Here is a 113,302-nt window from a genome sequence, read left to right as displayed (position 1 = left end):
CCCGCGAACGGTGCCGGATCTGGTCGTCCAATCTTCGGCCAGTTGCACTGCGTAGTCCAAACGTGCCGGGCCCGCATCCGATAGGTATACAGCGGCTCCATTCAAGAGCCAGCCGGGGTCTGTCTGGTTTAGCTGCACAGCATCGTGCCCTGGTTCGTCCGTCCTGCGCCAGATAGCGAGCAGAGACATGCTCTCACCTCTCGATCCGTTGTTCATCGCTGCGATCAATTTTTCGGTCGGGGTCGGATACGAGTTGCTGAAGGCTGCTTCCCAATATGACCAGGCTCACTCCGAGCAAGGCGACATCCTTGATCAGAAAGGCACCTAGCCCGTTGAGGAAAGGAAACCCTCCGGATCCCGTTTCCCAGATCGGCAGGGTGAGAATTGTCGAGGATGTCAGCGCAAAGATGACTGAACCGATGGCACCCCCCATGAGGCCGGCCCAAACGCTGCGGACAGATGCCACCAGCAGAAGCGCTGTGGCCAGTTCGACCACGCCCAGGAAGTAGGAGGCCCCCGCTGATCCGAATGCGGGATAGAGCCATGCCAGCCAAGGTGTATTCTCTATGAATGGCCTCAGCGCCTCGATCTCGATTGCAGTAAATTTCAAAATGCCGATCAACAGCAGAGGAAGCACCACCCCCAAAAGGGTTACCGCGCGACCGACGGCAGCAAGGTGGTAGCCAGCTTGATTGATGCGCGCCACGAACGGAGCGTTGGCGGTTGCAGAGGTAAACATAGCCTTCTCCTTTCGATTTGTATGCTCCAAGCATATAATAATTCGACCTTGATGTATATGCTCCGAGCATATATTTTTTGGCGATGACCGATTCCAGGATTGAAAATGTGATTGGCGCTCTAGCGCTCGCCTTTGCCGACACGTTGCAGCGGGACGCTCAGGCCAAAGCACCGGAGCCCGGCCCAGCGGCTTCCGCGATCACCCTCATTGGCCACGTACCAGGCCTGTCGATCGAGAGGTTGCGCCGCGCATTGTCACTGTCCCATTCGGGCACCGTCAGACTGGTCGATCGACTGGTCGCGGATGGATTGGCGGCTCGGTTCTCGGCGCCTGATGACCATCGCGCGGTAGCGCTAAGGCTCACTCCTTTGGGCGAGACGACCTGCAGTGCTATTCTTTCCGCTCGCCAGAAAGGGCTCGCGTCAGCTCTTGCTGTTCTAAATCAGGAGGAGTTGCAGGAATTCGGTAACCTTGCCGCCAAGCTGTTGCGTGGGCTCGTCAGCACCGAGGACCATGCGTACCGTATTTGCCGACTCTGCAACTATACCGTGTGCCTCGGCTGCCCTGTGGAAGCGGAACTGGCCTGAGCTGTGGCTTTGGCAAAACTAAAGCGCGTCGCACCTCGATGATGGCTGCGGCAGGCGTGAACCCGGTTGCCCGCAAGCCGACCTTGCCGACGCACTTCGTTCTCGCCAAAAATACCGATTACCCGTTGTACCAGCTGATCTCGACGAGATTGCCGTCCGGATCGCGGAAATAGACCGACATCATCGGGCCACGGGCGCCGATCCGCTCGACCGGCCCGACTTCTATCGCCACGCCGTTGGCCGCCAGGCTGGCGCATATCTCGGAGAGCGGGCGCGCGGCGACCAGGCAAAAATCCGCGGAGCCCGGCGTCGGCGCCTTGGCCTTCGGCTCGAAGGTGTGGCCTGCCTCATGCACATTGATCTTTTGCGTTCCAAACAGCAGCGCCGTCGGCCGGTCCGGCTCGTCGAGGCGCTTGAAGCCGAGCACGCGCCGATAGAAGGCGCAGGTGTCCTCGACGGAGCGAACGGTCAGCACGAAATGATCGATGCCGGCAATCAAGGTAGCGCCTCAGTTAATGTTTGTTTTGACAGGTCGTGTCCCAAAACCGCTGCGCACCCTCGGTTCAAGCTCCGGTTCAAGCCCAAGGAGGGCATGCTTTCGGGCGACCTGCCCTTATATCATGCCTTATATGTTGCGGCTGCCCGGCTTGACTGGCGGTATGGCGGCAAGCTCGGGCGGCAGCCTGTCGGCCGGGTAGGCCGGAACCTCATATTCGGCGAGCGCGATGAGCGGCACGCCGACATCGGTCTTGCCGGCCGAGCGGTCGATGATGCAGGCAGCGGCAACGACCTCGGCGCCAAGCGCGCGCAGGCAGTCGATGGTCTCGCGGATCGACAGGCCGGTGGTGACGATGTCCTCGACGATGACGACGCGCGAATCCCTGGCGATCTCGAAGCGGCGCAGCCTGAACTCGCCCCCTTCCCGCTCGACCCAGATCGCCGGTGCGCCAAGATGGCGCGAGGTCTCGTAGGCAGGAATCAGCCCGCCGATCGCCGGGCCGACGACGTAATCGATCCCGCCGGGCACAGCAGCGCGGATTTTTTGGGCCAGCGCCTTGCACAGGCGCTCGGTCTTGTCGGCATGCATGAAGACCCGTGCCTTCTGCAGGAAGACCGGGCTTCGCAAGCCCGAAGTCAGGATGAAATGCCCTTCGAGAACGGCACCGGCTTCACGGAAAACGCCCAGCACTTCGTCGGTGTCCATTGTTCGCTCCATGTGTAGTAGCGAGTAGTGAGTAGCGAGTAGTGAGAGCACCCTTCACTATTCACTATTCACTATTCACTATTCACTATTCATTACCCATTCACCCGCCGTGCATCGCTGACGCTCGAATTGTCCTTGAGCTGCGACAGCAGCCGGTTCAGGTGCTTGAGGTCCCAGACTTCGAGATCGATCAGCATTTCGGTGAAATCAGGCGCGGTGCGCACCATCGACAATGTATGGATGTTGGCATCGTTGGATGCAACGACCTGCGCGATGTCGGCCAGCGAGCCCGGCGCGTTGATGGCGGTCACCGAGACGCGCGCCGGAAACCGCTCCTTGGTGCGCTCGTCTATGTCCCAGCGCACGTCGATCCAGCGTTCTGGCTGGTCGTCGAAGGCCTGCAGCGCCGGCGACTGGATCGGATAGATGGTGATGCCGGTCCCCGGCTGCACAATGCCGACGATGCGGTCGCCGGGCACAGCACCTTCCGGCGCGAAGCGCACCGGCAGGTCGCCGCGCACGCCGCGAATCGGCACGGCGCCGTCCCTTGGCTGGTCCTTGTCCTTGCGAGCGGCGCGGCCCGGAATCTGGAACAGCATGCCGGCGGCGTTGCGGATCTTCGACCAGCCCTCCTCGCGCTGCTTGGGCGCCGCCAGCGTGATGCGCTCGTCCTTGTAGTCGGGAAACACCGCCTTGATGACATCGGTGGAGGCAAGTTCGCCGCGACCGACAGAGGCCAGCACATCCTCGATGTCCTTGCGTGCCAGCCGATGCAGCACCGATTTCAAGCTTTCCTTGGTAAAAATCTTGCCTGATCGCTCGAAAGCGCGTTCCAGTATGCGGATGCCGAGACCCGAATACTGCTTGCGGATGGCATTCTTGGTGGCGCGGCGGATCGCCGAGCGCGCCTTGCCGGTGACGACGACCGATTCCCATGCCGCTGGCGGCACCTGCGCCTTGGAGCGGATGATCTCGACCTCGTCGCCATTCTTCAGCTCGGTCATCAGCGGCATGATGCGGCCGTTGACCTTGGCCCCGACGCAGGTGTCACCGACATCGGTGTGCACCGCATAGGCGAAGTCGATCGGCGTGGCGCCGCGCGGCAGCGCGATCAGCATGCCCTTGGGCGTGAAACAGAACACCTGGTCCTGGAACAGCTCGAGCTTGGTGTTTTCGAGGAAGTCCTCGGGATTGTCGCCTTCGGCTAGCTGCTCGATAGTGCGCCGCAGCCAGGCATAGGCGTTGGTCTCCTTCGAGATCGCGTGGGCGGTGCCGTTCACCTTGCCGCCGCTATCCTTGTAGATCGAATGCGCGGCAACACCATATTCGGCGATCTTGTTCATCTGATAGGTGCGGATCTGCAGCTCGACGCGCTGCCGCGACGGCCCGACGATGGTGGTGTGGATCGAACGGTAGTCGTTCTGCTTCGGGGTCGAGATGTAGTCCTTGAAGCGGCCGGGCACCATCGACCATGTCGTGTGGATGGCGCCGAGCGCCCGGTAGCAGTCCTCGACGGTATCGACGACGACGCGAAAGCCGAAAATGTCGGACAGCTGCTCGAAGGACAGCGCCTTGGCCTCCATCTTGCGGAACACCGACCACGGCTTCTTCTGACGGCTCTTGACCTCGGCCTTGATCGCATATTTGTCGAACAGCGTGGACAGCGCCTTCTCGATCTCGAACAGCACATCCTTGTTGCGCTCGAAGATTTCGGCGAGCCGCGCGGTGACGGCGCGGTAGGCTTCGGGATTGATGAAGCGGAAGGCGATCTCCTCGAGCTCCTCGCGCATGCCTTGCATGCCCATGCGCCCGGCCAGCGGCGCATAGATATCCATCGTTTCCTCGGCGATGCGCAGGCGCTTGGCTTCGGGGACATGGTCGAGCGTGCGCATGTTGTGCAAGCGGTCGGCAAGCTTGACCAGAAGCACGCGAACGTCTTCCGAGATCGCCAGCAACAGCTTGCGCAGGTTTTCCGCCTGCTCGGCCTTCTTGGAGACGAGGTCGAGTTTCTTCAGCTTGGTCAGGCCTTCGACCAGCTTGCCCATTTCCGGACCGAACAGTTCGTCGATCTCGGCCCTGGTCGCCGTGGTGTCCTCGATCGTGTCGTGCAGCAAGGCAACCGCGATGGTCGCCTCGTCCATGTGCAATTCGGTGAGGATGGCAGCGACTTCGAGCGGATGCGAGAAATAGGGATCGCCGGAGGCGCGCTTCTGGTGACCATGCTTCTGCATGGCGTAGACATAGGCCTTGTTGAGCAGCGCCTCGTTGACGTCAGGCTTGTAGCGCTGGACGCGCTCGACAAGCTCATACTGACGCATCATGGGCGGGATCTCGCAGTGCTGAAATGAATCATGCGCCGCACTGGCGTACGGCGCATGTCATAGATAACCACGAAACCGCCGGCGCGAAAGTGTCGGCGGCCGGTGGGAAGGTTAATAATCGTCGCTTTTTTCCGGCGGCACCAGACCTTCGATGCCGGCCAGGAGGTCTTCCTCGGTCATGCGGTCGAAGGTGATGTTGTCCTCGGTGTCGTCAGCGTCGGTTGCCGCAGCGGCGGTACCGGTCTGGTCGGCGATCGCCTCGCCGTCGGCTTCCGGCTCGTCGACCTCGACATGCTTCTGCAGCGAGTGGATCAGGTCTTCCTTGAGGTCGTCGGGCGACAATGTCTCCTCGGCGATCTCGCGCAGCGCGATGACCGGATTCTTGTCGTTGTCACGAGGAACGGTGATCTGCGCGCCCTGGCTGATCTGACGGGCGCGGTGGCCGGCCAGAAGCACGAGCTCGAAGCGGTTGTTGACCTTGTCGATGCAATCTTCAACGGTTACGCGGGCCATGAGCTGCCCCTTTCATGCCTGGATTTAATGGAAAACAGGCGCGGTCCATAACCCGAACGCCGCCAAAATACAAGCTTTTTGGCAATACCAAGTCGGGGCCAGGCCCGGGCCGAGCCAAGGCCAGTCTGGGCGCGCGCCGCTTGCGACATACGGCACCGATCACAATTGCTTGCTATGCAGCATCATACCCTTGGTTTGCCGCAAAACCGGCGTTATCTCGATTGACGAAAGGTCAGCCGGTTATTTCAAGCCGACCGATAGTCACGCGCATTTAGACGACTGCTTATTTTCGAAAAGGAATATTTCCATGTTCGACCCTCGTGAAAAAATCGCTCTTTTCATCGACGGCGCCAATCTTTACGCCACGTCGCGCGCGCTCGGCTTCGACATCGATTACCGCAGGCTTTTGTCGAGCTTCCAGAAGCGCGGCTACCTGCTGCGTGCCTACTACTACACCGCGCTGGTCGAGGATCAGGAATATTCCTCGATCCGGCCGCTGATCGATTGGCTCGACTATAACGGCTTCAAGGTGGTGACCAAGCCGGCCAAGGAGTTCACCGACTCGACCGGCCGCCGCAAGATCAAGGGCAATATGGACATCGAGCTGACCGTCGATGCGCTGGAACTCGCCGATGTCGTCGACCACTATGTCATCTTTTCCGGCGACGGCGATTTCCGCACGCTGGTCGAGGCGCTGCAGCGGCGCGGGCGCAAGGTCTCGATCGTCTCGACCATGGCTTCGCAGCCGCCGATGATTTCCGACGATCTGCGTCGCCAGGCCGATCATTTCATCGACCTGGTGACGCTGAAGAGCGATGTCGGCCGCGATCCGTCGGAGCGGCCGGTGCGCCGGCCCGAACCGGCCGAAGTCGACGAGGACGAGTATTGACGGCGGCGGTCTTGACCGCTCCCCTGGTCGCGTCCTCCGAACCCGATCGCGATTGCCCGCTCTGCCCGCGGCTGCATGATTTTATCGCGCAATGGCGGCAGCGCGAGCCGTCCTGGTTCAATGCACCGGTGCCGACCTTCCTGCCACCCGAGGGCGAGGATGCGGTGCGGCTGCTGATCGTCGGACTGGCGCCGGGCCTGCGCGGTGCAAACCGCAGCGGACGCCCCTTCACCGGCGATTTTGCCGGCGACCTGCTCTACAACACGCTGATCGCACACGGCTTTGCGCGGGGCCAATTCAAGGCGCGGCCCGATGACGGGCTGGAGCTTGTCGGCACGGCGATTACCAACGCAGTTCGCTGCGTGCCGCCGGATAACAAGCCGGCCGGCGCCGAGATTGCCACCTGCCGGACGTTCCTGGTGCCGACGATCGCGCGGTTCAAGAACCTGCGCGCCGTGCTGGCGCTGGGTTCTATCGCGCACCAGTCGACCGTGCGGGCGCTCGGCCAGCGTGTCGCCGCTTATCCGTTCAAGCATGGCGGGCAGCAGCAAACCAATGGCGTCACGCTGTTTTCCAGCTATCACTGCTCGCGCTACAACACCAACACCGGCGTGCTGACGGAAGCAATGTTCGTCAACGTCTTCAGGGAGATAGCAGCGTTTCTGGAGAGATAGATTCGGGCGGTGGCGCAAACAGCTCGGCCAATTTCTCCGGCCCGCCCTGAAGCACATTCAGATCGACATCGCCGGTGATGCCGTCGACGCGACCGCTGTCGTGGTACTGCCAATAGATCCAGTCGTCATGACCTGGCCGCCGCGCCAGCGAACGAACCCAGCGCGGGCGGCCGACGATCTGGCCGGCATAGGCCCGTGCCGCGTCGTCGGTCACATAGAGGATCGCCGTCTTGCCGAAAGCTGCCTCGACAGGGCCGAGGAAAGCCGAGAGTTCAACGCTCAATTCTTCGGGCGACGGCCGCCGCGGGCAATTGCCGACGAATTCGATATCCACCACCGGCGGCAGCAACCGTTGATCGCGCGGCACGACGGAGAGGAAATTCTTCGCCTGATCGGCGCCAGGCCGGCAGAAGGTGAAGAAATGATAGGCACCGACCGCCAGACCGGCGGCACGCGCCTCGCGCAGATTGGCCGCGAAGGCATCATCGACATGGTCGCCGCCTTCAGTTGCCTTGATGATTGCGAAGGCGACATCGTCGGCGGCAACACGCTGCCAGTCGATCTGTCGCTGGTGATGCGAAACGTCGATGCCCCTGACCGGATATTTGCCGCGGTCTGGAGAAAACGGTTGGAAGTAGAAATAACCGGCGGCCGCGACAAGGCACGCCAGGATCAGGCTGGCCGCACCCCAAACGACGATCCGGTTCTTCAAAACAGGCCTATCCCTGTTGAACTGCCCTGCCCTCCGCTATGGCTCCGGGCGTTCGTCGCTCGAAAAGCCAAATCGTTGGCTTTTCGTCCGCTTTGCGGACCACTCCTCACCCACGCTCCTTCAGCAGCCGGCCCTTTTCGCGCGACCAGTCGCGCTGCTTTTCGGTCTCGCGCTTGTCGTGCAATTTCTTGCCGCGGCCGACGGCGAGCAGAAGCTTCGCCCGGCCTTTTTCATTGAAATAGATTTTTAGCGGCACCAGCGTCATGCCTTCGCGATCTACGCTCTGCGCCAGCTTGGCCATCTCGCGCTTATTGAGCAGGAGCTTGCGGCGCCGGCGTGGCTCGTGGTTGAAGCGGTTGGCTTGCAGATATTCCGGCAGGTAGGAGTTGATCAGCCAGATCTCGCCGCCCTCGACCGAGGCGTAGCTGTCCTGGATGTTGGCCTGGCCCTGGCGCAGCGACTTCACCTCGGTGCCGGTCAGCACCAGGCCGGCCTCGATCGTGTCGAGCACCTCGTAGGAAAACCGCGCCTTGCGGTTTTCCGCAACGGTCTTGTTGTTGGGATCGGCTTTTCTGACCTGGTTCATGACGTCTAGAGTCCGTTTCGAAACTCGCTCCTGCGAGTCAGATGATGGTGGCACTAGAGCGCCGCGCGTCTTTCAGACGCGCAAAGGGCGCTCTAGAAGCCTGAGTTTGCGCATGGTCCTTTCCGAAAGCGAACGCTTTCGGGGCCATGCGCGAACCGGAGCGGAGCGTACATATAGTACGTGAGCACCGGAAGCGCAGGTGACGCCTTCAGATGGCCGCAGGAGTAGAGTTTCCAAACGGGCTCGCTAGTTAATCAAGCCGGCGTGCTTCATGGCCGCATCGATCTTTTCGGCGGTCGACGGCTCGACGGTGACCAGCGGCGAACGCAGCACGTTCTCGACTTTGCCGAGCTTCGACAGCGCATATTTCGCGCCGGACACGCCGGGTTCCAGGAAAATCGCCTTGTGCAGCGGCAGCAGGCGGTCCTGCAAGTCCAGCGCCTTGGCGTTGTCGCCGGAAAGCGTCGCCTCCTGGAATTCGGCGCACAGCCGTGGAGCGACATTCGCCGTCACCGAGATGCAGCCGACGCCGCCATGGGCGTTGAAGCCGAGCGCCGAGGCGTCCTCGCCGGAAAGTTGGATGAAATCCTTGCCGCAGGTGGCGCGCTGCTCGGAAACCCGCTCGACCTTGCCGGTGGCGTCCTTGACGCCGATGATGTTCTTGAAGTCGTGCACCAGCTGGCCCATCGTCTCGGGCATCATGTCGATCACCGAGCGCGGCGGAATGTTGTAGATGATGATCGGCAGGCTGGTCGCCTTGGCGACCGCGGCGAAATGCGCGTAGAGGCCGCGCTGCGTCGGCCTGTTGTAGTAGGGCGTGACGACGAGTGCCGCGTCGGCGCCTGCCTTCTCGGCATACTGGACCAGGCCGACCGCCTCTTCGGTGTTGTTGGAACCGGCGCCGGCGACGACCGGAACGCGGCCCTTGGCTACCTCGATACAGACCTTGACAACTTGGCGGTGCTCGTCATGCGACAGCGTCGGCGACTCGCCGGTGGTGCCGACCGGAACCACGCCCGTCGTACCGTCAGCGATCTGCCAGGCGATGAAGGCGCGAAAGGCTTTCTCGTCGAAACGGCCGCTCTTTTCGAACGGTGTCACGAGCGCGGTAAGCGAGCCTCTCAGCATGTCGTCCAACTCCTTGGGACTGGCGCATAAGCCCGAAAATCGGAGTCGATCTTCGCTGGGATCATCGCCAAATTTAAAGTGCTACAGCGTCCATTGCGCGTCTGAGACGACGCGCGGCTCTGCAGGTGTTTTGTCGTGCGCGCCTTCTAGCCGAAAGCGAAGCGGCGCACCATAGTCTCGACACTGTTGCGCGGCAAGCGTGGCGGTAGTGGCAGCAAGCGCAAATTGAACGAGCTCGACAGCCCTTTGTTTACGGGCTCTTCATCACAGCCAACTAGGCTTCAGTTGATCTGTGCCTGTTGGTAATGTGCAAGGCAGGAATGATGAAAGCCATGCCGACCAGGCAGCCTCATTTTTTCGCGCTGCTTGGCGCAGTTCTCCTGCTGGCGCCGACCCTTGTGGCCGCCGGCAAAGTCGATGTGCGGGTCACGTCCGCCATTCCGATGCCAAATCTGCAGGATACAGGTTCGCAAGAGGCGAAGGCTCCACCCGCCAGCGTCGCCAGGCTGAAGAGCGGCCTCGATGCGCTGGCGGCAAACGACATTGCCGGCGCGCGTCAAATGCGCGAAACCCTGCCGGTCAACTCGCTCGACCGGCACATCCTTGCCTGGGCGATCGCGCTCTATGGCGGCGACAGGGTGCCAAGCGGCGACATCGCCGATGCTGCGAAAATGCTGCCGAACTGGCCGGGCATGATCGCCTTGCGCAAGAACAGCGAGCGCGCGCTCTACCGCGAGAACCCCACGCCTGAGATCGTGGTGCAGGCTTTCGGCGGCAGCCAGCCGCACACAGTCGAGGGCGTGGTGATCCTCGCCCGCTCCTATGTCTCGCTCGGCAACGTCGAGGCGGCGCGCTCGGTGCTGTCGCCTTTCTGGCGCACCGAGAAACTGGGAGCCAGGGACGAGGCGGCGATCATCCAGGAATTCGGCACGCTGATCCCCGCAGCCGACCATCGTCTCCGCATGGAGCGCATGTTTTATGCCGACCGGGTCAATTCGGCGCTACGCGTCGCCGGCCTTGCCGGCGCCCAGCAACTGGCCGACGCCTGGGCGGCGTCAGATAGGGGCGACAAGAACGCGGCCAGACTGCTGAAGGCGGTGCCCGCCGCGCAGCGTTCGGCCGGCTACCTTTTCGCGCAAGCCCAATATCTGCGCAAGCAGCAGAAGTTTTCCGACGCCGCCGCAATGGTGATGAAGGCGCCGAGCGACCGCAACGCCCTGATCGACCCGGACGCCTGGTGGGCCGAGCGACGGGTTCTGTCGCGCGAACTGGTCGACCAGGGCGACATGAAGACCGCCTACAGAATAGTCGCCGCACACACTGCCGAAACTGCTGCCAACGCGGCCGATGCGGAGTTTCATGCCGGCTGGTACGCGCTGCGCGGCCTCAACGATCCCACCATTGCTGCCAGGCATTTTACGCGGATCGCCGGTCTCACCCAGGGGCCGATATCGCTGTCGCGCGCCTATTACTGGCTCGGCCGTGCCGCCGAAGCCGGCGGCCCCGGCAGCGCGAAAGATTATTTTACCCGTGCCGCCGCCTACGGCACGACCTTTTACGGCCAGCTCGCCGGTGAGCGCGTCGGCCGGCAGGTCCTCAACATCGCCTATCCGCAGCCGAGCGCGGCCGATCACCGGAATTTTGCCGATCGCGAGGCGGTCAGCGCCATCAAGCGGCTGCAGCAGGCGGGCTATCAGCGCTACGCCGACACGCTTTACCGCGACCTCGCCGGACAGTTGATCAGTCCCGGAGAGCTGGCGCTGCTGGCCGCGATGGCGGAAAAGGAGGGCAATCATTTTCTGGCGCTGAAAGTCGGCAAGATCGCCGGCGCGCGCGGCATAGATGTCGGCGCGCTGTCGCATCCACTCGGCGCCATCCCCGAAACCGCCAACATTTCCGGCTCCGGCAAGGCGCTGGCCTATGCGATCGCCCGCCAGGAAAGCGAGTTCAACATCGGCGCCGTCTCCAGCGCCGGCGCGCGCGGGCTGCTGCAGTTGATGCCGGGGACCGCCCGGCAATTGGCTGACAAGGCCGGGATGACCTTCTCGCAGGCGCGGCTGACCACCGACGCCGGCTACAACGCGACCTTGGGCGCCGCCTTCCTCGGCGAGCAGCTCGGCCGCTTCGACGGCTCCTATGTGCTGACCTTCGCCGGCTACAATGCCGGCCCCGGCCGCGCCGCCCAGTGGGTGGTCAGATATGGCGACCCGCGCGGCAAGGACATCGACGCCGTCGTCGACTGGATCGAGCGGATTCCCTATACCGAAACAAGGAGTTACGTCCAGCGCGTGATGGAGAATTACGAAGTCTACAAGATGCGTATTTCCGGCAAGTACGACATTGTGGGGGATTTGGTGAACGGGCGGAGTTGATCTTTCCTTCTCCCTTGTGGGAGAAGGTGGCCGAGCGAAGCTCGGTCGGATGAGGGGTGTTCCAGCTTGGCTCTGACGCCACTCCGTCCAGCACCCCTCAACCCTTTCGGCGCTTCGCGCCGATCCACCTTCTCCCACAAGGGGAGAAGGGGGAGCCTTCCGATTTGACCACCCCCGCCCTCGCCTGTAGCAGTCGACGATCCGGCAACGGCGAGGAATCGAGTCCCAAAATGTCGAGCGGTTTTTCCGATTTTTTCTACGCCTCGCCGGACGGGCTGCAACTCCACGCCCGTGTCTACGGCGAAGCGAATTCCGGCCACTGGCCGGTCGTCTGCCTGCTTGGCCTGACCCGCAATAGCCGCGATTTTCATGAACTGGCGCTGCACCTGTCGCGACGGCCCGAAAGCCCGCGAAAAATCGTCGCCTTCGACTATCGCGGGCGCGGGCAATCCGCCTATGCCCCCGATGTCGGCCACTATAATGTCGGCGTCGAAGCCGATGACATCCTCGCTGGGTTGGCGGCGCTGGGCATCGAGGAAGCGGCCTTCATCGGCACGTCGCGCGGCGGGCTGATCATCCATGTGCTCGGGGCGATGCGGCCGGCTGTCCTGCGGGCTATCGTGCTCAACGATATCGGCCCGGTGATCGAGGCTGGCGGTCTCGCCCATATCCGCTCCTATCTCGAGCGCGCGCCGAAGCCGAAAACCGATGCGGAGGCGATCAGCGCCCTGCGCGGCGCGCATGGCATCGACTTTCCTGCCCTGACCGAGGCGGATTGGGAGCGGATGGTAGCGGCCCTCTACCGAGAGACGGATGAAGGATTATTGCCGGATTTCGACCCGAAGCTGGTCGACACGCTGGCGGGCTTCGATCTGACCCGGCCACTGCCAGACATGTGGCCGCAGTTCGAGGCACTGGCGGCAATACCCTTGCTCGCCATCCGCGGCGCCAATTCGAAGCTGCTGTCCGCCGAGACCTTCGAACTTATGCGAAACCGTCACCCTTGCATCGAGACGATCACCGTCGAGGGCCAGGGCCATGCGCCATTCCTCGAGACCGGCAGCCTGCCCGGCGCCATCGCCGCTTTTCTGGATGAGGCCGAGCAACGCTTCGCCGGCAGCCGGTTTTTTCAACGATAATGGGTCAGGCTTGTTGATTGTGCCGGCGCTTTTCTTTATCCACCAGCGCAACGGAGAGGTGGCCGAGTGGTCGAAGGCGCTCCCCTGCTAAGGGAGTAGAGGTCAAAAGCTTCTCGTGGGTTCGAATCCCATCCTCTCCGCCATCCTGCTTCGCGCTCGCCGCTTTCGCCCATGCGGCGATTCTGCGGCAAGGCCTTGGCTGACGACTCACAAACAGAGCCGCAATTGCGGCAGGCAATTGCCGGAATCGGCCGGATTGCAAGGGCTCGCCCAAGGGTCTGCGACAGCGCAATGGTTAACGGGAGCTTTCCGAGTGAGGCCAAATCGTGTCATTTGTGCAACAAGGCAGCCTGATAGCGCCTGCACAGACCTTTCGCCGATGCGATGGTTGTTGAACGCCGCCGCCTCATGGGTAATGTCGAATTTGAAGGAGCGGCGCGGTGCGCATCTTTTTCGGTAGTGGGGATGGGGCAGGGAACGCTGTCCTTCAGCAAAGAATACCCAGACCCGTTTTTTAACTTTTGACTGGAGGTCAGAAAATGAACATCAAGAGCCTTCTTCTTGGCTCCGCTGCGGCGCTGGTCGCAGTTTCCGGTGCGCGCGCCGCCGACGCCGTCGTCGTCGCCGAGCCGGAACCCGCTGAATACGTCCGCATCTGCGACGTCTATGGCGCTGGCTACTTCTACATCCCCGGCACCGAGACCTGCCTGCGCATCGGCGGCTATGTCCGCTACGACATCGGCATCGGCGACGTCGGCTCGTTCGACGGCGCAGAGAACCTTGACGTCGAGGACGGCGACGCGCAGGACACGTACTACAAGAATGCCCGCTTCACGCTGAAGACCTGGACCGGCCAGGAAACCGAGCTCGGCACCTTGAAGACCTACACCGAGACTCGCTTCAACTTCGGCAACAATAACCGACACGTCAGCAGAACAGTCATTCCCGATCCGGACGGCGAAGGTCCGCTGGAAGAGGAGATTATCATTGTCGATAACCCTGCCGTAAACAAAGGCGTTTCGCTGAACTTCGCCTGGATCCAGCTCGGTGGCCTGCGCGTCGGTAAAGACGAATCGGCCTTCGATACGTTCATCGGTTACGCCGGCAACGTCATCCAGGATACGCTGGTTCCCTACGGCGGTTTCGACACCAACGTCGTCCAGTACTATTTCGACTTCGGCAACGGCTTCTCGGCCGTCGCCTCGCTCGAACAGGGTTATGGCGCCTATACGATCGACAGCTATGTTCCGCATGTCGTGGGCGGCTTGAAGTGGACACAGGGCTGGGGCGCCATCACCGGCGTCCTTGCTTACGACGCCAACTACGAAGAAGTGGCCGGCAAGGTTCGCCTCGACATCACCCCGATGGAGAACCTGTCGCTGTTCATCATGGCCGGCTACGGCACCGACGACAACTACACGGACGACGACTTTGTATTCACCGCCGCCGGCGGCCGCGGCTTCTACAAGCTGTGGTCCGGCAACTGGGCGGTCTGGGGCGGTGGCACCTACACCATCAACGAGAAGACCTCGTTCAACACCCAGATCTCGTATGACGAAGGTGAAAACCTCGGCATCGCTGCCAACATTGCCTATGACATCGTTCCCGGCCTAACGATCACGGCCGAAGTCGACTACCTGCACGCCGGCGAGTTCGGCGAGGACGACTTCTCCAACTGGACCGATGCGGACGATGAAGACAGCCTCGGCGGCATGCTCCGCTTCCAACGCTCGTTCTAACAGGCTTTGCCTGACTGAACTCGAAACCCGGCGGGCAACCGCCGGGTTTTTTCGTGTGGGCGGGGCTGTCAAGGGCGGAATGTATGGCGGCGCCGATACCGGTCGTTCTCTGCTGGATCTCGGTCATCTGCTAGATTGGCCTTCAATTGCCAATCTCAAACGCCGGCGGTTGGCGATCATGCCTTCGTTATCCTAGGGCGGAGCGACGCGAAGCGGAGCGCAGACCCTGGGTCCCATTCCGTGACATCCGCCGAAGAATGCAGCGGCTCAGAACGGCACTTGTATCGCTACGGAGAAGACCAATCCGGAGTGGTTCGAGTTTTTTCGCGGAACAACTGGGTGGGTAGCGCTCGGTCCTGTTCCGCTGGAGCACTGCCGACCGGAACGGCATGGATCCCAGGGTCTCCGCGACGTCGCTTCGCTCCTGCTCCGCCCTGGGATGACGAAGGGAGGGATGCTGGCCCGTGCCGGCCGCACACTAGAAATCGGTCCGCAAGCCTATGCGCTTGCGACCCTCACGCTCCGCGCAATGCAGGCCGCCATCCCCCCGGTCAAATCTCTGCAAGATCGCCCAGCGACTGAATCAGCGGCTGAATTTCGTTTTCATAATTCTTCCAGCGCTTGACGGACGATTTGTAAATCGGTTGACGAACCTGCCAGCGACTGGGCGTGTTGACCGAACCATCCCTGTCGAAAAAGCGCAGGCAAGCGTCGTTCCAAGGCAGCCCAAGATAATCTATGAGGCAGCGTGATTGCGCTTCCTGGTCCTCAACCAGCGCTTCGTAGCGATTTTCGAAGATAAGGCCCGGAAAAACCTCGTTCCAATGCCGCATCAGGCGGTCATATTCGCGATAGTACAGGCCTAGTGTGTGCAAGTCGGTATTGTAGCTGTGTCCCTTGTTGAAGCTGAGGACAAAACAAGAGACGCAATTGTCGATGGCATCACGACGGCAATGAATGATGCGGGCATTGGGGAAGAGAAGGCCGATAAGCCCGATCAATTCAAAATTGGGTGGCATCTTGTCCACCACGCGAAGTGCAGCAGGCGCCCACTCCCGCAAATAGGACAGATGCTCTTCGGCCAGCGTTCTGGACAGGTCTTCCGTAATCGACATGATCGGCTGGTTCAAATCTCCAGCCGACGAGGTTTTGAGGCCGATTGCATTCGCGACCCGTCTTAGCTTGTTGAGCTCCCCTGCCCCATGAACATCGGGATGGCTGGCGCAGATCTGTTCCGTGAGCGTCGTCCCCGAACGGGGCATGCCAACCACGAACACAGGCACTTCAGAAGGATTTCCATAGCCGGCCCGGGCAGCTAAAAAGTCCGGCGTGAAAGTTTCAATCAGCGAATCGATCCAGCGACGATACAAGTTGATATCGTACTTGTGGCCGGAGGCCTGTTTCGACTTGTTGAAATGGTCGAATGCATCTTCATAACGTCTGAGGTCGTTCAGCACCTTCCCGGCAGCTTGATGGAGCCTCTCAGCGCCGTCCGAATCAAGCTTGGGATTGCCGAGTTCGCGCAGGATGGACTGGAGTTCCTCCGGCTCTTCGGTGAACTTTTGTGTCTGTACAAGGTCGCTGTAGGCAGTCGGCATGTCGATGCGACGTTTGATTGCTTCCTTCAGATAGACGGCGGCTTCATCCATGCGCCCCAGGCTGCTGAGCGCGCTGGCCAGGCCGGTCCGCACCTTGGGGTGATCGCGGTTGATCTTCAGCGCCTTCTCGTAAAGCGGTAAAGCCATCTCGGGTTTGTCAAACTTGGTGTAAGCGCGCGCCAATCCACAAAGTACGTCGACAAGGCCGGGCTGCAGTTCCAAGGCATACTGCATATGCTTGATAGCCGACGAATATTCGCTGACCTTTACATAGGCCTCGCCCAGGCTGAGGTGGTAGTAGGGGTTTTCAGGTTCCTCGCCGACCGCCCGAGCGAAATATCGCAAGGCCATCTCATCATCGTAACCCTGGTACAGGGTCCCCAGGATGTACAGAGCGAGTGGATGGTTTGGGGTGCGCGCCAGAACCCGGAGGCACAGGTCCTGGGCCTCGTCGAGCCGGTTTTCCTGCTGATGGATGTATGCCTGTTTCAGCAGCGCGTCGTCGGCCTGCGCACGCGATTGAGCGTTTGCTTTCTGCAGATTCAACATCGGCTTCAATATCGGCCCCTTCGCTTTCGGCGCGGGTCCGGGCTTGAGGTGCTTTGACCAAGCAGGTGGGAGTCGATTGTTCATGATATCTCGCTAGCAAAAAGAGGCGAAGGAATCCAGCACGACAGTTCAGCTCCCTGGAACTTGCACCGGCCAGCTGAGCAGGCTAGCAAGAAGGCCCTTTTCGAACGAGCCTTTGCCATGCGCCAGCGCCCTCCCCTCACGCCGATCATCAGTGCGCTTCCCTCGACGGTGCCGTTTGTCGGCCCGGAGGCGCAGGAGCGCGATCGCGGCCGCGCGTTTCGCGCCCGCATCGGCGCCAATGAGAGCAGTTTTGGCCCCTCGCCGCGCGTCATCGCCCGCATGGCCGGCATCGCCCGCGACATGTGGATGTATTGCGATCCCGACAATCACGATTTGAAGCTGGCTGTTGCCGCGCATCTTGGCGTTGGCATCGAAAACGTGGTGATCGGCGAAGGCATAGACGGGTTGCTCAGCCTGGTGGCGCGCATGTATGTGGCGCCGGGCGACGCGGTGGTCACCTCGCTCGGCGCCTATCCGACCTTCAATTTCCATATTGCCGGCGTCGGCGGCCGGCTGATCGCGGTCCCCTACGAGAACGACCGGGAAAGTCTGGACGGCCTGTTGGCTGCGGTCGCCAGGGACAAAGCGCCGCTGGTCTACCTGTCCAACCCGGACAATCCGATGGGAAGCTGGTGGGAGGCGGCGGAGCTCATCCGCTTCATCGAAGCCCTGCCGGAGACTACCATGCTGGTGCTCGACGAGGCCTATGGCGAATTGGGCCCTGCCTCGGCGCTGCCGCCGATCGACGTGTCACGGTCGAACGTCATCCGCATGCGCACCTTCTCAAAAGCCTACGGGCTGGCCGGCATACGCTGCGGCTATGCGGTGGCCGACGCCCAGGTGATCCGCGATTTCGAGAAGATCCGTAACCACTACGGCGTCAGCCGCATGGCGCAGATCGCTGGCGTCGAGGCGCTGGCCGATCAGGACTATCTCAAAAGCGTGGTGGCGCGGGTCGCATCCGGCCGCCGGCGCATCGCCGCGATCGCCGAGGCCAATGGACTGAAGCCGCTGCCCTCGGCTACCAATTTCGTCACTCTGGACTGCGGCGGCGACGGCGCCTTCGCGCTGAAGGTGCTGCAGGCGCTTTTGTCGCGCGACGTGTTCATCCGCAAGCCGATGGTGCCCGTGCTCGACCGCTGCATCAGGGTCAGCGTCGGCCTCGACCACGAGCTCGACATTTTTGCCGAGGAATTGCCCGGCGCGCTGGCGGCGGCACGGGGGAGCTGAATAGCGCTCTTCCTTCTCCCCTTGTGGGAGAAGGTGGCCGAGCGAAGCTCGGTCGGATGAGGGGTGTCCAGCTTGGCACCGACGGCGCTCCGTCCAACACCCCTCAACCGTCTCGGCGCTGCGCGCCGATCCAGCTTCTCCCACAAGGGGAGAAGGGAAAGCCGCGCTCTTGAATTAATTGAACGTTTGTTTTATTCTTACACCTCTCGACGAGGCTTCCATGGCGCGCACGACCGGTTCCAACGGGGAAAAGACCGAAGCAGCGGTCCGCGAGGCGGCGGTCGGCCTGATCGCGCGTCTTGGCTATGAGGCAATGTCGATGCGCCAGCTGGCCGCCGAGGTCGGCGTCCAGGCGGCGGCGCTCTACCGTTATTTTCCGACCAAGGAAGACCTTTTGTTCACGCTGATGCGCGAGCACATGGAAGGGTTGATCGAGGCGTGGGACGCGGCGCGCCCGGCCGCGGCCGATCCGGCGACCCGGCTCGCCGCCTATGTCGAAAACCACATCGCCTTCCATATCGAGCGCCGCCATTCCACTCATGTCTCGAACATGGAATTGCGCAGCCTGTCGCATGACCGCCTGACGCAGATCCTCAAGCTGCGCACCGCCTATGAGAAGGAGCTGCGCGTCATTTTGCGCGATGGCGCAGAAGCCGGCGTCTTCAGCGTCGAAGACACAGGGCTGACAGCCATGGCGCTGATCCAGATGATGACCGGCGTCATCGTCTGGTTCCGGCCGGGCGAGCGGCTATCGATCTCGGAGGTAACCGCCACATATCTTTCAATGACAATGCGCCTGGTTGGAGCAAAGGCCCATGGCCGACAACGACCTGCAGCGCCGCCGGCCGCTTCCGGCGCGCAAAGGACGCTGTAGCACTTTGATTTTGCGCCCTTCCCGAAATTGAATTCGATTTCGGGGCCGTGCGCCGGGAGGAACGGCATGTACACGCACACACTCAATTTCGGGCTTGACGAAGACATCGAAGCGCTGCGCGACCTGGTGCGGCGCTTCGCCCAGGACAAGATCGCCCCGATCGCCGCCGAGATCGACCGCTCAAATGAATTTCCGGCGCATCTGTGGGCCGAGCTCGGTGGGCTCGGCCTGCTCGGCATCACTGCCGATCCGGAATTCGGCGGCACCGGCATGGGCTATCTCGCCCATGTCGTGGCGATGGAGGAGATTTCGCGCGCCTCGGCCTCGGTCGGCCTCTCCTACGGCGCCCATTCCAACCTCTGCGTCAACCAGATCAATCGCTGGGCGACGCCGGCGCAGAAGGAAAAATATCTGCCTGCGCTGTGCAGCGGCGAAAAGGTCGGCGCGTTGGCAATGTCGGAATCCGGCGCAGGCTCCGACGTCGTGTCGCTCAAACTGCGCGCCGAAAAGCGCAACGATTGCTATGTGCTCAACGGCACCAAGATGTGGATCACCAACGGCCCGGACGCCGAGACGCTGGTCGTCTACGCCAAGACCGATCCAGAACTCCAGTCGCGCGGCATCACCGCCTTCATCGTCGAAAAGGATTTTGCCGGATTTTCCGTCGCGCAAAAGCTCGACAAGCTCGGCATGCGCGGCTCCAACACCGGCGAACTGGTTTTTTCGGATGTCGAAGTGCCGTTCGATAACGTGCTGCATGAGGAAGGACGCGGCGTCGAGGTGCTGATGTCGGGTCTCGACTACGAGCGCACGGTGCTCGCCGGCGGCCCGCTCGGGCTGATGGCGGCGTGCGCCGATGTGGCGGTCCCCTATGTGCACGATCGCAAGCAGTTCGGTCAGCCGATCGGCGAATTCCAGCTGGTGCAGGGCAAGCTCGCCGACATGTATACGACGATGAATGCCGCACGCGCCTATGTCTATGCCGTCGCCGCTGCCTGCGACCGCGGCCAGACAAGCCGCAAGGACGCCGCCGCTTGCGTGCTGTTCGCTGCCGAGAAGGCGACGCAGATGGCGCTCGACGCCATCCAGCTTTTGGGCGGCAATGGCTACATCAACGACTATCCGACCGGCCGGCTTTTGCGCGACGCCAAACTCTACGAGATCGGCGCCGGCACCAGCGAGATCCGCCGCTGGTTGATCGGGCGCGAAATCATGGCGGAGGGGGTGTAACGGCAACTTTTTGAATTTTTGCCATGAATACCCAATTGTGCCATATTCACTAATATGTGCCACATTTTGTGAACGAGGCAGACTATGGCGAACGGAACCGAAAAGGCTGGCGTTGACGAAAATCCGCCGACACAATTCGAGGCCGGCGCTCGAAAAACTCCGCTCCGGGCGCCAGCGAAACGCGAGCGCGTCAGACTTGGCGAAGGCGGACGCTTCGTTATCCCGGCGGCGATGCGCGAGGAAATGGGCGTGAAGCCTGGTGAAGACTTGATCCTTCATGTCGAGAACGGCGAGTTGCGGGTAAGGTCGTGGCTTCGGAACCTGCGGCGCGTCCAGGCCGAATTGTCGGCGTTGAAAAAGCCCGGCGAAAGTGTCGTTGACGAATTTCTGAAGCAGCGGCGGCAAGAACAGCGCCGAAGCGATAGACGTTTGGATCGGCTTCATGCCGAAGGAACGGCGAGGAAGGGAGCAAAGTGAAACCTTACGTCATGGACAGTTCGGCGGCGCTTGCGATCCTGCTCAACGAGAAAGGCACCGATATTGCCCTAGGCTTCGCGCCGGATGCGCAATGCAGCTCCGTCAATGCAGCCGAAGTCATTGCCAAGCTGATCGACAGGGGACGCAGCATGGAAGAGGCCGCGGACGACCTCGCCAGCCTCGGCATGCCGGTCGCTGTTTTCGACGAGATGATGGGCATCGCCGCCGGTCAGCTTCGCGAGTTGACGCGGCATCGCGGCTTGTCGCTGGGCGATCGCGCCTGCCTGGCGCTGGCAATTCGCGAGAACGCCATTGCCGTCACCGCCGACCGCGACTGGGGCGACCTGGATATCGGCTGCAAGATCGAACTGATCCGGTAACATCATGGCCACCCTCACTTCCCAGATCTCGCCCGCCTCCGCCACCTTTCGCGCCAATGCCGAGCGCATGCGGGCGCTGGTCGCCGATATTGCGCAAAAGGCGGCAACCGTCGAGCGTGGCGGCTCGGATGAAGCGCGTGAGCGCCACCAGAGCCGCGGCAAGCTTTTGCCGCGCGAGCGCCTCGCCCAGTTGCTCGACACCGGCTCGCCATTCCTTGAAATCGGCCAGTTCGCGGCGTGGTCGATGTATGGCGAAGACATCTCGTCGGCCGGCATCATTACCGGCATCGGCCGCGTCGAAGGCACCGAAGTGATGGTCGTCGTCAACGACGCCACGGTGAAGGGCGGCACCTATTATCCGCTGACGGTGAAGAAGCATCTGCGCGCCCAGGAGATCGCGCTGCAGAACAAATTGCCTTGCGTCTATCTGGTCGACAGCGGCGGCGCCAATCTGCCCAACCAGGATGAGGTGTTTCCCGACCGCGACCACTTCGGCCGCATCTTCTACAACCAGGCCAATATGTCGGCAGCCGGCATACCGCAGATCGCCTGCGTCATGGGTTCGTGCACGGCGGGCGGCGCCTATGTGCCGGCGATGTCGGATGAGACGATCATGGTGCGCAACCAGGCGACCATCTTCCTTGGCGGCCCGCCGCTGGTGAAGGCCGCCACCGGCGAAGATGTCAGCGCGGAGGAACTGGGCGGCGCCGACGTCCACACGCGGCTTTCCGGCGTTGCTGACCATTTTGCGCTGGACGACGAGCATGCGCTGGCGATCGCGCGCCGCATCGTCAAGAACCTCAATCGAAAGAAGCCGATCGGTCTGGCACTTCGCGATTCGTTTCCGCCGCTTCATGCAGCCGAACAACTCTACGGCATCGTGCCTACCGATCTGCGCCAGCCCTATGACGTGCGCGAAGTGATCGCGCGCGTCGTCGACGGCTCCGAATTCGACGAGTTCAAGCAGAACTATGGCACCACGCTGGTCACCGGCTTTGCCCATCTCAACGGCATGCCGGTCGGCATCATCGCCAACAACGGCGTGCTGTTTTCCGAAAGCGCGCTGAAGGGCGCGCATTTCATCGAGCTGTGCTGCCAGCGAAAGATCCCGCTGATCTTCCTGCAGAACATCACCGGCTTCATGGTCGGGCGAAAATACGAGGCTGGCGGCATCGCCAAGGACGGCGCCAAGCTGGTGATGGCGGTCGCCACGGCGCGCGTGCCGAAGGTCACCATGATCATCGGCGGCTCGTTCGGCGCCGGCAATTACGGCATGTGCGGACGCGCCTATTCGCCACGCTTCCTGTGGATGTGGCCGAATGCCCGCATCTCGGTGATGGGCGGCGAGCAGGCGGCCACCGTGCTGGCCGTCGTCAAGCGCGAGGGGATCGAGCGCAAGGGCGGGCAATGGAGCGCGGAGGAGGAGGCAAAATTCAAGAAGCCGATCCTGATGAAATACGAGCACGAAGGCCACCCGCTGTATTCCTCCGCCCGGCTCTGGGACGACGGCATCATCGATCCCGCCAAGACGCGCGAGGTGCTGGCGCTCAGCCTGTCAGCCGCGCTGAACGCCGGGATCGAGGACACAAGCTTCGGCGTGTTCAGGATGTGACGATGAGCGAGATTGACCCCAGGATTCGCGTTCATGTCGGCGACATCACCAAGCTCCCGGTCGACGCCATCGTCAACGCCGCCAACACCTCGCTTCTGGGCGGCGGTGGCGTCGACGGCGCCATCCACCGGGCGGCCGGCCCCGAACTTCTGGCCGAATGCCGGACGCTGAATGGCTGCAAGGTCGGCGACGCAAAACTCACCAAGGGTTACAGGCTGCCGACACGCTTTGTCATCCACACGGTCGGACCGGTCTGGCAAGGCGGCGGCAAGGGCGAAGCCGAGTTGTTGGCCTCCTGCTACCGCCGGTCGCTCGAACTCGCCGCCGCCAAGAATTGCAGGGCGGTGGCATTTCCGGCGATCTCGACCGGTGTATACCGGTATCCAAAGGAGCAGGCGACGCAGGTCGCCGTTGGCGCCGTGAGCGCCTTCATCAGCCACAACGCGGTTCCGGAAACCGTCATCTTCTGCTGCTTCGACCAGCAGACAGCGGAACTATACCAGCAGGCGTTGCTGCGCCTGCCGGGAGCGTGACCGGCTCAGGTAAGAAAATCCATCCATAGTTTTCAGATTTTTTTTCATTCCCCGATCTGGCCAGATGAAAGAATCGCGGCTATTGCTCATTGCAAATACCAATGGGGATTGGGCGAAGATGAGACTGCAGCTTTTTCGGAAAACAACTGCGTCGGTACTTGCAGGGCTGCTTATATTAGCGGCGCCTGACCTTGGGGCGGCGGAATCGCTGGCGGGAAGCAAGGGCAACAGCCGTTTCGCCGTCCATTTTCCGCCAGGCTCGACCGGAGATTGCCCGAAGGCCTACAAAGCCTATGTCGCGGCGAGCGGCCATTCGGCCTATGCGACGACGTTCTATTCGCGCGTCAGCGACCTCCACGTCATCTGCAGCTCCAAGCTCAACGCACCCTCGCAACAGGCCGCGGAAGAGATTGCGTTGCGCAATTGTCAGGCCGGCTTGACGAGGTGGAAGTTCAAGACTGCGGCCGGCGGCTGCGGGATCGCCGCGTCCAAATAGGTCACGACCGGAGAAGCTTGCGAGATCGCCGCCAAGTAGGCAGGCTGGCTTACCGATCCTTTGACAATGGGCGGACTGCAAAGCAGGGTGTTGCCACAGCTCGCGTGAAGGAGCATTCGCGCCGTTGGCGGCAAGCTCTGGCTTTGGAGGTCCCATGTTCGCCAAAATCCTGATCGCCAACCGCGGCGAGATCGCTTGCCGGGTGATCCGCACCGCGCGCAGGATGGGCGTGCGCAGTGTTGCCGTCTATTCCGACGCCGACGCCGGCGCCTTGCATGTCGAGATGGCCGACGAGGCGGTGCATATCGGGGCCTCGCCGGTCGGCGAAAGCTATCTGCGCGGCGATAAGATTGTCGCGGCGGCTTTGGCCACCGGCGCCGAAGCTATCCATCCCGGCTACGGTTTTCTGTCGGAAAACCCTGACTTCGTCGATCAGGTGACTGCGGCCGGGCTCGTCTTCATCGGCCCGTCGGCCGCCTCGATCCGCGCCATGGGGCTGAAGGACGCGGCCAAGCGGCTGATGGAGAAGGCCGGCGTGCCGGTTGTGCCAGGCTATCACGGCGAGGCGCAGGAGATCGTGCTGCTCGCCTCCAAGGCACGCGAGATCGGCTATCCCGTGCTGATCAAGGCGCGCGCCGGCGGCGGCGGCAAGGGCATGCGGCGCGTCGAACATCCCGACGACTTTTCCGAGGCGCTGTCGGGTGCGCGGCGCGAGGCCAAGGCCGCTTTCGGCGACGACCGCGTGCTGGTCGAGAAGTATGTCGACAAGCCGCGCCACATCGAAGTTCAGGTTTTCGGCGATATCTTCGGCAATGTCGTGCATCTCTACGAGCGCGACTGCTCGGCGCAGCGCCGCCACCAGAAGGTGATCGAGGAAGCCCCCGCCCCCGGAATGACACCGGCATTGCGCAAGGCGATGACGGAGGCGGCGGTGAAGGCCGCCAAGGCAATCGGCTATTCCGGCGCCGGCACCATCGAGTTCATCGTCGACGCCTCGCAAGGGCTGAAGGCCGACCGCTTCTGGTTCATGGAAATGAACACCCGCCTGCAGGTCGAGCATCCCGTCACCGAAATGGTCACCGGCACCGACCTGGTCGAATGGCAGTTGCGGGTGGCGTCCGGCGAAAAGCTGCCGATGACGCAGGGCGAGATCGCGCTCTCCGGACACGCCTTCGAGGCTCGCATCTATGCCGAGGACGCGGCAAAGGGCTTTTTGCCGGCGACGGGCACGCTGCATCACCTGAAATTTCCGGATACAGCGCCCGAGGTCGCCAGCATGCGGATCGAGACCGGCGTGCGGGCCGGCGATGCCATCTCGCCGTTCTACGACCCGATGATCGCCAAGCTCGTCGTCCACGGCAAGAACAGGCAGGCGGCGCTCGAAGCCCTGGGCATAGCCCTTTCGCAGACCGAGATCGCCGGCTCGACCGTCAACACCGCCTTTCTCGCGGCTCTTGCCGCTGACGCGGATTTTTCGGCAGGTGACGTCGACACCGGGCTGATCGGCAGGCACCAGCAAGCGCTGACCGCAGTGCCGCCGCCGAGCAGCGAGATCGTCGCCGCGGCCGCGCTTGCGGAGTCCGGCGCCGGGGCTCAGGCGCCGACCCGCGACCCGTGGTCGTCGCTTGCCGGCTATGCGCATTTCCACGCGATCGCGCGGCGCACGCGGCTTCGCTACGGCGAGGACGGTATCCTCGCGCTTGTGTCGATGCGGCCGGACGGGCGCTTCCAAGTGGCACTGGACGCACCTTATGACAGTGCGCTTGATCTTCGCGCTGCCCCTCGCCTCGCCCGCTGGCCAGGTCACGTCACTGTCTTTTCGGGGGCCGTCGGCTACAGCTTCGCGGTGCCGGACCCGTTGGCAAAGGCCGACGAAATCGCCGCCGGTGCCGACAGCCTGCGCGCGCCGATGCCGGGCCTGGTCAAGCTGGTGCGCGCGGCAAAAGGCGAAGCCGTCATCAAGGGCCAGCCGCTGCTGATCCTGGAAGCGATGAAGATGGAGCATACGATTTCCGCCACGCATGACGGGACGATCGCCGAGATCGCAACAGAGGGCGCGCAGGTCACCGACGGGACGGTGCTGGTGCGTTTTGCCGAGGAAGCCCACGGCTGACGCTGTTCATCCAAGAGGCGACGTCGAAGACACGCGCCACAGACGCACTCCCAGAATGAAATGGCCGGGGTTGACCCGGCCATCTCCGATTGTCGCTAGGCGACGCCAGTCGTTACGGCTGGATCGGCGCGTATTTGCCGCCGTGCCACTGGTTGATGTCGTAGCTGACGTTCTTGAGGTCGCCCTTTTCATCGAAAGTGACAGGGCCGACGACGGTGCTGATCGGCTCGCCGTTCTTCAACGCTTCGGCAACCTTGGCCGGGTCGTCGCTGCCGGCGCGCTTGATACCCTCGGCAAAGGCCTGGATCACGGCATAGGAGAACAGCGTAAAGCCCTCGGGCGCGAAGCCGCCCGCCTTGATCTTTTCAATGGCCTGCTTGGCTTCGGGCTTCGCCTGCGGATCCGACGGGAAGACGAACATGGTGCCTTCGCCGGCCGGGCCGGCAACCTGCCAGAATTCCGGCGTGGCGATCGAGTCCGGCATGATCAGCTGAAACTTGAGGTTCTGTTCCGCCGACTGTCGCAAGATGAGGCCGGCCTCGGGGTGGTAGCCGCCGAAATAGACCACATCAGCCTTCAGTTCCTTGAGCTTGGTGACAAGCGCAGAGTAGTCCTTTTCGCCGGCGTTGATGCCTTCGTAGAGGATCTCGTTGAGGCCGTTCTGGTTCATCGTCGCCTTGACGGCATCGGCCACGCCCTGCCCATAGGCGCTCTTGTCATGCATGATGACGACGTTCTTGCCGGCATATTTCTTGGCGATCCATGGACCGATGAAGGCGCCCTGCGCATCGTCGCGCGTATAAAGGCGCATGATCGTCGGCCAGCCGGCTTTCGCCGCCGCGTCGGTCAGCTCCGGGTTCGACGAAGCCGGGCTCATCATCAGCGCGCCGGCTTCGGCATAGACGGACGAGGCCGGGATGCTCGAGCCCGAGCAGGCATGGCCATCGATGAACTTGACGCCGTTGGCGACGATGCGGTTGGCGACCGAAACCGCCTGCTTCGGATCGCACTGGTCATCCTGAACGTCGAGCTTGATCTGGCGGCCGTCGACGCCGCCGGCGGCGTTGATCGCGTCGGCGGCGGCTTGCGCGCCCTGCTTGAACTGGTCGCCGATGGTGGCAAGCTGTCCGGTCATCGGTCCGACCACCGAAAAGGTGATGTCTTCGGCGAAGGCCGGCGTGCTCATCGCCAGACCGACCATGGCCGCGCTCAAAATAACCAACTTTTTCATGGCGATACAACTCCTCCACTCGCGCGCGGCCGCTCCGGCCGCGCCTCTTCCAGAATAGGTGGGAGAATTTCACCCCTCGCCAAGCCTGTCTTGGCGCATCGGCGGCACTCGATTGGGCCTGCCTTTCTGTTTGACCATGATCTTTTCCAAAAACCGGTTTCCACTTTTTGGGATCATGGTCCGACTGTTTGACCATGATCTTTTCCAAAAACCGGCTTCCACTTTCGGGATTAGGGTCCGAAAACGCGAAAAAGCCGCGCCGGCCTTGTTCCGGCCGGTCGCGGCTTTTGTCGATCGAACAATCCCGAACGCTCCCGCGCCCGAATACCGCTCGCCTTCCCTGTCCGTCGCGCAGCTTGGCCGTATCCGGCCTGCCGCGTTCTTGTCATTATAGGTACGACCGTCTTGCCCGGCCTTGTTCTTGCCGGTCCGGCCGTCTTGCGCGGCCTTGACCTGAAGAGTCCCTGTCGATGATCTCGGTGCCTGATGAGCTCAGGGCCAGCTTAGTGCATCGTCATCCATTCGCGGGCTTCGCGCAGCGCCCTGGCGATCTCGACCTTCGACATGGCGGCCGACAATTCCGAGCGCAATTCCGCGGCCCGGACCGAGCCCTTGATCGCAGCGATGTTGAACCATTTGTGGGCGGCGACGACATCGGTCTCGCAATCGCGGCCGGTCGCATACATCATGCCCAATTCGAGAAGAATGTCGGCCTGGGCAGTTGCCCCCATGACGCCGAAGCCGGCTTCAGGCATTTCAAAACGTGCCATTTCAATCCCCTGTTCTAGCCCCTGTCAGGCTCCCGAGAGCTGCCTCCTTCTGTCCCTTGGAAACCCTTGGGGCGGCTGCTCTTTCGATGCTTTCGAGAATGAACCGGAGGCTTGAATCCGTCGTTAAACGGCGTGCTTAATTTGAGGAAAACAAAGCTAAAACAAGAGGTAAACGCCGAAATTCATTAACGATGCAAAGCCAGCAATTGCGCCGGTTTGGACTAAAACTGATGAAAATTTGCGAGGCGCAAATCAAGACTTCGCTAACCACGGGAGACAAAGCCAGCATGCAAGGTGTTTCATTTCTCGCCGACCAGACCGCTTCGAGCGGCCGGGAAAATCCCGAAGTCTTCCGCAGCGGCACCGCTTTTGTTTTGCCGGGAGGTGGATTAGCTTACGTTTGCGTAAGAGGTAGACTGGCGGGGCGCAACACCCGGCCGGATGCCGACAGGGAGGAGGAACATGCTTCGCAAAATCAGCATCGCCGTTGCGGCCACATTGATCATGGCCGGCACCGCTTGGGCCGACCCGATCGAAGGCAACTGGAAAACGCAAGCCGGTTCGACCGCCGCCATCGCGGGCGGTGGCGACGCATTTTCCATCACGCTCAAATCTGGCAAGTTTGCCGGCAAGCGCATCGGTTCGTTCAAGGTGTCCGGCGCCAACAAATATACGGGGACGATAACCGACCCGGAGACCGACAAGACCTATTCGGGCAAGGCCTCGGTTTCAGGCGCTTCGCTCAAGATGAGCGGCTGCGTGTTCGGCGGGCTGATCTGCAGGACCCAGACCTGGCAAAAGCTCTGATCGTTTCGACTGCACCACAATGGAACGGGGCCGCGAAGGTCCCGTTTTTGGTTGCGCCTCTGTGTTTGCGAAACCGATCGATCGCGCAGGCTGCGCCTTCTGCGCCCTAACAGCAATTTTTGCGCATCCTTCGTCCCCTGTTAGCGAGTTTTGGGTCGGCGAGATTTGGGTCGGCAAGATTTGGTGGACGGTCGGCAGCCGGCACTCCGTCTAAATTTGAACCGCAGATGAACGCCGGCATCAGAACCGGTTCAGTTGCATCAGGGCATTCTCATGCGTGTTGAAGGAGAACCACGCCATGTTCGCCCGCCGCTTCACCATCGTCTGCCTGCTGATGAGCCTGTTCGGCATGGCGTTCGCCATCCTCGTTGCCGAGGGGCGCCCGGCCCGCAACTGGGACCAGGCCAATTCCTGCCGGTTCGGTTGCGTGAACCATTTTCGCCCCTGAACCGACAAAGACTTCGAGAGGAGAAAAGCAAAAGCCATGAACCGCATCGTCGCCAACGTCCTGAAAACCCTTCGGGTCCTGCCACGGGCGGCGCTCATCCTGACGGTTCTGGCGGCCCCGGTTCTGGCCGTGCCCTCGATGCGTGCCGATGCCGGCTCGACGATCGAAGCGCCGGCGCTGAAGAAGACCGGCGTCGGCTTTGTGCTGTTGGTCAGCCTGCGGCGTGGTTAGGTAGTCGGCCTTCATCGAAACCATGCAAAACAAAAAACGACCCTTCGGCCCCCTCCCAACCGCATGGCCAAGCCTCTATATTGGGTCATGGAAAAGCGAATCTATCCCCAAGCCATAGACTCAGTCGTGATGCCGGAGCCGTTTGGCCGGCAGATCTTCAATGATGCAGCAAAGGCCGTCGCGGCCTTGCAGGCCCTCTACGACCGCAACACCAAATTTCTGCGCGATTCGTTTACGGCGCTCGCCGCAGGCGGCGACAACAACAAGCGCTACCGGGCGTTTTATCCCGAGGTCGGTGTCACCACGACTTCGTTCACCCAGATCGACTCGCGGCAGGCTTACGGCCATATGCCGACGCCCGGGCATTTCTCGACCACCATAACCCAGCCCGCCCTTTTCGAACGCTATCTCATCGAACAGCTTCGCCTGATCATGCGCAATCACGGCGTTCCGGTCACGGTTTCGGAATCGATGACGCCCATCCCGCTGCATTTCGCGTTCCTGGAAGGCTCGCATGTCGACGGCGCGGCAGCCGAGCGCATCAGGCGGCCGATCCGTGACCTGTTCGACGTGCCGGATCTCGACGGCACCGACGACCAGATCGCCAACGGCACATTCGAAGTGGCGTTAGGCGAAGCCAGGCCGTTGGCGGCGTTCACAGCGCAACGCATCGACTACTCGCTGCACCGGATGTCGCACTACACGGCGACCAGTCCGCAGCATTTCCAGAATTTCGTGCTGTTCACCAATTACCAGTTCTACATCGACGAATTCGTCGCCCGTGCGCACGATCTGATGGCGAAAGGCGGCGGCGGATACGTCGAATTCGTCGAGCCGGGAAACGTCGTCACCAAGGCTGGACAAAACGCGCCCGGCCATGGCGTGGCGCCGCCGCGCCTGCCGCAGATGCCGGCCTATCATCTGAAGAAGCCGAACCATGGCGGCATCACCATGGTCAATATCGGCGTCGGCCCCTCCAACGCCAAGACGATCACCGACCACATAGCGGTGCTCAGGCCGCATGCCTGGGTGATGCTCGGCCATTGCGCCGGCCTGCGCAACACCCAGGCGCTGGGCGACTATGTGCTGGCGCATGCCTATGTCCGGGAAGACCATGTTCTGGACGATGACCTTCCGGTCTGGGTGCCGATCCCGCCGCTGGCCGAAATCCAGGTGGCGCTGCAGGAGGCGGTCGCCGAAGTCACCGGCCTTTCCGGCTACGACCTCAAGCGTATCATGCGCACCGGCACAGTCGCTACCATCGACAACCGCAACTGGGAGTTGCGCGACCAGCGTGGGCCGGTGCAGCGGCTGTCGCAATCACGGGCGATCGCGCTCGACATGGAGTCGGCGACGATCGCGGCCAATGGCTTCCGCTTCCGCGTACCCTACGGTACGCTGCTTTGCGTCTCCGACAAACCCCTGCATGGCGAATTGAAGCTGCCCGGCATGGCGACCGAGTTCTACAAGCGGCAAGTGGCACAGCATTTGACCATCGGTATCAGGGCCATGGAAAAGCTGGCCGAGATGCCGATGGAACGGTTGCATTCGCGCAAGCTCAGAAGCTTTTCGGAGACGGCGTTCCAGTAGCGCCGCTCGGCCTGCGACCTTTGTAACGGCGCGGCAGGGCATTTCGTAATCTTGCTTTGGGCTGCATTTCTGCCGATAAACAAAGTAGATGGCACCCGTTCGAGACATGATGGCTTCGATGGCGTTCGTAGCAATGCTCGTCTTCTCGGTCGCGCTGGTGGCCGGGTTTTTCGGAACGCTGCATCCGGCCTTCGATTCCTTCGCTCATTTCCGCGTTCATCTTGCCGTGCTGATGGCGCTTTGCGCGCTGCCGCTGCTGGCGACGTCGTTTCGCCTGCAGGCGGCCACGGCGCTGCTCCTTGCAGTGGCTGCGTTTGCCACCACCTCAAACGCCCTGTCGGTGCCCCGCCTGTGGCCGGTCCAGGCAGCCGACGAAGCCGAGGCCGGCGACCAGGCGGTCCACCCCGGCGACCAGGCGGTCTACCGCCTGCTGCAGATGAACCTGCGGTTCAACAATCCAACGCCTGAAAAAGTCGTGTCGCTGATCGGTCGGACCCAGCCTGATGTGATCACCCTCGATGAGGTGTCCGACATGTGGAAGGCGAAGCTTGGCCATCTTGCCAGCGCCTACCCTTACCGGATCCTCTGCCCCTACCCCAATGGCGTTTTCGGCGTTGCGCTGCTGTCCAGACGGCCGTTTGCCGCCGGCACACAACCGCGCTGCGATGGCCGCGGCGCGATGGCCATCGCGACGGTCGATTTCGGCGGAACCGACGTCGACGTCGTCGCCGTCCACCTCACCTGGCCATGGCCGCGCCACCAGTCACCGCAGATCGGCGAATTGTCGGGGGAGTTCGCCTCGCTCGGCGAGACATCGATCATGGCAGGCGACTGCAATGCAGTGCCGTGGAGCGCCGCCGTGCGGCGCGTCGCAAATCTTGGCAAACTGACCGTGGCGCCTTCGCCGGGGCCGACCTGGCTCCCTATCAAGCTGCCGGAATTCCTGCGCTTCGCCGGACTGCCGATCGACCTTGTTTTCAGCAAGGGCGCGGTTCTCATCCATTCGGTGTCGAGGCTGGACAACACCGGCTCCGACCATCTTCCGCTGATGGTGGAATTCTCGCTCAGGCCGGAACAGAAGAAGCCAGTCGACGAACATGAAACTGCGACGGCATCCGTGCGATAGAACGGCAGGCCCCGAGGCTGAGCTACTGCTTGCGCAACAGCGCCCTGATGAGGTGCTCGACATGGCCGCCGTCGCGATGCTCGCGCGCGTCGAAGGCGTTCTGTTTCGCCTCGTATTCGGCATAGACGGCCTTGATCCGGCGCCTCGCCTCGCGGTGCGTCTTGCTGCAAAACAAGTTGTCGGCGAACTCCAGTCCAGTGATCGATCTTTCGGTCGCCCGCATCATTGTCCTGGCGATGCGGCCATGGTTATGCTCGTGAGCACGAACGCCCGCGAAAAACCGCTTCCAGCGCTTCTGCAGCGCCGGTGTCGCGGCTGAGGCCAAACGCGGGAAGGTGTAGGTGAGATCGAGTGTGCCATTGGCCTGCCGCAGACGGCAGACACCACCCTCCCTTGTGACCTCAAGGTCCCAATCTACGGTATAGGCGGCCAGCGCGATGGCGTGCGTCATGAAGCCGTGCCGCTTCGGACCGTTGCGGTCCATGGCCTCGATCAGGGCGGCGCCCGTGGTTCCAGTGATGTCGTAGGTCCGGGTCTTGACCAGCACCTTCGTGTCAGCCAATGCCGACGGTGCGAAGCCGCACAAGCCGCCAATCGCCACAAGGCACGTCAGAACCGCCAGGCGCATGGTCATCTCCCGGGTCAGAAAGAATGGAACCACAAGCGCCGCCCCGCTTCAACTTCTTTTAGACGCCGCACATATAACGGCCTTCACCGGCTTTCATTTGTGGTCGGCGGTCGAGGCGGCCGCCGGGCCGATCTGGCTTGCTGGGCTACATGTTCTGGTAGACTACATGTTTTGATAGACTGGTCCCTCTCCACCTTGTGGCGGCACCCAGGTAATGTTTCGGTTCGGGTCCTTGATGTCGCAGGTCTTGCAGTGGACGCAGTTCTGCGCATTGATGACGAAGCGAACGTCCTTCGCATCGGGATCGGCGGCGGCGTTGCCATCCTTGTCGACCCATTCGTAGACGCTGGCCGGGCAGTAGCGTGTCGAGGGCCCGGCATAGACATCGTGCTCGGAACGCTGCTGCAGATCCATATCCGCGACCAGCAGGTGGACAGGCTCGTTTTCCTCGTGGTTGGTGTTGGACAGGAACACCGAAGACAGGCGGTCGAAGGTGAGCACGCCATCCGGCTTCGGATAGGCGATCTTCTTATGCTTGGCGGCCGGCTCCAGCGTCGCATAATCGGCCTTGCCGTGCTTCAGCGTGCCAAAAGGCGAGAACCCGAACAGCGAATTCAGCCACATGTCGAGGCCGCCGATGCCGACGCCGACGACGGTGCCGAAGCGCGACCACAACGGCTTGACGTTGCGCACCTTCTTCAAATCCTTGCCGATGTCGGTCGCCCGCCATGCCGCCTCGTAGGAAGCCGGTTCGTCATTGGAGCGGCCGGCGCCGATCGCCTGGGCGACATGCTCGGCCGCCAGCAGTCCGGAGAGCACGGCATTGTGCGAACCCTTGATGCGCGGCACGTTGACGAACCCGGCGGCACACCCAATCAGCGCGCCACCGGGGAAGGACAGTTTCGGCACCGACTGCCAGCCACCTTCGGTGATGGCACGGGCGCCATAGCCGAGCCGCTTGCCGCCCTCGAATGTGCCCCTGATCGCCCGATGGGTCTTGAAGCGCTGGAATTCGTCGAATGGCGACAGATAGGGGTTCTTGTAGTTGAGGTGAACGACGAAGCCGACCGCCACCTGGTTGTCTTCCAGATGGTAGAGGAAGGAGCCGCCGCCGGTCTTCATGTCGAGCGGCCAGCCGAAGGAGTGCTGGACGAGGCCTGGCCGGTGGTTCTCCGGCTTGACCTGCCAGAGCTCCTTGAGGCCGATGCCGTATTTGCCGGGCTCGCGGCCGTCGGAAAGATGGTATTTGGCGATCAGCTGCTTGGCAAGCGAGCCGCGCGCGCCCTCGCCGATCAGCACATATTTGCCCATCAGCGCCATGCCCGGCGCGAAGCCCGGGCCATGCGTGCCGTCCTTCTCGACGCCCATGTCGCCGGTGACAACGCCGGTGACCGCGCCCTCGCCACTGTAAATGAGGTCCACGGCGGCAAAGCCCGGATAGATCTCGACGCCCAGCGCCTCGGCCTTGGTCGCCAGCCAGCGGCAGACATTGCCGAGCGAAACGATGTAGTTGCCGTGGTTGTTCATCAGCGGCGGCATCAGGATATTGGGCAGACGGAACGAACCGGCGGGGCCGAGGACCAGGAAATGGTCTGCCGTGACCGGCGTCTTGAACGGATGTCCCTCCTCGTCACGCCAGCCCGGCAGCAGCCGGTCGATGCCGATCGGATCGACGACGGCGCCGGACAGGATGTGGGCGCCGACTTCGCCACCCTTTTCCAGGACGACGACGGAAAGCTCGGGATTGACCTGCTTGAGACGGATCGCGGCGGCGAGGCCGGCCGGACCGGCGCCGACGATGACCACGTCGAATTCCATGCTTTCGCGTTCGATCTCGCTCATCAACCCCTCACTGGCTGCCGCATTTGGGCATCTTGCTGGCTTATCCGCTGCATAGCGCATCAATTCGCGACGCGAAACCGGCGCTGACGTGACAATGCCGATTTCGTCAAAAAGGCCGCGCATCGTACTACAAAATCGCAATTTGGGGGTCCACCAAACATCGATCCGGGTCAAGCCAGTCCAAAGAGAGCCGTTGCCCTGACGTTTTTAATTGTTCGACGGCTTGCTTATCGGCCATACTTCGCACCATGCGCACATACGGGCCATCCGGCTTTTCATCGACGCGCTTTTTTTCGTCGCCCGGACGGGTTTGCCGGGCGCTCGTTTTGGCCCTTTTGCCGCTGGCGTCCGTTGCCGCCCGCGCCGAGCCGCAAAGGGTCTGGGTGGCCGGAGCGTACTCCTTTTCCGACGAACTGGGCGGCTTCCGCATCACCGGCGCCTCGGGCATCGGGACAAAGGAGGACCCGCTTGTCATCACCGAAGAGCTGAATTCGGCGACACCAGTGACACTGACGATCCGCACGACAAAGCCGATCCAGCCCTTCGGCACTGCGGGCCAATTTGCCAACGGCCTCATGTACATGCGCGTCGACGTGCTCAACAACAGCGGCCAGGCCTGGGTCGAGTTCCAGTTCGAGCTCCAGGAGATACTCCACCGGCCGAGCGTGTTCGGCGACGGCCTGTCGTTCGACCAGCGCAACAAAACGCCTGACAACATCTGGTCGAGCAGCTTTGCCGATTTCGATCGCGACTTCGAACCCTATGACCGGTTGCTGTTCAAGAGCGGCAAGATCGACCCGTTGAAGACAGCAAAATTCGATTACCTGATCACCGACTACACACCACGCTGGACGTTCTATCTGGTGCAGGATCCGCGTATACCGTCGAGCTGAACTACTTCGTCATCCAGGGCGAAGCAGGAGCGAAGCGACGTCGCGGAGGCCCTGGATGACGAAATCATGAAGCATCGCGCCAATCACGATGTTGCAAATTCCTGCCGCGCGGCTGAATGTGAAAGCATGACTGCCGTTTCCCGAGACAACCGACCTGATATTGCCGACCTGCTGGCCTTCTACGCCAGCGCCGGCGTCGATGAAGCGCTCGAAGAGGAGCCGCTGAACAGGTTTGCCGAGGCTCCCTCAAAGCCGCCTGAGCGGGGGCCAGCGACAGTTGCGCCGCCAAACGGTGAAACCGCAGCGCTGCCACGCTCGACAAGCCTGTCACGCGCCGGAATGGGTGAAAGGCAAGCTGCGGCACCGGCGGTGCGCGCGCCGCCCGGTACGGCGACAGTGCCCGACGAGCAGCAAGCGGCATTGGCGCGACACCTGGCGACGACGGCGGCAACTCTGGACGAGCTTCGCCAGCACATGGCGGCTTTCGACGGCTGCAACCTCAAATTCACCGCCAAGAACCTGGTGTTCGCCGATGGCAATCCGAATGCCGCGGTGATGCTGGTCGGCGAGGCGCCCGGGCGCGACGAGGACATCGAGGGATTGCCGTTCGTCGGTCGCTCGGGCCGGCTGCTCGACCGGATGCTGGCGGCGATCGGCCTCGACCGGACCTCGGCCTACATCGCCAATGTCATTCCCTGGCGGCCGCCGGGCAACCGCACGCCGACACCGCACGAGACCGAGATTTGTCGGCCGTTCATCGAACGGCAGATCGAACTGGTCAATCCGAAGGTGCTGGTCAATTTGGGCGGCCCCTCGGCAAGCACCCTTCTCAACACCACAGAGGGCATCCTGCGGCTGCGCGGCAACTGGCGCGTCCACACCACCGCCGCCGGCATTGCCATTCCAGCCATGCCGACGCTTCATCCGGCCTATCTCTTGAGAACCCCCGCGCACAAGAAGCTGGCGTGGCGGGATTTTCTCGAAGTGAAGGCGAAGCTGCGGACGCTGGGTTGAGGGTGGCGCGTCTTCCCTTCTCCCCTTGTGGGAGAAGGTGGATCGGCGCGCAGCGCCGAGACGGATGAGGGGTGCTGGAAGAAATGAGGCGCAGATGATTCTGGCGCCGTGCTTCAGCTTCTCGACTTGGATGAGGGTGTTCGCCAAGCTGGAACACCCTCATCCGACCGAGCTTCGCTCGGCCACCTTCTCCCACAGGGGGAGAAGGAAGAGCCGCCGCTATAACCTCCGCGGTAATTGAAATGCATCTGCGGCCGGCCTAGTCATGCGCTCATGACAGCAACCCAGACTTCCGCCGGCAGCCTCATTCGCGAATGGCGCACGCGCCGGCGCATGAGCCAGCTCGATCTCGCCATGGAGGCCGAAATCTCGCAGCGGCATCTGAGTTTCGTGGAAAGCGGCCGCGCGGCACCCTCGCGCGACATGGTGCTGCATCTGGCCGAGCGGCTGTCGATCCCGCTGAGGCAGCGCAACCAGCTCTTGCTGGCCGCAGGTTTTGCCCCTAGCTTCAGCGAGCGTCCGCTCACCGATGCCTCGCTGGCGCCGGCGATGGCGGCGGTCGAGATCGTGCTCAAGGGGCACGAACCCTTCCCAGCTTTGGCCGTCGACCGGCACTGGAACCTGGTATCGGTGAACGCCGCCATCGGCCCTTTCCTAGGCGACGTCGCCGAGCCCTCCTTGCTGAAGCCGCCGGTCAACGTGCTGCGGCTCAGCCTGCACCCCGGTGGCGTCGCACCGCGCATCGTCAACCTGGTCGAATGGCGCGCGCATCTTCTCGACCGGCTGAAACACCAGAACGATGCCACTGGCGACCCGGTTCTGGTCGAACTGGAGCGCGAGCTTCGGACCTATCCGTCCGGCCTGAACGGCGCACGGCCGGTGCCGGTCGAGCCGAACGCGATCGCCCATCCGCTGCGGCTTGCGCATGGCGATGCTGTGCTGTCGTTCATCAGCACCATCACCGTGTTCGGCACGCCGCTCGACGTGACGCTGTCGGAACTTGCGATCGAATCGTTTTTCCCCGCCGATGAACAGACAAGGACCGTGCTGGTGCGATTGGCAAACGAGCGGGCCGAGCCGTCCTGATTATCCTTGCGGTGGGGTCGCCTGGCGGGTGCGGGCACGTTCGAGGCCAAGCTGGCGCTCGCGCCAGATGATGAAGATGCCGGCGGCAACAACGATCACGCCGCCGATGAGCATATGAACCGTCGGGACGTCGCCGAAGGCGAGATAGCCGACAACGATGCCAAGCAGCATCGACGTGTATTCGAAAGGCGCCACCACCGACGCCTCGGCATGGCGATAGGCGGCCGTCATCAGAATCTGAGCGAGCCCGCCGCAAAAGCCTGCAGCAATGAGCAGGCCCGCCTGGACCGGTGTCAGCGCCTGCCAGCCGAACGGCAGCGACAGCAACGCCAGGACGCTCGCCGTCACCGAAAACCACAGCACGATGGTTGCTGTCGGCTCGCTCTGGACGAGGTTGCGCACCAGCAGCATGGCGACGGCCGACATCGCTGCCGCGACCAATGCGGCGATGACGCCGAGCACCTCCTGATCGCCGAGTGCTGCGCCCGAGGTCAGCAGCGTCAATTCCGGCCATGAGATGACCAGCACCCCGACCAGCCCGACCGCAACTGCGCTCCATCGATAGATGCGGATCGCTTCGCCGAGGAAGATCGAACTGAACACCACCACCAGCAGCGGCTGTGCGTAGTTCAGCGCGATCGCTTCCGGCAGCGGCAGCCGTATCAGCGCGAAGAAGCCGAGCCCCATGGCGCAGACGCCGACAACGCCGCGCGCAATATGGTTGAGCGGGCGCTTGGTCGAAAAACCGGTGCCGAGCTTTCCCTGGAAGGCCAGGAAGACGACGATCGGAAAGATGGCAAAGAACGAGCGGAAGAAGACGACCTGGCCCGCCGGCACCGTGCCCGCTGCCTTGATGCAGGACGACATGGCGACGAACACCGCCACCGACACGATCTTGAGCATGATCCCGGTCAGCGTGTTGTGCCCGCCGGGATGGTCCGTCGGGTTCACTTGGCAGCTGCTTCCTGGATCGCCGCCCAGATGCGCGCCGGCGTTGCCGGCATATCGATGTGCCTGATGCCGTAGGCGCGATAGAGCGCATCCGTCACCGCGTTGAGGGCGGCCGGCGTCGCTCCGATCGTGCCCGCCTCGCCTGCCCCCTTGATGCCGAGCGCATTGGTGGTCGAGGGCACGTTGCGGGTCTCGAAATGGAAGAACGGCAAATCGTCGGCGCGCGGCATGGCATAGTCCATGAAGCTTGCCGTCAACAGCTGCCCGTCCTCGTCATAGACCGTGTTCTCGGTCAGCGCCTGGCCGATGCCCTGGACGACGCCGCCATGCACCTGGCCGGCCAGCAGGATAGGGTTCACGGTGACGCCGAAATCGTCGACGATCGTATAGCGGACAATTTCCGTCACGCCGGTGTCGGGATCGATCTCGACCTCGCAGATGTGGGTGCCGTTCGGATAGGTGCATTCGTCCTGCACGAACTCGCCAAAGCCCTTGAGATCGTCCGGGTTCTTGGCGGCCTTGGCGATGCCCGAAAAATCGATCGTGCGGTCGGTGCCGACGATGCGGGCAACGCCGTTGGACAGTTCGATGTCGTCGGCCGACGCTTCCAACTCATCGGCGGCGATGCGCCTGATCTTGATGGCCAGATCCTCGCCGGCACGAGAAGCTGACACACCGCCAAGCGGAATGGAGCGCGAGCCGCCGGTGCCGCCGCCGGCCTTCAGCTCGTCGGTGTCGCCCTGGCGGACATGAATCTTGCCGATGTCGAGATGAAGCTTTTCCGAGAGGAACTGCGCATAGGCGGTCGCATGCCCCTGCCCGTTGGTCTGGGTGCCGATCTTCAGCGTCACCGTGCCGTCGCCGTTCAATTCGACAAAGGCCGGTTCAGAGCCCGGAAAGGCACAGGCCTCGATATAGGTCGCCATGCCGATGCCGCGGATTTTGCCTTCCGCCTTCGACTGCGCCAGCCGCTCCGGAAACGCCTGCCACTCCGCTTGTTCGATGGCGCGGTCCATATGGCCTGCGAATTCGCCGGTATCATAGAGGCGGTCGGTCTGCGTGCGGTACGGGAACTGCTCGGGCCTGATGAAATTGCGCCGGCGGATCTCTTCGACTGGCAAGCCAAGGTCGTGGGCGCAGGCGTCGACGAGCTTTTCCAGCAGAAATGCCGCTTCCGGGCGGCCGGCACCGCGGTAGGCATCGACCGGGCAAGTGTTGGTGTATAGGCCGGTCACCGAAACGTCGAGCGCCTGGATGTCGTAGACGCCGGTCGACATGGTGACGCCGATATAGGGGATGAACGGGCCGTATTGCGAGATATAGGCGCCGATATTGGCGAGGAGATCGACCTTCATGCCGAGAAAGCGGCCGTCCTTGTCCATAGCCATCTCGGCGATCACGACATTGTCGCGGCCTTGCGCATCGGTGAGGAAATGCTCGGTGCGGTCGCCGGCCCATTTCACCGGGCGGTCAAGGCGCCTGGCGGCCTCCAGCACCAGCGGATGCTCGCGATAGACGAAGCTTTTCGGCCCGAAGCCGCCGCCGACATCCGGCGTGATGACGCGCAGCTGGTTCTTCTTGATCTTGAATATTTCGGCCAGGATGTACTGCATGGAATGCACGCCCTGCGAGCCCGTGGTCAGCACGAAGCGGTTCTCCTGCGTGTTCCACTCGCCGATCGCCGAGCGCGGCTCGATGTAGTTGCAGACCAGCCGGTTGTTGATGAATTCGATGCGGGTGACATGCGCCGCCCTGGCGAATGCCGCCGCGGTCTTCGCCTTGTCGCCAATGTGATAGCTGAAGGCGCGGTTGGAGCCGAGTTCCGGCCAGACCAGCGGCGTGCCTTCGTCAAGCGCCGTGGCGGTGCCGGACGCGGCATCCTCGCCCTCGTATTCGACCTCGATCAGTTCGGCCGCGTCCTGCGCCAGCGCGCGGCTGTCGGCGACGACGAAGGCGACGGCGTCGCCGACATAATTGACCCGGTCGCGGCAAAGGACCGGAATGTCGCGGGTCGGCGCCTTGGTGCCGCCCGGCTGCCTCTGCATGACGCCGGATTTCAGCTTGCCGAGATGAGCAAGATCCGCGCCGGTCAGCACCAGATGGACACCAGGAGCCGCCTTGGCCGCCTCGGTCGAACCGACGGTGAAGCTTGCCTTGGCCACCGGCGAACGCAGAACGTAGCCGTGCAGGAGGCCGGCCGGTTGGATGTCGTCCGTATAGCGACCGAGACCCGTGAGGAAGGCCTGGTCCTCGCGACGCAGCACAGAGGCGCCCATGCCGAATTTCGGTGTGACGACGGTCATGGATACCTCGCGACGATGATTGGAAAACGAGTGCCTGAAATAGTCGCTGCGCCAGTTTTGTCGAGTGACGGTTTCGTGTAAAGAGCGCGTGCTTCACATTTCTTCGACCAGCGGACCCACCTGCCGCTGCCGGAATCGACAGGAAAACCAACGGAATGCGCACGGACACCGGCCAGGTCTTCAAGCTCGAAGACTATCGCCCCACCGACTATCTCATTCCGGAAACCGGCCTGACTTTCCGCCTGTCGCCGGAAGCCGCGCGCGTCGTCGCCGTGCTGACGGTCGAACGCCGCGACGGCGTCGCGGCGTCAATGCCGCTGGTGCTGGACGGCGATGGCCTGACGCTCAGCCGCATCGCGATCGACGGCCAGACACTCGCGCCCACCGATTTTTTTGCCACGCCCGATCAGCTGACGATCACCACGCCGCCCGCAGCAGCCCGTTTCCAGCTCTTGATCGAAACCGAGCTGGCGCCGGCGCACAACGAAGCCCTGATGGGCCTCTATCGCTCCAGCAACGTCTATTGCACGCAATGCGAGGCCGAGGGCTTTCGGCGCATCACCTATTTTCTCGACCGTCCAGATATCCTGTCGGTCTATACGGTGCGCATCGAGGCGCCGCACCACGAGGCGCCACTGCTTCTTTCCAACGGCAACCCGGCTGGCAGCGGCGAACTTGCCGACGGCTGGCACTACGCAGTCTGGCACGACCCCTTCCCCAAGCCGTCCTATCTGTTCGCCCTTGTGGCGGGCGCTCTCGGCAAGGTCGCGGACAGCTTCGTCACATTGTCCGGCCGCGAGGTCGAGCTCGGCATCTTTGTCGAGCCGGGCAAGGAGCGGCTCGCGGGCTACGCCATGGACGCCCTGAAACGGTCGATGAAATGGGACGAGGAGGCGTTCGGCCGCGAATACGACCTCGACGTCTTCAACATCGTCGCCGTGTCCGACTTCAACATGGGCGCGATGGAGAACAAGGGCCTCAACATCTTCAACGACAAGTATGTGCTGGCCGACCAGGAGACCGCCACGGACGCCGATTTCGCCAATATCGAGGCGATCATCGCGCATGAGTATTTCCACAATTGGACTGGCAACAGAATCACTTGCCGCGACTGGTTCCAGCTTTGCCTGAAGGAAGGGCTGACGGTTTTCCGCGATCACGAATTCTCCGCCGACCAGCGATCGCGAGCGGTGAAACGCATTGCCGAAGTGCGCACGCTCAAGGCACATCAGTTTCCCGAAGACCAGGGACCGCTGGCGCATCCGGTGCGACCGCGCCGCTACCGCGAGATCAACAATTTCTACACGGCGACGGTCTACGAGAAGGGCTCGGAAGTGGTGCGCATGATCCGCACCATTCTCGGCGCCGAGACGTTCCGGGCCGGCATGGATCTCTATTTCGAGCGCCATGATGGCGAGGCTGCGACGATCGAGGACTTCATCAAGGTGTTCGAAGATGTTTCCGGGCGCGACCTCTCGCAATTTTCGCTGTGGTACCATCAGGCCGGCACGCCCAATCTGACGATCAGTTCGACGCACAATGCGGCGGCCCAGGAATTCACGCTCGAGATCGAGCAGTCGGTACCGCCAACGCCGTCCGAAAGCCGCAAGCGGCTGATGCATATTCCGCTGGCCTTCAGCCTGGTCGGCGCCGACGGCAAAGCAATAGAATACGGCGGCGTCGAGGGCGCCAGCGTCGAGGGCGGCGTCATCCATATCCGCAAGCGCCGGCACATGGTGCGCTTTTCGGGCGTCGCCGAGCGCCCGGCGATGTCGCTCAACCGCGGCTTCTCGGCGCCGGTGACGCTTTCCGTCGAGCAGAGGGCTGGCGATCAGTTCTTCCTTGCCGGCCATGACGACGATACCTTCTCGCGCTGGCAGGCGTTCAACACGCTTTTGACCGAGGCGCTGATATCAGCCTTCCGCCAGGTCCTTGACGGCAAGCAGCCCGGTTTCGCATCGCGGTTGATCGAGCTTGCCGGCAAAATAGCCGGCGACGAGACACTCGAACCGGCCTATCGGGCGCTGGCTCTGGCGCTTCCGAGCGAAGCCGATATCGCCCGCGACATAGGCAAGAACATCGATCCCGATGCCGTTTTCTCGGCCCGCGAGGCGCTGACGGTCGCGATCGCCGAGGCGAACCGCGAGATATTCTCCGACCTCTACGATCGACTGACCGACAAGGACGCTTTCAGTCCTGATGCGGCAAGCGCCGGTCGCCGGGCGCTGCGCAACACCTTGCTCGACTATCTTTCGCTGCTGCATGGAGGTGCGGCGCTTGCGGCCCGGCATTTCCAGTCGGCGACCAACATGACCGACCGGGCCGCCGCATTGAGCGTGCTTGCGCTGCGCCATAGCGGTTCGCCCGAGACGGTCAAGGCGCTGGCGGAGTTCGAAGCGAAATATGCGACCGATCCGCTGGTGATGGACAAATGGTTCCATATCCAGGCCAGCGTGCCGGGCCCGCAAACCATTCATGCGGTGCGCGCCCTGACCAACCACCCGGCCTTCTCAATGGCCAACCCGAACCGGGTGCGCTCGCTCGTCGGCACGTTTTCCAGCGCCAACCAGACCGGCTTCCATCGCGCCGACGGCGAAGGCTACCGGTTTTTCGTCGAAACAGTCCTGCAGGTCGAAAAGCGAAACCCGCAATTGGCCGCCAGGCTGGCGACGGCACTCAGATCATGGCGCTCGCTGGAACCTGCCCGGCAAGGCAAGGCAAGAGAAGCGCTGCTTTCCATTGCCAATACCGAGAACCTGTCGGCCGATTTGCGCGACATCATTGAGCGCACGCTGGCGTGATCCCTCCCCCTTGAGGCAGGGCTGTCCGGGGAAAGTTCTTGTGCAACTCGGACGAGTCTTTGGGCGCTGCATTGCAATCCCCAATGGGTATGGCCCGCGTCCGTTTCGTCGTTCGACCAGTGCGCATGCGGAAAGAGAAGCACCGCTCGGGGTCCAAAAGTCGAAAAATGCAATCGATGCGAGTCCTCCGCAGCCCGGTATGCAACCGAAAAACTTTCCCCGGACAGCCCTGCCCTTGAGGGGAGGGTGGACAGCCGCCGAAGGCGGATGGACGGGGGGTCGCTGCGGCAGTGCGCGGCCTCGATCGACCCCACCTGCCTCGACTGTTGATCCAAAGATGGAGCGCCTCGCCGAGGACCCCTCCCGGCTCTACGGGCCACCCTCCCCTCAAGGGGGAGGGAGATCGGCAGCTTAGCCACTATTTTAGTCGATTTTTAATCTTTTTTCGCTGCGCCTCTGGACAAGGCGAATCACCTTTGATTCTTTAGCTGAAGATTCGGAAGTGCGGCGTCGCCGGATCGTCAAGCAGATTTTAAGATCGGGGAGAGCCATTTATGGCGAAGGCGGACGCGTGGGGCGCGCCCGGAGGGACGGGTTTTGAGCAGCGTGAGGCGAGAAGCGACGGTCTCGCCGGCAACGCGCGGCTGATTGCCGAACCCGCCTACCGACGGCTTCTGGCAGCCGAGCCATTGTTGCGCCGATCGATACCGGCCCTCATCATCATTTTCCTGCTTGTCATCGCGGCGCTGCGGTTCCTGTCGCTGATGCACGAGCGCGACAACGTGGAACGCGACGCCAAGGCGATCCTCTCGCTCGCGGCGGGCCAACTGGCCAGTTCGATCAGCGTCGATGCGAGCATGGCCACGACGCCTGGCGCGACGCAGGATCTGTTGGAGGGCATCAGCCGTCAGGGCGCCATGGGCCGAAGCCACGTGCTTGCGGTCACCGACAGCGCGTTCAAGATCGTTGCCGTGACACCGCAATCGACGGGCTGGGAAGGGCGGTCGCTCGACGCCATCGCCCAGGGCGGTCAACCGCTGTTCATGTTCGGCGACCGCGCCGGCGTGTTGGAGGTCAGCATCGGCGGCCAGGACTGGTATGCCGCGGTGAGCCTGGCAAACGGCAAGAATGGTGCTGCCGCAGCGCTCGTTCCGCAGGATGCGGTCTTCGACACGTGGCGCAAAACCGTTTCGCTCAACGTCACGCTGTTCGTGCTGACGGCCGGCGTGCTGATCATCGTCCTCTATGCCTATTTCGGCCAGGCGGCGCGCGCCCAGACCGCCGACCGCATCTATCTCGAAGCGCACCAGCGCATCGACATGGCGCTGGTGCGCGGCCGCTGCGGCCTGTGGGACTGGGACATGGTGCGCGGCAAAATGTACTGGTCTCGCTCGATGTACGACATGCTGGGCTATGAGCCCTGCGACACGATGCTGTCGTTCGGCGAGGTCGACGGGATCATCCATCCCGAGGACGGCGACCTGTTCCAACTCGCCAACAGGATCGTCGCACGCGAGATCGACCACATCGACCAGGTGTTCCGGATGCGCCACGCCGACGGACAATGGGTGTGGATGCGCGCAAGGGCGCAGGTGATCGACCCGGAAGCGCCGGAGATCCAGCTGATCGGCATCGCCGTCGACGTTACCGAGCAGCGGCACCTGGCGCTACGCTCCGAGGCCGCGGATCTTCGCCTGCGAACGGCCATCGAAAACATCAACGAATCCTTCGTGCTGTGGGATTCGGCCCAGCGCCTGATCATGTGCAATTCCAAGTACCAGCAGGACAACGGACTGTCGGATCGCGACGTGATGCCGGGCGCCTCGCGCGCCGTTCTCGAAGATCGCATGCTTGCCTTCGCCTCGGAGCGCCGGCTTGCCAATACCAACGGGCAGCAAGGCGGCGTGACCTTCGAGCGGCAGCTTGCCGATGGCCGCTGGCTGCAGGTGAACGAATTGCGGACCAGGGACGGCGGCACCGTCTCGGTCGGCTCCGACATCACCCAGATCAAGCTGCACCAGGAGAAGCTGGTCGACAGCGAGCGCCGGCTGATGGCGACGATCCACGATCTCAGCCTTGCCCGCCGGGCAGAGGAAGAGCGGTCGCGCGAACTAGTCGAGCTCAATCACAAATACATGAAGGAAACCGAGCGCGCCGAGGCCGCGAACCGGGCCAAATCCGAGTTCCTGGCCAACATGTCGCATGAATTGCGCACGCCGCTCAACGCGATCATCGGTTTCTCCGAGCTGATGGAACAGGCGCTGTTCGGGCCCTTGGGTTCGCCGCGCTACGAGGAATACGCCACCGACATCAACGGCAGCGGCAAATATCTTCTGGGCGTCATCAACGACATCCTCGACATGTCGAAGATCGAGGCCGGCCAATTCTCGATGGATCAGGAGGAAATCGACCTCTGCCCGCTGATGCGGGAAACGGTGCGCGTCATCTCGCTGCAGGCAGCGGAAAAATCGATCACCGTCGAAACACGCATCCCCGATTCGCTGACGCTGTTCGCCGACCGCCGGGCGATCAAGCAGATCATCATCAACCTTCTGTCGAATGCGGTGAAATTCACCGGACAGGGCGGCCGCATTGCGGTAAGGGCCCGCAACACGTCCAGCGCTCTGGTCCTGACGATCGAAGACAATGGCTGCGGCATCCCGAAGGAGGCGCTGAGCAAGCTCGGGCGGCCGTTCGAGCAGGTGCAGAACCAGTTTTCCAAGAGCCACGCCGGTTCCGGCCTTGGCCTTGCCATTTCACGCTCGTTGGCCGAGCTTCAGGGCGGCGCCTTGAAAATCCGCTCCACCGAAGGCACCGGCACGATCGTGTCGGTGCGCATTCCGACCAGGAAGCCGACGCAGCCGGTCAGGGCCGCCGCCTGACTAGTGAATAGTGAAATAGTCAGTAGTGAATATCTAATTCCATTCACCATTCACTACTCACTACTCATTCGCACGAAGCAGAAAGCCAAAATCCTTCCTGACCTTTTGCGACGTCTCCTTGAGGTGCGCTTCCAGCACGCCGAAATCCGGAAGGTCGGTGACCGCCAGAAGCAGATCCGAAAGCCCCGGCGGGACGTCGTCCCGTTCGAATACGCCGGTGAGGCAGAGCCGCGTCATCTGGGTCAGCGCCAGGTAGAGCGCATAGGCATCGCAAAGCTCCTGCCTGACCTGGGCCTCGGCGAAATCCGGCGCCAGCCTCGACAGCACGTCCGCTGTCCCGGTGACCCGGCGGCCGGCTTCGACCTTTCCCGTGATCACCGCCACCTGCGCGATGAATTCGAGATCGATGAGACCACCCGGGATCAGCTTGATGTCCCAGAGATCGCGCGGCGGTTTTTCCTTCTCAATCATCGCGCGCATCTCGAATGCTTCGGCTATCACCTTGGCGCTGTCGCGCGGCAAGGCAAGCACCTGTGCCACCTCGGCCTCGACCTCGGCGCATAGCGCTTGATCGCCGCCGATCGCGCGGGCCCTTGACAACGCCATATGCTCCCATGTCCAGGCGTCCTTGCGCTGGTACTTCTTGAAGGCATCGACATGGGTCGCCACCGGCCCCTTGTTGCCGGACGGCCGCAAGCGAAGGTCGAGCTCGTAGAGAACGCCCTCGGCGGTCGGCGCTGACACCGCAGCTATCAGCCGCTGCGTCATCCTGGCGTAATAGTGGGACGGGGCCAGCGGCTTGTCGCCATCGGATTCTTCGGCATCGGCGTCGTGATCATAAAGCAGGATGAGGTCGACGTCTGAGCCGGCCGTCAATTCGCGGCTGCCGAGCTTGCCCATGCCGAGCAGCGCAACCGTACCGCCGGCGACGCGACCGTGGCGTAGCGCGAACTCGGCGATGACCGCCCGCAGCGCCGCGTCGATGGTGAGATCGGCCAGATCGGAAAAGGCACGGCCGGCGCGCGCCGGATCGATCGAGCCGGCAAGCAGCCTGACGCCGATCAGGAATTTTTGCTCGGACGCAAAGATGCGCAAGCGGTCGAGCACGTCCTCATAGGCCCTGTCGCCTTCGAGGAACGCGGCGAGACGGCCGGACAGATAGGCGCGGTCCGGCAGTTCAGTCAAAAGGGCCGGATCAAGCAGGCCGTCAAACACGTGCGGCCGGCGCGTGATGATGGCGGCCAGCCGGGGCGCCGCGCCCATGATTGTCGCCAGCAGCTTTAGCAGAGCTGGATTGGAGTGGAGCAGCGAGAAGAGCTGAATGCCGGCGGGCAGACCGGCAAGGAATTCGTCGAAGCGTATCAACGCCTCGTCCGCCCGGCGCGTCTGGCCGAAGGATTGCAGCAGCGCCGGCGTCAGTTCGGTCAACCGCTCGCGCGCCTCGGCCGACTGCGTGACGCGATAGCGGCCGAAATGCCAGCCGCGGATGACGCGGCAGATGTCGCTCGCCCGCTGGAATCCCAAACTCTGCAGGGTCTGCAACGTATCGGGGTCGTCGACATCGCCGGTAAAGACCAGGTTGCCGATGCCCGCCGAAAGCTCGGGCGCGGTCTCGAAAAGCGCTGCGTAGTGGCGTTCGACCTGATGGAGTGCGGCACGGAACGCCTCGGCAAAGGTCGCCGCATCGGTAAACCCGAGCAGGCGGGCAATGCGTTCGAGCCCTTCGTCATCTTCCGGCAGTATATGGATCTGCTCGTCGGCGACCATCTGGACGGCGTGCTCGACGCGGCGCAGGAGCCAGTACTGCCTTGTGAGCGTATCGCGCGCATCGACGGTGATCCAGCCGCGTGCCGCAAGCTGGCCAAGCATCGGCACCGTCTCGCGGCCGCGCAGTTCGGGGAAGCGGCCGCCGGCGATGAGTTGCTGCGTCTGGACGAAGAACTCGATCTCGCGGATGCCGCCGCGGCCGAGCTTGACGTTGTGGCCCGTCACCGCGATCTCGCCAAGACCCTTGTGAGCGTGGATCTGGCGCTTGATCGAATGGACGTCGGCGATCGCCGCATAGTCCATGTATTTGCGCCAGATGTAGGGCTGGAGATCCTTCAGGAACGCAGCACCGGCATCAAGATCGCCGGCCACCGGACGCGCCTTGATCATTGCGGCCCTCTCCCAGTTCTGGCCCCGCGCCTCGTAGTAGCGCAGCGCCGCCTCGACCGGGATCGCCAGCGGCGTCGAACCGGGGTCGGGACGAAGCCTGAGGTCGGTGCGGAAAACATAGCCGTGTTCGGTGCGGTCCTGGAGAATGCGGACCAGCCGGCGGGTCAGGCGCGAATACAGCTCCGTCGCATCGAGCGGATCGACGACTGCTGGTGCTTGCGGGTCGAAGAAAACGACGAGGTCGATGTCGGAAGAGAAGTTCAGCTCATGCGCGCCAAGCTTGCCCATGCCGAGCAGGATCCAGCCCGACCGGCGCGCCGGATCCTCGAGGTCCGGCAGTTTGAGCTTGCCTTGTCCGTGCGCGTCGCGAAGCAGGAAATCGACGGCAGCGCGGGTGCAGGCGTCGGCAAGATCGCTCAGCCGCCGTACTGTGATTGCAGTTTCGGCCTCGCCTGCAAGATCGGCCAGCGCGATCAGGACATGCGCTTCCGCTTTCCATTGCCGCAACTCCATCATCAGGCTGTTTTCAGAGATGGCTTCCGCCCGCGCGGCCTTGTCGATAGCGGCGCCGATCGACGCCAGCCGCGCCTCGACGGTTTCATCGAAAAGCGCAGCCAGGATCTGCGGGCGGCGGCGCACCGTGCCGCGCAGGAACGGCGACAGGTCGAAAACTGCCGCGAGGAACTCCTGGACGGCGCCCTTGCCGGCCAGGAATTTCGCCAACCCGGCAAGCCCCTCTTCCTGCGCTGCGGAAGCGATCTCCGACAATTCCCGCCGGGCTCGGTTCTGATCCAGAGGCACGAGCTTTGCCGCCGGCTTCAGAAGCCAGTCGGTCGGTTCCGCAGCCGCCTTCACCGCCATCAGCGATCCTCCCGTTCGGGAAAACTCATGACGACGGATAATCCAGGATTGCCGGGCAGGAGATCAAGCCGCCCTTTGTGGAATGTCATGATCGCCTTGGCGAGGCTGAGGCCGAGACCGGAACCCGGCTGCGAGCGGCTCTTCTCCAGCCGCACGAAACGCTCGGTCGCCCTGGCGCGATCGGCATCGTCGGGAATGCCCTGGCCGTTGTCGGTGACGGAAAGCCTGATTTCGCTGCCGACGCGATCGAGCGCCACGCGGACGGCCGGCTTGGCTGTCGAGTCGACAGAATATTTGATCGCGTTGTCGACGATGTTCGATAGCGCCTGGCCGATCAGCTCGCGATTGCCTTCCACGGCGAAGCCATCCTGCACCGAGGTCTCGAGTGTCACACCCGCCTCCTCCGCCACCGGCTCGTAGAGCTCGACGACATCGCGCACCGAAGCAGCCAGATCTCCCTGGCTGGTGCTTTCTGAGGAATAGCCCGCCTCCAGCCTTGAGATCATCAGGATGGCGTTGAAGGTCTTTATCAGCTGGTCGGACTCGGCAATGGTCGCTTCCAGCGCCTGCCGGTAGTCGGCGGGACTGTACTTGCCGGAGAGCGTCGCCTCGGCGCGGTTGCGCAGCCGGGTCAGCGGTGTCTTCAGATCGTGGGCGATGTTGTCTGAGACCTGCTTCAGCCCTTCATTCAGCGTGGCGATCCTGGCCAGCATGGAATTGAGATTTTCGGAGAGCCGATCGAACTCGTCGCCGGCCCCGGTGACCGGCAGCCGGCCGGAAAGGTCGCCGCCCATGATGCGGCGGCTGGCCTGCGACACCGAGTCGATGCGCTTCAGCGCCGCGCGGCCGACGAAGATCCAGATCAAAATTCCGCCAAGCGCCATCATGCCGAGCGCCAACGTCAAGGCGCGGCGGATCACGGCGCGGAACCGCTCAGGCTCGCCGAGATCGCGGCCGACCAGCATGATCATCTGGTTCGGCAGGCGCAGCACCAAGGCAATGGCGTTGTGGCCCTTCTCGCCTTCGACCTGGGCTTCGCTCTGGCTGGGTTCGTTCGGGTCGGCGATCGGGTTGCGTTGCCGCTCGAGCTCGCCCTCGCCGAAGCGCCGGTAGGAAAACGGCTCCGTCGTCCAGCCCTCGGCCTCAAGGACGCCGGGTTCCAGGCTCTGCACGTTTCCGGTCAGGATCTGGCCGTTGGCGTCGGCGATCAAATAGAGATTGGCGCCGGGCTGGCGGGAGCGTTGCTCGACCACGCGCACCAGCAGCGGCAAGCCGCCGCGCTGATAGACCCGGGCGAGGCCGAGCACCTCGTCGTTGATGGTCTCCTGCGTCTGGCCGGTCAGCATGCGCGCCGACAGCGAGGTCATGTAGAAGACGAGCAGCACCGCACAGATGGCGAACAGCAGGAGATAGAGCGCCGAAAGCCGCGCCGCCGTCGTCTTCATGATGGCCGGCATGGAAAGGGCCATGCTAGCCGCTCTTGAGCATATAGCCGGCGCCACGAACCGTGTGCAGGATCGGCTTGTCGAAACCCTTCTCGATCTTGCCGCGCAGCCGCGAGACGTGAACGTCGATGACGTTGGTCTGCGGATCGAAATGATAGTCCCAGACATTTTCCAGAAGCATGGTGCGCGTCACCACCTGCCCAGCATGGCGCATCAGATATTCCAGCAGGCGGAATTCGCGCGGCTGCAGCGTAATGTCGCGGGCCGCGCGCCGCACCGAATGCGACAGCCTGTCGAGTTCGAGATCGCCGACCCGGTAGACGGTTTCGGCCTCCCTGGCGCTGGCGCGGCGGTTCAGCACCTCGACCCGGGCCAGAAGCTCGGAAAAGGCATAGGGCTTGGTCAGGTAGTCGTCGCCGCCGGCGCGCAAGCCGGTGACCCGGTCGTCGACTTCGCCGAGCGCCGACAGGATCAGCACCGGCGTAGTCTTGCCCCGGGATCTCAGACCGGCGATGACCGACAGGCCGTCGCGGCGCGGCAACATGCGGTCGACGACCATCACGTCATAGTCGCCGGAGTCAGCGAGCGCGAAGCCGGTTTCGCCGTCGCCGGCGACATGGGCGGTATGCCCAGCCTCGGTTAAGGCTTTCTGGAGGTAATCGGCCGCTTCGCGATCGTCTTCTATGACGAGAATCTTCATGGCACCGTTATACGCGATTTCGCTGGAAGATTGAGTGGCCGCCATAGGCATCATGGCCTCGATGTGCATCGCGAACAAAGTGAATCAAGAACGAGCAGTAAGTCTTTGTTTTGGACCATTATTGACCCCGATCCATCAACACTCTAGATCAAAGCTCGATGCAGGCTTTTGGGCGACATGCTTTGTTGCTTGAGCATATCGTCATGCTCTGTTCGAGCGGCAGCGGGCGATGGGAGCCCGCTGCCGCTGGGGCGGAACACGATGACTGACTAACGTATTCAAGCCCCGTGCTTTCCCATGCGACGGCTCGGGGTATTTGAAACCGCCGCATCGGAAAAGTCTGGAACGTCAGCCCTTGGCGACAGGCAGCGCGACGAAGCGGTTGCTGTCGTCGCGGGTGATCTGCATCAGCACCGCCTTGCGGCCCGACTTCACCGCGTCGGCCATGGCCTTGGCAACGTCCTCGGTGCCATTGACCTCCGTCGAATTGACCGAGGTGATGACGTCGCCGGGCTGGATGCCGCGATCGGCAGCATCGCTGTCGGGATCGACATCGGTCACCACAAGCCCTTTGCCATCGTCGGACCTGGTGACGGTGAGACCGAGTTCGGCCAGCGTATCGGCCTTTGGCGGAGCGGAAGGCTGCTGGTCCGCCGAAGCCTGCTTGTCAGTCGAAGGCAGCGTGCCGAGATCGACCTTGACCGTTTCACTCTTGCCGTCACGCCATAGCGTGACGTCGACCGGCTTGCCGGGCGGGTAGGCGCCGATCAGACGGGCGAGTTCCTTCGGCGAAGTGACGTCCTTGCCGTCCACCTGAGTGATGACGTCACCAGCCGATATGCCGGCCTCCTTGCCGGGACCATCGTCCTGGGCGCTGGAAACGAGCGCGCCCTTATCGGACTTCAGCCCGAGCGATTCGGCGATTTCGGAAGTGACCGGCTGGATCTCGACGCCAAGCCAGCCGCGCTGGACGGTGCCGTCCTTCATCAGATCCTGCACGACCTGTTTGGCGGTCGAGGCGGGAATGTCGAAGGCAATGCCGACGCTGCCGCCGGACGGCGAGAAGATCGCTGTGTTGATGCCGACGACCTGGCCGTTGAGGTTGAAGGTCGGGCCACCCGAATTGCCGCGGTTGACCGAGGCATCGATCTGGATGAAGTCGTCATAAGGACCGGCGCCGATGTCGCGACCACGGGCCGAGACAATGCCGGCGGTGACCGTGCCGCCAAGGCCGAACGGATTGCCGACGGCCACGACCCAGTCGCCGACACGAACCTTTGAATCATCGGCGAAGTCGACATAGGTGAACTTGCCGTCGCCTTCGACCTTGAGCACTGCGAGATCGGTGCGCGGATCTGTGCCGACCAGTTTGGCGTCGCGTTCCTTGCCGTCATACATCACCACCGTGAAGGACGAGCCTTCTCCGACGACATGGTTGTTGGTGACGAGGTAGCCATCCTCGGAAATGAAGAAACCGGAACCCTGAGCGACCGGCCGCGGCTGGCGGTCACGGGGTCCGAAACGTCGCATTCCATCCCGGCCATCCTGATCGCCAAAGCCACGGAACTCCCTGAAGAAGCGGCGCAATTGCGGATCGTCGGGAAGATTGCCGAATGCGTCGGGCAGGTCGGAGCCATCGTCGGCGGTCGATTCTATCTTGGCTTTGACGCGGACACTGACGACCGCCGGCGAAACGCGCTCGACCACGTCGGCGAAGCTCGGGACCTGCGGTGCCTCGACACGCACGGCCTCGGCCAGCACCGGGGCTGTCCCGGTGGCAACCGCGCCGAAGCCGATCGCGCCGGCAATGGCCACTGATGCGGCGGCAGCCATCAGTCGTTTGCGGGTGCGGGAATGTGAATTGGGGGCAATATTCATGGGTCTCGTATCCTCTTTCAAGGGATGCGCTCCGGTCGGCATCCTCGGCCAAGAGAAATAGAGGCGCGCACATTACGGCGCCATTTCCAGTGCGTGAAATTTTGGTAATGTTTGCTGGCACAAACCCTTTGGTTGCGCCCGCCCGTTGCCCGATGTTGTACACAGTTCAGCACAAGGCTTTCACCATGACCGCAAGCGCCACCATGACAATTCGGGTTTCGTCCGAGACCAAGCTGAAGCTGGAGCGGATCGCCGCCGACACGCAGCGCAGCAAATCCTTCCTCGCGGCCGAGGCAATATCGGCCTATGTCGATCGCGAGTTTGGGATCATCGAAGGCATCAAACGCGGGATGGCCGACGCGGCAGCTGGCCGTGTCGTGCCGCACGACGAAGCCATGGCTGAAATCGACGCCATCATCGAAGCAGCGGAAGCCCGGCGCGCGGACAAGGCGTGAAGCGGTTCGTCACCTGGTCGCGAGAAGCGCTGGACGACGTCAAACAGCAAATCGCCTTCATCGCGCGGGACAATCCAGCCGCCGCCAGACGCCTTGCGGATCGCATTCGTGACACGGGCCGTGGTCTTGGCGACATGGCGACGGGGGCCGGGTTAGTTACCCAGCACCTTGTCCAACGCTGCCTTCTCCTCGGCGGTGAGCATGGCCGCAGGCGTCGAACGGCGCGACCGGGCGGTCAGCACGATGAAAATCCCGCCGGCAAGCAGCAGAAGGACCGGCGTGCCCCAGAGCAACGCGTTGCGCAGGCTGAAGCGCGGCTTCAACAGCACGAACTCGCCATAGCGGGAAACGATGTAGTCGATCACCTGCCGGTCGGTATCGCCGGCGACCAGGCGCTGACGCACCAGCACGCGCAGGTCGCGGGCAAGGTCGGCATCGGATTCGTCGATCGACTGGTTCTGGCAAACCATGCAGCGCAGCTCTTCCGAAAGCGTCCGCGCCCGCGCCTCGAGCGCCGGGTCGGCCAGAACCTCGTCCGGCTTCACCGCAAGTGCGGCGCCGGCAAACAACAGCGTCAGCAGCAGGATCAGAGAGGCCAGTGAAAATCTTGCGGTCATGGCAGGCTCGCGGAAGGCACGGCGCCCGCCGACTTGCGGCGGCGACGCGACGGTGCGCCGACGCGCAGCCGCCGGTCCATCAGCGACATCGCAGCACCTGCCATCATGACAAGACCGCCGCCCCAGATCAGCGTCACCAGCGGCTTCCACCACAGCCGCACCACGACGGAGCCGTCGGTCGCCTCGTCGCCAAGCGAGAGGTAGAGTTGGCTGAAACCGATCGTCTTGATTCCGGACTCGGTCGTCGTCATCTGTCGGACCGGATAGGAGCGCTTGGACGAGGTGATCACGGAGGTGGTGCTTCCATCAGCGCCGAGCAGGGCGAAGCGGCCGCGATCCTCGCTGTAGTTAGGCCCCTGGGCCGGATAGAGCCCCTCGAAGCGCAGCGTGTGGCCGGACAGTTGCACGGTCTCGCCGGCATGCATCGACAGGATCTTCTCGGTGCCGAAGCAAAGCGTGCCGATAATGCCCAGCGTCGTCAGCCCGAGGCCGAGATGAGCGAGCGCGGTGCCGAAGACCGAACGCGGCAGGCCGGCGAAGCGCCTGAGCATCATGGCGGGCGCGACACTGCCAAGGCCGGACTTGACGGCAATATCGGTAAGCGCGCCGCAGATCAGCCAGAAGGCCAGGCCGACGCCAAGTGCTGCGAACACCGACGTGCCGTCGATGAACAAGGCCGTCACCAGCACGGCCAGAAGCGCGGCGGCGAAGGCCGCCATCAGCCGCTGGGCGACGGCGAAAATGTCGCCGCGCTTCCAGGCGAGAAGCGGCCCGAACGGAACCGCGACCAGAAGCGGCACCATCAGCGGGCCGAACGTCAGGTTGAAGAATGGCGCGCCGACCGAAATCTTGTCGGCTGAAACGGCCTCGACGACCAGCGGATAGAGCGTGCCGATCAGCACGGTGGCGGTGGCCGTGGTCAGGAACAGATTGTTGAGGACCAGCGCCCCTTCGCGCGAGATCGGATGAAACAGGCCGCCGGCCGTCAACCTCGAGGCGCGCAAGGCGAACAACGCCAGTGATCCGCCGATGAACAGTGTCAGGATGCAGAGAATGAACACGCCGCGCGTCGGATCGGTGGCGAAGGCGTGGACGGAGGTGAGCACGCCGGAGCGCACCAGGAAGGTGCCGAGCAGCGACAGCGAGAAGGTCAGGATCGCCAGCAACAGCGTCCAGATCTTCAGGGCCGAGCGCTTTTCCATGACGATCGCCGAATGGAGCAGCGCCGTGCCGGCCAGCCAAGGCATGAACGAGGCGTTCTCGACCGGGTCCCAGAACCAGAAACCGCCCCAGCCAAGTTCGTAATAGGCCCAGTAGGAACCCATGGCGATGCCGCCGGTCAGGAACATCCAGGCGACCAGCGTCCATGGCCGCACCCAGCGCGCCCAGGACGCGTCGATGCGGCCTTCGATGAGGGCGGCGACCGAGAAGGAAAAGCAGATCGAGAAGCCGACATAGCCGAGATAGAGCAGTGGCGGATGGATGGCGAGGCCGAGATCCTGCAGGATCGGGTTGAGATCGCGGCCCTCGATCGGCGCCGGATTGAGCCTGGCGAACGGATTGGAGGTCGCCAGGATGAACAGCAAGAAGGTGGCGCCGATCGCGCCTTGCACGGCCAGCACGTTGGCTCGAAGGGTCGCGGGAAGATTGCTGCCGAAAGCAGCGACGAGCGCCCCGAAGAAGGTCAGGATCAGCACCCAGAGCAGCATCGAGCCCTCGTGATTGCCCCAGGTGCCGGTGATCTTGTAGATCAGCGGCTGCAGCGAATGCGAGTTGTCCCAGACGTTGGCCACCGAAAAGTCGGATGTCGCATAAGCCGTCGCCAGCGCCGCGAAGGAGAGAGAGGTCAAGGCAAAGCCGGTCACCGCGACCGGAGCGCCGACGGCCATCATCTTCTGGCTGTTGATACGCGCGCCGAACAGCGGCACCAGCGCCTGCACCAAGGACAGCGCGAACGCCAGGACCAGCGCGAAATGTCCGGTTTCAACCAAGGCCGCTACTCACTTTTGCTCTGCTGCCACACGCCCTTGGCCTTGAGGCCGTCGGCCACCTCCTTGGGCATGTAGGTCTCGTCGTGCTTGGCCAGCACGCTGTCGGCGACGAAGACGCCGTCCGGGCGAAAAATGCCTTCAGTGATGACGCCCTGCTCCTCGCGGAAAAGGTCGGGAAGAATGCCAGTGTAGGTGACCTTGACCTGCTTCTGGTTGTCGGTCACCGAAAAAGCGACGGTGGTCCCCTGACCGCGCTCGATCGTGCCTTTTTCGACGAGGCCGCCGAGCCTGATACGCTGCCCAGGCTGCAGGCTGGCGGTGGTCAGATCGGCGGGCATGTAGAAGTAGGAGGCCTTCTGGCCGAGCGCGTAGAAGGTCAGGCCGGTGGCGGCACCGAGGAAGGCCAACCCTCCGGCGATCACCGACAGTCTTTTCTGCTTGCGCGTCATTTGTTACTCCGTCGCCGTCAGGCCAAGCGAGGCGGCAAACGCGTTGAATTTCTTCGCTTCGTCACTATCGGAGCCAAAAACGGCGATAGCGCGATTGAGCGCGTCGCGCGCCTGATCGGCCCTGCCTAGCACGACATAGGAACGAATAAGCTGCATCCATCCTTCCGCATCGCGCGGGTTTTGCCGCAGTTTTTCATCAAGCCCCGCAACCATGGTGTTGATCATCGCTTCCCTATCCTGCGGCGACATCGACGACGCGGCGTCGACATCCCCGGAGTTTGGGCCTTTTGCAGGCACTCCCGAAGCAACGCTGCGCCTGGCGGATTCGGCCAGTGCCTGCTCGACGGCTCCGCGCCAGGGCGAGTCCTGCGGCAAGGCCGCGAGCATTTTCTGCCAGCCGGCCGTCGCCTCCCCAATGCGGCCTTCCTGCGCCATGCCCATCGCCAGATAGAAGCTGGCCTTCGGATTTGCCGGATCGAGCTTCAGAGCCGCCTCGAAGGCGGCCTGAGCGTCGGCCGAGACAATGCCGCCCGCTGCGCTGGCGATCGCCTCGCCGAGGCCGGCCTGGCGGGCTGCGCTGTCGCCGTCGAGGCGAATGGCGTTGCGGTAGGCCGTCACCGCGTCGGAGAACCGCTGCATGCGCAGGTAGATTGGCGCCAAAACATCCCAACCCCTGCCATCGGACGGGTTGGCGGCAAGATGGGCCTCGGCGCGTGCCACCAGTTCGTCCACCGAACTGTCGGCGGGATTCTTGGCCAGTCGCTCGCTGAGCGGCTGCGACGGCAGCTCGGGCGAGCCGAGTTGGCTGTACAAGCCCCAGCTGACCAACGGAACCGCCAGGACCGCGGCCGTCGCAACCAGCCTGGTCGCCATCGACGGCTGCCGCGCCGCAGCCTTGTCGGCGGCACTGTCCAGGCGAAGGATGCGGCGGGCGATCTCCGCACGCGCCTCTTCGGCCTCGGCCGGCTGGATCAGGCCACGCGCCACGTCGCGGTCAAGCTCGGACAGCTGGTCGCGATAGACTTCAAGGTCATGATCGCTGCTCGCCGAACCACCCTTCGGGCCGCCGGCCAGCGGCAGCAGAACCGCCAGGCTTGCACCCAGCGTGAGAATGGCGGCTATGACCCAGAACAGCATGTTTCTTCCAATAACGGCAGAGCCCTGCCCTGCCAACACAGGCGTCCTGCGACGCTTTGACGGCAGATGCGTCGCATGTCCTTGATTGATGTCAACCGGACCTAAAGCGCGTCGCGTTCGACCGGCGTCATGCGACGCGCTTTAGATAGTTGTTTTCATGCTTGTCGTCATCGCAAGACCGCTGCACACCCTCGGGTCGGGCCCTGGATCAGGCCCGGAGGGCATGCTGTTGCGCGAACTCTTGTTTTAATGCATGTCGTTATCGCAAAACCGCTGCACACTTTTGCGCGACATGCACTATCCGGCCGGTCGTTACGTCAGCGGCGTCCAACTGCCATCGGCGTTGCGGCAAGCGGTTCCGCGCGCAGTGGCGCCGGCGGCGCCGGTAAAGACCGTATGGGTGTATTGTCGGCAGTCCTGCGAGCCGACACGATAGGGCTGGGCGGGCACGACTTCACCGTAATGCGCCGACCGATCGCCCTTCCACGTCACCTTCTGGCTGCTCGCCGTGTACTCGAGCGCCCTGTATTCCGCCTCCAGCGCCTTGCGCTTTTCGGGATCGCTCAAGCCGGTACCGATCGATCCGCTGACGAGGCCGCCGCCCATGGCGGAAATGACCGTCGTCGCGATCTTGCCGTCACTTGGCGGCGTTGCCGCCGGCTGCGGCGTCACCGTGGCGCTCGGGCCGTTGCCCAGCGTCGTGCAGCCGGAAACGGCCAGCAATGCGGATACGAGCGCGACGCGAATCTTCATGCCAAAAACCGGTCTCTTGAGTTAAAGCTGGGGGCCGCCGCCATCGGGGGAAGTCGGCGTGGCCATAGTGTCGATGTTTGTCGGAAATTTGGCCGCGGCCGACGGCTCCGGGACCAGTCGACATGCCGCAATATCACGCAGCGTCGATCAATGTCGACTGGCCCGGCAAAAAGCATGAGCCTAGTGAAGGCTCCGCAATCGAACCACCGCCTTCAACCCGCCCATGCTGGACCGTTCCAGAGCCAGAACGCCTCCATACTCGTTGACGAGGTCGGCGACAATGGCAAGTCCAAGCCCGGTGCCCGGCTTTGTCTCGTCGAGACGCCGTCCGCGCTTCATCGCCTCGCGTGCCTTGTCCTCTGGAATGCCCGGGCCGTCATCCTCGATGCTGATCTCGAACAGGTTGACAGCACCCTCCTTGCCGGCGCCACTCTTCTTGCCGGAGCCAGTCTTCTTGCCGGAGATTGGCGCCACCGATACCGTGACCGCGCTCTTTGCCCATTTCATGGCGTTGTCGAGCAAATTGCCAAGCAATTCTTCCAGATCCTCGCGTTCGCCGGCAAAGACGATATCGACTGCCGGCAGCGAAAGTGAGAGAGCGGTCTGCGGATTGAGTTTTTGCAGCACGCGCACCATGCGCTGGACCAGCGGCGCCACCGGCGTGCGGTAGACGACACTGTCGCGTTGCGCCGCAACGCGGGCGCGCTGCAGATAATGGTCAATCTGCTTCTGCATCGAGGCGGCCTGCTCGGCTATGAGCTGGCCCTTGGCGCCGCCGAGCGCCCGCCCCTCGTTGATCAGCACCGCCAGCGGCGTCTTCAGCGAATGGGCGAGGTTGCCGACCTGCGTCCGCGAGCGCTCGACGATACGTTTGTTGTTTTCGATCAACGCGTTGGTCTCGTCGGCGAGCGGCTCGATCTCGGCAGGGAAGCGACCGTCGAGCCTTTGCGCGGTTCCTTCGCGAACCATGGCGAGAGCGTCCCTGACCCGGCGCAATGGCTGCAGGCCCAGCAGGATCGCGATGGCGTTGATGGCGATCATGCCGACGCCGAACAGGGAAAGGTAGGTCAGCAGGCGACGCTGGAAGGCGCTTATCTCCTGCTCGAGCTCGGTCTTGTTGCCCATGACGCGGAAGCGCGCTGCGCGATTTTTCGCGTCGAGAACGAATTCGCTCTCGAACACTTCCAGTTCCTCGCCATCGATGCCTTCTGTCGCATAGCTGCGCTGGAAGCTGGCATTGAACGGAACCTCGGCGACGCTTGGCGACAGGATCGCCTTGGTCATCGAGGAGGAGTGCAACTCACCGCTCACGCCTTCCGACGCAGGCTCCACCGACCAGTACCAGCCGGAATTCGGCTCCGAGAACCGAAGGTCGCCCAGGTCGGGAGCGCCGGTCAGCGAACCGCCTTCGGACACGCCGACCGAGCCGATCAGATTGAACAGATGCGCCGACAACAGGCTGTCGAAACCGCGCTCGCTCGCCTGGCGATAAAGCGTCGTGATCAGCGTGAAGATGACAATCAGGGTGAGTATCGCCCAGATCGTGGAAAAGGCGATCACCCGGAACGCCAGCGAACGCGGCCCGAACCGCAGCGAAAGCGGCGTCCTTGCAGTCTGTCTGAGCGGTTCCGCCTTACGCCTCCGGCTCACGCATTCGATAGCCCATACCGCGAACGGTTTCTATCATGTCGATGCCCATCTTCTTGCGAAGCCGCCCGACAAAGACCTCGATTGTGTTGGAATCGCGGTCGAAATCCTGATCGTAAAGGTGCTCGACCAACTCGGTTCGGGACACCACCTCGCCCATATGGTGCATCAAATAGGCAAGCAGGCGAAATTCGTGCGACGTCAGCTTCAACGGCACGCCGTCGACATCGGCCTTGGAGGCTTTGGTGTCGAGCCGCAGCGGCCCGCAGGTCAACTCCGACGACGCATGGCCGGCCGCGCGCCGGATAAGAGCTCGGACCCTGGCCAGCACCTCTTCGATGTGGAACGGCTTGGTGACATAATCGTCGGCGCCGGCGTCGATGCCGGATACCTTGTCGCTCCAGCGATCGCGCGCCGTCAGAATCAGGACCGGCATCTTGCGGCCGCCGCGCCGCCAGCGTTCGACCACGCTGATGCCGTCCATCTGCGGCAAGCCGATGTCGAGCACCACGGCGTCATAGGGTTCGGTGTCGCCGAGGAAATGACCTTCCTCGCCGTCGAAAGCCCGGTCGACAACATAGCCGGCATCGACCAGCGCGTCTGATATCTGCCGGTTCAGATCCTTGTCATCTTCGACGACGAGTACGCGCATGCGGGAATCATACCCAGTTGAAGAATCGGCCTGTTGAGGAGCTGGACGTCAGATATAGGCCGATTCCAGCGCCTGGGATACGGCAGGCATCAGTTCAGCGGAACGACGATCTCCGTGCGGCGTGGACGCTGCCCATCCTTGCCCGGAACCAGCACGACGATGACGCAGACCGGCTGGCCACCGCGCGTCGACTGCGACGCCTTGGCCAGCGTGCCGCCATTCTGCTCGGCGACCTGCTGACCGATCGCGTAGCAGTCGGAGGCGGCCAGGACGATCGGCCGGTTGTGCTCGGGCACGACGACCGGCAGCGCCGTCGCCTGCGACGCAAACAGACCGGCAGCGCAGAGCGCAAGTGTCGCGGTTGGGAAGTGGGAGCGAAGCGTTTTCATGATCAGCGTCCTAACGCATCGGTGCTGAACGTGAAATGAACATCGAATGCCTGCAACACATGCCTATCTCACCCCCTGGTATGCGAGACAACCAACCCCGGTGATTTTCGCCGCCCCAATCCGGCAAATCCAAGCGCCAGTCTAGACTGTGTTGCAGCCATATTGAAAGCGCGTCAGGCGTTTTCTTCCGTCACGGCGCGAAAGCGCAGCAGCCCGTGACAGGCTGAAAGATCCTCGTCGTAACGGACCTCGGTGAATTCGAGCCTGAGATTGACGCGGTGATGCTCGTCGAGCGCCAGCGCCGCATCCTGGAGGCGGGCGCTGACCATGTCCATCACGTCGAGCATTTCTTTCCTGGCCTCGGATTTCGACCAGAAATGCAGAGTGAAAAGCTGCTCGGCGTCGTTCTCCCTGCCGGTTACCCAGTCATAGACGCTGGTCCGGCCGAACGTCACATAGGGAAACGGGATGTTTTCCGGGGCATGGTCGAATAGTTTTGCGCCGCCCAATGCCGCTGACAGGGAACCGTCAGCGTCCAGCGCTTGGAACAAGGCCTTCTGCAACGCGGCAGCCGGCGCGGTCATTGTTTTCTCCCTCGCCCGTCACGGCTAAACAGGCCTTTACGCCGTCAGCGATTCCTGCTTGCAGCGTAGCCGCGTTGACGTTCTGGCGCCAGATCACGGCATCTCCATGCCGCGGCCTCCTCGCGTCAGGAATGTCGGGTGGCCAACCCGCGCCTCCTCATTTGGCATGCAAGGCGTTTGAAAAACGGTGTTATGGAGGTGTTTGTTGCTCCGGACATTCGAGGTCGTTTCGTGCGCGAGCCATCGCTGCTGCCTGTCTTTGGAAAGCTCGGAATCAAGCCGCCAGTCGTAATTGCGGCGGCGCCGACCATGTCGAAGAGCATGGGGAGCATAGCGACCCGCATGCGGGAGGTTCTGTCTTCACACGGTGGCCTGGCCTTGAAGCTGTCCGTCGTTGTGTGGACGGTTGTTATACTGGCGATGGTGCTCTTCATTACGCAGGCCTAACCAATCGACATTCGATCGGGGTGGAAACGAAAATGATGCCGGCCTGCCTCAGGCGGCATTTGCGCCTAGGTTGGAATCTGGCGTATTGGCCCCGATAGCGCAGCCGCTCGGGATTTAGCGAAAATCGGCCGCGGTCAGCACATATATGCTCTTGCGAGTGCGGGCATAGGCATTTCTGGCGATTTCATGGATGGAACTGGAGGCGGTGTCGAACGCCGCCAGATAGGTGGCTTCAGCAGTTGGTGCCTCTGATGGTGCCTTCGAGATGGCATCAGTGGCGACAGAGAAGGAAATCTGGAACATGCCGTCATGGCCGACGAAGCGGATGCGTTTGCCCGCCTCGTCGTAGCTGCGGCTTCGATTGGGAAATGTCAGGCTCATGACTTGACCTCCGTTGATGCAACGTCTGCTTTCTTGACCGCCCGCGACGCCCGCTTTTTCTTGGGGGCGACGGGATTGAGGGCCTCCGCGGCGCGGTCGGCCTCTTCCTTGGCCAGCCGCAACGCCCGCAATCTTGCCGTCTTAATGGTCCTGGCCTTGGCCTCGGAAACATATTCGGCCGTTGCCTGGTTGCGTTCCGCGGTTTTCTTCTGCTTCTCCATGAAGCGCGCTTCAGCTTTTTCCATGATGTTCTGGCTAACTTCCGCCATCGATAAAATCTCCTTTTGACTGAGATTATGAAAGTGAATTTCCCATCTAAAATAGGAACTCGGAACAAAAAATTCAACTTCCAGATTATTTTGAATTGGTCGAAATTCTGAAAATGAAACAGCAAAAAAATACTATTCAATAGTTTCCGACAGAGCATGAATATTTTTTGGCACTCCTATCAATCGAGTGCCAACGGGCCTATAGAAGGGAGCGGCCGCCTAAGCCGGCCCCAGAAAGAGTTCCCATGAAATTCCGGCCCCTCCACGATCGCGTCGTCATTCGGCGCGCCGAAAGCGACACCAAATCCAAGGGCGGCATCATCATTCCCGACAATGCCAAGGAAAAGCCGCAGGAAGGCGAAGTGATCGCCGTCGGGCCGGGCGCGCGTGACGAAAGCGGCGCGCTGATCGCGCTCGACGTCAAGGCCGGCGACCTCATCCTGTTTGGCAAATGGTCGGGAACCGAGGTCAAGATAGATGGCGAGGACCTTCTGATCATGAAGGAGGCCGACATCATGGGCATCATCGAGAAGACCATCGCTGCCAAGAAGGCCGCCTGATTGGAGCGCCGCGCGTCCTCTTGGACGCGCAAAGGACGCTCCAAGTTTTTGAATCTACGCATCGTGCTTTTCCGAAAATCGATTCCGATTTTCGAGCCGATGCTTCAGGCGGAATGCCGAAGTCTTTCTGGTTCCAAAGCGAACGGGCCCACTCCACACACAAACGGGATGAAAAATCATGTCTGCCAAGGAAATCAAATTCTCCACCGATGCGCGTGACCGCATGCTGCGCGGTGTCGAAATCCTCAACAACGCCGTCAAGGTGACGCTCGGCCCCAAGGGCCGCAACGTCGTCATCGACAAGGCCTATGGCGCACCGCGCATCACCAAGGACGGGGTGGCGGTAGCCAAGGAAATCGAGCTTGCCGACAAGTTCGAGAACATGGGCGCGCAGATGGTGCGCGAAGTGGCGTCGAAGACCAACGACCTTGCCGGCGACGGTACCACCACCGCCACGGTGCTTGCCGCTTCCATCTTGCGCGAGGGCGCCAAATTCGTTGCCGCCGGCATGAACCCGATGGACCTCAAGCGCGGCATCGACCTTGCCGTTACCGCTGTCGTCAAGGAAATCCAGGCACGCGCCAAGAAGGTCAAATCTTCCGGTGAAATCGCGCAGGTCGGCACCATTGCCGCCAATGGCGACACCACCGTCGGCGCCATGATCGCCAAGGCGATGGACAAGGTCGGCAATGACGGCGTCATCACCGTCGAGGAAGCCAAGACCGCCGACACCGAACTCGACGTCGTCGAGGGCATGCAGTTCGACCGCGGCTATCTCTCGCCCTATTTCGTCACCAATGCCGAGAAGATGCGCGCCGAGCTGGAGGACCCTTACGTCCTCATCCATGAAAAGAAGCTCGGCAATCTGCAGGCGATGCTTCCCATCCTCGAAGCCGTGGTGCAAAGCGGCAAGCCGCTGCTGATCATCTCCGAGGACGTCGAAGGCGAAGCGCTGGCGACGCTGGTCGTCAACAAATTGCGCGGCGGCCTCAAGGTTGCGGCCGTCAAGGCGCCGGGCTTCGGTGACCGCCGCAAGGCGATGCTGGAAGACATCGCGGTGCTCACCGCCGGCCAGATGATTTCGGAGGACCTCGGCATCAAGCTCGAAAACATCACCATCGACATGCTAGGCCGCGCCAAGCGCGTGCTGATCGAGAAGGACACGACGACGATCATCGACGGCGCCGGCGAGAAGGCCACGATCCAGGCGCGTGTCCAGCAGATCAAGGGGCAGATCGAGGAAACCACCTCCGACTACGACAAGGAGAAGCTGCAGGAGCGGCTGGCTAAGCTCGCCGGCGGCGTCGCGGTCATTCGCGTCGGCGGCGCGACCGAGTCCGAGGTCAAGGAAAAGAAGGACCGCATCGACGATGCGCTGAACGCCACGCGCGCGGCAGTGGAAGAAGGCATCGTTCCCGGCGGCGGTGTCGCGCTGCTGCGCGCCAAGGCCGTACTGAACGGGCTGACCGGAGCCAATGCCGATGTGACGGCGGGCATTTCGATCGTGTCGAGAGCGCTCGAAGCGCCGATCCGCCAGATCGCCGAGAACTCCGGCGTCGAAGGTTCGATCGTTGTCGGCAGGCTCACGGACAGCAAGGATCACAATCAGGGCTTCGACGCCCAGAACGAGACCTATGTCGACATGATCAAGGCCGGCATCGTCGATCCCGCAAAGGTGGTGCGGACCGCGTTGCAGGATGCCGGGTCGATCGCGGCGCTGCTGATCACCGCGGAAGCCATGATCACCGACATTCCAGCAAAAGACGCTGCGCCTTCGGCCGGCATGGGCGGCTACTGACCACCCCCTCCCGTAAATAGGCCCTGCAAGGCCTGGCCTCAGCAAGGCCGGGCGACCGATCCCAACATCAACCAGGAAGGAACTGTCCGTGGCCACACAAAGCAGCAAGCCATCTCTCGCGCGTCGATGGGAAGATTACCAGCCGGCCAAATCCACGCTTTTGTGGGCATGCGCTGCAACCTTCGTCGCCACGCTGATCATCGGTTTCAACTGGGGCGGCTGGGTGACCGGCGGCACCTCACGCGCGCTGGCGGCCACCGCCGGCGATACGGCGCGCGGCGAACTGGCCTCGGCGGTCTGCGTCGATCGCTTCAATACGGCGCCCGACGCGGCCGCCAAACTTGTCGAGTTCAAGGCCATAACCGACAGCTACAAGAAGCGGCAGTTCATCGAGACGGGCGGCTGGGCGACCATGCCCGGAAAAACCTCGCCCGACAGGCTGGGTGCGCAAAGCTGCGCGGTCGCTCTCGCCACCTAACATCTTCGACCTCTCGGAGAGAACGTGCTCTTGACGAGAGCCTGAAAGACAGCCGCCGGGGCATTCCCCGGCGCGCAGCCGTCGGCAAGGAGATCGATCCATGATTGCATTCGTCCCGAAGCCAAATGCTGTAGTAAAGACCAAGGTGGCCGAGGAAAGCCGCTTCGATCGCATTCGCAGGCTTGCCGACAAGCACAGGAAAGCCGACGTCGGCACGATCCGCCGCGACCCGCAGAAGGCAGGCGACAAGCGCCCCATGTAACGCGCGCTCGCTGAACTACATCACGAAACCGGTGCTGCGCCACCCTCTTCCGTGCGCCGCGCAATGAATTCGTCGAGAACCCCTGATGTGGCAGCGGCGCAAGCCGGCGGCCGAAAATCGGCCAGCAGCCGTTTCCAGATGCCGGTGGCGCGCTCCGTGGCGGTTCTTGACCCAGCCTCAGTCCAGTTGCCGAAATTCGACCAATCGGCGACCAGCGGTTCGTAGAAAGCGGTGCGGTAGCGCGCCATTGTGTGTCCGGCCGAGAAGAAATGCCCGCCCGGCTGCACTTCGGCGATAGCCTCGAAGCCGATCGCGGCCTCGTCGCCGGGCGTCGCCACGCAGAGTTCCGCGATGGTCTGCAGCGCCTCGACATCGGTGATCAGCTTCTCTCGCCGCCTATCTGCGCAGTTTCACAGGCCAGGAGCCAATTTCATGCGCTTTATCGCGGCGCAGTAAGCGGGCACGAGGTGGCGGAGGTGGCAGGCCCGACCCTGGTATCAACAAACTGTACCGCGAAAGCCCCCCGCCCTTGTGAGCGAGGCCAAAATGGACAAATAGTCTGGTGCCGCCCTGAAATTGCCCGCAAGCAGTTTCTCAGTGGGAGGCGTAGCCGCAGCCGGATCTTGGAATGGCCAGTCCTTTGAAATCACGCAAGAGAAGGGGTCCGATTGCCGCAAGACTGCTGGCGGCGGATGCGTGGTTCGATTCCTCGCTCTACGAGATCGGCTTCAAGGCGCGCCGGTTCTGGGAAGCGGCCACCATTTTTTTCCGGCGCTTCCGCGTCTCCGGCTGGCGCCGCGGCATCATCGAACTGTTGAGCGAAGGTTTCACACTCGGCGCCGGCGGTATCGTCGTCATGCTGGCGCTCGCCTTGCCGGCCTTCCAGGAAACCGCCGGCGACTGGCGCGCCCAGGGCGATTTCGCCATCACCTTCCTCGACCGCTACGGCAACGAGATCGGCCAGCGCGGCATCATCCAGCGCGATTCGGTGCCGGTCGACGAGATGCCCGACCAGGTCATCAAGGCGGTGCTGGCCACCGAGGATCGGCGTTTCTTCGATCACTACGGCATCGACGCGCTCGGCCTTTCGCGCGCGATCTTCGCGAATGTGCGGGCGAATTCCGTGGTGCAGGGCGGCTCGAGCATCACCCAGCAGCTGGCCAAGAACCTGTTCCTGACCAATGAACGGACGTTGGAGCGGAAGGTCAAGGAAGCCTTCCTGGCGCTGTGGCTCGAGGCCAATCTGTCGAAGAAGGAGATCCTGCAGCTCTATCTCGACCGCGTCTATATGGGCGGCGGCACGTTCGGCATCGAAGCGGCCGCCGATTTCTATTTCGGCAAAAGCGTCAAGGATGTGAACCTCGCCGAAGCGGCGATGCTGGCCGGCCTGTTCAAGGCACCGACCAAATACGCGCCGCACATCAACCTGCCTGCTGCCAGGGCGCGGGCCAATGTAGTGCTGTCGAATCTCGTCGAAGGCGGCTTCATGAGCGAGGGTCAGGTGCTGCCGGCGCGGCTGCATCCGGCTGAAATCGTCGACCGCGGCGAGCAAAAGAGCCCGGATTACTACCTCGACTGGGCATTCGACGAGGTCAAGAAGATCGCCGCGAAGTCCGGCCAGCATTCGCTGGTCGCCCACACCACTTTCGACGCCAACATCCAGAAGGCGGCGGAAGAATCGATGGAATTCCATCTCCGCCAGTTCGGCAAGGAATACAACGTCACCGAAGGCGCCATGGTCGTCATCGAAACCAATGGCGCAGTCAGGGCGATCGTCGGCGGCCGCGACTACGGTGCCAGCCAGTTCAACCGCGCCACCAAGGCGCTGCGCCAGAGCGGCTCATCGTTTAAACCCTACGTATACGCAACGGCGATGGAGCACGGCTTCACGCCGGACTCCGTCGTTTCCGGCGCGCCGATCTCCTGGGGTGCCTGGTCGCCGCACAATTACAATGACGGACGGGCCGGCAAGGTCACGCTGATCACGGCGATGGCCAAATCGGTCAACACCGTGCCGGTGCGGCTGGCCAAGAATCATCTCGGCATCAAGCCGATCAAGGCGATGGCGGAAGCCATGGGCGTCGAATCGCCGCTCGAATCGCACAAGACGATGGTGCTCGGCACATCGGGCATGACCGTGATGGACCAGGCGACAGGCTATAGCGTGTTCGCACAAAATGGCTTTGTCGGCTCCCGGCATGGCATCACCCAACTCGTCACCCGTACCGGCGAGGTGGTTTATGATTTCGCCAAGGATGCGCCGCCGCCGCGCCGTGTGCTCTCGGAACAGGCGCTGAAATCTATGAACACCATGCTGGCCGCGGTGCCGGTGATGGGGACGGCGCGGCGCGCTGCCCTTCCCAATATCGTTTCGGCCGGCAAGACCGGCACTACGCAGTCTTACCGCGACGCCTGGTATGTCGGCTTTACCGGCAACTACACGGCTGCCGTTTGGCTCGGCAATGACGACTTCACCCCGACCAACAACATGACCGGCGGCTCGCTGCCGGCGATGGTTTGGCAGCGGCTGATGGTCTATGCGCACCAGAACATCGACCTCAAGCCGATCCCCGGTCTCGACCATCCCTTCGTCGACGAAGAGATCGCCGCCAAGGCCGAGGAAGCGGAAAAGAAGAATGCCGAGCAGGCGGCGGCCGACACCGCTGCCGAGCGCCCGCCGGTGCTGTCCAGCCAGACGACGCGGGCGCTCAGGGACATCACAAGGCTGTTCCAGTCGGCGCCCGTCCTCCACGCGCCTGCGACGCCGGAGACCCTGTCGGCGCTTTGATGCCGGCACGACGGGCCAGGCCATCCCTCGCACCGCAATTCCGCAGAGGTCCGCTTGCCATGGCCCCCTGCCCCGCGATATCCCCGAGCGGCACTCCTCTAGCCCGCGGCTCTTCATGCTCAAAAACGCATTCCTGACGCTCTTCGCGCTTGCCATAGCCATCGGCGGCGGCGGCGGCAGCGTCTGGTACGCGCTCAAGACGCAGGATGGCATTGGCGCGATCAGGATCGGCCAATGGACGGCGTTTCCCGATATCGGCACGCAGGCGGCGGATGCTTATTCGAAAGCCCGCGTGGCGCGCGAGGGTGTCCTTGCACTCGGGCAGGCAGAAGGCCTGTCGTTTGTCGCCGAACGCGATTCCGATGGCGAACTATTGAAACGCCAATGCGCCTATGAAATCGAAGGCGGATTTCCCACAGCCCGGTTCTGGACCCTCTATGCCGCCGATCGGTCGCTCGGCGTGGTCGAGACCGGCAAGCCAAGGCTTGCGGCACTTCAGTCCTACCAGGTGCTGCGCCAGCCCGACAATTCCGTGGTTATTTCCGTCAGCAACCGCCCCGCGCCGGGCAACTGGCTGCTTTCCGACGGCTTCGGCCGGATGTATCTGGTGCTGACATTCTACGACACGCCGATCGCCAGCAGCACGGGCCTTTCGGATGTCACGCTGCCGCAGATCGTAAAGGTCGGCTGTAATGCGTAGGCTGCTGCACGCGATCTTGCTCGGCCTGCTTGGCGCCGGCATCGTACACATCATCGTGCTGCTGCTCGTCCCGGAATTTTCCGAACGCAATGCCTGGTCGCGGCTCGCCATGGCCTCCAACCTTTATCGGATGACCAGGCTGGACGCTGAGGCCGGCGGTACGCCAGTGGTGAAATCCGTCGATCCGCTGTTTTATGCTGCGGCTTGCCGCTTCGATCTGTCCGATGGGATGGTTCGGGTGAAGGCGCCGGGAATCGTCCCGTTCTGGTCCGTATCGGTCTATGACCGCAGCGGCCATAACATCTACTCCTTCAACGACCACAGTGCGACCGAAAAGGTGCTGGACAGTATCGTACTGACGCCGGCGCAGATGATCGAGATCCGCAAGGATCTCCCGGAGGAATTGCAAGAGGCAATCTTCGTCGAAGCGCCCATCGACGAAGGCATGTTCGTCATCCGCTCCTTCGTGCCCGACGACAGCTGGAAGCCGACCGTGTCGCGGTTTCTCGAGCAGAGTTCCTGCGAGCTGCAGGACTACTGACGTCAACCGAAATATGCCGCCGGTTGCGGCCCATGCCTTGCGAGCCGCCGCGGCGCTCATTCAAGGGATAGAGCATCCTTTGCGCGCCCAGCAGGGCGCGGCGAATCCATTCAGCCGCGACGCGCTTTAATGATGCGGGACAGGCAACGTCCCCGACGTCCCCGGCATCGTCCTTGACGAACCCGGCTTGTCCGGACCGGCGCTTGGCCGCGTCTCGCCCGTCAGTGGCGGTTGCTCGTAGCGGACGCCGGGGAAAATGATCACCGCCGCCGGCGTTCCGGTGTTTCGTTCTGCTCGTTTGGTTGCCGCCGTTCGCGGCACGAAAGACAGTACCATGCCCATGGTTCGTGCATTCCTCTCGGTTGCCCCGGAGCACAACGCAACGCCTCCAATCTGATTAAGGAGCCAGTAGGTTAACGGAACGCTAACGGATCGCCGCTAATTTGATCTTTGTTCCAAGGTCAGGAAGTCCTGACCCGTGGCAGATGCGAAACCGACACAGTCCCGGTCGAGCATGGTCCAGATTGTGTCGAGTGTCAGGCGTATCCTTCGTGTCATCTGCGGATTTCAGGCAAATCGCTATACGGGCTGAATCGGGAAAGGCCGAAAGGCTGTTCCGCGCCACGGTGTCGGCGTTCTGTTCGCTCACCCGCCCTTCGCGCCGGGAGATCGCGCAACTTGAGGATCTGACGCTTCCGCTTTTCGCCGATGTGTCGGTCGAATCGCGCCGCTACGTCGCCGCCGCCCTTTCCGAATGCGAATACGCGCCCGCTGCGCTGGTCCGGCGGCTTTGCGAGGAGCCGGTCGACGTTGCCGCGCCGCTGCTCATCCGCTCGCGCGCGCTCAGCGATATCGACCTCATCGCGCTGATCGGCCGGCATGGCCTGCCGCATGCGCGCGCCATTGCGCGCCGCAAGGATCTGAACCCGACCATCGCCCACCTGATCAGAGCGCTTGAAAAGCCGACGCTGGTGAGCGTGCGGCAGCCTGAGGCGAACGCCAAGACGGTGCCCGAAAGCGCCGACGTCGTCGCCGACGGCCAGCAGGTGCCCGGCGCCGCCGCCGAGAATGCACGGCGCGGGCTGCGGTCGATGATGCGTGATGCCAAGAGCGGCGGCGCGACGATCAATCCGTTCGCCGGTGCTAACACCTATGTCAAACTGCGCGAGACGGCGCTGACCGGCAATGCCGCATTCTTCCAGACAGCACTGGCCGACGCGCTCAAGATCGATTTTTCAACGGCGCGGTCGCTCACCGCGAACCAGAACTACACGTCGCTGCTGGCCGCCCTGCGCGCGCTCGATCTCGGCGAAGAGCGGGCGTTCCTGATCACCGCCGCCGTCTATCCCACAGAGTTTTCGCATCCGCAGGGCATCCGCACCTTTCTCGACCGCTATCGGCTGCTGCATCGCGACGCAGCGCTGGACAAGCTACGCGGCTGGAAAGCCGAGACACTGTCGAAGGCCATTCGCAATGCCGGACCGATCGCGGCAAACGCCGGCGTCCGGAAAGCGGACAGCGACAATACTGCCGCCAGCCCTAAAGCGCGTCGCGTTTGACCGGCCTCATGCGACGCGCTTTAGGTTGTTGTTTTCATGCATGTCGTTATGGCAAAACCGCTGCACACCCTCGGGTCAGGCCCGAGGGCATGCTTTTGCGCGACATGCATTCGGCGCGTCGCGCCTGAAAAGAGATTCAAGCGAACGCTCTAAGCCTTTGTCTTTCATGCATATCGCTATTGCGACTTGACGGAAATAAGCTCCTCGACGGGAACAGAGCCGGCCTCGATCTCTACGACCCAGATGTCGGGATCGAATTTCTTCTCCCTTTCCAGTCGCGCGTCAAAGACGGCGGCATCGTCGCCGGCGCCGAGCAGACTGAAGTAACGGTCGTCGGGTTTGGCTGAATCGTAGCTCGTCTGCGGCGCCGGGCCAAACAAGGCAATCTCGCCCATGCGGCCACGCGCCAACACGAAGACGGCGCCGGCCTCGGTTGCGCCGCGCTTGACCACGGCGGCAAAGCCGCCGGCGCCGAAAACCCGGCGCAACAGGGCCGACACCCACAGATCGGTGGTTACGCGCATGGCAGCATTCTGGACGACATCGGACGGTACTTAGAGCGCTTTGCGTTTGGGTGAAACCAAAACCGCCCTGCGACCATCAGTTGGTCAGGCCGATCTCGCGCATCTTGACGTAGACGACCTCGTCGGGCTCGCCGGTCTCAGGCAGCCCGAACAGCGACTGGAACTCCCTGATCGCTGCCTTGGTGCGGGCCCCGACCACGCCATCGAGCTGCATGTCGTCATTGCCGAATGCCTTCAATCCGGCCTGGATCTTGATGATGCGGGCGTCGGGTGCCTGCGCCGGCGCATCTGCCGGCAACGCCGAGACGGGAATCGCGGCCGTGTCGTCTGGACGGGGTGCCGGATGCGGCACGACCGTCGAGGCGGTTGGCGTGGCGCCCAGTTGATCGAGCAGAACGCTGTCGACCTCGCCGGAAGCGCTGAGCCCGACCTTCTGCTGATAGGCTTGGATGGCCTTAAGCGTGTTGGGGCCGGAAATGCCGTCGACGGTGCCGGAATAGAAATCCAGATCCTTCAATATGCCCTGGACCCGCTCGACGACCGGATCGCTCTTGATCGGGGCCGGGTCCGGCCGCACGATGTTGATGGTGGTTTCAGGCTCGTCGGCGCCGGCTCGAGGAAAGCCCTCCATGCTCCTGGTCGCAAAAAACGCGCCGGCATGAGGAAAAGGCTGATACCACAAAGCGTTCGCCGAGACGTAGAACAGTGTCACCAGGAAGGCGGTCGAACCACCAACCAGAACCGGATTGCGTGAAATCCGGCTGCCGAGGGCGACTGCGCTGCGTTGGAAGGCATTGCCGCGGCGCTTGACCGCCTTAGGCTGTTTTGCGGAGCGAGCCATGCCTGTCCCCTTTCGTCTCCGCCTTGGCCGCAGGTATCGGCAGTACGCCGGGCTTTTCGTTCGAACGTCCTTTCGGTCCGTTCACCGGCAGACTGATCGTGACCGTGGTGCCCTCCCCCGGCATGCTTTCGATCGACATCGTGCCCTCGTGCAGCGCCACCAGACCCTTCACCAGCGACAGGCCGAGCCCGGTCCCCTCGAAGCGGCGCGTATAGTCGTTCTGGATCTGCGTGAACGGCTTGCCGAGATTGGCAAAGTCTTCCTCGGCGATGCCGATGCCGGTGTCCCTGACCCAGAAATGCAGTCGCGAGCCGATCCGCTTGGCGCCGACGACGACATCGCCGCCATCGGGCGTGAACTTGATGGCGTTGGAGACGAGGTTGATGAGTATCTGCTGCACGGCACGACGGTCGGCGTTTATCTCGCCCGCATCCGGTGCGATCTGGGCCTGTAGATCGATGTTCTTTGCCTCGGCCTGCAAGCGCATCATCGACTGGCACATTTCGACCGCTTCCACGAATCGGAATGGTTCCGGCTCGGTTGCGTAGGCGCCGGCTTCGATCCTCGATACGTCGAGTATCGAGGTGACGACGGCAAGCAAATGCTGGCCGGACTCCTTGACCAGGCCGACATATTCCTTCTGGCGCGGATCCTTGAAGGCGCCGAACATCTCATGCAGCAGCATGTCGGAAAAACCGATGATGGCGTTCAACGGCGTGCGAAGTTCGTGGCTGACGATCGCCAGAAACCGTCCCTTTGCCACTTCGGCAGACGCGGCCGCCTCTTTCGCAGCGGCAAGCTCTTCGCGCAAGCCAGCGAGTTCGTCGTTTTCGCGCAGGATGAGCGTGAGGACGTCCTGCTGCTCTTCCCCCCGGGCGAGTTCAAGCGAAAACGGCCGGTAATTGTCCGCCGTCGGGCCATTGCCGTTTTGCGGCAGCCGGACGCGAAGATCCAGCCGGCGCGCCGGCGCGCCATCGCGCATGTCGGCCAGCGCGCTTAGGTATGCGACGCGATCGGACAGATGGATACGGTCGAACAGGCCGGTACCGAACAGCAGCTCCGGCTGCAGCTTCAGGATCGTGCGCGCCTTTGCCGACGCATCCAGAACCTCGCCATGCCTGCCGGCCCGCAGGACAACGGCGTCGATGATGTTCTCGAGCCGGTCGTCGGTCGCCGGATCAAGCTGCGCGCCGGCCGGGCTGCCAGGCGCTGCGACGCGGGGAACCAGGGTGAACGCCCAGGCCAGCGGCAGCAGCCAATGCCAAGCGGCTGTTACCGCCGGGCCGAACGGGAAGACAGAACCGGCAAAAGCCTGCAGCAGGATAGCGACACATGCGGATACGGCACCCCAGAGTGCAGCGCGACGAGACGCGCCGATCCACCAGGCTTCGAACGGCAACGCCACGACAAGCATGGCGACCGGCGAGGCCATCCCGCCCGCGGCGGCAATGACACCGGCAAGAGCAAGACTGCCCATCACCAGGGCGACCTGGCCGGCGAACGCCATCTTGCCCGATGCCGCCACCAGCAAGGCAGCAAACCAGCAGAGGCCGAATGTCGCAAAGATCGCAGCCATGGTCACGGCCACGCCCATGCCCGAGGTGACCAGCGTGACTGCTGCGCCCGCAGCAAAGAACGGTGCGGCCAGCATGACACCGATAAACCGCCTCTGGCACCGGCGGTCGTTCTGTCCGAGGACCGACGGATGAACCATACGTTCACAACCGGCGGCCATCGCGCCGGGCAACTCAACGTATCTGGCCCTTATCGAACTCAACTCAACGCACTCGCACCTGGTCGTGAACAGCCCTGCTTCGCAGATTGCTTTTGTCGATCTGAAACTCGCATCCAGCGTTTAAGGAATGGATAAGGCAGGACCGCTCAATGCCCGGCCCGAAGCAGATATTGGGAGGCCGGCGCCGCCAAACCTTGGCAATTGCGGCCATAGTAAATGGAGCGTTATCCAGGCGAACCGCCCTTCCGCCTCTGACAATCGCCCCCGGTAAGCCGCACTTCTGGAAAATACATAAGGAAAACAGCTGGATAGATGGTTAAGCTTAAGTGAAGAAAATCGGCTGGATTTGAGACAAATCCATTGCAAAATGCTTGGTTTCGAATTTGCCTAAAATTTGAGGAAAATTTTCGCTGACCGGGCAAGCCGTCCTTTGCGCGTCCATGCCACTATCGTATCCATAAAGAGGTCATGTCGCACGAACGCATGATCCGGTCACGAATGAGGGCATACAGATGGGCTTTCTGATCAGAATGGCTTTCTGGTTTTCGCTGGTGCTTCTGGCGCTGCCGCTGAATGTCGGCTCCGACGAGACAGGCCACCAAAGCGTCGGGCCGATCCAGGCGTTGTTTGCGGCACGCGAAGCCGTCGGCGACATTGCCGGCATATGCGAGCGCAAGCCCGACGTCTGCGAGACCGGCAAGTCCGCAATGCACACGATCAGCGCCCGAGCCAAGGAGACAGCCAAGATCGCGGCTGCCATGTTGGACGACAAGACCGCCGAACCCGACACGGCGACAACGACCGGCAGCGTGTCCGAAGACCCCATCTTGCCGGCCAAAGTGCACTTGCCGGCCAAAGTCCACTTGCCGGCGAAAAACTGAGATATTTTTTCAGCGCATCTGTCACAGCCCGCAGGCCGTCCGCCCCTAAAGCGCGTCGCATTTGACCGGCCTCACGCGACGCGCTTTAGCTTGTTGTTTTATGCATGTCGTTCTCGCAAAACCGCTGCACACTTTTGCGCGACATGCATTGTACGACTAAGTGTTTTTCCTCTTTTTCCGTGACGCGGCGTCGCCGGATGATTATATCCGGACTATGACCACGACGATCCAAACGATCCGCGACGACTTCTCCCTGCTTGACGAGTGGGAAGACCGCTATCGCTATGTGATCGAATTGGGCGAGGCCCTGCCGCCATTTCCCGACGAGGAACGCAACCCCGCCAACAAGGTGCCGGGCTGCGTCAGCCAGGTCTGGCTGACGACCCAATATGGACCAGGCCCCGACCCAGTCGTCACCTTCGCCGGTGATTCGGACGCGCATATCGTGCGCGGCCTCGTCGCTATCATGCTCGCGCTGTTTTCCAGACGACCCGCCAGCGAGATCCAGAAAACCGACGCGGAAGCCACGCTGAAGGCACTTGGCCTCGACGAGCACCTGTCGCCGCAACGCGCCAATGGTCTTCGTTCCATGGTCAAGCGCATCAAGCGCGATGCCGAGGCGGCCTTGAAGCAGACCGCCTGATCAGACGAACAGCGCGCGATGGCCCGACATGACCGGGAGCCGCACATGTCGCAACGCATATCGATTGCCCAGCATCGCCCCAACATCAAACGGCGCCCGGAGGCGCCGCTGATCATCTAACCCAGGTTGGGAAGAGAGCCGGTATCAGCGCCCCTTGCGCTTGCGGCCGAGACCCATCTTCTTGGCGAGCTGTGAGCGGGCGGCAGCATAGTTGGGAGCAACCATCGGGTAGCTTGCGTCCAGGCCCCATTTTTCACGATACTCGTCGGGCGTCAGACCGTAGTGGGTCATCAAGTGACGCTTCAGCGACTTGAACTTCTTGCCGTCTTCAAGACAGACGATGTAGTCGTCATGGACGGAGCGTTTCGGGTTTACTGCCGGCTTCTGCTTGTCGGCAGGAGGCTGTTCACTGGCCCCGCCCACGCGCCCGAGGGCGGCATGGACATCGGCGATGAGGCTCGGCAGCTCGCCGACCGGCACCGGATTGTTGCTGACATAGGCGGCTACGACGTCGGCCGTCAATTCGATCAGCGCATCACTATTTCTGGAAGGTGTTTCGATAATATCCATGGCTTCCTAGCCCCAACGTGAGTTGTTTCTACCTGCGCCCTATTTTTGATAGGTCGGGCATCGCGCGAAATTTTTGCAGGAAAGAGCCTCTGCGATTCGCGTCGCAGCATCCTAATGAGCCACTAAACCAAGTAAGTCAATTCGCTTCTTGCGCTGTATTCATCAGCGGCAATAAAATATTCGACGATCAGCTTCAACCTTTCGTGCACTCTGCAACTTTGCGATATTTTCTCGGCAGACCAGCAGCGGCGGACGCCCGGTCAAGCTGCCGTTACATCCATGAGAGCCAGTAAAAAAATCTCAATGCTTGGCTATGCTTGGTTGTGGCGCGGGCTATCTGGTTGTTTTTAGAATCTACAAAACCATAGGTTGCGATTTGCTGTTTGCCGGCAAGCAGGAAATCAGCACCGCGACCGGCACCGATACATCACTGTGGGGTGATGTATTTTCCGTAGACCCAGCCGGTGACGAAATTGCCGCTCTGTGCCGGATCGTGCCAGACTTCGCACCAGCGATAGCGGATCTTCTGTTCCTGCTTCCAAACTGGCTGTTTGCCGATGTCGAGTAAGTTTATGCCGCCGGTGCATCTCCCGGTCATCTGCAAAACCGCACCGTTGGGATAGGCGGCCTGCTTCTGGGACGATCCCGCCGGATACTTGCGCACGTTGAGCGTGTCGCCAAATGGGACGTTGGTCACTTGCCAAGCTGCGAACACGGTTGCATGAGATTGACCGATAAAGGCCAAGGCTGTCGAAGCGACGGCGAAAGCCGCAGCAGCGTGAAAACGGAACTTCATTTTTCTCACTCCTCCGGCTCATCTTCTTGAGCCCGGCGCAAAATCTACCCCGGCCCTTGAACCTGCGCTGATCGGCGTGTTCATTCTCCATTCAAATAACTTCCACAGCGAGACGCAATGACCCGAACCCCAGCATTTCCGACTGTCAGCCCGCCGCAACCAGAGAAGCGACCGGTCTTCGATCTGCATCATGGAGTGACCCGGACGGACGACTATGCCTGGCTGAGAGCCGACAACTGGCAAGAGATGTTCAGGGATCCGTCGCTGCTCGACGCGCAGATCCGCTCCCATCTCGAAGCCGAGAACGCCCATCAGGCAGCGCTCATGGCCGACACCGCCCAGCTGCGGAAGCAGCTTTTCAAGGAGATGAAGGGCCGCATCAAGGAGGACGATTCGTCCGTGCCGATGAAGGATGGGTCGTATGCCTATGGGTCATCCTTCAAGCTTGGCGGCGAGCAGCCGCGTCATTTCCGCACGCCGCGCGACGGCGGCGACCAAGAGATCCTGCTCGACGGCGATCTCGAGGCCGAAGGCAAGGCCTATTTCCGCCTCGGCGGTGTCGACCATTCGACCGACCACCGCAAGCTTCTGTGGGCCTTCGACGACAAGGGTTCCGAATTCTACACGCTTCGCGTCCGCGATCTCGCCGACGGCAAAGATCTGGCCGACAGGATTCCGGATACCGGTGGCGGCGGCGTGTGGGATGCCGGAAATGACGGATTTTTCTACACCCGCCTCGATCCCAACCACCGTCCTTCCAAGGTGCTGTTCCATACCCTTGGCGACAGTCCTGAGAACGACCGGCTGATCTACGAAGAAACCGATCCAGGCTTCTTCATGAATGTCGGCGGCACACGCTCCAACGAGTGGATCATGGTTGGCATCAACGACCACGAGACCTCGGAATATCGCATCATGAGCGCCCGCGAGCCGTTCGCCGAACCGAAGCTGGTTGCTCCGCGCGAGACCGGCCTGCAATACGACCTCGAAGAAGGCGGCGATATCTTCTTCATTCTCACCAACGCCGACGGCGCCAAGGATTTCAAGATCATGACTGCGCCGGCGAACGACCCGGTGCGCGCCAACTGGCAGGAGCTGGTGCCGCACGAAGCGGGCCGGCTGATCCTTTCGGTGATCGGCTTCAAGGACCACATGGTCAGGCTTGAGCGCAAGGAAGGCCTGCCGCGCATCGTTGTGCATGACCGCAATAGTGGCGAGGAACACCTCATCTCCTTCGATGAGGAAGCCTTCTCACTCGGCCTGTCGGGATCCTATGAATATGATACCGAGATCATGCGCTTTTCCTACTCGTCCATGACAACGCCGGCGCAGGTCTTCGACTACAACATGCGGACCCGCGAGCGCGTGCTGCTGAAGACCCAGGAAGTTCCGTCCGGTCACGACCCGGACCATTACGTGACGCGGCGGCTGATGGCGCCCGCAGCCGACGGCGAACTGGTGCCGATCTCGCTCATTCACCATCGCGACACGCCGCTCGACGGGTCAGCGCCTTGCCTGCTTTACGGCTACGGCTCCTATGGCATCACGGTCCCGGCCGCCTTTAATACCAATTTGCTTTCACTGGTCGATCGCGGCTTCGTCTACGCGATTGCCCATGTCCGCGGCGGCAAGGACAAGGGCTATGGCTGGTACGACGATGGCAAGCGGGCGCACAAAATGAACACGTTCACCGATTTCATCGCAGTCGCCCACCACCTCGTCGCCGAACGCTATACGCAACATGACCGCATCGTCGCTCAGGGCGGCTCGGCCGGCGGCCTGCTGATGGGCGCCGTCACGAATATGGCGCCGGAATGCTTCGGCGGAATTGTCGCCGAGGTTCCGTTCGTCGACGTGCTCACCACCATGCTCGACGCGACCTTGCCGCTGACGCCGCCGGAATGGCCCGAATGGGGCAACCCGATCGCCTCGGAGGAGGACTACCGAACGATAGCCGCCTACTCGCCCTATGACAATGTCGCCGCACTCGACTATCCGCCGATCCTGGCGCTTGCCGGCCTCACCGACCCGCGTGTCACCTATTGGGAGCCGGCCAAGTGGGTGGCGCGGCTGCGCGACCGCAAGATCGGCGACAATCCGGTGCTGTTCAAGATCAATATGGACTCCGGTCATGCCGGCGCATCCGGCCGGTTTTCCAGGCTCGAGGAAATCGCCTTCACCTATGCGTTTGCGCTGACGGTGGCGGGCAAGGCCGACCTTGCCACAACAGCGCCGCCGACTCTTTTGGACGCACAAACTGCGCTGTAGGAGCTTGATCTTGCGCACCATCCCCACCAGCGGGAAATCGATTCCGATTCCGGGTCAGGTGTGATCGATTTTCCGCTCGCAATTGCGATGGCCGCGCGCTACCCCGTGCGCGGCTTTTCGCAGCCGCGCCACCCAAATCATCCAGTCACGTCAAGGGTCCGCCATGTTGCTCGTCGACGTTTATCTCGACAAATCGCCCATCCAGGGCATCGGTGTCTTTGCCAAGAACCACATTCCCCGCGGCACACTGGTCTGGAAGCTCGATCCCAATTACGACCGGCGCATCCCTGTCGATGTCTATGAGCGCGAAACCGGGCCGGTTAGAGCCTATCTCGATCGCTATTCCTATCCCGATCGGCGCGATCCAAACTTCGTCGTCTTCGAAGCCGACGACGCCCGCTTCATGAACCACGCCGATGACCCGAATTGCGACGTCGTCTCGCCCGAGGAGACATATGCATTGCGCGACATCGCGCCCGGCGAGGAAATGACCTGCAACTACAATCATTTCTTTGAAACCGGCTTCGATTTCCTCGGCGACCGCTGACGCGCCGCCACCCGTCCGGTCCCCGGAATCAGTTCGCTGGCTGCTTGCGCGCCGGATATAAGCTGGGATGCGGCGGTATGGCCTTGAGATAGGCTGATATTGCCGCCCGGTCCTCGGGCGTCAGCTCGGCCATGTTTCTCTGCACATCGACCATGGCGCCACCGACGGAATCGAAATCCGGGGTGAAGCCGGTTTCCAGAAAGTAGGCGATGTCGGCCTCCGACCAGTCACTGAGCCCGCCTTCGCCCGAGGTGATGTTCGGCACGATGCCGCTGCCTTCGGCAGCCGCGGCCCCCGCCAGCCATTGGCTCTTCCTGGTGCCGCCAGCAAAATCGCGCGGCGTGTGGCATTCGCCGCAATGGCCGGGCCCTTCGACCAGGTAACGGCCGACCGTCACCGGATCCGGCGTGCCATCGGGGAAGGAGACCACTGGCTGGTCACTCAAATAAAGACGTTTCCACAGCCCGATGCCGCGACGGATGTTGAACGGGAATCCCAGCGAATTGGGCGGCGCCTTGTTGGCGACCGCCGGAAGCGTTTTCAGGAAGGCATGGAGATCGGCAATGTCGGCCGGTTTCATGCGTGCGTAGGACGCATAGGGAAACGCCGGATAGAAGTGCTCGCCGTTCGGCGACACGCCCTTCAGCATGGCATTGGCGAGATCTTCGACCGACCAGGCGCCGATACCGTCCTTGTCATCCTGCGAAATGTTCGGTGGCACGAAGATGCCGAACGGCGTCTTGAGTTCGAGACCGCCGGCCAGTTGAAGACGGGCATCGCCTTGCGAGCCTGGCTTCGCATGACAGGACGTGCAGCCGCCGGCATAAAAAATGCGCCTGCCCCTGGCGGCATCGCCGGGGCCGAGTTGCGCCAGGGTCTCGGTGTCGAGCCTGACCGGCGCCGACAGGAACCAGCCGGCGACCGCGCCGGCGGCTCCCAGAATGAGAGCGGCGCCGACGAGTTTTTTCAGCAGGCGCATCGCCCGCTATCAGCCCTTCTTTATCCTGTATGTCTGGTGGCAGGTGCCGCAGTCACCGCCTATGGTGTTGAACCCCGCCTTCAAGGCATCGACGTCGGCAGGAGCCGCGGCCGCCGCAGCCTTGACGTCGGCGAGATATTTCTCTTCCACCGCCTTGAAGCCGGCCATATCTTGCCAGATCTTTGGGGCAGCGGTGGTGTCGCCGGTGTCGCTGCCAGCCGGGAAGAGAGTCTCGACGTTGGCGTGGAATTTCTCGGCGTTGGCCTCCAGCGCCTTCAACGCCGCCAGCACGGCCGCTGCGTCGTAAGGCGTTTCGCCCTTGACGACTTTCGACAATTGGCCGGCGATCTTTCCACGTTCCTTCATAATGGCCTGCCGCTCCTGGATCGGATCGGCAAACGCCGCCGAACCGGCGAAGGCGAGCATCGAGATGGCGAGGATAAGCTTTCTCATTCAACTGGCTCCATGGTGAAGATGTTCGGGTGAAGGTCCGACTGATCGATAACGGCAAGAATGGCTTGAAAATTCCGGGGTGGCTTGAAAATTCCGGAAATTCGCCTCACGCTTGTGTGAATTTTCGCGACGGTCGTTTCTGTGCTGGAAAAGGGCGGCCAACCCTTTGGCCCACACAGAAAAGCCCCGGTTTTGCCGGGGCTTTTCTGCAGCTCAGTCGGGCCTACGCCTTTTCATAGAGCTCAAGGACATGGTCCCAGTTGATGAGACTGTCGACGAAGGCTTCGAGATATTTCGGCCGGGCGTTGCGATAGTCGATATAATAGGAGTGCTCCCAGACATCGACGCCCAGGATCGGGGTCGCGCCATGGACCAGCGGGTTCTCGCCGTTCGGGGTCTTCGAGATCGCCAGCTTGCCGTCCTTGACCGAAACCCAAGCCCAGCCCGAGCCGAACTGGGTGGTTCCGGCGGCGATGAAATCGGCCTTGAACTTGTCGTAGCCGCCAAGATCGCTGTCGAATGCCTTTTGCAGCGCGCCTGGCAATTTGTTGCCGCCGCCGCCCTTCTTCATCCACTGCCAGAAGTGGATGTGATTGTAATGCTGGCCGGCATTGTTGAAGAGCCCGGGGTTCTTGCCGAAGGATTGTTTCACAACCTCTTCGACCGACAAATCGCCGAGCCCGGCTTCGGCAGCCAGCTTGTTGCCGTTGTCGACATAGGCTTTGTGGTGCTTGTCGTGGTGATACTCCAGCGTCTCCTTCGACATGTAAGGCTGCAAGGCCTCGTAGTCATAGGGCAAGGCGGGCAATTCAAAAGCCATCGGTCGTACTCCTCGTGGAAAAAATCCGGTGTCGATACCGGACTAACATAGGTCTGGATTGGTGTGGAGCAACTCCGGAACGAAGCGCCGGTTCGCTTTTTAGCCAGTCAGCCGGCCGAAGTCGAATGCGCCCACTCCCAATAGAGTTCGCGCGCCTTTTTCGCTACAGGCCCGGGCTGGAGACTGCGATCCTCGATGCGGGTGACCGGCACGACTTTCGAATGGTTTCCGGTCGAGAATATCTCGTCCGCTTCGAGGAATTCGCGCACCGACAGCGCCTTTTCGATGGTCTTGAAGCCATACTCGTCAAGCAGCGTCATCGTCCGCGAGCGGGTGATGCCGGACAGGAACGTGCCGTTCGGCGCCGGCGTCAGGACATGGCCATCCTTGACCAGGAAAATGTTCGAGGTTCCGGTCTCGGCGACATTGCCCAGCATGTCGAGCACCAGGGCGTTGTCGAAGCCGCGCATCTTGGCTTCGAGGATGGCACGACCATTGTTGGGATAAAGGCAGCCGGCCTTGGCATTGGTCGGCATGGTCTCGATGGTCGGGCGCCGGAACGGCGAGACGCTGACAGAAAAGCCTGCCGGCGAGATCATCGGCGATTCGTAGAGGCAAAGGCAGAACCGGGTCGAGGCCGGATCTGCCGGCACGCCCATATAGCCACCATGCTCGGCCCAGTACATCGGCCTTATGTAGACCGCCGTCTTGCCGTCGAACTTCTTCAGCCCGTCCCAGGTCAGCCCGACGATCTTTTCGGCGCTCATGGATGGTTTGAGACCAAGCGCGATCGCCGAAGCGTTCACCCTCGCGGCGTGGCGGTCGAGGTCGGGGGCGACGCCCTCGAACCAGCGGGCGCCGTCGAACACGCTGGTGCCGAGCCACATGGCATGGCTGCGCGGACCCAGAATGGCGACGTTGCCTTCGTGCCAGTCGCCATCGACGAAGGTCCATGTCGCGGATTGCGCCGCAGCCGCCAGTGTCATCGTTTGGTTCCGCGTTTTAAAAGCTGTCCTGTCTCGCCATTGGAAGATGCTTTGGCGTCTGTCGTCAACCGAATTGGCCGAGATTTGTTAAGGCCAGCGGTACGCGAACTGCAAATCCGTGCTTGCGCCTGGCCTTGCCTCGCCGCAAAACTGTCACCATGCAACATGCGGCTTACGTTTTCGACGCTTACGGAACGCTGTTCGACGTGCACGCAGCCGTACGCCGTCATGCCGACCAGATCGGACCGGACGGCCAGATCCTGTCGGAGATCTGGCGCGCCAAACAACTGGAATATTCCTGGGTGAGGACGCTGATGGGCGCCTACGCCGATTTCTGGCAACTCACCGAACAGTCGCTGGATTTCGCCTTGCGCAAGGTTCCCTCCGCGGACAAGGGGCTGAGGGCCAAGCTGCTCGACGCCTATTGGCGGCTGGACTGCTATCCGGAGGTGCCGGCCGTGCTCAAAGCGCTCAAGGCGTCGGGCGCCAAGCTGGCGATCCTCTCCAACGGCTCGCCTGAAATGCTGGAAGCGGCGGTCAAATCGGCCGCGCTCGACCAGGTTCTGGACGACATCTATTCCGTCGAGGCCGTCAAGCGCTTCAAGGCCGATCCGTCGGTCTACGACATGGTCACGACAGGCTGGCGCCTCTATCCGGGTGCGGTCTCGTTTCAGTCATCCAACCGCTGGGATATCGCCGGCGCCACCAAATTCGGCTTCCGGACAGTCTGGATCAACCGCTCCGACCAGCCCGAGGAATACCGGGACTTTCCGCCGGCCCTGATCCTGCCCTCGCTCGAAGGCCTGCTCGCCCCAGGCTGACACATGACCTCAAATCGGAATCGATTCTTGGAAAGGATCATAGGCAAAATAAAAGTGCTACAGCCTCCTTTGCTGACGCGCGGCGCTGTGGCCTGTTGCCTCGGCGCAACAGCGGCGGAACCGTCACAGCTTTGCCTTTGTTTGTTCACCCTCAGGCCAGAATCGGAACCGCCTATCGCGCCAGGCATTGGTAGGGCTGGCGCGCCGTACTGATTGGCGTATTCATGTTTTGTTCGATATGAGACTTAAAAAAAAGGCAACGATGTTCACAACCGAAATCGACTCCTATCGCCTGAGCCGTCGCGGCTTTCTCAACGCCGCTGCGCTCGGCGCCGCCTCGATTGCGGTTTCCGCCTGCGCCACGACGGCAGGCCGGCCTGTCGAGCCGCCGCCGCCAGCCAATGTCGAGCCGCCGCTCATGGACTATGCAACAATGTACGGTCCGGTCAGCGACAGTGGGTTCGAGGTGCCGGGCATACCCTACGAGAAAATCGACGAGCAATTTCTGCGTCAGATCGTTCCCGATCCGACCGGCCAACGGCCCGGCACCATCGTCGTCGATACGGCCGGCCATCACCTCTATCTCGTGCGTCCGGGCGGACAAGCCATTCGTTACGGGGTCGGGCTGGGTCGCGCCGGTTTCGAATGGTCTGGCGATGCCGTCGTCCAGTGGAAGCAGAAGTGGCCGAAATGGACGCCGCCGGCCGAAATGATCGCCCGCCAGCCAGAGCACGCAAAATACAGCGCCGAGAATGGCGGCATGCCCGGCGGGCTCACCAATCCGCTCGGAGCGCGGGCGCTGTATCTCTTCGAGGGTAACGAGGACACGCTTTACCGCCTGCACGGCTCGCCGGAGTGGTTTTCCATAGGCAAATCGGTGTCATCTGGCTGCGTTCGCTTGATAAATCAGGACATTATCGACCTTTATGACCGTGTGCCCAACAAGACGCCGGTGATCGTTACCGCCGGTGTCGGTCAGGAACTGGTTGCCACGGCAGACCGCAAAGCCATTCCAATCGATGCGGGGGTCCCGGAAGGATCGATCCTGCTCGGCCCGGCAAGGGCGATCTCCGACCCGATCTTCTGAAGAGACTGTTTCGAAATTCGCTCTGGCGAGTCATATGGTGGTGGTTTCGAGAACCGGCGCGCAGCGGACATTTGGGTCCGTGAGCACCGGAAGCGCAGAAAACGCCATCAGATGGCCGCCAGAGTAGAGTTTCCAAACGGTTTCTGAGCTGGTTGAAAGCGTGGAGCGGTGGACTTTCGGCGCAGCCACTTTTCGGTCCGATGCTTTTGGCCTGAGCATCGGATTTCGGTAGAGGCCCGAGTGCAAGCGGTTACAATTGGCGATCAGATCAGTTATCAGCGGTTCCTAACCGAACGCAGGCGCTAGTGACCAATCAATTGAAGAAATTTCTGGCCCTGACGGCCGCACAACGCCGGACGGTGATCGCTGCAATGTTGCTGTTACCGTTCACTGCAATGCTATTGCAGATGTTTGGTTTCCGACGTGCAAGAAACATACTGATCTGGCTTTGCGATCTTCGAAGCGTGAGAGGGGTTGCAACCCCGTCACTCACGCTTCGTGAATCACCGCCGCCTTCAAACGTTCCGGATGCGGTTTGCAACCCCGACCGGCTTCACTCAATGGTTGGCGAGACCGATTTTTTTGGACAGGCGCAAGAGACCGCTCGTCTGGTATCCATTGCCGCGTATCGTGGTTCATATTCCGGCAACTGCCTGAAGCGCTCCATGACGCTTTGGTTTTTGCTGCGCCGGCAAGGCATCGAAGGAGAACTGCGCATCGGCACGCGCAAGGCTGATGGCAAATTTGAAGCCCATGCCTGGGTCGAATACCGGGGCAAGGTTCTTAACGATACGGTCGATGTTGGCGAGCGCTTTGCCGCATTCGAGCGCGATTTTGGTTGATGCCATGGGGACGATATGAGCGGCATCGCCGGGATAATCCATTTTGACGGTAAGCCGGTGGAGCCTGGGTTAGTGGAAAAAATGACCACGACCATGGCGCACCGGGGCCCGGATGGCATCCACCATTGGGTGAAGGGCTCCATCGGGCTCGGCCAATGCATGCTTCGCACCACGCCAGAGTCGCTGGAAGAAACCCAGCCGCTGACGAACGAGGATGCAAGCCTTGTCCTGGTCATGGACGGGCGGGTGGACAACTGGGAGGAACTGCGGGGGGAACTGCTGGGGCTCGGCGCCGTACTTCGAGATCGCTCGGATGCTGAACTGGTGCTGAGAGCCTACCAGATTTGGGGGCGGGAATGTTTGCCGCATATCGACGGCGATTTCGCACTGGTCATCTGGGATGCGCGGCGACAAGAGGCCTTTTGCGCCCGCGACCGCATGGGCAACAAGCCTTTCAATTACCATTGGGACGGCAAAACACTGGCCTTCGCCTCAGAGTTGCCAGCGATCCTTGCGCTGCCTTGGGTGAAGCAGGAACCCAATGAAGGCATGTTGGCCGAAATGCTGGCCGGGGAGTGGTATTCCAGGGATGAGACTCTATGGAACGGTATCCTGCGCTTGATTGCAGCACATCGAATGGTAGCCGGGAACCAAGGACCGCAACTCGAACTATACTGGAAGCCGAATCTTTGGGCGATGTTGCCGTTTCGCAAGGACGAAGAATACATTGAGCACTATCGCGAATTACTGTTCGAGTGCGTCAGGCGTTCATCACGGTCGCATCGGCCGGTCGCCATTGAGGTGAGCGGCGGACTCGACTCCTCCGCGGTGTTTTGCGTGGCGGAACACCTGCGCCGCTCGAACAGACTGCTCACGCAGGGCATAAATGGCTACACGCTTGGCTTCACGGAGGAGGAAGGCGATGCCAGCGAACTCCCCTACGCACGGGCCGTGGGCGGGTATTTAGGGCTGCGGATTCATGAGACTCCCCCTTCCAGGATGCCTCTTTCATGGTTTGCGGAACGCGCCCGCTCCGGCCAGCAGTTTCCGGGGTTTCCGAACCTATCAATGCAAGCTGGCCTATGGCAGCAAACCGTTGCGCACGGGAGCCGCGTGACGCTAGGCGGTCACGGAGGAGATCAATGGCTGGAAGGCTCCCGGGCGTATTACGCAGAGGCACTGGCGCAACTGCATTTGCGTACGCTCTATGACTGCCTCAAAACCGACGCGACGGCATTCGGCACGCGGCAGGCGGTGAGCTGGCTCATACGGCAGGGGTTTTTCGCGCTTCTGCCAATCGCTCTCCAGGTGGGTCTCCGCCGCCTGGTTCGCAGGGTGCGCGGGAGCGGGACCAGCAAAGCCTGCTACTGGCTCTCGCCGCGGATGGGGGAAGTGATCCGGATGCGTCGCGAGCTTATTCCCCCATCACACCATCGGCGAGTGCGCAGCGTCGGCCAGAGGGCGCTACTTGAGGCTCTATACGATGCTTATGATGCCCAGGCGATGGAGGACCTTGATTGCATGAGCGCCCATTGCGGGATCGAAATCCGATACCCGCTCGACGACCCCAAACTCGTTCAGTATGCGTTTTCGCTACCCGAGAGGCTGCGGCTGCGTGGAGACAGAACCAAATATATCCATGTCCAGGCTTTGAAGAATCTCCTGCCGAAGAGGATTCTCGAACGGAAAAGCAAGGCAGAATTTTCAATCGTGCTCCGTGAGCATCTGGACCGGATGCAAGCCATATTGACCGAGACGATTCCCGATGAGCGTAGCAACTGGGTTGATCGGGACGGGATGGCCCGGCTATTCCGGGCTTATCGAGACAATCCGCAGGCCGGCATGCCGAAATGGATTTTGTGGAGTATTTATGGATGCCATGTAACGTATCGTTGATGCCCTATAAGGTACTGTTAATGAATCATATAACGTACTGTTAATGGATGCCATATAAGGTACTGTTAATGGATGCCATGTAACGTACCGTTGAAGACATGTAACGTACCGTTACGTGTCTTGATCGTCACATCGGTTAAATTTTCGATGAATGCCGCGCGTCCGGGTTGCGCGCGTTTTCGCTTGGTGGCAAGGTGCCAAGCTCGTTCAAAAGTCATCGAGAACGTCCAGATAGTTCATCTGGCGGTTTCCTGAGAGATTACCAAGCCAGCGTAAAGGGTTGAGTTAATGAAAAGCAATCTGAACGACCAGCAGACGCCATCCCACCTCACCGTTGAAAACAAAGCTGCTGAGGTAAACAAGGCGCGCTATTCGACTCCCACACTGCAGATCTACGGTTCCGTAAGCGCGATAACAAGAGGCGGTACCGGAAGCGGGCTAGATGGGGGCCCCGCCGGTATGAGTATGGTGTCCGACCCGCGTGCCAAAGAGAACGTCGTCCGTATTGGCACCCATTCGCTTGGAATCGGCCTCTATCTGTTCGACTACAAGCCTGAATACCGCGAGCAGTGGGGCCTTGGCAGGCAGTTTGGTGTAATGGCCGACGAGGTCGAGACGCTCATGCCGGAAGCCGTAGGCGTTCATCCTGACGGTTACAAGAGGGTGGACTACGGGATGCTGAGGATACGGCACCCCTCTATTCACTGAGCCTTGCGGGGGAATGTCGAGTTCCGTGCTGCAGGAACACCTGGGGTATGTCGGCGATTCGGTAAGGCTTGAACAGTTCAAGTCCGCTGTCGTCCAAGTCGTCAAACCTGGGGATTACATCACGGATCTCGGTTGTGGTACCGGGATTCTGGGGCTGTTATGCTTGCAGGCGGGCGCGTCCCGTGTGTACGCCATCGACTCAACCGCCATGATCGAGGTTGCGCGGGAATCCTTCGTTCGCGCGGGATGGGGTGGCCAAGCGATTTTCATGGGGGACTACTCTGCGCGCGCCAACCTGCCCGAACGGGTTGATGTGGTGATTTGCGATCAAGTCGGCTACTTCGGCTTTGATGCCGGTATCATCGAATATCTCGCGGACGCCAGGCGGCGTTTCCTGAAGCCAGGGGGGGCTTTGATCCCCGCCAGGCTCAGGCTTCAACTCGCCGCAGTGGAATCGGAAACCAGTTACGGCTTGGCCGACGGGTGGCGGCGGGAGGGCGTACCCAGCGAATTCCATTGGGTGGGCCAATACGCCGTCAACACCAAGTATGCGGTCAATCTTCAGCGGGAAGAATTGCTTGGCGCCCCCGCTGAACTGGGCGGCATCGATTTTCGTGAAGACAATCCGGACTTTTTCTCCTGGGATGCGGAGTTGCGCATAGAGCGCGATGGCGTCGTGCACGGACTCGGCGGCTGGTTCGATTGTGAGTTGGCCGAAGGGGTGTGGTTGACGAACTCGCCGCTTGCGGATCGTCCAATCAACCGCTCTCAGGCTTTCCTGCCCATCGGCGAAGCCGTCGAGGTAAAATCCGGCGATGTGGTGAGGGCAAGGGTGATGGCGCGCCCGACGGATTCGGTTATCGCGTGGGAAGTCGAAATCTCGTCCGGAGGGCGGAAATTCAGCCATTCGACCTGGCAGGGCGAGTTGCGGACGCCGGCCGAGATCATCACACGGAATCCCGCGCATGTGCCCCGACCCAATTGCCAGGGGCAGGCAAGAATGATCGTGCTAGGACTTTGCGACGGTCAAAGGACGGTCAGGCAGGTTGAAGAAGCCGTGCTGCGCGAACATCCCGGCTTGTTCCCTTCCGTGGAAGAAACAGCGCGATTTGTCGCCCAGGTGCTGGGCAAGGACACGGAATGACGGTGGACTTTCAGGTGGCGGACGCCCGCCCTCAAATGCCACTTGACGCCACCTTGTTTCACCAGTGGGTTTTCCCAGACGGAACTTTGTGGACGGATTTCTACCGCATCGGGGGAGCCTACCTGCTGCGTTTTCCCGAACTGGCGGATTTCCAGCTGAGTCAAGATGGCGGACAGATCAAAGCATGGCCGGTGCAGGGAGTCTCCGGCGCGACCATTCAGCATCTTTATCTGAATCAGGTTTTGCCCCTGGCGCTCAGCAAACAGGGGAAGCTGGTTTTGCACGGCAGCGCGGTCGAAATCAGCGGCGAGGGCATCGCATTTATCGGCGAGTCAGGCCGAGGCAAGTCCACGCTGGCGGCAAGCTTTGCGACCGAAGGGTTCCGCTTCCTGACGGATGATGGGCTGCTGGTAGAGCCTTGCGACGGTGGGTTTCAGATTATGCCGAGCCATCCTTCGATCCGCTTATGGGGAGACAGTGAGGAAGCCTTGGTCGGCAAGGATGGTGTACGAAAAGCGCCCCCAGTGCAGTTCACATCGAAGGCGCGTTTTCTTGCGGGCGATGAGATCGTCTTCTGCGGGCAACCCCGGCGCTTGCGCCGGGTGTATTTTCTTGGCGAGCGTGTCCAGCAGGAAGCGGTGTTCGAGGGTATGACTGCGCGCGAAGCTCTAATGGAACTGGTGAAGCATTCTTTCTTACTCGAAATTGAGGCACACGAACTGCTTGCCGCCCATTTCGATGAACTGTCCTGCCTGGCTGGGCAACCAATTTTTTACCGCCTGGATTATCCCCGACGCTTTGAAGACCTGTCGCGGGTCAGGCAGGCCATCGTGAAACACGCGTTAGGTGAAGCAGCATGAATTTGACTGACAGAGTGGCGATTCCGGCGCAAGTGATGGCGCGACAGGTGGGCAATGAGACAGTGATCCTGGATCTCGCCAGCGGAACGTATTTTGGGCTGGACCCGGTCGGGGCACGTATCTGGATACTGCTGTCCGAAGGAAAAACCGTCGGCGAAATCTGCGAAACCATGCTCGACGAGTTCGAGGTCGAGCCTGCGCCCTTGGAGAAAGACGTATTCAGCTTGTTGCAAACGCTCGAACGCCAGGGGCTGGTCAAGATTGAAGAGGCATGAGGGTATAAATTCTTATTGTCCAGCAGCAGGCGCGCAATAGCCTGGATCCCAAGCACCGAGTTCAGTTGAGCCAGCCTGGGTGACGATGCGGCTGGACTTACCCGGCGCTTGTCATGATGCCGTCCTCCAGCTTGAACACCCGATCAGCCAGCGCCAGGCTCGCCGGCCGGTGGGTTATCAAAAGCACCGTCCTCTGTCGCAGCACGTCCACGCAGCCCTGCAGGAACTCGCGCTCCCCCTCTGGATCGAACATAGCGGTCGCTTCATCGAGTATTAGAATCGGCGGGTCTTTCAACAGCGCCCGAGCCAAGGCCAACCGCTGCTGTTGCCCTCCGGACAGCCGCACGCCGCGATCGCCGATCGGCGTCTGGTAACCCTGCGGCAATTGGATGATGAAATCATGCGCTCGGGCCGATTGCGCTGCTGCCTCGACCTCATCCTGGGTGGGCTCAGGCCGCCCATATGCGATGTTGTCGCGGACGCTGGCGTTGAACAGCAACACGTGCTGAGGCACAACCCCAATCTGGCTGCGCAGGCTATGCAAGGAAACCGTGGAAATATCCACGCCGTCGATGAAGATGCTTCCCTTGGCAGGCTCGTGCAATCGCATAAGCAAATGCGCCACCGTGCTCTTTCCTGCGCCGTTGGGACCTATGATGGCTATTGTCTCGCCCGCTGCGACCGATAGATCGAGGCGCCTCAATGCAGGCTCACGCCCCGGATAAGCGAACGTGACACCACGGAATTCGATGTTGCCGTTTATTTTCCCCATCCGCCTGCCCGCATGCCAGCTCGGTTCAGGCTCTTCGGCCAAGGCTGTTGCAAGCCGGCTCAGCGCTCCGCGCGCGTGCTGGGTCCGTCCATAGACGTCTGCGAGCCCGGCCATGGGTCGCGCCATTACCTGGGCGTAGAGGAGAAAACTCACCAATTGAGGCACAGTGAGCGCCCCATCGCCAATTTGCCCTTGGGCCAACCAAAGCATAAGAACGACCGCGGCCGCCGTCACAAGCTGAACCCCCGGCCCCAATGCGGCATGGATAGCGCGCTCCTTGGCGCTCAGGCTGACGACGCGCTCGATCTGGTTCCGATAACGCTGCGATTCTTGCTGTTCGCGCGTGAAGGTCTTGATGGCGGGAAGCATGCTAAGGTTTTCCTCAGCAATGGCGATGGCAATGGCGTGCTCCTCCTGAAGCTGGCGAGCCAATGGTCGCATGCGTCGTCCGAAGACTTTAAGCAGTAGATAGAGCAGTGGAATAATGATTGCAGCAAACAGGGCGAGAAGAGAATCGATTCGGAACATCAAAGCCAATGCCCCGCTGACGGTGAAGAAGAGCGGCAAGGCAGAAAGTGCGGTGCCGCTGATGTAATCGCTCACGACGTACACATCACGGGTAAGTAACGCGAGCGTATCGCCATGACGACGCCGGTGGGAGAAAGCAAGCGGCAACGCCTGAAGATGGTCGTAAACTCGGATTTTCAAATCCGCCAATATTCGTGTGGTCGTCCCACCAAGCAGGTATATATTGCTGAATTTTAAAACAGCCTGAACCGCGAACAGCGCCAATGCACCTAGAAAAAGTACCTGGATGTTGATCGTTCTGCCCGCCCGTTCCTGAAGAAACGTTTCAGCAAGCCTGCCACCGAGCCAAGGCATGACCAACAAAGCAGCGCTCTCGCATAGCATCAATATAAGGCCGACGGCCAACGCCACTCGATAAGGTGCCGCTAATGTCAGCAGCATGTTTGTCTCACTAATTTTCGTCAATCTGTTCATAGTTCCACAAGAGATCGATCGAGGTGATCTGCTGGAGTGAGCACCCAGAGGCACGCTGCATCCTCAACCGCGGTAGAATTTCTTACGATTTCGGAATCACCGCCCGCAGAGAGACTCAACTATCCTGGCTGCGTAAATACTTCAAAGACCCGGCCAGGGCCCGGCGTAGGTAGAGCCAGGGCAGCCACGACAGGTTTGACTGGTGATATTTTTGCCGCATATGGATTGCCGGCGGGAAGAGGAGTTCGGCCAGAAAACCGTACCTGTTTCGCACGCCTCTTGCGGCCTGGAAGTCCATCCATACTCGATTCGACCTGGATCCGCTGAGATAGCTCGACGCGGTTTCTGTCGATCCAGGACGGGAAAGCGCGCCAGACACGGCTTCGGGTATGGTGGTATGAAAACGGGCTCGGGTCGCCTCGATGCCGTCCAGGCAGGTCGCTCGCAATCCTTTACGCTCGGCAAGTTCAACAAATTCTTTGCATTGCGACGGCGATAGCATCGAAAACAGAAGCTGAATGTCGTAAAACCAGATCAGTCGATCGCCGCCATAATGGGCCACGTCATCGACGTAATACAAAGCGTGCTTGTGGACCGCTCGATGCATGCAGGCGAGCACGAGCGCGTGCACTGGATCAGCTGCGAGGGCACTCGCGCTTAGGTTCGGCAGTGGCCGGGCCTCGGAACGCAATTCTTCATACGAGAACAGATTTGACAGGAGTGTGGAATTGGCGATCCGCCAATGCAAATCGAGGGTGTGTTCCTGATCGGAGGCGGGATCTGTCCAGCTATAGCTCGTCTGACCGCTAATGACGTCCGCTCTTGTTCCTAGTTCACGAAACCCCAGGGTCTCTAATGCTTTGGCTACCCGATCACGGGTGTCCGACGGCACGAGGAGATCCGTGTCACCTCTTGTACGCAAGAAAGGCGCCGGATAGACATCGTAGGCTAGGGCCGTGCCTTTGAACAGAATTGGATGGACGCCAATAGCCACGAGCCGCTCCAGTACTTGATTCAGCAAGTACTGGTGGCGCATCTCCCACAATGCTTGAGCAGTAGCCTGCTGCCGACAAGCATCCAAAATAACTTTCGGCCAGCCCAACTCGACGCCCGCTTGATCGGCAACGCAGTGGTAAAGCAACGCCTGGACACCGTGATAAGCACTCCGCTCGAGGAGGCCGTCCACGAACTCATCGTCGCCGTGCTCCGGCCAATGTGGCTTCTCGCGACGTAAGGCAGCACAAAGCAACTCGTCGATACTTCGCATGACTAAAGCTCCGTTGCCGTTCGCAGCCCCAAATCAGGCTGGCGGCACCTGCTACACAATAGCGGGGTTTTTCCAGGTCCGGCGCCCCTTCGGGGGCTCCGACATTTTGTGCCTGAGCATCGGATTCGCCCAAAAACCGGTGCCCACTCCTGGGTCCGATGCTTGTTGTTTGAGCATCGGATTCTCGCAAAACCGGTGCCCAGTTTTGGGTCCGATGCGGTGCTTTCAGCGCCGCCCCCTAGCCAGGCTGCCGAGGATGCCGCGCACGATCGCCCGTCCAACCGACGTGCCGACCGAGCGAACCACCGATTTGATCGCCGCCTCCGCCACCGTCTGGCGATTGGACGCTCGCGGCGCCGGTGCCCGCCTGCCGCCGGTGGGCTGGCGGGCGGGATCGTCATTGCCGAAGCCTGGAATGGTCCAGCGCGTGCCGCCGCTCTCCTGCTGCTGCGCCGCCGCGTCCAACGCATCCTTGGCTTTTTTCTGCAGCATCTCGAAAGCCGATTCGCGATCGACGGTCTGGTCGTACTGTCCCGCAACCGGGCTCTCGGTGATCAGCGTGCGGCGCTCGTCAGGCGTGATCGGGCCAAGGCGCGACGACGGCGGGCGAACCAGCGTCCGCTGGACCATGGACGGAACACCTTTGGCTTCCAGCGTGGAGACCAGCGCCTCGCCGGTGCCGAGCTGCGTGATCACCGTTGCACAGTCGAAATCGGGATTGGGCCTGAACGTCTCGGCGGCGGTCCTCACGGCCTTCTGCTCCCGTGGCGTGTAGGCGCGCAGGGCGTGCTGCACTCGGTTGCCGAGCTGGGCCAGAACGGTTTCGGGGATATCCAGCGGATTCTGGGTGACGAAGTAGACGCCGACGCCCTTCGAACGGATCAGGCGGACCACCTGTTCGACGCGGTCGATCAGCACCTTCGGCGCGTCGTCGAACAGAAGGTGCGCCTCGTCGAAGAAGAAGACCAGCTTTGGCTTGTCGGGATCGCCGACTTCGGGCAGCTCCTCGAACAGTTCCGACATCAGCCACAACAGGAATGTCGCATAGAGCCGGGGATTCATCATCAGCTTGTCGGCGGCCAGCACGCTGATCGCGCCGCGCCCGTCGCGGGTGGTGCGCATGATGTCGGCGATACGCAATGCCGGCTCGCCGAAGAAATTCGTCGCGCCCTGCTGCTCCAGAACCAGCAGCGTGCGCTGGATTGCGCCAACCGAAGGTTTCGTCACATTGCCGTAGCGAGCGCCGATTTCTTCGGCGCGTTCGGCGATGTTGGCAAGAAGCGCTTGCAGGTCCTTCAGATCCAGCAGCAACAAGCCTTCCTCGTCGGCGATGCGGAAGGCGATGTTCATGATGCCTTCCTGCGCCTCGGACAGGTTCATCAGGCGCGACAGCAGCAGCGGCCCCATTTCCGAGACGGTGGCGCGGATCGGATGGCCCTGCTCGCCGAAAAGATCCCAGAAGATGACCGGAAATTCCTGGAAATCATAGGGATCGAGCTTGACCTGCTCGGCGCGCTTGACCAGAAAATCCTGTGCCGTGCCCATCATGGCGATACCGGACAGATCGCCCTTGATGTCGGCGCAGAAGACCGGCACGCCGGCATTGGAGAAACCTTCCGCCAAAATCTGCAAGCTCACGGTCTTGCCGGTGCCGGTCGCGCCGGTGACCAGCCCGTGACGATTGCCGTACTGAAGCAGCAGGTTTTCGGCGCGCTGGTAGCTGTCGTCAGGCTTTCGGCTGGCTCCGATGAAAATACTGGTGTCGTCAGCCATGTGTTCGGTCTCCGCAAACCTGAAGTGTTGAAAGCCCTGATCTATTGAAAGTAACGGGGCTCGCCGCAGGTATAATGACGCCATTGCGTAGCGACAATGGCCATGGTCGAAATTGGGTTTTGGAGCTTGCGGATTTTGCGCATGTTTGGCAATCGGTTGACGGTTCACCGTAGCAGGACGCGTGTTGCATTGTGATATGCGACGGGGAACCGTAGACTGACGTTCCAGGCCTATCGGCCGAGAAGACGAGGAGAGCGGATGGCCGGTGCCTTGAACCACGATGCCGAACTTCCGAACCCTGACCGGCAGCGGTGGCTGGCCCTTGCGGAAAAAGCCCTGGCCGGCGGATCCTTCGAGGAAAAGCTCGTATCCCATACGGACGATGGCATCCGCATCGAACCGCTTTATGATCGTTCGGTCACCGCAGAGCCTCTCGCGCGGGCAAACCCCGGATCGACGTGGATCGTCAGCCAGCGTATCGACGATCCGGATGTCGGCCGCGCCAAAGCCCAGGCCCTGGAAGACGTCGCACAGGGCGCCACCGGATTGTCGCTTGTCTTCGAAGGCGCGCCGAATGCGTTCGGCTACGGCCTGCCGAGGACTGCCGAGGCGCTGGAGACCGTGCTCGACGGCGTGCCGCTCAACCGCATCCAGGTCCGCATCGACGCCCATCCCTGGAGCCGCGCCGTAGCCGACTGGCTGGTTGCGTTTTTGGGCAAGCGCCGGTCAGACCCGGCAAAGCTCAACCTGTCCTTCGGTATCGACCCGGCGGCGATCTTTGCCGGAACCGGCCGGTTGCGGATGTCGATCGAGGCCTTGCAGGCATCGATGCCGCAGTCCCTGGCGCACTTTTTCTCGATGGGCGTGCCCGGGGTCCTGCTGGAGGCAGACGGACGCGTCTTCCACAATGCCGGCGCCACCGAAGCCCAGGAGCTGGGCACCATGATGGCTTCGGCGGTCTCCTATCTCCGGATGTTCGAGGAGGCGCGCCAGCCGCTTGTCTATGCGGCGCCCCATATCGGCTTTGCGCTGAGCGTCGACCAGGACCAGTTCGTGTCGATGGCCAAGGTCAGGGCCCTGCGCAGGCTGTGGGCGCGGGTCCAGGAGGCATGCTCGATCTCCGCCGCCACCGCCAACATCCATGCCGAGACGTCGTTCCGCATGATGACTTCGGCGGACCCGGAGACGAACATCCTGCGCACCACGATCGCCGCTTTTGCCGCGGCAGCCGGCGGGGCGGACTCGGTCTCCATCCTGCCGCATACGATCGCGCACGGCCTGCCGGCGGGCTTTGCCCGCCGTGTTGCCCGCAATACGCAACTGATCATGGCCAACGAAAGTCATATCGATCATGTCGCCGACCCTGCTTGCGGTTCGGGCGCCGTTGAAGCGCTGACTGCCGAACTCTGCGAAGCGGCGTGGGAAGAATTCCAGCGGATCGAGGCGGAAGGCGGCGTGCTGTCCAGTCTGCAGCAAGGACACATCCAGAAACGGGTTCAGGCGGCCGCCGCCCGCCGCAATGTTGCCTATCAGGCGGGCGAGCGGGCCATCATCGGCACGACGCTTCACCCATCGAAGAGCGAACGTCCGGTCGAAACCTTGGCGGCGGAGCGGCGGCCCGCGGTCACCGAGGGCGTCGCGGTGTGCGAGCCGCTGTTTCCGATCCGTATCGATCAATCGATCGGAGCAGCATCATGATCCCGGATTTCAGCCAAATCGGCTGGTCGGCGCCGCGCCGGGCGCCGATCGAGGTCAAGGGCCAGCGGATGACCCCGGAAGGACTGGCCATCAAGCATCTGTACAGCCAGGGCGACCTCAAGGGGTTGCCGCATCTCGACACTTATCCGGGCCTGCCGCCATTCGTGCGCGGCCCCTACCCGACCATGTATGTCCAGCAGCCCTGGACGATCAGGCAATATGCCGGCTTCTCGACGGCGGAAGAGTCGAACGCCTTTTACCGGCGCAACCTCGCGGCCGGCCAGAAGGGACTGTCGGTCGCTTTCGACCTTGCCACGCATCGCGGCTACGACAGCGATCATCCGCGCGTTGCCGGTGACGTCGGCATGGCAGGCGTCGCCATCGATTCCATTCTCGACATGCGCCAGCTCTTCGACGGCATCCCGCTTGACGAGATGACGGTGTCGATGACCATGAACGGCGCGGTGCTGCCGATCATGGCGCTCTACATCGTCGCCGCGGAAGAACAGGGCGTTGCGCAAAAGGACCTCGCCGGGACCATTCAGAACGACATTCTGAAAGAGTTCATGGTGCGCAACACCTACATCTATCCGCCAAAACCTTCGATGCGGATCGTGTCGGACATCTTCTCCTACACGTCGCAGCACATGCCGAAGTTCAATTCGATTTCGATCTCCGGCTATCATATGCAGGAGGCAGGGGCGACCGCCGACCTCGAGCTCGCCTACACGATCGCCGATGGCATCGAATATGCCCGCGCCGGTGTCGCGGCGGGTCTCGATATCGACCGTTTTGCGCCGCGCCTGTCCTTCTTCTGGGCGATCGGCATGAACTTCTTCATGGAGGTCGCCAAGCTGAGGGCAGCCCGCCTTTTGTGGTCGACGCTGATGCTGAAGAACTTTTCGCCGAAGGACGAGCGCTCGCTGTCTCTGCGCACCCATTGCCAGACTTCGGGCTGGTCGCTAACGGCGCAGGACCCTTACAACAACATCATCCGCACCATGATCGAGGCGATGGCGGCGACGCAGGGTCATACACAATCGCTGCACACCAACGCCTTCGACGAGGCGATGGCGCTGCCGACCGACCATTCGGCCCGCATCGCCCGCAACTCGCAGCTCATCCTGCAAAAGGAATCCGGCACCATCCGCATCATCGACCCGTGGGGCGGCTCTGCCTATCTCGAACGGCTGACGCATGATCTGGCGGCGCGCGCGCTTGCCCATATCGAAGAGGTCGAGAGCCTGGGCGGCATGGCCGCCGCAACCGAAAAAAACATACCGAAGCTGCGCATCGAAGAGGCCGCCGCGCGCACGCAGGCGCGGATCGATTCCGGCGAGCAGATCCTGGTCGGCGTCAACGCCCATCGTCCAGAGACGGATATCAAAGTCGACGTGCTGAAGATCGACAACGCCGAAGTCAGAGCCCGGCAATTGTCGAAACTGCAGCGGCTAAAAGGCACGCGCGACGTCGGTGCGGTGGAGAATGCACTGAATGCACTGACCCGAGCTGCCGAGAGCGGCGAAAATCTGCTGGAGTTCGCCATTCGCGCGGCACGCGCCAACGCCACGGTCGGCGAGATTTCGCTGGCGCTGGAAAAGGTCTTCGGCCGCCATGTCGCCTCGGTCCAGACGATCTCCGGCGTCTATCGCAAGGCGCTCGGCGACAATCCGGTGGTCGATCGGCTGCAGGACAAGATCGTGGCGTTCGAGGAGAAATCCGGCGGCAAGCCACGCATTCTCGTCGCCAAGATGGGACAGGACGGCCACGATCGCGGCCAGAAGGTGATCGCCACCGCCTTTGCCGATCTCGGCTTCGACGTCACCGTCGGGCCGATGTTCCAGACGCCGGACGAGATCGCGAGGCTTGGCGTCGAGCACGACGTGCATATCATCGGCGCCTCGTCGCTGGCGGCGGGCCATTTGACGCTCATTCCCGAACTCAGGGACGCGCTGAAGAAGCTTGGCCGCGACGATATGCTGATCGTTGCCGGCGGCGTCATCCCGCCGCAGGATCATGAGGCGGTACGGCAGGCGGGGGCGGCGGAGATCTTCCCGCCGGGCACGGTTATCCCGGAAGCGGCGGAGCGGCTGATGGATAGGCTGCTGCAGGCCGGCTGAACTTGTTATAACCATGTTGCAACGACCGACAACCTGAGTTATAATCAGCGTTGCAACAAAGGCTGAATCCATGAACACGACCATTCGCAAGATCGGCAATTCCGAAGGCGTGATCCTGCCCAAGGAAATTCTCGATCACCTGAATCTGAAGGCCGGCGATCAGCTTGAGATCGTCGAAACGAGCAAGGGCATCACCCTTCGGCCAGTGGACGACAGCTTCGAGCGGCAGATGGAAGCTGCTCGCCAAGTCATGGACAAATACAAAGTCGCGCTTCAGAAGCTCGCCGAATGAGCTGGGAGTTCCTGAGCCGGCGTGCGGTCGAAGCGATGCACGCCGAGCAGTTGCGTCGGCACGGCGGAGCGCACGGTTTGAGGGATGAGAATGCCCTCGAATCGGCGCTCGCCCGAGCCGAGAACAAGGCGAACTATGGTGATCCATCGATCGAGGATCTGGCCGCCGCCTATATCTTCGGCATCGCCAGAAATCACGCCTTTGTCGACGGCAACAAGCGCACGGCCATCGTCGCCGCCGGCGCGTTCCTGATTGTCAACGGCTATGTGCTGACGGCCGACAACGGCACGATCTATGAGTTCGTCATGGGCGTCGCCGCCGGCGAAATCGACGAGGCTGGCGCGGCGGCTTTCTTTCTCGATCATGTCGTCAAGATCGAGAACTAACTATCCGAGAGCTTCACAATCTCCCATTCCTTGCCGTTCACCACGGCAATTTCGCCGACCTTCTTGCCGAACAAGGCGAGAGCCATCGGTGAAACATGGGAAATCGTCCCCTTGGCCGGATCGGCCTCATCCTCGCCGACGATCTTCCAGTGCACCTTCCTGCCGTCATCGCCTTCCAGGGTGACACCCATGCCGAAGCGAACCAGGTCGCTGCCCGGTTCCGGCATGGAAAGCTCGGCGCTTTCACGCCGCGCGGTCCAGTAGCGCAGGTCGCGCGAGATGAGCGCGATGCGCTCGCGGTCGGCCCTCTTCTCCGCTCTGCCCAGATCATCGCGCAGGGCAGCCAGTTCGGCGTCGATCAGCGCCAGGCCGCGTTGCGTCACCAGATTGCGGTGGTGGCTGATCGGCCGCTCGCCGATGCCGGCGATGGCGTTTTCGCTATCCTCTTCGCGCGTGAAGGCTCTGCTCATCAGTCGAGCTTATGCTTCGCGTGACGACTCCACAAGCTATTGCCGGCAAACCGGATCTGCCGATCCGGTCTGGCACGATTCCTGCGGCGCGACAGCCGAACGCTGGGACCCTGTGCCGATGTTGAACAGACGAAAATTGCTTTTGCAGACCGCCGGCTTTGCCGTCCTGGGCCTCTCGCTCGGCAAGGCAGCGGCGGGCAGCCTGACTGGCGTCGACAATGCCCCGATGCGCGGCTCGATCAACGCTGCCGACCTCGGCGTGCAGCCCGGCGCGCTTGACGACCAGAGCAAGGCCTTCGCCAGGCTGCTGCGCGAGGCAAACGACCGCGACATGCCGGTGTTCCTGCCGCCGGGACCCTATGTCGTATCCAACCTTTCGCTGCCCGGTCGTATAAGACTTTCCGGCGTGCCGGGCGCATCGCGGATCGTCTATGGCGGCAACGGCCATCTGCTCATGGCCGAACAGGCCGAGCATATCGAATTCACCGGGCTGGCGTTCGACGGCACCAATCGCCGGATCGGCGATTACGCGCAAGGCCTGCTCGACCTCCGCCGCGTCGCTCACCTCGTCATCGACAATTGCCAGATCACCGGCAGCGGCAAGAGCGGCCTGGCGCTCGAGCACGCTTCGGGCCGAATCGAGCGTTCGAAAATATCGGGCGCGGCCGACGCCGGCATCTATTCGGTCGAAGCCGCCGGCCTGGAGATATCAGGCAACACCGTTTCCGATTGCGCCAATGGCGGTATCCTCGTGCACCGCTGGCAAGCGGCCGAGGACGGCACCATCGTCAGCGGCAACCGCGTCGAGCGTATTCAGGCGCGTAGCGGCGGAACCGGCCAGAACGGCAACGGCATCAATGCGTTCCGCGCCGGTAACGTCGTCATCTCGGGCAATATCGTCTCGGACTGTGCGTTTTCGGCGATCCGCGCCAACAGCGCGAGCAACCTGCACATCACCGGCAACACCTGCTCGCGATCGGGCGAAACGGCGCTCTATTCCGAATTCTCCTTCGAAGGGGCGATCGTCAGCAACAACATTGTCGATGGCGCCGCCAATGGCATCTCGCTCGTCAATTTCAACGAAGGCGGCCGCATGGGCGTGTGTTCCGGAAACATTATCCGCAACCTCGCGACCAGCGGCCCCTACCCTGCCGATCCGCCCGGTTTCGGCATCGGTATCAACGTTGAGGCGGATACCACCGTCTCCGGCAACGTCGTCGAGAATGCACCGCTCTATGGCATGCACATCGGCTGGGGGCCGTTCATGCGCAATGTGGTCGCCACGGGAAATATGATCCGCAAGGCGGGAACAGGCATCGCGGTCACCGTGGTCGAGGGTGCTGGAACGGCGGTCATCTCCGACAATGTCATCGACGGCGCCCAAAACGGCGCGATCGTCGGCCACCGCTGGGCCGAGCCGGTGACCGGCGATCTCGCCTCATCAGGCAATGCCGGCTATGCGCATCTGACCATCGGACGCAATCATGTGAGCTGAATGCCCGTTCTCAGCTCAGCGCAGCGGAGGGGCGGAGTGAGCCGACCTTGGCGCCGATCCGGCTTTCTATGGGCGGATGTGCCTGTTCGATCAGTATCGCCGCCAGAGCCTTGTCGGAGTGCAAAACCTTGGCCATGCACGCCGCGACCATGACTTCAGCGGCGCGGCCGGCGCCATCATCGCATTTCACTGCAATGCCAAGGCCAAGCTCGGGAAGTGCCGCGCAATAGACGCCTTCGGCCCCTCCCTTGACAAAAATCCGGCCTGACGCGACCTGCATGAGCGCAACATCGGCCCTGCCCGTGCCGGCGACCAGAAATGGCTCGGCCATGCAGGCGGAAAGCAGCCGCTTTGCGGCCTTGGCGCGAACGGGTTCAAAGCCGATACCTGTGGCCATGCGGGCAAAGCCGAGCGCGAAGCTGCGCAGCGGCACGGCATAGGTCGGGATCGAGCAGCCGTCGGTGCCGCAATGATCGACATCATGGGCGGCACCGGTCACCGCTTGCATTGCATCGCGCACCATCTCTTGCGAGGCATGGCCTGATTTGACGTAGCCGCGATGGGCGACGCCGGCGTGGACGCAGGTGCAAAGGAAGCCCGCATGCTTGCCAGAACAATTGTTGTGCAGCGCGTTTGGCAAATTGCCGTTGCTGGCCAGCGCAATTGTCGCGTCATGGCTTGACGGCCAATGCGCGCCGCATTCTAGCGCCGCGTCGTCCAGCCCGGCTTTGGCCAGCATCGCCCGCGCCAGTTCGACATGCGCCGGCTCGCCGGAATGCGAAGCGCAGGCTAGCGCCAGTTCGCGGTCGCCGAAACCGTACGCATCGGCCGCGCCGCTTTCGACCAGCGGCAGCGCCTGGATCGCCTTGACCGCCGAGCGCGGAAACACCGGGCGAGCCGTATCGCCGATTTCCAGGAACGGCTTACCATCGGCATCGAAGACCGCAATGGCGCCACGATGCGCGCTCTCGACCACGGCGCCGCGCAAAACTTCGACTAGAACCGGATTTGTCATGAATTCCCCGCTAACGCATGACGTCGAAGATCGGATTCGATTTTCGAAAAGGATCATGCGGAAAATCAAAGTGTTACAGCGTCCTTGCGCGCCCGGAGGGCGCGCGGCGCTGTAATGCGGGCGGGTTTTATCTGATCCGATCGAGAATGGAAACATAGTTGGCGACGGCGGCGCCGCCCATATTGAAGATGCCGCCGAGCTTTGCTCCGGGCACCTGGATGCCGCCGGCCTCGCCTACGAGCTGCATGGCGCTCAGCACATGCATCGACACGCCGGTGGCGCCGATCGGATGGCCCTTGGCTTTCAGCCCGCCTGACGGATTGACCGGCAGCCGACCGTCCTTCGCCGTCTCGCCGTCCAGCGCCAATTTTGCGCCCTCGCCCGGTTTCGCCAGGCCCATCGCCTCATATTCGATCAGCTCGGCGATGGTGAAGCAGTCATGCGTCTCGATGAAGGACAGATCGTCGAGCGTCACACCGGCCTTGTTCAGCGCCTGGTTCCAGGCCTGCTCGCAACCCTCGAATGCCAGGATGTCACGCTTCGACATCGGCAGGAAATCCTGCACATGCTCGTTGGCGCGGAAAGCGACGGCGCGGCGCATCTTCAATGCCGTCGCCGTGTCTGCAAGCACCAGGGCGGCGGCGCCGTCCGAGACCAGCGAGCAGTCGGTACGCTTCAGGGGACCGGCGACGAAGGGGTTCTTCTCGCTCTCGTGCCGGCAGAACTCATAGCCGAAATCCTTGCGCATCTGCGCGTAGGGATTGTCGACGCCGTTCCTGTGGTTCTTGGCGGCGATCATCGCCAGCGCGTCCGACTGGTCGCCATAGCGTTGGAAATAGGCTTGCGCGATCTGGCCGAAAACGCCGGCGAAGCCTGCCGGCGTGTCGCCCTCCTCGGGCAGATACGAGGCCTTGAGAAGATTCTTGCCGATTTCCGGACCTGATGTCGTCGTCATCTGCTCGGCGCCGACCACCAGCACGATGCGCGCCGCATGGGCGTCGATGGCGCGGATGCCTTGCCTGACCGCCGCCGAGCCGGTGGCGCAGGCGTTCTCGACGCGCGTCGCCGGCTTGAAGCGCAGCCGGTCGTCGGCCTGCAGCACCAGGCTTGCGGTGAAATCCTGTGCGGAAAAGCCGGCATTGAAGTGGCCGAGCACGATCTCGTCGACCTCGTCCGGACCGATGCCGGCATGATCGAGCGCCTCGCTAGCCACCTTGGTGATCAGGCCCTCCAGCGTCTCGCCTTCGAGCTTGCCGAAGCGCGAATGCGCCCAGCCGACGATGCATGCTGTCATGGTTATCTCCATCCTGCGGGCCGGGCTACGCGATGTCGCGGCGCGCGATCAACATTGTTCAAGCATGAACCGTTCCAGCGACTTCGTAAAGGGGCCAGAACCACACAACCACTTGATCTTGATATCTGGTCACGGCGCCTGACTTTTGCCACCACATCACGACGGATTTTTGTTGATTGATCCGTCAATAAAAAATAATCTTGCCGCAACGGAGCGGAGCAAAGATGCCGAAAATCGGAATGGAGCCGTTGCGCCGCAGGGCGCTCATCGACGCGACGATCTCGGCAATCGGCGAGCGCGGTTCGCTTGATGTGACGATGTCGGAAATCGCCGGGCGCGCCGGCGTGTCCTCGGCGCTCGCCCATCACTATTTCGGCGCCAAGGACGAACTTTTGCTGGCGACGATGCGGCACATCCTGGCCGAGTTGACCGCTGACATGCGGCGCGCGCTTCGATCGGTCAGCACGGCACGCCAGCGCGTTTCGGCCGTGGTCGCCGTCAATTTCTCCGACGCCCAGTTCCAGCCGGAAACGATAGCCGCCTGGCTCGCCTTCTATGTCGAGGCGCAGAAATCGCCAGCGCTGCGCCGGCTGCTCAAGGTCTATGCGCGGCGCCTGCATTCCAATCTGGTGAGCGGGCTGACTGGCATTCTGCCGAGAAGCGAAGCCGACCGCGTCGCCGAGGCGACAGCGGCGATGATCGACGGGCTCTACATCAGGCGCGCGCTGAAGGACGGCGTGCCCAATGCCGCGACCGCGATTGCACTGATCGAGGACTATCTCGAAACGAAACTCAGCCGGCGGAGCGCGCAGTGACGTCGAAGCGACCCAATTTTCTGATTGTCATGGTCGATCAGCTCAACGGCACATTGTTCCCGGATGGGCCGGCGGACTTCCTGCATGCGCCGCATCTGAAGGCGCTGGCGGCTCGTTCGGCACGTTTCAAGAACAACTACACGGCCTCGCCGCTCTGCGCGCCGGGCCGCGCCGCGTTCATGAGCGGCCAGTTGCCGTCGCGCACCGAAGTCTATGACAATGCCGCCGAGTTCGCCTCTTCGATCCCGACCTATGCGCATCATCTGCGTGCCGCCGGCTACCACACCTGCCTGTCCGGCAAGATGCATTTCGTCGGGCCGGATCAGTTGCATGGCTTCGAGGAACGGCTGACCACAGACATCTATCCGGCCGATTTCGGTTGGACGCCGGATTATCGCAAGCCCGGCGAGCGGATCGACTGGTGGTATCATAATCTCGGTTCGGTGGCCGGCGCCGGTGTCGCCGAGATTACCAACCAGATGGAATATGACGACGAAGTCGCTTTTCACGCGGTGCAGAAGCTTTATGATTTCGCCCGCGTCTCGGACGATGCCGCGCGCCGGCCGTGGTGCCTGACCGTCTCCTTCACCCATCCGCACGACCCCTATGTCGCCCGGCGGCGTTATTGGGATCTCTACGAGAACTGCCCGGCGCTCGAGCCGGATGTCGGCTTCGTCCCCTACGACCAACAGGACCCGCATTCGCAGCGGCTCTACCGCGCCAGCGACTATGACAGTTTCGACATCACCGGCGAGCAGATCCGCCGCGCGCGGCGCGGCTATTTCGCCAGCATCTCCTATCTCGACGACAAGGTCGGCGAACTGCTGTCGGTGCTCGAGCGCACGCGGATGCTCGATGACACGATCATCCTGTTCTGCTCCGATCATGGCGACATGCTCGGCGAGCGCGGCCTGTGGTTCAAGATGTGCTTCTTCGAGGGCTCGGCGCGCGTGCCGCTGATGATCGCTGGAAAAAACATTTCGGCCATCCTGATCGACGCACCGGTCTCCAATCTCGACGTCGCGCCGACGCTTTGCGACCTCGCCGGCATCGACATGAGCGCGATTGCGCGATGGACCGACGGCCAGTCGCTGCTGCCGCTGCTCGACGGCAAGGAACGCACCGCACCGGTGCTGATGGAGTATGCGGCTGAAGGCTCCAACGCGCCGATGGTGGCGATCCGCGAGGGCCGTTACAAATTCATCCATTGCGAGATCGATCCGCCGCAACTGTTTGATCTTGAATCGGATCCGCGGGAATCGATCAACCTCGCCGCCGACCCGGCGCACGCGGCTTTGGTGGTTTCCTTCACCGACAAGGTTTTGGCGCGCTGGGACATGGCTGCCTTCGATGCCGCCGTACGCGCCAACCAGGCGCGCCGCTGGGTGGTCTATCCGGCGCTGCGCAACGGCACGCATTACCCCTGGGAATTCCAGCCGCTGCAGAAGGCTTCGGAACGTTACATGCGCAACCACATGAACCTCGACCTGCTCGAAGAGCAGAAGCGCTTTCCGCGAGGCGAATGATGACAGACAGTCTTGTTGAGGCGGATTTCGTCATCATCGGCGCCGGCTCGGCCGGCTCGGCCATGGCCTACCGGCTGTCGGAGGATGGCAAATATTCGGTGATCGTCATCGAATTTGGCGGCAGCGACATCGGGCCGCTGATCCAGATGCCGTCGGCGCTGTCGATCCCGCTCAATATGAGCCTCTACGACTGGGGTTTTGCAAGCGAGCCGGAGCCGCATCTCGGCCGCCGTGTGCTGGCGACGCCGCGCGGCAAGGTCATCGGCGGCTCGTCCTCGATCAACGGCATGGTCTATGTGCGCGGCCATGCCCGCGATTTCGACCATTGGGCCGAACAGGGCGCGGCTGGCTGGGGGTTTGCCGACGTGCTCCCCTACTTCAAGCGCATGGAGGACGCCAACGGCGGCGAGAACGGCTGGCGCGGCCACGGCGGCCCGCTGACCGTGCAGCGCGGCTCAAGGACGAATCCACTCTACGGCGCCTTCGTCGAAGCAGGCCGTCAGGCTGGCTTCGAACTGACCGACGACTATAACGGCGCGAAGCAGGAAGGCTTTGGGCCGATGGAGCAGACCATTCGCGGCGGCCGCCGCTGGTCGGCGGCGAGTGCCTATCTGAGGCCGGCGCTGAGGCGGAAAAATGTAAGCCTGGTCAAGGGCTTCGCCCGACGAGTGGTCATCGAGAATCAACGCGCCACTGGTGTCGAGATCGAAGTGCGCAGACGGATTCAGGTGATCAAGGCGCGACGTGAAGTGATCGTTGCCGCGTCCTCGATCAATTCGCCCAAGCTCCTGATGCTGTCCGGCATCGGCCCGGCCCAGCATCTCAGGGAATACGGCATTCCGGTGATCGCCGACCGGCCCGGCGTCGGCGGCAACCTGCAGGACCATATGGAGCTCTACATCCAGCAGGAATCGACGCAGCCGATCACGCTGAATTCGGTGCTGAACCCGTTCTCCAAGGCGCTGATCGGCGCGCAATGGCTGTTCTTCAAGTCGGGCCTCGGCGCAACCAACCATTTCGAGGCGGCCGCCTTCGTGCGCTCGCGCGCCGGCGTCGACTATCCCGACATCCAGTATCATTTCATCCCGGCGGCGGTCCGCTATGATGGCAAGGCGGCGGCGAAGGCGCATGGTTTCCAGGCGCATGTCGGGCCGATGCGATCGAAGTCGCGCGGTTCTGTCATGCTGCGCTCGCCAGATCCCAGATCGAAGCCGGTGATCCGCTTCAACTATATGTCGCATCCGGACGACTGGATCGAGTTCCGCCACTGCATCCGGCTGACGCGCGAGATCTTCGGCCAGTCGGCATTCGACCCTTATCGCGGCAAGGAGATCTCGCCGGGCTTGCACGTCCAATCGGACGACGATCTCGATGCCTTCATCAGGGATCACGCCGAAAGCGCTTACCACCCTTGCGGCACTTGCAAGATGGGCCGCAAGGATGATCCGATGAGCGTCGTCGATCCGGAATGCCGTGTCATCGGCGTCGACGGGCTGCGGATCGCCGATTCTTCGATCTTCCCGCGCGTCACCAACGGCAATCTGAACGCGCCGTCAATCATGACCGGCGAGAAGGCCGCCGACCACATTCTCGGCCGCACGCCGCTGCCGCCGTCCAACCAGGAACCATGGATCAATCCGCGCTGGCAGGTGTCGGATCGATAGAGCGACGTGCGTCCATTCGGACGCACAAGCGCTCTATCGCTTTTTTAGTCCTCGCATCGTGCTTTCCGGAAATCGATTCCGATTTTCGGGCCGATGCGATAAGCGATGATCCGGCGGACTGCCCGCCCGCCGGTCCCTGCGAAAGACAATTTGGAGAAGCTCCCATGCGCGCCCAGCCAAAGGCATCGCACTATGTCAACGGACGCTACATCGACGACGAGCAAGGTGCGCCGTTGCCAGTCATCTATCCGGCAACCGGCGAGACCATCGCGATGCTGCGTTCGGCGACGCCGAACGTGCTGGAGCTCGCGATCGAAGCAGCGCGTGCAGCACAACCGGCCTGGGCGCGGCTGAAGCCGGTCGAGCGCGGTCGCATCCTGCGCCGCGCCGCCGACATATTGCGCGCGCGCAACGCCGACCTGGCGCGCATCGAGACGCTGGATACCGGCAAGGCGATCCAGGAGACGCTGGTGGCGGACGCGCCGTCGGCAGCCGACTGCCTCGAATATTTCGGCGGCGCGGTCGCTGCCTATAATGGCGAGTCTGTCGATCTCGGCGGCCCCTTTGCCTATACAAGGCGCGAGGCGCTGGGCGTCTGCGTCGGCATTGGCGCCTGGAACTACCCGATCCAGATCGCCGGCTGGAAATCGGCGCCGGCACTCGCCATGGGCAACGCCATGGTGTTCAAGCCGTCAGAGAATACGCCGCTGTCGGCGCTGGCGCTCGCCGAAATCTACACCGAGGCCGGCCTGCCCGACGGGCTGTTCAACGTCGTGCAAGGCTATGGCGATGTCGGCGCCGGCCTCGTCGGGCACGATGTCGTTGCCAAGGTCTCGGTGACCGGTTCGGTGCCGACCGGCCGCAAGGTGCTGTCGCTCGCCGGCTTGAAGATGAAGCATGCCACCATGGAGCTTGGCGGCAAGTCGCCGCTGATCGTCTTCGACGATGCCGATCTCGAAAATGCCATTGGCGGCGCCATGCTCGGCAATTTCTATTCGACCGGCCAGATCTGCTCCAACGGCACGCGGGTCTTCGTGCAGAAGGGCATCCACGACCGTTTCGTCGAACGGCTGGTCGAGCGGACCAAGAAAATCCGTGTCGGCGATCCGCTCGACCAGGAAACGCAGATGGGGCCGCTGGTCTCCAAGGCGCAGCACGAGAAGGTCATCTTCTATATCGGGGCCGGCAAGCAGGAGGGTGCTGTCCTCGCCTGCGGCGGCAATGTGCCTTCGCTGCAAGGTTTCCAGGGTGGCTTCTTCATCGAGCCGACGGTCTTCACCGGCGTCACCGACACCATGCGCATCGCGCGCGAGGAGATTTTCGGGCCTGTCATGAGCGTGCTGAAATTCGACGGTGAGGACGACGTGATCGAGCGCGCCAACGATACCGAATTCGGCCTTGCCGCCGGCGTGTTCACGCGCGACCTGCCGCGCGCTCACCGCGTCATCGCCGAGCTGCAGGCCGGCACCTGCTGGATCAACGCCTACAACCTGACGCCCGTCGAAATTCCCTTCGGCGGCTTCAAGCAGTCGGGAATCGGGCGAGAAAACTCGCTTGCCGCGTTGGCACTCTATTCGCAGTTGAAGTCGATCTATGTCGAGACCGGCGACGTCGCGAGCCCCTATTGACGCTCATCGGCGCCGCCGTCCAGAGACCTTAGCCAGAGAACTTAGAACGTCTGGTTGTAGGCGCCGACTTCAGGGCTGCGGCGCAGCACCGCATCGACGGCTTCGAACATCTGCCGGCGCCGCTCCGACGACACCGGGCTCTCCACCACGACGACAAGCTCCGGCTTGTTCGACGACGCCCGCACCAGGCCCCAGGTGCCGTCCTCGGCAACGACGCGCACGCCATTGACGGTTATCAGATCGGCGATCTTCTGGCCGGCGAAGACCGTGCCTTCCCGCTTCATTGCCTGGAAGTCGGAAACGACTCGCTCGACCACGCCGTATTTCAGCTCGTCGGCGCAGTGCGGCGACATGGTCGGCGTGCCGAAGGTCAGCGGCAGGTCGCGATAGAGATCGGCCATGCTGCTTGTCGGGCTGCGATCCAGCATCTCGCAGATGGCGATGGCCGTGATGAGCCCATCGTCATAGCCGCGCCCGATCGGCGGGTTGAAGAAGAAATGACCGGATTTCTCGAAACCGGCGATGGCGCCAAGCTCGGCGACGCGCCGTTTTATGTAGGAGTGGCCGGTCTTCCAGTAGTCGGTGACGGCGCCATCGGCGCGCAGCGCGGCGTCGGTATTGAACAATCCGGTCGACTTGACGTCGACGACAAAGGTCGAGCTGGGATGCAGGCGCGCAATGTCGCGCGCCAGCATGACGCCGACCTTGTCGGCGAAGATCTCGTTGCCTTCATTGTCGACCACGCCGCAGCGGTCGCCATCGCCGTCGAAGCCAAGCCCGACGTCTGCTCCTGTCTCCAGCACCTTGTCGCGGATTGCGTGCAGCATCTTCATGTCTTCGGGATTGGGGTTGTAGTTCGGAAACCTATGATCGAGTTCGACATCGAGCGGGATCACCTCGCAGCCGATCCGTTCCAGCGCTTCAGGTGCAAAAGCGCCGGCGGTGCCGTTGCCGCAAGCGGCGACCACCTTGAGCTTTCTCGCTATGCGCTTGTCGCGGGTCAGGTCGTCGAGATAGATCTTGCGGAAGTCCGCAACGAACTCATAGGAGCCGCCGCCGACCAGGTCGAAGTCGCCGGCAAGCACGATCGCCTTCAATGCGCTCATTTCCTCCGGACCGAAGGTCAAGGGACGCGCCGCCCCCATCTTGACGCCGCTCCAGCCGTTCTCGTTGTGCGAGGCGGTGACCATGGCGACAGACGGCGTGTCGAGCGCGAACTGGGCGAAATAAGCCATCGGCGACAGCGCCAGCCCGATATCCCTGACCCGCGCGCCGGCGGCCATCAACCCGGAAACCAGCGCCAGCTTGATCGCCAGCGAATAGGAGCGGAAATCATGCCCGGTCACGATGTCCGGCCCGGCGCCCAGGCGCCGGATCAGCGTGCCGAGCCCCATGCCGAGCGCCTGCACGCCGATCAGGTTGAGCTCCGGCGGCTCGGCAGAGCCAGGATGGCCGAACCACCAGCGCGCATCATACTCACGAAAGCCGGACGCCTTGATCAGCGCCGAGGTTTCAAACTCGAAAGTGTTGGGAAGGGCTTCGCTAACAATCTTCAGGGACAAGACAGCAACTCCAAGCGGCTGGATTCAGAGTGGTTTCAACGCAGGTGGCCATGCCTATAACACGAGCCCTTATGCGGTGTTTATCCCGCAGGGAACTGAAACCTGTATGACGTTAAGGCGAAACGCCAAGAAATGCGACAGAGGCGCTGCCATTGGCGCTTGCAGGAACGAAGTACGGCGGCTATAAGCCCGCGGTCTGGTCACGGAGTGTAGCGCAGCCTGGTAGCGCACATCGTTCGGGACGATGGGGTCGCAGGTTCAAATCCTGCCACTCCGACCAGAAAAATCAAGCACTTAGCTTTTTCCCGAAGCCGCCACCAACTGTGATCGGCTCGCGCACCTTGCGCGGCCGGTCATTTTCTGGCACACATAAATTATGTCGTCAATATCTGTCTCACAAAAAAAGCGAGGCCGCCCGCCAACTGGCGAAACCCCTCGTGTTGGGGTTCGCCTCTCCGCCGATCTTCGCGGGGGTATCGAAGCCTTCATTGCCGACCAGCCGGAGTCGCCGCCCAATCAGTCTGACGCAATCCGTCTCATTCTGACCGACTATCTCCGCGACAAAGGCTATCTGTGAAAGCGACGCGACTACGCGAAGAAGACACAATGCGAGTGCTGCGCGATCATGAGCGCCTTATCCGCTCAAGCGAGTTCTGGCGCGGCAAGCCGATAGGCGCTGAAGCGGCCGTCCGAAGGCTTTATCTGACAGGGGCCGGCGATTGCGGCGGTTCGTCGTGGCCGTCCGATGCATCGCAAGACGAGATCGATGCCCGCATCGCGGCCGAACGTGCGCTGGAGCGCAAATTCGCGGCGATATGGAAACGCGATCGGCCGAAGTGGATCGTCAAGCTTGGGCGGAGGGCGTTTGTGGTCGACGAGCGGGTGCCTGAGGCAGGGCAACGAGTCCAGGTTAACGGAGTTGGAGAGCTGCCATCAGGTAGTCGGTATCCCAGGTTGCGAGTTTTCG

The 113,302-nt window shown here is 62.1% G+C and carries 104 protein-coding genes, 2 tRNA genes and 1 pseudogene (1 of these 107 cut by a window edge); 59 read left to right on the top strand and 48 right to left on the bottom strand.

Annotated features, from left to right (window positions below):
- Together AC0L16_RS07275 and AC0L16_RS07270 are read right to left on the bottom strand one after the other, a co-directional pair.
- Positions 1–189 carry the beginning of a putative glycolipid-binding domain-containing protein gene (locus AC0L16_RS07275; protein WP_473619863.1) on the bottom strand. Its footprint begins 399 nt before the window's first position, so 189 of the gene's 588 nt are visible here — the first part of the coding sequence; it begins with the start codon at positions 187–189; its stop codon lies beyond the left edge, outside the window.
- 4 nt (positions 190–193) lie between these two features.
- Positions 194–739 (bottom strand): DUF417 family protein, encoded by a 546-nt coding sequence (locus AC0L16_RS07270; protein ID WP_473619862.1) that lies wholly within the window; start codon positions 737–739, stop codon positions 194–196.
- An 83-nt stretch (positions 740–822) separates the two neighbouring features.
- On the opposite strand from AC0L16_RS07270, the gene AC0L16_RS07265 reads away from it, so the two are divergent.
- Positions 823–1,326 (top strand): MarR family winged helix-turn-helix transcriptional regulator, encoded by a 504-nt coding sequence (locus AC0L16_RS07265; protein ID WP_473620023.1) that lies wholly within the window; start codon positions 823–825, stop codon positions 1,324–1,326.
- Between the two features lie 118 nt (positions 1,327–1,444).
- Here the strand turns inward: AC0L16_RS07265 and AC0L16_RS07260 are convergent, their stop codons facing one another.
- The 4 genes from AC0L16_RS07260 to rpoZ form a co-directional block, all read right to left on the bottom strand.
- Positions 1,445–1,825: a VOC family protein gene (locus AC0L16_RS07260; RefSeq protein ID WP_473619861.1), complete on the bottom strand. Its 381-nt coding sequence runs from the start codon at positions 1,823–1,825 to the stop codon at positions 1,445–1,447.
- A gap of 126 nt (positions 1,826–1,951) precedes the next feature.
- Complete coding sequence (gene pyrE, locus AC0L16_RS07255) at positions 1,952–2,530, bottom strand: orotate phosphoribosyltransferase (protein WP_473619860.1); 579 nt, start codon at positions 2,528–2,530, stop codon at positions 1,952–1,954.
- Between the two features lie 92 nt (positions 2,531–2,622).
- The gene (locus AC0L16_RS07250) at positions 2,623–4,851 is read right to left on the bottom strand and encodes a RelA/SpoT family protein (RefSeq protein WP_473619859.1); all 2,229 of its coding nucleotides are present in this window, start codon (positions 4,849–4,851) and stop codon (positions 2,623–2,625) included.
- 111 nt (positions 4,852–4,962) lie between these two features.
- Complete coding sequence (gene rpoZ, locus AC0L16_RS07245) at positions 4,963–5,364, bottom strand: DNA-directed RNA polymerase subunit omega (RefSeq protein ID WP_023800772.1); 402 nt, start codon at positions 5,362–5,364, stop codon at positions 4,963–4,965.
- Positions 5,365–5,671: 307 nt separating this feature from the next.
- Between rpoZ and AC0L16_RS07240 the strand changes: the two genes are divergently transcribed.
- Complete coding sequence (locus AC0L16_RS07240; RefSeq protein ID WP_473619858.1) at positions 5,672–6,253, top strand: LabA-like NYN domain-containing protein; 582 nt, start codon at positions 5,672–5,674, stop codon at positions 6,251–6,253.
- Positions 6,250–6,927, top strand: coding sequence for a uracil-DNA glycosylase (locus AC0L16_RS07235; protein WP_473619856.1), 678 nt, complete (start codon positions 6,250–6,252; stop codon positions 6,925–6,927). Before AC0L16_RS07240 ends, AC0L16_RS07235 begins: the two co-directional genes overlap by 4 nt.
- Here the strand turns inward: AC0L16_RS07235 and AC0L16_RS07230 are convergent.
- From AC0L16_RS07230 to dapA, 3 genes are all read right to left on the bottom strand, one after another.
- Positions 6,896–7,639, bottom strand: a complete 744-nt coding sequence (locus AC0L16_RS07230) for a glycoside hydrolase family 25 protein (protein ID WP_473619855.1) — start codon at positions 7,637–7,639, stop codon at positions 6,896–6,898. The genes AC0L16_RS07235 and AC0L16_RS07230 overlap by 32 nt on opposite strands.
- 106 nt (positions 7,640–7,745) lie before the next feature.
- Positions 7,746–8,225 (bottom strand): SsrA-binding protein SmpB, encoded by a 480-nt coding sequence (gene smpB / locus AC0L16_RS07225; RefSeq protein ID WP_236388460.1) that lies wholly within the window; start codon positions 8,223–8,225, stop codon positions 7,746–7,748.
- 246 nt (positions 8,226–8,471) lie between these two features.
- The gene (dapA, locus tag AC0L16_RS07220; protein ID WP_473619853.1) at positions 8,472–9,353 is read right to left on the bottom strand and encodes a 4-hydroxy-tetrahydrodipicolinate synthase; all 882 of its coding nucleotides are present in this window, start codon (positions 9,351–9,353) and stop codon (positions 8,472–8,474) included.
- A 332-nt stretch (positions 9,354–9,685) separates the two neighbouring features.
- On the opposite strand from dapA, the gene AC0L16_RS07215 reads away from it, so the two are divergent.
- The 4 genes from AC0L16_RS07215 to AC0L16_RS07200 all read left to right on the top strand — a co-directional run bounded on the left by AC0L16_RS07215 (position 9,686) and on the right by AC0L16_RS07200 (position 14,603).
- Complete coding sequence (locus AC0L16_RS07215; RefSeq protein WP_473619852.1) at positions 9,686–11,725, top strand: lytic transglycosylase domain-containing protein; 2,040 nt, start codon at positions 9,686–9,688, stop codon at positions 11,723–11,725.
- A gap of 230 nt (positions 11,726–11,955) precedes the next feature.
- On the top strand, positions 11,956–12,864 hold the full coding sequence (locus AC0L16_RS07210; RefSeq protein WP_473619851.1) for an alpha/beta fold hydrolase: 909 nt from the start codon (positions 11,956–11,958) through the stop codon (positions 12,862–12,864).
- Between the two features lie 52 nt (positions 12,865–12,916).
- A tRNA-Ser gene (locus tag AC0L16_RS07205) sits at positions 12,917–13,007 on the top strand.
- Between the two features lie 396 nt (positions 13,008–13,403).
- A complete protein-coding gene (locus tag AC0L16_RS07200; RefSeq protein ID WP_473619850.1) occupies positions 13,404–14,603 on the top strand; it encodes a porin in 1,200 nt (399 codons plus the stop codon).
- 551 nt (positions 14,604–15,154) lie between these two features.
- Here the strand turns inward: AC0L16_RS07200 and AC0L16_RS07195 are convergent.
- On the bottom strand, positions 15,155–16,834 hold the full coding sequence (locus AC0L16_RS07195) for a tetratricopeptide repeat-containing sulfotransferase family protein (RefSeq protein WP_473619848.1): 1,680 nt from the start codon (positions 16,832–16,834) through the stop codon (positions 15,155–15,157).
- 117 nt (positions 16,835–16,951) lie between these two features.
- Here AC0L16_RS07195 and AC0L16_RS07190 point away from each other — a divergent pair, with 117 nt between their 5' ends.
- The 9 genes from AC0L16_RS07190 (at position 16,952) to AC0L16_RS07150 (ending at position 25,779) form a co-directional block, all read left to right on the top strand.
- Entirely contained in the window at positions 16,952–18,064 is a 1,113-nt protein-coding gene (locus AC0L16_RS07190; RefSeq protein ID WP_473619847.1) for a pyridoxal phosphate-dependent aminotransferase, read from the top strand.
- 220 nt (positions 18,065–18,284) lie between these two features.
- A complete protein-coding gene (locus AC0L16_RS07185) occupies positions 18,285–18,938 on the top strand; it encodes a TetR/AcrR family transcriptional regulator (protein ID WP_473619845.1) in 654 nt (217 codons plus the stop codon).
- A 66-nt stretch (positions 18,939–19,004) separates the two neighbouring features.
- Entirely contained in the window at positions 19,005–20,168 is a 1,164-nt protein-coding gene (locus tag AC0L16_RS07180; protein WP_473619844.1) for an isovaleryl-CoA dehydrogenase, read from the top strand.
- 84 nt (positions 20,169–20,252) lie between these two features.
- Positions 20,253–20,645, top strand: a complete 393-nt coding sequence (locus AC0L16_RS07175; RefSeq protein WP_473619843.1) for an AbrB/MazE/SpoVT family DNA-binding domain-containing protein — start codon at positions 20,253–20,255, stop codon at positions 20,643–20,645.
- On the top strand, positions 20,642–21,025 hold the full coding sequence (locus tag AC0L16_RS07170; RefSeq protein WP_473619842.1) for a type II toxin-antitoxin system VapC family toxin: 384 nt from the start codon (positions 20,642–20,644) through the stop codon (positions 21,023–21,025). The genes AC0L16_RS07175 and AC0L16_RS07170 overlap by 4 nt, the downstream gene beginning before the upstream one ends.
- A 4-nt stretch (positions 21,026–21,029) precedes the next feature.
- Positions 21,030–22,637: a carboxyl transferase domain-containing protein gene (locus tag AC0L16_RS07165; RefSeq protein ID WP_473619840.1), complete on the top strand. Its 1,608-nt coding sequence runs from the start codon at positions 21,030–21,032 to the stop codon at positions 22,635–22,637.
- Between the two features lie 2 nt (positions 22,638–22,639).
- Entirely contained in the window at positions 22,640–23,170 is a 531-nt protein-coding gene (locus AC0L16_RS07160) for an O-acetyl-ADP-ribose deacetylase (protein WP_473619839.1), read from the top strand.
- A gap of 118 nt (positions 23,171–23,288) precedes the next feature.
- Positions 23,289–23,666: a hypothetical protein gene (locus tag AC0L16_RS07155; RefSeq protein WP_473619838.1), complete on the top strand. Its 378-nt coding sequence runs from the start codon at positions 23,289–23,291 to the stop codon at positions 23,664–23,666.
- A 154-nt stretch (positions 23,667–23,820) separates the two neighbouring features.
- Positions 23,821–25,779 (top strand): acetyl/propionyl/methylcrotonyl-CoA carboxylase subunit alpha, encoded by a 1,959-nt coding sequence (locus AC0L16_RS07150; RefSeq protein ID WP_473619836.1) that lies wholly within the window; start codon positions 23,821–23,823, stop codon positions 25,777–25,779.
- A 112-nt stretch (positions 25,780–25,891) separates the two neighbouring features.
- Here the strand turns inward: AC0L16_RS07150 and AC0L16_RS07145 are convergent, their stop codons facing one another.
- The gene (locus AC0L16_RS07145) at positions 25,892–27,010 is read right to left on the bottom strand and encodes an ABC transporter substrate-binding protein (protein ID WP_473619835.1); all 1,119 of its coding nucleotides are present in this window, start codon (positions 27,008–27,010) and stop codon (positions 25,892–25,894) included.
- A 503-nt stretch (positions 27,011–27,513) separates the two neighbouring features.
- Entirely contained in the window at positions 27,514–27,780 is a 267-nt protein-coding gene (locus AC0L16_RS07140; RefSeq protein WP_473619834.1) for a sel1 repeat family protein, read from the bottom strand.
- A gap of 462 nt (positions 27,781–28,242) precedes the next feature.
- Here AC0L16_RS07140 and AC0L16_RS07135 point away from each other — a divergent pair, with 462 nt between their 5' ends.
- From AC0L16_RS07135 to AC0L16_RS07115, 5 genes are all read left to right on the top strand, one after another.
- Positions 28,243–28,587, top strand: a complete 345-nt coding sequence (locus AC0L16_RS07135; RefSeq protein WP_473619832.1) for a DUF2147 domain-containing protein — start codon at positions 28,243–28,245, stop codon at positions 28,585–28,587.
- 298 nt (positions 28,588–28,885) lie between these two features.
- Entirely contained in the window at positions 28,886–29,035 is a 150-nt protein-coding gene (locus tag AC0L16_RS07130; protein WP_473619831.1) for a hypothetical protein, read from the top strand.
- Positions 29,036–29,071: 36 nt separating this feature from the next.
- The gene (locus AC0L16_RS07125; RefSeq protein ID WP_473619830.1) at positions 29,072–29,266 is read left to right on the top strand and encodes a hypothetical protein; all 195 of its coding nucleotides are present in this window, start codon (positions 29,072–29,074) and stop codon (positions 29,264–29,266) included.
- Positions 29,267–29,395: 129 nt separating this feature from the next.
- The gene (locus tag AC0L16_RS07120) at positions 29,396–30,856 is read left to right on the top strand and encodes an AMP nucleosidase (RefSeq protein ID WP_473619828.1); all 1,461 of its coding nucleotides are present in this window, start codon (positions 29,396–29,398) and stop codon (positions 30,854–30,856) included.
- Positions 30,857–30,974: 118 nt separating this feature from the next.
- Entirely contained in the window at positions 30,975–31,982 is a 1,008-nt protein-coding gene (locus AC0L16_RS07115; protein ID WP_473619827.1) for an endonuclease/exonuclease/phosphatase family protein, read from the top strand.
- A gap of 22 nt (positions 31,983–32,004) precedes the next feature.
- Here AC0L16_RS07115 and AC0L16_RS07110 read toward each other — a convergent pair whose 3' ends face one another.
- Together AC0L16_RS07110 and AC0L16_RS07105 are read right to left on the bottom strand one after the other, a co-directional pair.
- Positions 32,005–32,610: a DUF922 domain-containing protein gene (locus AC0L16_RS07110; RefSeq protein WP_473619826.1), complete on the bottom strand. Its 606-nt coding sequence runs from the start codon at positions 32,608–32,610 to the stop codon at positions 32,005–32,007.
- Between the two features lie 162 nt (positions 32,611–32,772).
- Positions 32,773–34,452, bottom strand: coding sequence for an electron transfer flavoprotein-ubiquinone oxidoreductase (locus AC0L16_RS07105; protein WP_473619824.1), 1,680 nt, complete (start codon positions 34,450–34,452; stop codon positions 32,773–32,775).
- A 248-nt stretch (positions 34,453–34,700) separates the two neighbouring features.
- Here AC0L16_RS07105 and AC0L16_RS07100 point away from each other — a divergent pair, with 248 nt between their 5' ends.
- The 3 genes from AC0L16_RS07100 to AC0L16_RS07090 all read left to right on the top strand — a co-directional run bounded on the left by AC0L16_RS07100 (position 34,701) and on the right by AC0L16_RS07090 (position 37,445).
- The gene (locus AC0L16_RS07100; RefSeq protein ID WP_473619823.1) at positions 34,701–35,345 is read left to right on the top strand and encodes a hypothetical protein; all 645 of its coding nucleotides are present in this window, start codon (positions 34,701–34,703) and stop codon (positions 35,343–35,345) included.
- A 126-nt stretch (positions 35,346–35,471) separates the two neighbouring features.
- Positions 35,472–36,359 (top strand): uracil-DNA glycosylase, encoded by an 888-nt coding sequence (locus AC0L16_RS07095; protein ID WP_473619821.1) that lies wholly within the window; start codon positions 35,472–35,474, stop codon positions 36,357–36,359.
- 273 nt (positions 36,360–36,632) lie between these two features.
- Complete coding sequence (locus AC0L16_RS07090; RefSeq protein ID WP_473619820.1) at positions 36,633–37,445, top strand: helix-turn-helix domain-containing protein; 813 nt, start codon at positions 36,633–36,635, stop codon at positions 37,443–37,445.
- On the opposite strand, the gene AC0L16_RS07085 is transcribed toward AC0L16_RS07090, so the two are convergent.
- Together AC0L16_RS07085 and AC0L16_RS07080 are read right to left on the bottom strand one after the other, a co-directional pair.
- Positions 37,446–38,348 (bottom strand): DMT family transporter, encoded by a 903-nt coding sequence (locus tag AC0L16_RS07085; RefSeq protein ID WP_473620022.1) that lies wholly within the window; start codon positions 38,346–38,348, stop codon positions 37,446–37,448.
- Between the two features lie 44 nt (positions 38,349–38,392).
- Entirely contained in the window at positions 38,393–40,699 is a 2,307-nt protein-coding gene (locus AC0L16_RS07080; protein WP_473619819.1) for a xanthine dehydrogenase family protein molybdopterin-binding subunit, read from the bottom strand.
- Between the two features lie 155 nt (positions 40,700–40,854).
- On the opposite strand from AC0L16_RS07080, the gene pepN reads away from it, so the two are divergent.
- On the top strand, positions 40,855–43,500 hold the full coding sequence (pepN, locus tag AC0L16_RS07075; RefSeq protein WP_473619818.1) for an aminopeptidase N: 2,646 nt from the start codon (positions 40,855–40,857) through the stop codon (positions 43,498–43,500).
- 554 nt (positions 43,501–44,054) lie between these two features.
- The gene (locus AC0L16_RS07070; protein ID WP_473619817.1) at positions 44,055–46,382 is read left to right on the top strand and encodes a PAS domain-containing sensor histidine kinase; all 2,328 of its coding nucleotides are present in this window, start codon (positions 44,055–44,057) and stop codon (positions 46,380–46,382) included.
- 60 nt (positions 46,383–46,442) lie between these two features.
- Here AC0L16_RS07070 and AC0L16_RS07065 read toward each other — a convergent pair whose 3' ends face one another.
- From AC0L16_RS07065 to AC0L16_RS07050, 4 genes are all read right to left on the bottom strand, one after another.
- Entirely contained in the window at positions 46,443–49,400 is a 2,958-nt protein-coding gene (locus AC0L16_RS07065; protein ID WP_473619816.1) for a bifunctional [glutamine synthetase] adenylyltransferase/[glutamine synthetase]-adenylyl-L-tyrosine phosphorylase, read from the bottom strand.
- Positions 49,400–50,869 carry a sensor histidine kinase gene (locus tag AC0L16_RS07060; RefSeq protein ID WP_473619815.1) on the bottom strand — a complete coding sequence of 490 codons (1,470 nt, stop codon included), beginning with the start codon at positions 50,867–50,869 and terminating at the stop codon, positions 49,400–49,402. The genes AC0L16_RS07065 and AC0L16_RS07060 overlap by 1 nt, the downstream gene beginning before the upstream one ends.
- A 1-nt stretch (position 50,870) precedes the next feature.
- Entirely contained in the window at positions 50,871–51,545 is a 675-nt protein-coding gene (locus tag AC0L16_RS07055; RefSeq protein ID WP_473619814.1) for a winged helix-turn-helix domain-containing protein, read from the bottom strand.
- A gap of 348 nt (positions 51,546–51,893) precedes the next feature.
- A complete protein-coding gene (locus tag AC0L16_RS07050) occupies positions 51,894–53,423 on the bottom strand; it encodes a Do family serine endopeptidase (RefSeq protein ID WP_473619813.1) in 1,530 nt (509 codons plus the stop codon).
- A 185-nt stretch (positions 53,424–53,608) separates the two neighbouring features.
- On the opposite strand from AC0L16_RS07050, the gene AC0L16_RS07045 reads away from it, so the two are divergent.
- Complete coding sequence (locus AC0L16_RS07045) at positions 53,609–53,878, top strand: CopG family ribbon-helix-helix protein (protein ID WP_473620021.1); 270 nt, start codon at positions 53,609–53,611, stop codon at positions 53,876–53,878.
- 152 nt (positions 53,879–54,030) lie between these two features.
- On the opposite strand, the gene AC0L16_RS07040 is transcribed toward AC0L16_RS07045, so the two are convergent.
- The 9 genes from AC0L16_RS07040 to AC0L16_RS07000 all read right to left on the bottom strand — a co-directional run bounded on the left by AC0L16_RS07040 (position 54,031) and on the right by AC0L16_RS07000 (position 62,097).
- Positions 54,031–54,495, bottom strand: a complete 465-nt coding sequence (locus AC0L16_RS07040) for a cytochrome c-type biogenesis protein (protein ID WP_473619812.1) — start codon at positions 54,493–54,495, stop codon at positions 54,031–54,033.
- Positions 54,492–56,486 carry a heme lyase CcmF/NrfE family subunit gene (locus AC0L16_RS07035; RefSeq protein WP_473619811.1) on the bottom strand — a complete coding sequence of 665 codons (1,995 nt, stop codon included), beginning with the start codon at positions 56,484–56,486 and terminating at the stop codon, positions 54,492–54,494. Before AC0L16_RS07035 ends, AC0L16_RS07040 begins: the two co-directional genes overlap by 4 nt.
- Positions 56,487–56,491: 5 nt before the next feature.
- Entirely contained in the window at positions 56,492–56,935 is a 444-nt protein-coding gene (gene ccmE / locus AC0L16_RS07030; RefSeq protein ID WP_473619810.1) for a cytochrome c maturation protein CcmE, read from the bottom strand.
- A gap of 3 nt (positions 56,936–56,938) precedes the next feature.
- The gene (ccmI, locus tag AC0L16_RS07025) at positions 56,939–58,072 is read right to left on the bottom strand and encodes a c-type cytochrome biogenesis protein CcmI (protein ID WP_473619808.1); all 1,134 of its coding nucleotides are present in this window, start codon (positions 58,070–58,072) and stop codon (positions 56,939–56,941) included.
- A 312-nt stretch (positions 58,073–58,384) separates the two neighbouring features.
- Entirely contained in the window at positions 58,385–58,825 is a 441-nt protein-coding gene (locus tag AC0L16_RS07020) for a hypothetical protein (RefSeq protein ID WP_473619807.1), read from the bottom strand.
- Positions 58,826–59,005: 180 nt separating this feature from the next.
- On the bottom strand, positions 59,006–60,475 hold the full coding sequence (locus AC0L16_RS07015; protein ID WP_473619806.1) for an ATP-binding protein: 1,470 nt from the start codon (positions 60,473–60,475) through the stop codon (positions 59,006–59,008).
- On the bottom strand, positions 60,459–61,124 hold the full coding sequence (locus AC0L16_RS07010) for a response regulator transcription factor (RefSeq protein ID WP_023800820.1): 666 nt from the start codon (positions 61,122–61,124) through the stop codon (positions 60,459–60,461). Before AC0L16_RS07010 ends, AC0L16_RS07015 begins: the two co-directional genes overlap by 17 nt.
- Positions 61,125–61,213: 89 nt before the next feature.
- The gene (locus AC0L16_RS07005) at positions 61,214–61,513 is read right to left on the bottom strand and encodes a hypothetical protein (protein ID WP_077381969.1); all 300 of its coding nucleotides are present in this window, start codon (positions 61,511–61,513) and stop codon (positions 61,214–61,216) included.
- A gap of 173 nt (positions 61,514–61,686) precedes the next feature.
- Entirely contained in the window at positions 61,687–62,097 is a 411-nt protein-coding gene (locus tag AC0L16_RS07000; RefSeq protein WP_077381971.1) for a DUF3168 domain-containing protein, read from the bottom strand.
- A gap of 138 nt (positions 62,098–62,235) precedes the next feature.
- Between AC0L16_RS07000 and AC0L16_RS06995 the strand changes: the two genes are divergently transcribed.
- Positions 62,236–62,544 (top strand): hypothetical protein, encoded by a 309-nt coding sequence (locus AC0L16_RS06995; RefSeq protein ID WP_473619804.1) that lies wholly within the window; start codon positions 62,236–62,238, stop codon positions 62,542–62,544.
- A 114-nt stretch (positions 62,545–62,658) separates the two neighbouring features.
- Here AC0L16_RS06995 and AC0L16_RS06990 read toward each other — a convergent pair whose 3' ends face one another.
- Positions 62,659–62,925, bottom strand: coding sequence for a DUF1488 family protein (locus tag AC0L16_RS06990; RefSeq protein ID WP_077381973.1), 267 nt, complete (start codon positions 62,923–62,925; stop codon positions 62,659–62,661).
- Entirely contained in the window at positions 62,922–63,194 is a 273-nt protein-coding gene (locus tag AC0L16_RS06985) for a hypothetical protein (protein WP_077381975.1), read from the bottom strand. The genes AC0L16_RS06990 and AC0L16_RS06985 overlap by 4 nt, the downstream gene beginning before the upstream one ends.
- Before the next feature lie 245 nt (positions 63,195–63,439).
- Between AC0L16_RS06985 and AC0L16_RS06980 the strand changes: the two genes are divergently transcribed.
- The 4 genes from AC0L16_RS06980 to AC0L16_RS06965 all read left to right on the top strand — a co-directional run bounded on the left by AC0L16_RS06980 (position 63,440) and on the right by AC0L16_RS06965 (position 66,292).
- Positions 63,440–63,754, top strand: a complete 315-nt coding sequence (locus tag AC0L16_RS06980; protein ID WP_077381977.1) for a co-chaperone GroES — start codon at positions 63,440–63,442, stop codon at positions 63,752–63,754.
- A 178-nt stretch (positions 63,755–63,932) separates the two neighbouring features.
- Positions 63,933–65,552: a chaperonin GroEL gene (gene groL, locus AC0L16_RS06975; protein ID WP_077381979.1), complete on the top strand. Its 1,620-nt coding sequence runs from the start codon at positions 63,933–63,935 to the stop codon at positions 65,550–65,552.
- 88 nt (positions 65,553–65,640) lie between these two features.
- The gene (locus tag AC0L16_RS06970; protein WP_128184590.1) at positions 65,641–66,030 is read left to right on the top strand and encodes a hypothetical protein; all 390 of its coding nucleotides are present in this window, start codon (positions 65,641–65,643) and stop codon (positions 66,028–66,030) included.
- Between the two features lie 100 nt (positions 66,031–66,130).
- Positions 66,131–66,292, top strand: a complete 162-nt coding sequence (locus AC0L16_RS06965; RefSeq protein ID WP_473619803.1) for a hypothetical protein — start codon at positions 66,131–66,133, stop codon at positions 66,290–66,292.
- A gap of 20 nt (positions 66,293–66,312) precedes the next feature.
- Here the strand turns inward: AC0L16_RS06965 and AC0L16_RS06960 are convergent.
- Positions 66,313–66,681: pseudogene (locus AC0L16_RS06960) on the bottom strand (trimethylamine methyltransferase family protein); the annotation flags it as partial.
- A 239-nt stretch (positions 66,682–66,920) separates the two neighbouring features.
- Here AC0L16_RS06960 and AC0L16_RS06955 point away from each other — a divergent pair.
- From AC0L16_RS06955 to AC0L16_RS06940, 4 genes are all read left to right on the top strand, one after another.
- Positions 66,921–69,080, top strand: coding sequence for a transglycosylase domain-containing protein (locus tag AC0L16_RS06955; protein ID WP_473619802.1), 2,160 nt, complete (start codon positions 66,921–66,923; stop codon positions 69,078–69,080).
- 115 nt (positions 69,081–69,195) lie between these two features.
- Positions 69,196–69,780, top strand: coding sequence for a DUF1214 domain-containing protein (locus AC0L16_RS06950; RefSeq protein ID WP_473619800.1), 585 nt, complete (start codon positions 69,196–69,198; stop codon positions 69,778–69,780).
- A complete protein-coding gene (locus AC0L16_RS06945) occupies positions 69,773–70,321 on the top strand; it encodes a DUF1254 domain-containing protein (protein ID WP_473619799.1) in 549 nt (182 codons plus the stop codon). The genes AC0L16_RS06950 and AC0L16_RS06945 overlap by 8 nt, the downstream gene beginning before the upstream one ends.
- A gap of 551 nt (positions 70,322–70,872) precedes the next feature.
- Complete coding sequence (locus tag AC0L16_RS06940) at positions 70,873–71,880, top strand: hypothetical protein (protein ID WP_473619797.1); 1,008 nt, start codon at positions 70,873–70,875, stop codon at positions 71,878–71,880.
- Positions 71,881–72,056: 176 nt separating this feature from the next.
- Here AC0L16_RS06940 and AC0L16_RS06935 read toward each other — a convergent pair whose 3' ends face one another.
- The 3 genes from AC0L16_RS06935 to AC0L16_RS06925 all read right to left on the bottom strand — a co-directional run bounded on the left by AC0L16_RS06935 (position 72,057) and on the right by AC0L16_RS06925 (position 74,959).
- Positions 72,057–72,404, bottom strand: coding sequence for a DUF1491 family protein (locus AC0L16_RS06935; protein ID WP_128247468.1), 348 nt, complete (start codon positions 72,402–72,404; stop codon positions 72,057–72,059).
- Between the two features lie 76 nt (positions 72,405–72,480).
- A complete protein-coding gene (locus AC0L16_RS06930; RefSeq protein WP_473619796.1) occupies positions 72,481–73,245 on the bottom strand; it encodes a peptidoglycan-binding domain-containing protein in 765 nt (254 codons plus the stop codon).
- The gene (locus tag AC0L16_RS06925; RefSeq protein ID WP_473619795.1) at positions 73,220–74,959 is read right to left on the bottom strand and encodes an ATP-binding protein; all 1,740 of its coding nucleotides are present in this window, start codon (positions 74,957–74,959) and stop codon (positions 73,220–73,222) included. Before AC0L16_RS06925 ends, AC0L16_RS06930 begins: the two co-directional genes overlap by 26 nt.
- Positions 74,960–75,492: 533 nt before the next feature.
- Here AC0L16_RS06925 and AC0L16_RS06920 point away from each other — a divergent pair.
- Positions 75,493–75,861, top strand: a complete 369-nt coding sequence (locus AC0L16_RS06920) for a DUF5330 domain-containing protein (RefSeq protein WP_473619793.1) — start codon at positions 75,493–75,495, stop codon at positions 75,859–75,861.
- 214 nt (positions 75,862–76,075) lie between these two features.
- Complete coding sequence (locus tag AC0L16_RS06915) at positions 76,076–76,504, top strand: SufE family protein (protein WP_128172659.1); 429 nt, start codon at positions 76,076–76,078, stop codon at positions 76,502–76,504.
- Between the two features lie 144 nt (positions 76,505–76,648).
- Here AC0L16_RS06915 and AC0L16_RS06910 read toward each other — a convergent pair whose 3' ends face one another.
- Positions 76,649–77,074 (bottom strand): Ros/MucR family transcriptional regulator, encoded by a 426-nt coding sequence (locus tag AC0L16_RS06910; RefSeq protein WP_023800837.1) that lies wholly within the window; start codon positions 77,072–77,074, stop codon positions 76,649–76,651.
- 427 nt (positions 77,075–77,501) lie between these two features.
- Positions 77,502–77,870, bottom strand: coding sequence for an SH3 domain-containing protein (locus AC0L16_RS06905; RefSeq protein WP_473619792.1), 369 nt, complete (start codon positions 77,868–77,870; stop codon positions 77,502–77,504).
- A gap of 117 nt (positions 77,871–77,987) precedes the next feature.
- Between AC0L16_RS06905 and AC0L16_RS06900 the strand changes: the two genes are divergently transcribed.
- Together AC0L16_RS06900 and AC0L16_RS06895 are read left to right on the top strand one after the other, a co-directional pair.
- On the top strand, positions 77,988–80,138 hold the full coding sequence (locus AC0L16_RS06900; protein WP_473619791.1) for a S9 family peptidase: 2,151 nt from the start codon (positions 77,988–77,990) through the stop codon (positions 80,136–80,138).
- 163 nt (positions 80,139–80,301) lie between these two features.
- A complete protein-coding gene (locus AC0L16_RS06895) occupies positions 80,302–80,685 on the top strand; it encodes an SET domain-containing protein (RefSeq protein WP_473619789.1) in 384 nt (127 codons plus the stop codon).
- A 28-nt stretch (positions 80,686–80,713) separates the two neighbouring features.
- Here the strand turns inward: AC0L16_RS06895 and AC0L16_RS06890 are convergent, their stop codons facing one another.
- From AC0L16_RS06890 to AC0L16_RS06875, 4 genes are all read right to left on the bottom strand, one after another.
- The gene (locus AC0L16_RS06890) at positions 80,714–81,664 is read right to left on the bottom strand and encodes a cytochrome c (protein WP_473619788.1); all 951 of its coding nucleotides are present in this window, start codon (positions 81,662–81,664) and stop codon (positions 80,714–80,716) included.
- 9 nt (positions 81,665–81,673) lie between these two features.
- Positions 81,674–82,117 (bottom strand): c-type cytochrome, encoded by a 444-nt coding sequence (locus AC0L16_RS06885; RefSeq protein WP_473619787.1) that lies wholly within the window; start codon positions 82,115–82,117, stop codon positions 81,674–81,676.
- Between the two features lie 223 nt (positions 82,118–82,340).
- Complete coding sequence (locus tag AC0L16_RS06880; protein ID WP_077382015.1) at positions 82,341–82,937, bottom strand: superoxide dismutase; 597 nt, start codon at positions 82,935–82,937, stop codon at positions 82,341–82,343.
- Between the two features lie 107 nt (positions 82,938–83,044).
- Positions 83,045–83,923 (bottom strand): branched-chain amino acid aminotransferase, encoded by an 879-nt coding sequence (locus tag AC0L16_RS06875; protein ID WP_473619785.1) that lies wholly within the window; start codon positions 83,921–83,923, stop codon positions 83,045–83,047.
- A gap of 158 nt (positions 83,924–84,081) precedes the next feature.
- Here AC0L16_RS06875 and AC0L16_RS06870 point away from each other — a divergent pair, with 158 nt between their 5' ends.
- The 8 genes from AC0L16_RS06870 (at position 84,082) to AC0L16_RS06835 (ending at position 91,556) form a co-directional block, all read left to right on the top strand.
- A complete protein-coding gene (locus tag AC0L16_RS06870; RefSeq protein WP_473619784.1) occupies positions 84,082–84,744 on the top strand; it encodes a haloacid dehalogenase type II in 663 nt (220 codons plus the stop codon).
- Positions 84,745–85,006: 262 nt separating this feature from the next.
- Positions 85,007–85,831: a L,D-transpeptidase gene (locus AC0L16_RS06865; protein ID WP_473619783.1), complete on the top strand. Its 825-nt coding sequence runs from the start codon at positions 85,007–85,009 to the stop codon at positions 85,829–85,831.
- A gap of 305 nt (positions 85,832–86,136) precedes the next feature.
- Positions 86,137–86,673 carry a lasso peptide biosynthesis B2 protein gene (locus AC0L16_RS06860; protein ID WP_473619782.1) on the top strand — a complete coding sequence of 179 codons (537 nt, stop codon included), beginning with the start codon at positions 86,137–86,139 and terminating at the stop codon, positions 86,671–86,673.
- Between the two features lie 15 nt (positions 86,674–86,688).
- Complete coding sequence (gene asnB, locus AC0L16_RS06855) at positions 86,689–88,569, top strand: asparagine synthase (glutamine-hydrolyzing) (protein WP_473619781.1); 1,881 nt, start codon at positions 86,689–86,691, stop codon at positions 88,567–88,569.
- Positions 88,570–88,857: 288 nt separating this feature from the next.
- Positions 88,858–89,277 carry a tail fiber domain-containing protein gene (locus tag AC0L16_RS06850; RefSeq protein ID WP_473619780.1) on the top strand — a complete coding sequence of 140 codons (420 nt, stop codon included), beginning with the start codon at positions 88,858–88,860 and terminating at the stop codon, positions 89,275–89,277.
- A gap of 25 nt (positions 89,278–89,302) precedes the next feature.
- Positions 89,303–90,421, top strand: coding sequence for a methyltransferase domain-containing protein (locus AC0L16_RS06845; RefSeq protein ID WP_473619778.1), 1,119 nt, complete (start codon positions 89,303–89,305; stop codon positions 90,419–90,421).
- Positions 90,418–91,281 (top strand): hypothetical protein, encoded by an 864-nt coding sequence (locus tag AC0L16_RS06840; protein WP_473619777.1) that lies wholly within the window; start codon positions 90,418–90,420, stop codon positions 91,279–91,281. The genes AC0L16_RS06845 and AC0L16_RS06840 overlap by 4 nt, the downstream gene beginning before the upstream one ends.
- A complete protein-coding gene (locus AC0L16_RS06835; RefSeq protein WP_473619776.1) occupies positions 91,278–91,556 on the top strand; it encodes a PqqD family protein in 279 nt (92 codons plus the stop codon). The genes AC0L16_RS06840 and AC0L16_RS06835 overlap by 4 nt, the downstream gene beginning before the upstream one ends.
- A 97-nt stretch (positions 91,557–91,653) precedes the next feature.
- Here the strand turns inward: AC0L16_RS06835 and AC0L16_RS06830 are convergent, their stop codons facing one another.
- The 3 genes from AC0L16_RS06830 to AC0L16_RS06820 all read right to left on the bottom strand — a co-directional run bounded on the left by AC0L16_RS06830 (position 91,654) and on the right by AC0L16_RS06820 (position 96,370).
- The gene (locus AC0L16_RS06830; RefSeq protein WP_473619775.1) at positions 91,654–93,297 is read right to left on the bottom strand and encodes an ABC transporter ATP-binding protein; all 1,644 of its coding nucleotides are present in this window, start codon (positions 93,295–93,297) and stop codon (positions 91,654–91,656) included.
- Between the two features lie 148 nt (positions 93,298–93,445).
- Entirely contained in the window at positions 93,446–94,597 is a 1,152-nt protein-coding gene (locus AC0L16_RS06825; protein ID WP_473619774.1) for a nucleotidyltransferase family protein, read from the bottom strand.
- Positions 94,598–94,822: 225 nt separating this feature from the next.
- On the bottom strand, positions 94,823–96,370 hold the full coding sequence (locus AC0L16_RS06820) for a helicase HerA-like C-terminal domain-containing protein (protein WP_473619773.1): 1,548 nt from the start codon (positions 96,368–96,370) through the stop codon (positions 94,823–94,825).
- A gap of 258 nt (positions 96,371–96,628) precedes the next feature.
- On the opposite strand from AC0L16_RS06820, the gene AC0L16_RS06815 reads away from it, so the two are divergent.
- The 4 genes from AC0L16_RS06815 to AC0L16_RS06800 all read left to right on the top strand — a co-directional run bounded on the left by AC0L16_RS06815 (position 96,629) and on the right by AC0L16_RS06800 (position 100,866).
- Positions 96,629–98,068 (top strand): methylmalonyl-CoA mutase subunit beta, encoded by a 1,440-nt coding sequence (locus AC0L16_RS06815; RefSeq protein WP_473619772.1) that lies wholly within the window; start codon positions 96,629–96,631, stop codon positions 98,066–98,068.
- Entirely contained in the window at positions 98,065–100,188 is a 2,124-nt protein-coding gene (scpA, locus tag AC0L16_RS06810) for a methylmalonyl-CoA mutase (RefSeq protein ID WP_473619770.1), read from the top strand. The genes AC0L16_RS06815 and scpA overlap by 4 nt, the downstream gene beginning before the upstream one ends.
- Positions 100,189–100,258: 70 nt before the next feature.
- Positions 100,259–100,480 (top strand): AbrB/MazE/SpoVT family DNA-binding domain-containing protein, encoded by a 222-nt coding sequence (locus tag AC0L16_RS06805; RefSeq protein WP_473523361.1) that lies wholly within the window; start codon positions 100,259–100,261, stop codon positions 100,478–100,480.
- The gene (locus tag AC0L16_RS06800; protein WP_473619769.1) at positions 100,477–100,866 is read left to right on the top strand and encodes a type II toxin-antitoxin system death-on-curing family toxin; all 390 of its coding nucleotides are present in this window, start codon (positions 100,477–100,479) and stop codon (positions 100,864–100,866) included. Before AC0L16_RS06805 ends, AC0L16_RS06800 begins: the two co-directional genes overlap by 4 nt.
- Here the strand turns inward: AC0L16_RS06800 and greA are convergent.
- Positions 100,863–101,336 (bottom strand): transcription elongation factor GreA, encoded by a 474-nt coding sequence (gene greA, locus AC0L16_RS06795; protein ID WP_473619768.1) that lies wholly within the window; start codon positions 101,334–101,336, stop codon positions 100,863–100,865. The genes AC0L16_RS06800 and greA overlap by 4 nt on opposite strands.
- A gap of 118 nt (positions 101,337–101,454) precedes the next feature.
- Here greA and AC0L16_RS06790 point away from each other — a divergent pair, with 118 nt between their 5' ends.
- Positions 101,455–102,831, top strand: coding sequence for a TIGR03808 family TAT-translocated repetitive protein (locus AC0L16_RS06790; protein WP_473619767.1), 1,377 nt, complete (start codon positions 101,455–101,457; stop codon positions 102,829–102,831).
- A gap of 10 nt (positions 102,832–102,841) precedes the next feature.
- On the opposite strand, the gene AC0L16_RS06785 is transcribed toward AC0L16_RS06790, so the two are convergent.
- Positions 102,842–103,846 (bottom strand): asparaginase, encoded by a 1,005-nt coding sequence (locus AC0L16_RS06785; protein ID WP_473619766.1) that lies wholly within the window; start codon positions 103,844–103,846, stop codon positions 102,842–102,844.
- A gap of 127 nt (positions 103,847–103,973) precedes the next feature.
- Positions 103,974–105,140, bottom strand: coding sequence for an acetyl-CoA acetyltransferase (locus AC0L16_RS06780; protein ID WP_473619765.1), 1,167 nt, complete (start codon positions 105,138–105,140; stop codon positions 103,974–103,976).
- A 224-nt stretch (positions 105,141–105,364) separates the two neighbouring features.
- Here AC0L16_RS06780 and betI point away from each other — a divergent pair, with 224 nt between their 5' ends.
- From betI to betB, 4 genes are all read left to right on the top strand, one after another.
- Complete coding sequence (betI, locus tag AC0L16_RS06775) at positions 105,365–105,955, top strand: choline-binding transcriptional repressor BetI (protein ID WP_473619763.1); 591 nt, start codon at positions 105,365–105,367, stop codon at positions 105,953–105,955.
- Entirely contained in the window at positions 105,952–107,481 is a 1,530-nt protein-coding gene (gene betC / locus AC0L16_RS06770) for a choline-sulfatase (RefSeq protein WP_473619762.1), read from the top strand. Before betI ends, betC begins: the two co-directional genes overlap by 4 nt.
- On the top strand, positions 107,481–109,145 hold the full coding sequence (gene betA / locus AC0L16_RS06765; RefSeq protein ID WP_473619761.1) for a choline dehydrogenase: 1,665 nt from the start codon (positions 107,481–107,483) through the stop codon (positions 109,143–109,145). Before betC ends, betA begins: the two co-directional genes overlap by 1 nt.
- Before the next feature lie 164 nt (positions 109,146–109,309).
- A complete protein-coding gene (betB, locus tag AC0L16_RS06760; RefSeq protein WP_473619760.1) occupies positions 109,310–110,773 on the top strand; it encodes a betaine-aldehyde dehydrogenase in 1,464 nt (487 codons plus the stop codon).
- Positions 110,774–110,814: 41 nt separating this feature from the next.
- Here betB and AC0L16_RS06755 read toward each other — a convergent pair whose 3' ends face one another.
- The gene (locus tag AC0L16_RS06755; protein ID WP_473619759.1) at positions 110,815–112,335 is read right to left on the bottom strand and encodes a phosphomannomutase/phosphoglucomutase; all 1,521 of its coding nucleotides are present in this window, start codon (positions 112,333–112,335) and stop codon (positions 110,815–110,817) included.
- Between the two features lie 203 nt (positions 112,336–112,538).
- Here AC0L16_RS06755 and AC0L16_RS06750 point away from each other — a divergent pair.
- Together AC0L16_RS06750 and AC0L16_RS06745 are read left to right on the top strand one after the other, a co-directional pair.
- A tRNA-Pro gene (locus tag AC0L16_RS06750) sits at positions 112,539–112,615 on the top strand.
- Between the two features lie 326 nt (positions 112,616–112,941).
- Positions 112,942–113,302: hypothetical protein (locus tag AC0L16_RS06745; RefSeq protein WP_473619758.1), on the top strand; the 361-nt coding region annotated here is incomplete at its 3' end.

The sequence above is a fragment of the Mesorhizobium sp. WSM4848 genome (genome assembly GCF_055811375.1).
This window is presented reverse-complemented; position numbering and strand designations above follow the sequence as displayed.

Bases quoted from the DNA above. Each gene is read 5' to 3' on its own strand.
- AC0L16_RS06920 (WP_473619793.1), top strand. From the start codon at position 75,493: ATGGGCTTTCTGATCAGAATGGCTTTCTGGTTTTCGCTGGTGCTTCTG.
- ccmE (WP_473619810.1), bottom strand. From the start codon at position 56,935: ATGACGCGCAAGCAGAAAAGACTGTCGGTGATCGCCGGAGGGTTGGCC.
- AC0L16_RS06950 (WP_473619800.1), top strand. From the start codon at position 69,196: ATGCTCAAAAACGCATTCCTGACGCTCTTCGCGCTTGCCATAGCCATC.
- AC0L16_RS07085 (WP_473620022.1), bottom strand. From the start codon at position 38,348: ATGCTCAAGATCGTGTCGGTGGCGGTGTTCGTCGCCATGTCGTCCTGC.
- AC0L16_RS06865 (WP_473619783.1), top strand. From the start codon at position 85,007: ATGTTCACAACCGAAATCGACTCCTATCGCCTGAGCCGTCGCGGCTTT.
- AC0L16_RS06850 (WP_473619780.1), top strand. From the start codon at position 88,858: ATGAAAAGCAATCTGAACGACCAGCAGACGCCATCCCACCTCACCGTT.
- AC0L16_RS06930 (WP_473619796.1), bottom strand. From the start codon at position 73,245: ATGGCTCGCTCCGCAAAACAGCCTAAGGCGGTCAAGCGCCGCGGCAAT.
- AC0L16_RS06925 (WP_473619795.1), bottom strand. From the start codon at position 74,959: ATGGTTCATCCGTCGGTCCTCGGACAGAACGACCGCCGGTGCCAGAGG.
- AC0L16_RS07090 (WP_473619820.1), top strand. From the start codon at position 36,633: ATGACAGCAACCCAGACTTCCGCCGGCAGCCTCATTCGCGAATGGCGC.
- AC0L16_RS07165 (WP_473619840.1), top strand. From the start codon at position 21,030: ATGGCCACCCTCACTTCCCAGATCTCGCCCGCCTCCGCCACCTTTCGC.
- AC0L16_RS06800 (WP_473619769.1), top strand. From the start codon at position 100,477: ATGAGCTGGGAGTTCCTGAGCCGGCGTGCGGTCGAAGCGATGCACGCC.
- AC0L16_RS07270 (WP_473619862.1), bottom strand. From the start codon at position 739: ATGTTTACCTCTGCAACCGCCAACGCTCCGTTCGTGGCGCGCATCAAT.
- AC0L16_RS07120 (WP_473619828.1), top strand. From the start codon at position 29,396: ATGCCGGAGCCGTTTGGCCGGCAGATCTTCAATGATGCAGCAAAGGCC.
- AC0L16_RS07135 (WP_473619832.1), top strand. From the start codon at position 28,243: ATGCTTCGCAAAATCAGCATCGCCGTTGCGGCCACATTGATCATGGCC.
- AC0L16_RS07060 (WP_473619815.1), bottom strand. From the start codon at position 50,869: ATGGCCCTTTCCATGCCGGCCATCATGAAGACGACGGCGGCGCGGCTT.
- AC0L16_RS07010 (WP_023800820.1), bottom strand. From the start codon at position 61,124: ATGCGCGTACTCGTCGTCGAAGATGACAAGGATCTGAACCGGCAGATA.
- AC0L16_RS07020 (WP_473619807.1), bottom strand. From the start codon at position 58,825: ATGAAGATTCGCGTCGCGCTCGTATCCGCATTGCTGGCCGTTTCCGGC.
- AC0L16_RS07130 (WP_473619831.1), top strand. From the start codon at position 28,886: ATGTTCGCCCGCCGCTTCACCATCGTCTGCCTGCTGATGAGCCTGTTC.
- AC0L16_RS06840 (WP_473619777.1), top strand. From the start codon at position 90,418: ATGACGGTGGACTTTCAGGTGGCGGACGCCCGCCCTCAAATGCCACTT.
- groL (WP_077381979.1), top strand. From the start codon at position 63,933: ATGTCTGCCAAGGAAATCAAATTCTCCACCGATGCGCGTGACCGCATG.
- AC0L16_RS06820 (WP_473619773.1), bottom strand. From the start codon at position 96,370: ATGGCTGACGACACCAGTATTTTCATCGGAGCCAGCCGAAAGCCTGAC.
- AC0L16_RS06815 (WP_473619772.1), top strand. From the start codon at position 96,629: ATGGCCGGTGCCTTGAACCACGATGCCGAACTTCCGAACCCTGACCGG.
- AC0L16_RS06790 (WP_473619767.1), top strand. From the start codon at position 101,455: ATGTTGAACAGACGAAAATTGCTTTTGCAGACCGCCGGCTTTGCCGTC.
- AC0L16_RS07065 (WP_473619816.1), bottom strand. From the start codon at position 49,400: ATGGCGGTGAAGGCGGCTGCGGAACCGACCGACTGGCTTCTGAAGCCG.
- AC0L16_RS07150 (WP_473619836.1), top strand. From the start codon at position 23,821: ATGTTCGCCAAAATCCTGATCGCCAACCGCGGCGAGATCGCTTGCCGG.
- AC0L16_RS07195 (WP_473619848.1), bottom strand. From the start codon at position 16,834: ATGAACAATCGACTCCCACCTGCTTGGTCAAAGCACCTCAAGCCCGGA.
- AC0L16_RS07080 (WP_473619819.1), bottom strand. From the start codon at position 40,699: ATGACCGTCGTCACACCGAAATTCGGCATGGGCGCCTCTGTGCTGCGT.
- AC0L16_RS07175 (WP_473619843.1), top strand. From the start codon at position 20,253: ATGGCGAACGGAACCGAAAAGGCTGGCGTTGACGAAAATCCGCCGACA.
- betI (WP_473619763.1), top strand. From the start codon at position 105,365: ATGCCGAAAATCGGAATGGAGCCGTTGCGCCGCAGGGCGCTCATCGAC.
- ccmI (WP_473619808.1), bottom strand. From the start codon at position 58,072: ATGCTGTTCTGGGTCATAGCCGCCATTCTCACGCTGGGTGCAAGCCTG.
- AC0L16_RS06885 (WP_473619787.1), bottom strand. From the start codon at position 82,117: ATGAGAAAGCTTATCCTCGCCATCTCGATGCTCGCCTTCGCCGGTTCG.
- AC0L16_RS07240 (WP_473619858.1), top strand. From the start codon at position 5,672: ATGTTCGACCCTCGTGAAAAAATCGCTCTTTTCATCGACGGCGCCAAT.
- asnB (WP_473619781.1), top strand. From the start codon at position 86,689: ATGAGCGGCATCGCCGGGATAATCCATTTTGACGGTAAGCCGGTGGAG.
- AC0L16_RS07215 (WP_473619852.1), top strand. From the start codon at position 9,686: ATGCCGACCAGGCAGCCTCATTTTTTCGCGCTGCTTGGCGCAGTTCTC.
- AC0L16_RS06955 (WP_473619802.1), top strand. From the start codon at position 66,921: ATGGCCAGTCCTTTGAAATCACGCAAGAGAAGGGGTCCGATTGCCGCA.
- pyrE (WP_473619860.1), bottom strand. From the start codon at position 2,530: ATGGACACCGACGAAGTGCTGGGCGTTTTCCGTGAAGCCGGTGCCGTT.
- AC0L16_RS07185 (WP_473619845.1), top strand. From the start codon at position 18,285: ATGGCGCGCACGACCGGTTCCAACGGGGAAAAGACCGAAGCAGCGGTC.
- AC0L16_RS06835 (WP_473619776.1), top strand. From the start codon at position 91,278: ATGAATTTGACTGACAGAGTGGCGATTCCGGCGCAAGTGATGGCGCGA.
- AC0L16_RS07005 (WP_077381969.1), bottom strand. From the start codon at position 61,513: ATGAAAACGCTTCGCTCCCACTTCCCAACCGCGACACTTGCGCTCTGC.
- AC0L16_RS07145 (WP_473619835.1), bottom strand. From the start codon at position 27,010: ATGAAAAAGTTGGTTATTTTGAGCGCGGCCATGGTCGGTCTGGCGATG.
- AC0L16_RS07050 (WP_473619813.1), bottom strand. From the start codon at position 53,423: ATGAATATTGCCCCCAATTCACATTCCCGCACCCGCAAACGACTGATG.
- AC0L16_RS07055 (WP_473619814.1), bottom strand. From the start codon at position 51,545: ATGAAGATTCTCGTCATAGAAGACGATCGCGAAGCGGCCGATTACCTC.
- AC0L16_RS07265 (WP_473620023.1), top strand. From the start codon at position 823: ATGACCGATTCCAGGATTGAAAATGTGATTGGCGCTCTAGCGCTCGCC.
- AC0L16_RS07140 (WP_473619834.1), bottom strand. From the start codon at position 27,780: ATGGCACGTTTTGAAATGCCTGAAGCCGGCTTCGGCGTCATGGGGGCA.
- AC0L16_RS07160 (WP_473619839.1), top strand. From the start codon at position 22,640: ATGAGCGAGATTGACCCCAGGATTCGCGTTCATGTCGGCGACATCACC.
- AC0L16_RS06990 (WP_077381973.1), bottom strand. From the start codon at position 62,925: ATGAGCCTGACATTTCCCAATCGAAGCCGCAGCTACGACGAGGCGGGC.
- AC0L16_RS07045 (WP_473620021.1), top strand. From the start codon at position 53,609: ATGACCGCAAGCGCCACCATGACAATTCGGGTTTCGTCCGAGACCAAG.
- AC0L16_RS07180 (WP_473619844.1), top strand. From the start codon at position 19,005: ATGTACACGCACACACTCAATTTCGGGCTTGACGAAGACATCGAAGCG.
- betA (WP_473619761.1), top strand. From the start codon at position 107,481: ATGACAGACAGTCTTGTTGAGGCGGATTTCGTCATCATCGGCGCCGGC.
- AC0L16_RS06910 (WP_023800837.1), bottom strand. From the start codon at position 77,074: ATGGATATTATCGAAACACCTTCCAGAAATAGTGATGCGCTGATCGAA.
- AC0L16_RS06915 (WP_128172659.1), top strand. From the start codon at position 76,076: ATGACCACGACGATCCAAACGATCCGCGACGACTTCTCCCTGCTTGAC.
- AC0L16_RS07200 (WP_473619850.1), top strand. From the start codon at position 13,404: ATGAACATCAAGAGCCTTCTTCTTGGCTCCGCTGCGGCGCTGGTCGCA.
- AC0L16_RS06875 (WP_473619785.1), bottom strand. From the start codon at position 83,923: ATGACACTGGCGGCTGCGGCGCAATCCGCGACATGGACCTTCGTCGAT.
- rpoZ (WP_023800772.1), bottom strand. From the start codon at position 5,364: ATGGCCCGCGTAACCGTTGAAGATTGCATCGACAAGGTCAACAACCGC.
- AC0L16_RS06895 (WP_473619789.1), top strand. From the start codon at position 80,302: ATGTTGCTCGTCGACGTTTATCTCGACAAATCGCCCATCCAGGGCATC.
- AC0L16_RS07155 (WP_473619838.1), top strand. From the start codon at position 23,289: ATGAGACTGCAGCTTTTTCGGAAAACAACTGCGTCGGTACTTGCAGGG.
- AC0L16_RS06965 (WP_473619803.1), top strand. From the start codon at position 66,131: ATGATTGCATTCGTCCCGAAGCCAAATGCTGTAGTAAAGACCAAGGTG.
- AC0L16_RS06870 (WP_473619784.1), top strand. From the start codon at position 84,082: ATGCAACATGCGGCTTACGTTTTCGACGCTTACGGAACGCTGTTCGAC.
- AC0L16_RS06980 (WP_077381977.1), top strand. From the start codon at position 63,440: ATGAAATTCCGGCCCCTCCACGATCGCGTCGTCATTCGGCGCGCCGAA.
- AC0L16_RS06905 (WP_473619792.1), bottom strand. From the start codon at position 77,870: ATGAAGTTCCGTTTTCACGCTGCTGCGGCTTTCGCCGTCGCTTCGACA.
- AC0L16_RS07000 (WP_077381971.1), bottom strand. From the start codon at position 62,097: ATGACCGCGCCGGCTGCCGCGTTGCAGAAGGCCTTGTTCCAAGCGCTG.
- AC0L16_RS07095 (WP_473619821.1), top strand. From the start codon at position 35,472: ATGACTGCCGTTTCCCGAGACAACCGACCTGATATTGCCGACCTGCTG.
- AC0L16_RS06945 (WP_473619799.1), top strand. From the start codon at position 69,773: ATGCGTAGGCTGCTGCACGCGATCTTGCTCGGCCTGCTTGGCGCCGGC.
- AC0L16_RS07105 (WP_473619824.1), bottom strand. From the start codon at position 34,452: ATGAGCGAGATCGAACGCGAAAGCATGGAATTCGACGTGGTCATCGTC.
- AC0L16_RS06780 (WP_473619765.1), bottom strand. From the start codon at position 105,140: ATGACAGCATGCATCGTCGGCTGGGCGCATTCGCGCTTCGGCAAGCTC.
- smpB (WP_236388460.1), bottom strand. From the start codon at position 8,225: ATGAACCAGGTCAGAAAAGCCGATCCCAACAACAAGACCGTTGCGGAA.
- AC0L16_RS07040 (WP_473619812.1), bottom strand. From the start codon at position 54,495: ATGACCGCAAGATTTTCACTGGCCTCTCTGATCCTGCTGCTGACGCTG.
- AC0L16_RS06900 (WP_473619791.1), top strand. From the start codon at position 77,988: ATGACCCGAACCCCAGCATTTCCGACTGTCAGCCCGCCGCAACCAGAG.
- greA (WP_473619768.1), bottom strand. From the start codon at position 101,336: ATGAGCAGAGCCTTCACGCGCGAAGAGGATAGCGAAAACGCCATCGCC.
- dapA (WP_473619853.1), bottom strand. From the start codon at position 9,353: ATGCTGAGAGGCTCGCTTACCGCGCTCGTGACACCGTTCGAAAAGAGC.
- AC0L16_RS07070 (WP_473619817.1), top strand. From the start codon at position 44,055: ATGGCGAAGGCGGACGCGTGGGGCGCGCCCGGAGGGACGGGTTTTGAG.
- betB (WP_473619760.1), top strand. From the start codon at position 109,310: ATGCGCGCCCAGCCAAAGGCATCGCACTATGTCAACGGACGCTACATC.
- AC0L16_RS06880 (WP_077382015.1), bottom strand. From the start codon at position 82,937: ATGGCTTTTGAATTGCCCGCCTTGCCCTATGACTACGAGGCCTTGCAG.
- AC0L16_RS07115 (WP_473619827.1), top strand. From the start codon at position 30,975: ATGGCGTTCGTAGCAATGCTCGTCTTCTCGGTCGCGCTGGTGGCCGGG.
- AC0L16_RS07190 (WP_473619847.1), top strand. From the start codon at position 16,952: ATGCGCCAGCGCCCTCCCCTCACGCCGATCATCAGTGCGCTTCCCTCG.
- pepN (WP_473619818.1), top strand. From the start codon at position 40,855: ATGCGCACGGACACCGGCCAGGTCTTCAAGCTCGAAGACTATCGCCCC.
- AC0L16_RS07250 (WP_473619859.1), bottom strand. From the start codon at position 4,851: ATGATGCGTCAGTATGAGCTTGTCGAGCGCGTCCAGCGCTACAAGCCT.
- AC0L16_RS06805 (WP_473523361.1), top strand. From the start codon at position 100,259: ATGAACACGACCATTCGCAAGATCGGCAATTCCGAAGGCGTGATCCTG.
- AC0L16_RS07100 (WP_473619823.1), top strand. From the start codon at position 34,701: ATGCGCACATACGGGCCATCCGGCTTTTCATCGACGCGCTTTTTTTCG.
- AC0L16_RS06830 (WP_473619775.1), bottom strand. From the start codon at position 93,297: ATGCTGCTGACATTAGCGGCACCTTATCGAGTGGCGTTGGCCGTCGGC.
- AC0L16_RS06785 (WP_473619766.1), bottom strand. From the start codon at position 103,846: ATGACAAATCCGGTTCTAGTCGAAGTTTTGCGCGGCGCCGTGGTCGAG.
- AC0L16_RS06985 (WP_077381975.1), bottom strand. From the start codon at position 63,194: ATGGCGGAAGTTAGCCAGAACATCATGGAAAAAGCTGAAGCGCGCTTC.
- AC0L16_RS06935 (WP_128247468.1), bottom strand. From the start codon at position 72,404: ATGCGCGTAACCACCGATCTGTGGGTGTCGGCCCTGTTGCGCCGGGTT.
- scpA (WP_473619770.1), top strand. From the start codon at position 98,065: ATGATCCCGGATTTCAGCCAAATCGGCTGGTCGGCGCCGCGCCGGGCG.
- AC0L16_RS06825 (WP_473619774.1), bottom strand. From the start codon at position 94,597: ATGCGAAGTATCGACGAGTTGCTTTGTGCTGCCTTACGTCGCGAGAAG.
- AC0L16_RS06890 (WP_473619788.1), bottom strand. From the start codon at position 81,664: ATGCGCCTGCTGAAAAAACTCGTCGGCGCCGCTCTCATTCTGGGAGCC.
- AC0L16_RS07125 (WP_473619830.1), top strand. From the start codon at position 29,072: ATGAACCGCATCGTCGCCAACGTCCTGAAAACCCTTCGGGTCCTGCCA.
- AC0L16_RS07110 (WP_473619826.1), bottom strand. From the start codon at position 32,610: ATGCGCCTGGCGGTTCTGACGTGCCTTGTGGCGATTGGCGGCTTGTGC.
- AC0L16_RS07210 (WP_473619851.1), top strand. From the start codon at position 11,956: ATGTCGAGCGGTTTTTCCGATTTTTTCTACGCCTCGCCGGACGGGCTG.